The organism is Nitratifractor salsuginis DSM 16511 (genome assembly GCF_000186245.1).
GTDB classification, from domain to species: Bacteria; Campylobacterota; Campylobacteria; order Campylobacterales; family Sulfurovaceae; genus Nitratifractor; species Nitratifractor salsuginis.
Genome location: NC_014935.1, coordinates 1,978,617 through 2,092,034, shown reverse-complemented (window position 1 = coordinate 2,092,034; position 113,418 = coordinate 1,978,617). Strand labels below are relative to the sequence as shown.

Here is a 113,418-nt window from a genome sequence, read left to right as displayed (position 1 = left end):
TTCTGGCCATTATTTTGGGAATCAATATGGGATTGGCGGTCAGCCAACCCCGGATCGCCTTTCTCGTACAGTTGGCGGTGATCGTTCTGCTGCTGGTCGGCGGTTTTACCGGCAAGTGTCTCTCCCTCGAGATTCTGCGGCAGTTCATCCCTCCCTGCGACGCTGACGGAAAGGAGCCCAAATGAGCAATGAAAAGATAAGCTACAAGGATGCCGGTGTCGATATCGATGCCGGGAATCAGTTCGTCGAAGCGATCAAGGCGGAGGTCAAATCGACTTTCGATGAGAATGTCATCGGGGGTATCGGCTCTTTCGCCGGGGCCTACGCACTCCCCCAGGGGTGCCGGGAGCCGGTCCTCCTCTCCGCCACGGACGGGGTGGGGACCAAGCTCAAGCTGGCCATCGAGAGTGGCAAGCTCGACGGTGTGGGAATCGATCTGGTGGCGATGTGCGTCAACGACCTCATATGCAACTTCGGGACGCCGATGTTCTTCCTGGACTATTACGCCACCGGAAAACTCGTGCCCCGGGATGCTCAGAGAGTCATCGCCGGCATCGCCGAAGGGTGCCGCCGGAGCGAATGTGCTCTCATCGGCGGAGAAACGGCCGAGATGCCGGGGATGTACAGCGAAAAGGACTTCGATCTGGCCGGTTTCGCCGTGGGGATCGCCGAGCGCAGCGAAATGGACCGGATCAGCCTGGTGCGCCCCGGACAGATCCTTTTGGCCCTTCCCAGCTCGGGGATCCACTCCAACGGTTTCTCCCTGGTGCGCAAACTTCTTTTCGAAAAGCTGGGCCTCTCCTTTGACGAGGAGTTCGAGGGTCGTCCGCTGATCGATGTGCTGTTGGAACCGACCCGTATCTATGTCCGGGAGTTCAAAGCGTGCAAAGAGCATCTCGTGGCCCTGGCCCATATCACCGGCGGCGGGATCGTAGAGAACCTCCCCCGAGTCCTGCCCGAGAATGTCCACGCGGTCATCGACCGGTCCAAGATCCGCATCCTGCCGATCTTTGAATATATGGCCAACTACGTGGAGGAAGAGGAGATGTTCCGCACCTTCAATATGGGAGTGGGGATGATCTGGGTCGCAGAGCCCGAGCACGTCGACGCGATTTTGGAGCGGACCGATGCCTATGTCATCGGAGAACTGGTCAGTGGCGAGCGGGGTGTGACTCTGGCCTAGAGCTCTGATCGGGGAGTTGTCCCCTCTAAATTCTAATGCCGATCTGCTATAATCGGCCCCATTATAATCTGCACAAACGATCGTGACAAAAGGGTTTACAGTGAGTGAAAACATCATAGGCTATATCAATGACAGGGGAGAGCTTGTCGATACCCAGAGTGCTGGCGATTCCTGCGAAGGGTGCCGGGAGATTTTCTTTGACAATTCTCCGGAGGCGCTGGAGATCATCCGTCACTCCACAGCCCACCTGATGGCACAGGCGATCCGGGAACTCTATCCCGATGCCCAATTCTTCGTCGGGCCCGTCGTGGATGAGGGATTCTATTACGACTTCCGTACTTCCGAAAAGATCGGGGAAGAGGACCTCAAAAAGATCGAAAAAAAAATGAAAGAGCTGGTCAAAAAGAAGCTCCCCATCGAAAAGTACGAGATCAGCAAAGCCGAAGCGGTCGAAAAGTTCAAAAACGACGATCTCAAACAGGCGGTATTGAAAAACATCCCTTCCGAAACCGTCTCCATCTACCGCCAGGGAGATTTTGAAGATCTCTGCCGCGGTCCCCACGTCCCCAACACCCGTTTTCTGCACAACTTCAAGCTGACCCGGGTCGCGGGAGCCTATCTGGGCGGAGATGAGAATGCCGAGATGCTCACCCGCATCTACGGCATCGCCTTTGCCGACAAGGAGTCCCTCAAAAAGTGGCAGCAGATGATGGAGGAGGCCAAACGGCGCGATCATCGCAAGCTGGGCACCGAGCTCGAACTCTTTATGTTCAACGAAGAGGCCGGAGCGGGGCTGCCCTTCTGGCTCCCCAAGGGGGCGCGTCTGCGCAGCAAACTGGAGCAGATCCTCTGGCGCTCCCATCGTCGCCGGGGTTATGAGCCGGTCCGGGGCCCCGAGATTCTCAAAGCCGATATGTGGCGCACCAGCGGCCATTACGCCTGCTACGGGGAGAATATGTACCTGACGGAGATCGACGGCCAGGAGTACGGCCTCAAGCCGATGAACTGCATCGGACATATCCTGATCTTCAAAAACTCCACCAAGAGTTACCGGGACCTTCCGCTGAAATATTTCGAGTACGGCGTCGTCCACCGCCACGAAAAGAGCGGGGTGCTCCACGGTCTGCTGAGGGTGCGGGAATTCACCCAGGACGATGCTCATATCTTCTGTACCCCCGAACAGATCAAGCCGGTGGTTCTGGAAGTGGTGGAGTTCGTCGATGCGGTGATGAAGAAGTTCGGCTTCGAGTACACGATGGAGATCTCCACCAAGCCCGAAAAGGCGATCGGAGACGACGAAGTCTGGGAGGTAGCTACCCAGGCGCTTAAGGATGCGCTGGACGAGAACGGTTTGGAGTATGGGATCGACGAGGGGGGCGGAGCTTTCTACGGTCCCAAGATCGATGTCAAGATCACCGATGCCATCGGACGGAAATGGCAGTGCGGTACGGTGCAGGTGGATTTCAACCTCCCTGAGCGTTTCGACGTGGAGTATGTCGCCGAGGACAATACCCGCAAGCGTCCGGTAATGATTCACCGGGCGATCCTGGGAAGCTTCGAGCGCTTCATTGCCATCCTGACGGAGCATTATGCCGGAGAGTTTCCCTTCTTCATCGCCCCGACCCAGGTGATCTTCGTTCCCATTGCCGCGGAGCATACCGCCTATGCCAAAGAGTTGGCCGAAGCCCTGATGGAGCGGGAGATCGACAGCGAGATCTATGACCGCAACGATTCGCTGAACAAGCGAATCCGCCTGGCGGAGAAACAGAAAGTCCCCTACGTGGTGATCGTGGGAGATGAAGAGGTAAAAAACCGTTCCGTAGCCGTCCGGGACCGCCGTAAAAAGGAGCAGTACAATCTGTCAGCCGATGATTTTATGCTACAATTAAGCAAAGAACTTCAAGAAGGGAAAATTTGAGTAAACAACAGCGCAACACACGGGGGAAAAGAAGAGAGGACAGCGTCATTATGAATGACGCCATACGGGCACGCGAACTTCGCGTCGTCGGTGACGACAAAGAGCAATACGGGATCATCCCCCGGGCAGATGCGCTCAAGATTGCCGAAGAGAAAGGGCTTGACCTGGTCCTTATCTCCCCTGATGCCACTCCGCCGGTCGCCAAGATTATGGACTACGGGAAACATAAGTACCAGGTAGAGAAGAAGAAAAAAGAGGCGAAGAAAAACCAAAAGAAGATCGAAGTCAAAGAGGTAAAATTCTCTTGCAAGATCGCCGATAACGACATCGCCTACAAAGTCAAACATGCACGGGAGTTCCTTGAAAAGGGCAAACATGTCAAACTGAGGGTTTTCCTGCGGGGCCGTGAAATGGCCAATCCTGAATTGGGAGTGGAAGTCCTCAAACGTGTCTGGCCGATGATCGAAGATATCGGTGTTATGGAAAAAGCCCCTCACCAGGAGGGACGCTATATCACTATGTACGTGACTCCCAAGAAAGAAAAGTAACTTCATAATCGGACCCAAACGGGCCGATGACTCTCCAAATAATTTCCAAGTTTTTATTACGATCTAAATAGGTATTGATCCAGTTTGGAATAAAAGATATGTAGACCACTCTGGGATAGTGGAGGAGAAAAAAGCGGGAAGAGCCCCCGTTAACTGCGGCTGCCGGGTTTGACGGCTTCGCTTCCCTCTTTGCACATAGGGCACTCTTCCGGAGAATACATTTCGAATTCGAAATCATCCAGGGCGAAAAAAGGCTTATCGGCGGGGAGCTTGCACTCCGGCTTGGCTGCTTTGCCGCTTCCGCTGCGGCTGCAGAATCCCCGATTGGCCAGGGCGGCGAAACCTACGATCTCGGCCCCAAGGCTTTCGATGATCTTGGCCGCCTCCATCGCGGAACCGCCAGTAGTGATGATGTCTTCACAGATCAGCACTTTTTCTCCGGGGTGAACTTCAAATCCGCGACGCAGCTGCATCTGCCCCTCTTTGCGTTCAACGAAAATGGAGCGCACTCCGAGGGCTCGGGCAAGCTCGTATCCTGCCAGCACCCCGCCCAGGGCGGGAGCACAGACCGTTTCTACTTCGAGGCCGCTCTCTTGGATGAGTCGGGCCAGTTCCTTGGCCAGCAGCTCTGCACGCTTGGGATCCTCAAGAACCTTGGCACTCTGGAGATATCGGTTGGAGTGGTTGCCGCTGGAGAGGATGAAATGGCCCTCCAGCAGAGCGCCGGCGTCCTTGTAAATCTTTTCTACATCCATCGATCAGACCCGAAGGATATCGGCCTCTTTGGCCTTGAGGGATTCATCGACTTTGGCGATAAACTCATCGGTGAGCTTCTGGATCTGATCCAGGGCACGCTTCATCTCATCCTCGCTGATCTCTTTGTCGTGCTCGAGGCGCTTGATCTTGTTGTTGGACTCCTTGCGGACATTGCGGATGGCCACTTTTGCCTTTTCCGCCATCTGCTTGGCCTGCTTGACGATCTCCTGGCGCTGCTCGACGGTCATCGGAGGGAAGAAGAGCTTGATAAAGTCTCCGTCGTTGTTGGGATTGACGCCGATATTGGCTTCCTGGATCGCCTTTTCGATGGCGGGAAGCATCGATTTTTCCCAGGGATTGATAGCGATGGTCGTTGCATCGGTCACGGTGACGTTCCCCACCTGATTGAGGGGAGTCGGCGTTCCGTAATAGTCCACTTTGATATTATCGACGATCTGGGTGGTTACCTTTCCCGTCCGAAGGGTCGCGAAATCCCTCTTCATTGCTTCGATGCTTTTGTCCATATGATCACGTGTCTCTTCAAAAATCTCTTCGATCATCTACCGCTCCTTGAAATTTATGTATGGTTTAAATGGGGATATTCTAGCCTCTTTTTGCTTACGCAGGAAGCGTAGAACCCCAAAGAGGTCTCACTGCATCCAATGCTTGATGAGAACCCGAGAGTGGGGTTGGGATCTATTTGGAAGTTTTTTCTGTCGGTGCGGCGGGGGCTTGGGGAGCGCTTTTTGGCGCAGGCGCCGGGACAGGAACGCTTGTCTTCTGTTTTGAGAGGGTATCGGTGACGGAACGATTGCTCTCTTTGTTGTAGAGGTAACCGAGAGCCAGCGTATTGATCACAAACAACAGCGCCAGGGTAAAAGTCGCTTTGGCGAGAAAGCCGCTGGGCCCTTTGGCCCCGAAGAGGGATTCGTTGCTTCCGCTGTAGGCTCCCAGGCCGATGCTGTCACTTTTCTGCAGGAGGATCGTGATGGTGATAAGGATTGAAAGAATAATCTGTACGATCATAAGGGTCGATGTCATATTGGCCTCTTTCCCATTCTGCCAAGGGGATGGCTTTGGGTATAATTTGGCGCGATTATACCTAAATTATCATAAAAAGAGATCATGAGAGTCATTCGAGCCTTCAGCCGCGCTGCCGATACCTACGGGCAATACAATCTCATACAGCGCGATGTGGCCCGACATCTGGTCATGGATTACTTGCCGAACAACCCTGGTCATATCCTCGATCTCGGCTGCGGAACCGGGGAACTCTGCCGGCAACTTCTTCAAAGCAATGTCGATTTCAAAACTTTCATCGGTGTCGATCTCTCATCTTCGATGCTCTGCCGACATCCCCAGGATGAAAAGATTTTCATCCTGCAGGGAGACTTCAATGACGTTGAGTTCCTCCGGCAGCTTGGGACGAGAGATATCCAGACGGTTCTCTCCTCTTCGGCGCTGCAATGGACCAAAGATTTGGACCGGACGCTCCGGCAACTCTCTGCCATAGGGGAAGAGGCCGCTTTTGCCATCTTCACTTCAGGAACGTTCCGTTCACTTCACAGTTATCTGGGTCTCGATTCGCCGATCAGGGATTTTGATACGGTCCAGGGAGTATTGGAGAGATATTATACCGTTTATCGTATCGAACGCCGGGAGTATCGTCTCGATTTTGAAAATCGTAAAGAACTCTTTCACTACATCAAAGGAAGCGGCGTCAGCGGCGGGACCTCACGTCTGAGTGTTGCCCAGGCACGTCGGCTGGTGCGTGAATATCCCTCTCAGTCGCTGGAGTTTGAAGTACTCTTCTTCCGGGGAAGGCCCAGGAGCTCCTTTTCAAGAGCATAGAGTTCATAACGTATATTTTTGAAAAGGGGAGAGAGCTTTGGATCGAGGAGCTTGAAAACCTCCTCCAAGACACGGGAAGACTCCTGGGCTCTGGAAAAATTGGCGATCATAAGGTCCGAGATCCGAGAGCGTTTAAGCTCACTCTCCGTCGTCTCTTTGGCCACATCGTTTTCGATATCCCGGTATTGGAGACGCTCGACATCATAGGCGGCCTGGAGAGAATGGCGCAGCTCTTTGAATCGGTAGGAGTATTCGGAACGGTCGAAAAAGTAGCGTTGTATATCTTCGAGGAGGCGCAACCCCTCCTTCAAACGGTTGAGATTGGCATCGACAATACGTTGAAGCCGATCGGTCTCCTGCTTATTCATCACTACCGAAAATCCCCAGGAGTTGCAAAATCGCAGTGAACATATTCAAAAAGTCGATATAGAGTGATACGGCGGCATCGACCGGAGAATCGTAGGCGCCGTTGGCGATATTCTGGGTGTCGTAGATGGTAAAGAGCCCGAAGAGAAGAAGTACGCCTGCGGTAATGAGTATGTCGATCATTGGGCTTTTCAGGAAGAATATATTGATCAGAGAAGCCACGATAACCACGATCAGGGTAATGAAGAGGGGTTTGCCCCAACTGGAAAAATCGCTGCGGCTATTGATGGCGAAAAGGCTCAGCGCTCCGAAGAGCACCGAGGTCATCAAAAAAGCATTGCCGATGATGGCTCCTTTGCCCAATCCGATCAATGAGGCGAAAAGAGGGACCAGAGAGACACCGGTCAGGAAGGTGAAGAGGAAGAGCATCAGGAGATTCAGTCCCGGTTTACCCCGAGAAAGCCCCAGGCCGAAAAAGAGGACAAGCAGTTCGGCACCGAAGATGAACCACCGGTATTCATAAACGGCCTGGGCAAAAGGCATTGTGACATAAGCCCCCACGGCGGCAGCAAGCATGCTGGCAGCGAGAAGCTGATAGGTTTTTTTCAAAAATTCGACACGGGAGCTCTCCATCGCGCCGGTCGCGCGGAGCTCGGTTGCGGGTTTGGCATAGTCACGGTCATAAAGAGACATGGCTACTCCTTTATTAAAATTTGAGGAACTATAGCACGAATTTTATCGTCAAGGTTAACGACGGGAAATTATACGTCCCCTCTAGGATAAGCAGTGCTTCTAAGAGTGACATGTTTAAGCGGGATGATCGATTTTGAGTATATAAAAACCCGGATTTATAATCTATATCTATATAATGTAAGTCCGCGAGAAATTTCGAAAATTTTTTCATATTTTCCTGCAAACCCCTTGACAAGAGGTGGAGAATTGTCTATAATACGCGTCCTCAAACACAGAGAGCGATTGAAAGCGATCTGAGAGAGATACCCAAAGTATGGGATCTTGAGAGTGTTTGAACGTGATCTTTGACAACCGAATATAAGTAAACAATCAACCGTCTATCCGATAGGTTTTTTTCAATAAAAACAATCGAGATAGAAACACAATAGTGATTTCATCTTGAGACACTGGATTGAATGTCCATTTTTAATGGAGAGTTTGATCCTGGCTCAGAGTGAACGCTGGCGGCGTGCCTAACACATGCAAGTCGAACGAGAACGGCCCCTGGCTTGCCAGGGGTGTCAGCTAAGTGGCGCACGGGTGAGTAAGGTATAGCTAACGTGCCCTATGGAGGGGGATAACGGCTGGAAACGGCCGCTAATACCCCATATTCCTTCACCACATAAGTGGTGTTGGGAAATGGATTCCGCCATAGGATCGGGCTATATGGTATCAGCTAGTTGGTGAGGTAAGAGCTCACCAAGGCTATGACGCCTAGCTGGTCTGAGAGGATGATCAGCCACACTGGAACTGAGACACGGTCCAGACTCCTACGGGAGGCAGCAGTGGGGAATATTGCACAATGGGCGAAAGCCTGATGCAGCAACGCCGCGTGGAGGATGACACCCTTCGGGGCGTAAACTCCTTTTATAGGGGAAGATAATGACGGTACCCTATGAATAAGCACCGGCTAACTCCGTGCCAGCAGCCGCGGTAATACGGAGGGTGCAAGCGTTACTCGGAATCACTGGGCGTAAAGCGCGCGCAGGCGGGTTGGTAAGTTGGGTGTGAAAGCCTGCAGCTCAACTGCAGAACTGCACCCAAAACTGCCAGCCTAGAGTCTGGGAGAGGTGAGTGGAATTAGTGGTGTAGGGGTAAAATCCGTAGAGATCACTAGGAATACCGAAAGCGAAGGCAACTCACTGGAACAGTACTGACGCTGAGGCGCGAAAGCGTGGGGAGCAAACAGGATTAGATACCCTGGTAGTCCACGCCCTAAACGATGGATGCTAGTCGTTGCCATGCACGTCATGGCAGTGATGCAGCTAACGCATTAAGCATCCCGCCTGGGGAGTACGGTCGCAAGATTAAAACTCAAAGGAATAGACGGGGACCCGCACAAGTGGTGGAGCATGTGGTTTAATTCGAAGATACGCGAAGAACCTTACCCGGCCTTGACATCCCGCGAACCCTCCAGAGATGGAGGGGTGCTACTTCGGTAGAGCGCGGTGACAGGTGCTGCACGGCTGTCGTCAGCTCGTGTCGTGAGATGTTGGGTTAAGTCCCGCAACGAGCGCAACCCTCGTGTCCAGTTGCTAACGGTTCGGCCGAGCACTCTGGACAGACTGCCTGGGTAACCAGGAGGAAGGTGAGGACGACGTCAAGTCATCATGGCCCTTACGGCCGGGGCGACACACGTGCTACAATGGGCAGGACAATGAGATGCGATACCGCGAGGTGGAGCAAATCTAGAAACCTGCTCTCAGTTCGGATTGCAGTCTGCAACTCGACTGCATGAAGCTGGAATCACTAGTAATCGTGGATCAGCCATGCCACGGTGAATACGTTCCCGGGTCTTGTACTCACCGCCCGTCACACCATGGGAGTTGAGTTCACCCGAAGACGGGAAGCTAAACCGGCTACCGTCCACGGTGGGCTCAGCGACTGGGGTGAAGTCGTAACAAGGTAACCGTAGGAGAACCTGCGGTTGGATCACCTCCTTTCAAGAGTACGCACGGCACTTTCTCACGGGAGTGTCGTCAGAGCCCTGAGGGTAGACGGTTGATTGTGAGCCGATATTCGGTTGTCAAAGATCACAGCGTGTTCTTTGAGAGAGTAGAGAAAGAGGGCGTATAGCTCAGCCGGTTAGAGTGCACCCCTGATAAGGGTGAGGTCCCTGGTTCAAGTCCAGGTACGCCCACCAGAGATGGGGAATTAGCTCAGCTGGGAGAGCGCCTGCTTTGCACGCAGGAGGTCGCCGGTTCGATCCCGGCATTCTCCACCAGGTGAAGTTTGATTGAAATCTTTTGCGGAAGATTTCAATTAGACTTCGGTCTAAGGTTATTTAACTTAGCATTGTTAAGAGTCTGACGTAATGCCGCAAAGACTTGAAAAAGAATTTGCGAACAATTACACTGTAAACAGAAATCTTCGAAAGAAGAATTCTTCCAAGCGAAACACTCAGAAGCAACATTGTTTGATGCGTGATGCATTGAGCAAGGTAGTGCCTTAGATTCAAGAGATTGAATCAAGGGCAGACGGTGGATGCCTTGGCACAGAGAGGCGATGAAGGACGTACTAGGCTGCGATAAGCCGCGGGGAGCTGCCAAGAAGCTTTGATCCGCGGATTTCCGAATGGGGCAACCCGGCTGGCTTAACGGCCAGTCACTCCTTTTAGGAGAGCGAACCCGGGGAAGTGAAACATCTCAGTACCCGGAGGAAAAGAAATCAACCGAGATTCCCAAAGTAGCGGCGAGCGAAATGGGATTAGCCCGGTCAGTGATAGCACAGTGGATAGTAGAAGGATCTGGAAAGTTCCGCCATAGAGGGTGAGAGTCCCGTATACGAAATCCATTGTGTGGTACTAGGCTGACGAACGAGTAGGTCGGGACACGAGAAACCCTGACTGAAGATGGGAGGACCACCTTCCAAGGCTAAATACTACTCTGTGACCGATAGTGCACAAGTACCGTGAGGGAAAGGTGAAAAGAACCGCGGTAAGCGGAGTGAAATAGAACCTGAAACCGTCTGCCTACAATCATTCAGAGCCCTATGTTCTTCGGAACAGGGTGATGGACTGCCTTTTGCATAATGAGCCTGCGAGTTGTGGTCACTAGCGAGGTTAAGCACACGCGAAGCCGTAGCGAAAGCGAGTCTGAACAGGGCGAATAGTTAGTGGCTGCAGACCCGAAACTAAGTGATCTATCCATGGGCAGGTTGAAACCGGTGTAAGAGCCGGTGGAGGACCGAACCGGTGGAGGTTTAAAACTCCTCGGATGACCTGTGGATAGGGGTGAAAGGCCAATCAAACTTAGTGATAGCTGGTTCTCTCCGAAATATATTTAGGTATAGCCTCATGTTCGAAGCACAGGGGGGTAGAGCACTGATTCGGCTAGGGCCTACACCAAGGTACCAAACCGAGTCAAACTCCGAATACCCTGTGTGGATTCATGGGAGTCAGGCCCTGGGTGATAAAATCCAGGGTCGAAAGGGAAACAGCCCAGACTACCAGCTAAGGTCCCCAAGTCCTACTTAAGTGGAAAAGGAGGTGGGGTTGCTTAGACAACCAGGAGGTTGGCTTAGAAGCAGCCATCCTTTAAAGAAAGCGTAACAGCTCACTGGTCTAGCGATCCTGCGCCGAAAATATAACGGGGCTAAAGTAGGCACCGAAGCTGTAGGTTCTCACTGATGTGAGAGCGGTAGGAGAGCGTTCTTGTCAGCGTTGAAGGTGTACCGGTAAGGAGCGCTGGAGCGGCAAGAAGTGAGCATGCAGGCATGAGTAGCGATAAAACAGGTGAGAATCCTGTTCGCCGAAAACCCAAGGTTTCCTACACGATGCTCGTCAATGTAGGGTTAGTCGGGTCCTAAGCCGAGTCCGAAAGGGGTAGGCGATGGCAAATCGGTTAATATTCCGATACCGGCTATGGCGCGCGATGGGGGGACGCATAGGGCTAAGCGAGCTCACTGATGGAATAGTGGGTCGAAGGGTGTAGGCCGCCATCCAGGTAAATCCGGATGGCAGTAAGGCCGAGACCTGACAGGCCCCCTGAAGCCTTCGGGCGGAAGGGGGAATCGCTGATGCCGTCGTGCCGAGAAAAGCCTCTAAGTATAGCCATAGTCGCCCGTACCGTAAACCGACACAGGTGGGTGAGATGAGTATTCTAAGGCGCGTGGAAGAACCCTGGTTAAGGAACTCTGCAAACTAGCACCGTACCTTCGGAATAAGGTGTGCCTCCTCGGGTGAAGCTCCTTGCGGGTGGAGCCTGAGAGGTTGCAACAAAGAGTCCCTCCCGACTGTTTATCAAAAACACAGCACTATGCTAACTCGTAAGAGGATGTATATGGTGTGACGCCTGCCCGGTGCCGGAAGGTTAAGTGATGGGGTTAGCCCTTTGGGCGAAGCTCCTGATCGAAGCCCCGGTAAACGGCGGCCGTAACTATAACGGTCCTAAGGTAGCGAAATTCCTTGTCGGTTAAATACCGACCTGCATGAATGGCGTAACGAGATGGGAGCTGTCTCGACCAGGGATCCAGTGAAATTGTAGTGGAGGTGAAAATTCCTCCTACCCGCGGCAAGACGGAAAGACCCCGTGGACCTTTACTACAGCTTGACACTGCAATCGGGATATACATGTGCAGGATAGGTGGGAGGCTTTGAAGCCAGGGCGCCAGCCCTGGTGGAGCCGTCCTTGAGATACCACCCTTGTATATTCTGGTTGCTAACTTGCGCCAGTTATCCTGGCGGAGGACAATGTCTGGTGGGTAGTTTGACTGGGGCGGTCGCCTCCTAAAAAGTAACGGAGGCTTACAAAGGTTGGCTCATGGCGGTTGGAAATCGCCAGTAGAGTATAATGGTATAAGCCAGCTTGACTGAGAGACACACAAGTCGATCAGAGACGAAAGTCGGTCATAGTGATCCGGTGGTTCTGTGTGGAAGGACCATCGCTCAAAGGATAAAAGGTACCCCGGGGATAACAGGCTGATCTCCCCCAAGAGCTCACATCGACGGGGAGGTTTGGCACCTCGATGTCGGCTCATCGCATCCTGGGGCTGAAGCAGGTCCCAAGGGTATGGCTGTTCGCCATTTAAAGCGGTACGCGAGCTGGGTTCAGAACGTCGTGAGACAGTTCGGTCCCTATCTGCCGTGGGCGTTGGAAGATTGAGGAGAGTTGCCCCTAGTACGAGAGGACCGGGGTGAACGAACCACTGGTGTACCAGTTGTCCTGCCAAGGGCACCGCTGGGTAGCTATGTTCGGATGTGATAACCGCTGAAAGCATCTAAGCGGGAAGCCAACTCCAAGATGAATCTTCCCTGAAGGTCCGTCGAAGACTACGACGTTGATAGGCTGGATGTGTAAGCGATGAAAGTCGTTTAGCTGACCAGTACTAATAGACCGTTTGAAATCTCTTGAAATCTAGGCACTACCTTGCCCAGTGCATCTTGAGCGTTTGATCGTGTATGCATTACCCGGACTCTTAACAATACTAAGTTACCTCTCCCGAGAGAGACAAGCACATTACGATGTGTTTCTCTCTCTCGGTGGTGTCGCTGGCGAGAGGGTCACACCCGGCTCCATTCCGAACCCGGAAGTTAAGCCTCTCAGCGCCGATGATACTGCAGACTACGTCTGTGGGAACGTAGGTCGACGCCACCCTGAGATATTAATCCTCTTTTTAATCTCCCCCATTAAAATTCTTTTTATCTACTCTATGAAGTATCAGTGACTTTTTATAGCTTCTTTTCCTTTATTACTATCCTATTGTTATAACGCTCCGCTCCATCTGATATCTTTACTCAAATGAGCTTTATTCCTTCTATGTTTTCTTTTCTGTGTTAGAATGATTTTTATTAGTATACTAAGGAGTGGTCGATGCAGAGATGGGTTGTCGAGAAACTCTCCTATCTTCCCAAAAAAAGTCGCGATAAATTTTATGAGCGCCTGCGGGACAGGGCGCTGCTGCGGACGCGTGCCAGGTTGATCGAGAGTGGAGTTGACCTTAATAGTCTGAGCGATGAAGAGCTGGAGGTTATCATCGCTGATGAGGAGGATAAGCTGATCAGTGAGTATAAGTCTCGGGGTTTGATCGCTCTGTTGGCACTTCTGGGTATCAGCTTGTTTTGAACGATGTATCATTATCTCAAGTGGGCCGCGCTCTCCTATTTCTTCAAACGAAATCTCCGCTCTTTGATCTTTGTCTTTTTGGGCTTGGCCGGGATCTATAGTTCAGATGCCGTGTATCAGGATTTGAAAGATTATGCTCTCTCTACGGATCAGAAGGATCTGGTCTTTTATTTCCTTCTGGGGAAGTGGGCTTTGGATCTGATCTCAGCAGCCTTGCTGGTCTATGGGGTGATGAATCTGGGGCTGGGTAAGGGAACGGATAAACGGCGTAAAAACAGTCGAGTCGGAAAAAGCCCAAAGAACTCTGAAAATCCTGTGAAAGAGACTGAGCGGGATGCGGTGATGGAGCGTCTGGAGAAATTCAGGGGAGCCAAACGATTGAGGCGGCGAAGTGATTTGTTGATAAAAGAACGGGGGAAAAAGCGCCCAAAGTAAACCTCTGTCTATGAATTCTGCGAATAGCTTTTCCTCCCCGTATAGACGAATAGTATTGTCGACGTGACAAAAGCACCGAGAGCCCATCCGGCCAGAACATCGCTGCACCAGTGGGCATTGAGCCAGATGCGGCTCAGGCCGATGAGAAGGGGCCAGAGAAGTACCGGGAATGCCCTATTTTTATACCGGGGATAGAGCCAGGCCAGAAAGAGCAGGGCCAGGGCCATAGAGGTGGCGCTGTGCCAGGAGGGGAAAGAGGGGCTGTGGATCTCCACGAGTCGATCGGTGGGCCTGGGCCGCTTGACGAGCTCTTTGACAAGGGTTGTCGCCAAGGCGGTTCCCCAGAGCCCGGCGACGAAAATCACTGCTTGGAGCTTTCTTTTTTTGTAGAGAAGCATAACCCCCATAATCAGGGTGACCAAGAGCAGGGCCAAAGGGGAGTTCAGCTTTGTCAAGAAAATGACAAGCTGATCGACAAGGGGTTGATGGAATCGCTTGATGGTTTCGGAGACGCTTTGATCACAGGCTTGGGTGAGGCCGCTGATGACCGATATCGCCATTGCCAGGAAGATAAGCAACCCTCCCCAGGCGCTCAAGCTGAAAAAACGTCGCAGACCCATCTCTGCCCTTTCATAAAAAATCATCAGAAAAGTTTACCGATCTTTCTAAAGCCGTAGAGATAGAGAAGGAGGCCCAGGATGGTTACTCCGAGGAAATAGGGCCAGAGGTCTGTGACGGCGGTGCCTCTGAAGAAGATGCTTTCACTCCCCTCGATGTAGTAACGCAGAGGAGAGATGAGTGAGAGTTTCTGCAGCAGCGGGTGCATCGCGTGTATGGGTGTCCAGGCGCCGCTGAGGAAGATCAGCGGCATCATAATGAGGATGGCGACCATCGCGACCTCTAGCATTGTCCGTGAGACGGCGGCGACGAAAAGCCCGATGCCCGCGCTGGTGAAGGCATAGAGGAACGAAAGGAGGAAAAAGACCCAGATTGATCCGTTGATCGGCACATCAAAAGCACCGAAGAGCACGATTCCCGTGGCGATGACGACTCCCGCCATAATGATGAGCACCTGGGAAAAACTCTTGGCCAGGATGATCAGTTTTGGATCGATGGGCATTAGCAGCATAATGTCCCAGGTGCCGTTCTCTTTTTCACGGACGAAAACGGCGGCGGTGAGGATGACCCCCAGGAGGGTGCTGATCGAGAGCATTTCGGCCAGGGCCATAAACCAGGAGGTGGTGGCATTCTGGTTGAAGAGCTTATGCACCGCCAGATCGACAGGTAGATCGGTCTTCGAATAGTCGAGCAGGATATTCTGCAGATAGGAGAGAGCCTGGAAGCTCTGGGTTGCGGCGATCGAATCGAGGAGGATATTTAGCTGGGTGTGGCCGGTGGCGCGGTATCGCTTGGCGAAGTCTTGATCGAAAACGAGCCCCACCATTATTTCCCGGTTGAAGATGGCGTCGCTGAGGGCCTTTTGAGAGAGAAAGCGCACCGGAGGCTGAAATTCGGGCCGGTGGAGGCGGCTGAGGATCTTTTGGCTGAGCCCGCCGCCGCTATCGTCTACATAGCCCACCGCGACATTCTTGGCTTGCATTTCGATCCCCTTGCCGGCGATGTAGATATCGAAGGTAAAGGAGTAGAGCACCACGGCTACCAAGCCCCAGGAGCGTAAAAAGGAGATGAGCTCTTTCATAATCAAAGAAAGCATTGTGCGCATTATCGGAGCTCCTTTCGCATAAAAAAGGTTCCCAGAAAGAGAAGGAAAAAGGCATAGAGTATAAGCACGCCCAGATAGAGCGCGACCTTCGGCGAGGCGATCCCCTGGCCCACCAGGAAGGTATCGTAGACGATATGGTTGTAATACATCACCGGGTAGATGTGGGCTTCGATTTTCGATTCGGCCCGCATCGAAGAGATCGGCATCAGCATTCCTGAGTAGAGAAAGCCGGGGATGATGGTGATAATGACCGTCAGGACCACGGCCACGATCTGGGTACGGGTGAGGATGGAGACGAGCAGGCCGATGCCGATACTGATGAGGACATAGAGCTCCGAGGCTCCCCAGTAGAGGAGAAAACTTCCCCGGAAAGGAACGGCGAAGAGCCAGGTCGCCAGGAGGAAAAGGAGGAAAATATTCAATGAGTGCAGGAGAAAGACAGGAAGGATCTTGGCGATGACGAGTTCACTCTTTTTGACGGGAGAGGCGTAGAAGTTGAAGATGGTTCCTTCTTCCTTCTCCTTGACCACCAGCAATGCGGCGAGAATGGCGGGGGCGACCAGCAGGATCAATCCGATGAGCCCGGGGACGATCGCATCCTCATCCCGCATCGCCTGGTTGAAGAGATTTCGGTTATCGATGGTGATGAGCTTGAGGGCGGCTTTGGGCATCGTGCTCATCGCGGCGTGATAGATGACCCCCTCGACATAGTTTTGCATCGTGGTCGCGCGCACGGGAAAGGCCCCGTCGACGAAGACGGCGATCTGAGTTTTGTCTCCGTGCAGCAGCCGCTTTTCGAAGGAGGAAGGGATGAGGATGAGAATCTCGGCCTTGGCCTGCTTGATGCGATGGAGTGCCTCCTGCTCCGTAATCGAGACCAGACGGGTATTGAAATATTTGGAGTGTTCGAAACGGCTGATGAGATCACGGGAGAGGTGGCTCCGGTCATTGTCGATGATGAGGGTCCGGGCGTGGGTGACCTCCAGACGTATGCCGTAGCCGAAGAGGATGAGGATCATCACCGGCAAAATGTAGACCATATAGATCATCTTCGATCGGATCAAGTCTTTGAACTCTTTGAGCATATAGGCTTTGATGACGCCGAGATTCATTCCTGTTCCTTGTAGAAGTGCAAAAAGATCTCTTCGAAGCTCCGGGCCTCCGGGAACCTTTTGTGGAGATTTGCGACGGTGTCGTCGGCGATCTTTTTACCCCGTTTGAGTAGGACGACCCGGTCACAGAATTCCGCTTCGCTCATATAGTGGGTGGTGATCAGGATCGAGATGCCCCATTTCTCCTTGAGGAGGCGGAGCATTTCCCAGAATTGGGCCCGGGCGATGGCATCGACTCCGGAGGTGGGTTCGTCGAGGAAGAGGACCACCGGCTCGTGCAGCAGTGCCGCGGCGATCGAGAAGCGCTGGTTGACCCCCAGGGGCAGGGAGGTGGGCAGATCGTCCATATACTCTTCGAAGCCCAGCTCCTTGGCGTAGCGTCCGATCCGCTCCAGCGCCGTGGCGACGGGGAGGCGGTGCATATTGGCGAAATAGATCAGGTTTTCCCGCACCGTCATATCCTTGTAGAGGGCGAAGTGCTGGCTGACATAACCGATCTTGGCTTTGAGGGCCTGCCGGTCTTCGCCGCTTCGGATCGGGCGGCCCAGCAGGGTCAGCTCCCCTTCGTCGATGGGGTAGAGCCCCAGCAGCATTTTGATGAAGGTGGTCTTGCCCGCCCCGTTGGCCCCGAGAAGTCCCAGGATTTCACCCCGTTTGAGCTGCATATCGATGTGATCGTCGGCGACGAAGTCTCCGAAGCGTTTGGTCAAGCCCTTGGCTTCCATCACGACTTCGGGCAAGTCGATCTTTTCGCTGCGCTCATTGATTTCGATCCTGGGCGGGCGTTTGCCCCGTTTGAGGGCGTTGACGAAGAAGAGGTCCTCCAGTGTGGCTTGGGCGTGGGGGGCATTCAACGGAGTAAGGGAGTAGCTCTTGTCGTGGGCACTGATGCAGTCGTCGCATTCGGTTCGTCGGTAGACATAGGGGGCGATGGAGGCGACCAGCTCGTCAGCGCGTCCCCGGGCGATGATCCGCCCCTCGTCGAAGAGTAGCACCTTGTCCATCTTGGCGGCCTCCTGCATATAGGCGGTGCTCACCAGGGCGACGGTTCCCTCCTCCTTGCGAATGTTGTCGAGGATCTCCCAGAGTTCCAAGCGGCTAAGGGGGTCGACTCCCGTCGTCGGCTCGTCGAGGATCAGGAGTTTGGGGCGATGGAGCAGGGTGCAGATGAGGGAGAGCTTCTGCATCATTCCCCCGCTGAGATGGCCGGCCAGACGGTCCGTAAATTCGCTCAATCCCGCCATATGCAGGAGCTTGTCGCGGTAGGCGAAGAAGGCTTTGTCCCGCTTAATTCCCCGAATATCGGCGAAAAATTCCAAATGTTCCCCCACGCTCAGCGTATCGTAGAGCACCAGCCCCAGGCCCTGGGGCATCAGGCCGATGGAGGGTTTGACCTTTTCCGCCTCTTTGGGGGAGCGGTAGAGGGTACCGTCGTAAATAATCTCCCCTTCGAAGCGGATCACCCCGGCGATGGCGTGCATCAGGGAGCTCTTTCCCGTGCCGTCGGCGCCGATGAAGCCGATGATTTCGCCGCGCTCCGCCTCCAAAGAGGCCTTTTGGATGCCGATGCGTTTTTTGTATCGGACGGTGACGTCACGGACTTCAAGCAGCGCCATCGATCCACTTCCCGGATGAGGTTATTTGGTCAAAAGAGCCAAGAGGGTTCATCATAGCGGCGGGAGTTCGTCGAGTGAGCGGGGGAGCCCCTTGCCGTCGAGGGAGATCACCCCTATCGCCGGAAGGCCCAGCTTGAGCAAGGGGTCGGGTTTGAGGGGCTTAAGATGCACGGCGAAGACTCGCTGGATTCTGTCGCTGCGCACGCTGACCTCCTTGGGGGTGAACTCCGCCTTTTGGGCGATGCGGACCACTTCCGCCGGAATGGGCCGGTCGGGCCAGGCGTCGAGGAAGATCTCCGCCTTGTCGTGGAGTTTGATCTTGCCGTTTTCGATCGTATCGACAAAGATCTTCAGGTAGAGGGATTCGGGGGCGACGAGGGTGGCCACGGGCATTCCTGCGCCGATCACTTCACCGGTATTGGCGATCTTTTCGACGGTAAAACCGGTCAGCGGGCTTTTGAGGGTCAGCTCTTCGATCATCGCTTCTACCTGCGCTTTGGAGGCTTCCAGGGCGGCGATCCCTTTTCGGAGGGCCGCGACACCCTCGCGCATCGCATCGAGGGATTTTTGAGCGGCGATGGCATCGGAGAGGTCACTCTTGGCGATGGCGATGGCTTGAAGGAGCTGTTTGCGTTTATCGTCGAGGGCCTGGAGGGCATTGTGATCCACATCGTACTTGAGTCGGATCTCTTCGAGTTTGTGTTTTTCGATCAGTTTTTGGGCATAGAGCTTTTGCATCCGCTCAAGATCCCGCCGATCCTGCTCCACAAGTGCGCGCTGGGAAGCGATGGAGTTCTCGAGTTCCTGAAGTTGGCTTTCCTTTGCCTTCAGGGCCGCTTGGGCTTTGTGGAGGAGTTGGGGGATCTTGGTTTCGTTGATACTCAGTTCGATCTCCTTGGCTTTGAGCTCCTTATTCTTGGCGGCGATCTGATCTTCGAGGCTCTGCTTTTGGGCTTCAAACTCTTTGCTGCTCAGCCGGGCGACGAGCATCCCATTCTTGACCGGGACCCCATCATCCACATTGAGGGAGACGATCCTGCCCGGATATTTGGTGTTCAGATTGACCAGATCCCCGTCGATACGGCCAGTGCCGGCAACGAGGTTGGCTGGGAGCTCTTTGGGGTGGAGCTTGAGATAGATCAGAACGGCCGCGATGCCTACCAGGATCAGAACCAGAAGGCCGATCCAATACTTTTTAACTAGTTCCATAGAGACTCCTTAAAAATACGCCCTGTGCTTTCATCCTATATTTTCCAGTGCCCGCTGTGCATAGAACCGGCCCGTTTCGATCACTTCCCAGGCTTTATGGAAATCGAGGGCTCCGCAGACCTCCTGAGGGATCTCGATCATCAGATCGGGGGGATAGCCCCCCAGGCGGTAACCCAGCAGGGTCTTCTGCATCGAATCGATGGTCTTGTCGATGATATCGAAAAGGTGGTAGGACTTCTCCTCTTCCTTCTCTTCGTCACTTGTCCGTGTTTCGAACCATCGCCTAGTCCGGGCAATGATCTCGGAAGCGATCTCGTCGAGCTTCGACTCTTTGAGACGGACCTCTTCGGGCATATCGATCCTGGGCGCAGGGCCCTCACCGAAAAGGCTCACGGCGATGGTGAGGTCACTGTGAGAAGCCATCGTGGGGGCGACGGGGAGCGGGTCGACGGCTCCTCCGTCGACCAGAAGCATCCCGTCCTTTTCGACCGGTGTGAAAAAGGAGGGGATGGCGATGGAGGCACGGATCGCCTCGAGTAGATCGCCTTCCTGGAACCACACTTCGCGGTTGCGTCTCAGATCGGTGGCTACGGCGGTGTAGTCGATGGGGAGCTCCTCGATACGGGCTTTGCCGAGGATCTTTTCGAGTTTGCGCAGGACTTTGTCGCCACGCACCATTCCCCGACTGTCCCAGCTGAAATCGAGCAGGCCCATCACATCCAGGGCATCCAGGCCCAGCACCCATTTTTTGTACTCCTGGAGTTTCCCCGCGGCGTGCAAGCCTCCGATGAGCGCCCCCATCGAAGCGCCGCTGATGCAGACGATCTCGTAGCCCTGCCGTTCCAGCTCTTCGATGACGCCGATATGGGCATAGCCGCGGGCCCCGCCGCTGCCCAGTACGAGAGAGATCTTTTTACCATTAGTTTTTTTCATCGGCGCTCCTCCTCTCTCTCCCGGATACCTGTCAGGAAGCGTTCGAAGACCTCTTCGGCTTTCTCTTCGAGCTCCCCGCCGAAATTGAGCCAATATTCGATGTATCCCATTGTCGCGGCGTTGAAGAGATAGGCTGTCTTCATATGATTGGCGGTTTTGAGCGGGGTGTTGTGTGCCAATCTTTCAAACTGTATGGCCAGAAATTCATAGATCGGTGAGGCGGGGTTCTCCTTGTGGGTATTCATCTTGACGAAAAAGAGGGGATCGCCTATGACCGGATCCTCCAGAGCTTTTCGTTTGGAGGCGAAGGTGGCGAATTTGTGTTGGATATAGAGGATGAGGCATCGGCGGGGGTCGTCGATATCCCGGCACGCCTCGGTGATCTGCCGATGGAATTTGACGATCTGATGGGAAACATAGGCGAAAAAGAGGGCCTCTTTGGAGGGGAAATATTTATAGAGCGCCCCGACGGAGATGCCGACGGCTTTGGAGATCTCCTGCATCTTGGGTTCGGCAAAACCCACTTCTTCAAAATAGTCGGAGACGGCATCGAGGATCAGTTCTTTTTTGGTTTCCAGGACTTTCTGGCGGATTTTCTCTTTCATCGTATCACTTATATGCGTAGGTGAAGTTCATAAAAGAAATGATAACCATATTCTCTTAAATAAGAATAAATTAATACTTTTGTGAATATAATTCACTAATTTAGCCCGATGGATGGTATTTATGTCGAAAAAATTCGGTTCGCTGCTTTTGCTGCTTCTGGTGTTGATTCTGGTCGTCATCGGATACCGATATATCCATTACCGGACTGTCAACGCCGTCAGCGACGCCGCCTTTATCAAAAGCGACCGGCTGGCGACCCTCTCTTTCAAAGTGGGGGGCAAGGTGATCGAAATGAAGAAAGAAGAGAATCGAGCGGTACACAAAGGTGAACTTCTGGCGCGCATCGATCCGACAGACTTCCTTACCGCCAAAACACGGATGACCCATCGCCTCGAGGCACTGGAGCAGAAGATCGAAGCGGCGTCATTGCGGAAGAACCGCCTCGAAAAAGTCTTGAAACTTCAAAGCGATATCGCACGCAACGATGTGAACGCTACGCGTAAAAATATCGACTCGATGGCACTGAAGATCGCAGCGGCCAAAGTGCGTCTGGCCAAGCTTCAAAAGGATCTGGCGCGTTTCGCCGACCTCTTGGCCAAACGGCTGATCGAAGGTGAAAAGTATGAGACCGTCAAAGCGGAACACGATGCGCTCGTGAAGAATATCGAAGCGATGGAGATGGCGCTGGATGCGCAGAAAGAGAATTTGAAAAAAGCACAAAACGCTTTCAAACTCTCCAAGGTCAACGAAAAAGAGATAGCGGAATTGAGCAAAACCATCGCCTCTTTGCAGGAGCAGCGAAAAGCCCTGCATAGCGCGATCGAGGATTTGGATCACAAGATCGCCTATACCCGGCTTTACGCCCCCTTTGACGGTATCGTCGCCAAAAAGTTCTTCGATGCCCCCAAGGTCATCAAAAAAGGTTCTCCGGTCTATGCGATTACCGACCCCAAAGCCCTCTATTGTGAAGTGCTCCTCTCTGAAAAGAAGATGAAAGGTGTGCAACCCGGCAACCGTGTCGAGATCAGCGTGGATGCCCTCGAAGGAAAGAAATTCGAAGGGAGCGTCGAATCGATCGCCCCAACCTCCGCTTCGACCTTCAGCCTCGTGCCCCGGGACATCGCCAGCGGGGAATTCACTAAACTCGATCAGCGTTTCAACGTCCGGATCAGACTCAAAGAGCTCGATCCGCTGCTCCGGGCGGGGATGGGGGCGACCGTCGCCATCGAGAGGAAATAACGATGGCCCTACCGGCGGAAGATACAACGCTTCAAAGTGGGAAGAAACCCTGGGAGATCACTCCGGGTGAGCGGGCGATCTTCTCTATCATCGTGATGACGGGAGCTTTTATGGCGATCCTGGATACGACGGTGGTGGATGTGATCGTCCCCAAGCTCACCGGTCCCCTGGCGACCGATATGTACGGGGTGCAGTGGATCATCACCAGCTATATGGTCGCCGCGGCGATTGCGTTGCTCATCACCGAATATCTCATCAAACGTTTCGGGGCCAAGGCAGTCTTTTTGGGCGGGGTGGCCCTTTTTACCGCGGCCTCTTTTTTCTGTGGGCTCTCCGACTCTTTGGAAGAGATCATCATCTTTCGGATTATTCAGGGGGTGGGTGAGGCGCTGATTATGGTGACCAGCCATATTATGATCTTCAGTTACTTCCCGCCCGAGAAGCAGGGCTTGGCGATGGGGATCTTCGGCCTGGGGGTGAGCTTTGCTCCGGCTTTGGGCCCTACAATCGGCGGGTATCTGACCGAGTATTACAATTGGCGGATGGTCTTTTTCGTTAATGTGCCGGTGGGGCTGCTGCTGGTGCTGGCAGGCTTGATCTACCTGCCCAAAGAGTCGATGTTCCAGAAACTCCGCTTCAATTTCGTCAGTTTCATACTTTTATCGTTTGCGACGATCTCTCTGCTGGTGATGCTCAGCCGCGGCCAGCAGCTGGGATGGTTCAACTCGATTGAGATCGGCGTGCTCTTCTTCTGCACCCTGATCGGCTTCGCCCTCTATGCCCTGAGCGAGATTAACGCCAAAGATAAGCTCATCGACTTTTCTCTTTTCAAAAATCCGGTCTTTGCCAACGGGATGATGATCTACTTCTTCATTCTCGGCTTTTCGATGTATCAATATTTCTATCTCTTGCCGGTCTATTATGAGCATATCAAGATGCTCCCCACGCTGGATGCGGGGATAGCCGTCTTCGCTTTTGCCGTCTTTATCGGGCTCTTTTCTCCGCTGGCGGGGATGCTGGCCGACAAGATTGGGGCGAAGAAGACGGTGGCGATCGCCGCCTTTTTTTATGTGACGACCTCCATCCTCTTCCTGCCGACACTCAACTACTACACTCCCCTGCACCAGGCGATGGCACTGACGATTCCTTTCGGGATCGGGATGGGGCTCTTTTTTGCCCCGGTGACGGTGATGGTGCTCCAAAGTGCCCCGGCACACAAGGGGGAGCTGGCGATCGTGCTGATGGATTACTTCCGCTTCGTCGGCGGCAGTTTCGGCACGGCCCTGGCGACGAATAATATGGAGTATTTCAAAAACCTGCACTTTCTGAGGATGGAGGAGTTGCAAAATGTCGAATATTTGAGCTACTTCCTGCAGAAAATGCAGGAGAGTCTGGGGATCACGATGGCGCAGGTCAAGGCGATTTTCGGCAACTACGAGGCTTTTATGAGTTACAATTACGGATTCTACAACACCTTTATGCACGCGGGTTATTGGGGTATTTTGGGGTCGGTCTTTGTTTTGCTGCTTTTTGTCAAAAACCCGTTTGGAATCAAAAGGAGATGATATGAGAGGCATTGGGCATTGGGCATTGGGCATTGGGGGGAGTTTGCGGCGAGGGCCGGCAGCTCTTTTGTTCGTATCTTCGTTGCTGGGGACGCTTTCGGTTCAGGCCCAGAGCTATCGTGAGATCATCCGGCATATCGCCGAAACGCCCGCGATGCAGAGTGCGAAACTGATGGAGCGCGCAGCGGGGGAGATGGCGTCGGCGGCTGAGGGGAAGAACCTGCCCAGTATCGATCTCTCGGTGCAGGGGGCGTGGCTCAAAGATACCCCCGAGATGATATTGCATTTTCCTATGTTTCCTAGCCAACCGCTGCCTATGGGGAAAACCCGCCAATTCGTCGGGGAGTTACGTCTGAGTTATCCGCTTTTTACCGGCTTCGCCATCAGTGCACAGATCGAGCGGAGCCGCCTGGAGGCCCAGCGGGCGAAGCTGAAGGTTCAGGATCTGCGCCGCAACCTGATCCTGAACGCGACGCAGCTCTACGGAGCCATCGAAGCGACCGAAGCGGCTCTGGCGGCCGAGAGAGAGGCAAAACGTGCGACGCTTAGTGCCCTGAAAAAAGCGGAGGGGTTCTATAAGCACGGCCTGCTTCCTCCGGCGGATCTTTATAATATCAAGGCGAAAGTCTATGACGTAGAGGCGGCCATAACGCAAACCGAATCCCAAAAAGAACAGCTGCTTAATCAACTCTCCTATCTCAGCGGGACAACGGTGCACTCCATTCACGGTTCGATCCCTCTGCCCGATCCCTCCTCCAGAAAGAGGGTGAAAAAACTGGCTTACCGCTATCGCAGTGATATCCGGGTGCTTCAGACGCTCCTGAGGGTCGATGACGCCCAGATCCGTCTGGCCGAAAGCCGCTACTATCCTACCGTCGGTGTGGCGGCGGGGCTCAAGCGGCACGGGGATACTTTAGCGCTGAACGGGGACGGATTTACCAATGCCGACCAGAGTTATCTGGGAGTCAATGTCTCCTGGAATCTCTTCAACGGCGGCAGCGATCGGCATACGGTGGAGGCAGCCCGATACAAGAAGCTTTCCGCCGCTTCATCCCTGTTGGATTATCGCTGGCGGGTCGCTACGGAGATCGACAACGCCTTTACCGAACTGAGGGCTTTGCGTTCCAAATTCAGGAGCGCCCGGATGCAGGTGAAGGCCCAGGAGGAGTATTACAAGCTGACACTGGGTCGTTTTGACAATCAGCTCGCCAGTGCCGATGAGCTGAGCCGCTCCATCGCCGATCTGGCCAGGGCTCGTGCCCGTGCCGCTGCAATCCGGAGTCAGATCCGGGTCCAGAGGGCAAAGATCTGGCTGCTGAGCGGGGTGAAAGGCTTTGAGAGAAAGCTCGGCATCGCGGGACGATGATGGGCCATTTTGTGTTATGTGCTAAGTGTTAAGAAAAAGCGTTGCGAAGCAACGCAAACCGTAGTTCCTCTCTCCTAATTCCTCGTTCCTCACTCCAGGAGGCCGGTTTATAAACCGGCCTCCTGGATAGCTTCCGCCTGGGCGTGGGCGATGAGGGGGTCGATGACCTGTTCCAGGGTGCCGTTGTTCATCACATCGTCCAGGGCGTAGAGGGTCAGGCCGATGCGGTGGTCGGTGATGCGGTTTTGGGGGTAGTTGTAGGTGCGGATCTTTTCGCTGCGGTCTCCGGAGCCCACCTGGAGTTTGCGCTGCCCGGCGGTCTCCTCCATCTGTTCGCGCATCATCGCTTCGTGGACCCTCGCTTTGAGGACCTTCATCGCTTTGTCCCGGTTTTTGTGCTGGGATTTCTCATCCTGGATGGCGACGACGATGCCAGTGGGGAGGTGGGTGAGGCGGACGGCGGAGTCGGTGGTGTTGACGCTCTGGCCGCCGCATCCGCTGGAGCGGTAGACATCCATCTTGATCTCGTTGGGTTTGATGTCGATCTCCACATCCTCCACCTCGGGGATCACGGCGACGGTGATGGCGGAGGTGTGGACCCGCCCCTGGGTTTCGGTGGCGGGGACCCGCTGGACCCGGTGGGTGCCGGCTTCGAATTTGAGTTTGCTATAGACCCCTTCGCCTTTGACCAGGGCGATGAGCTCTTTGTAGCCGCCGGCGGTCCCTTCGGAGGAGCTGACGATCTCAACTTTCCACCCCTGGCGCTCGGCGAAACGCAGATACATTTTGAACATATCCTCGACGAAGAGGGCGCTCTCGTCCCCGCCGGCCCCGGCTCTCAGCTCCAGGTAAATGTTTTTATCGTCGTTGGGGTCTTTGGGGATCATCAGGACTTTGATCTCCTCTTCGAGCCTGGGCAGTTGAGGTTCCAGCTCGGAGAGCTCCTCTTTGGCCAGTTCTCCGAATTCGGGATCGGAGAGCATCGCCTTGTTCTCTTCGATCGCTTCGCTGATCTCCAGATATTTTTGTGCCTTTTCCACCAGCGGGGCGATGGAGGATTGCTCTTTGCTGAGCTCGGTCATCTTTTTGACATCGGCGGCGATCTCGGGAGAACTCAGAAGGCGGTTGATCTCTTCGTAGCGGTCGATAAACGGCTGAAGTTTCTCTTTGAACATTATTCAGTCCTGAAAAATAGAAATAGGAAAAAATCCCGGCACAAAACCGGGAGGGTATACAGATTGGATGGGGGAGGGGAGGTTAGGCGGCTTCGATGTTGTTGACCAGCTTGTGCAGGCGGCTGACCTTGCGGGAAGCGGTCTGCTTTTTGAGGAAGCCTTTGCTCACGTAATGGTGGAGCTGCTTGTTGGCGATTTTGAACGCCTCCAGCGCCTTCTCTTTGTCTCCGGCCTCTGCCGCTTCGCGGACGGCGCGGATGATGTTCTTCATCCGGGTGCGGTAATAGCGGTTGCGCTCAGTCTTCTTGACGGTCTGCTTGATGCGTTTTTTCGCTGACTTGTGATGTGCCATAAACTCAGTCCTTTTATTTGAAAATATTCTGCTTCGGAAATAGTCTGCCTGGATGCAGGGTCTATTGAGTGGGCGAATATTACCCAAAAAAAGCTAAATCGAAAATGAAAAAGTGAAAAAATCCTCCCCTTTGGATAGAATATCTCTCAAAAAAGCTCGATTTGAAGTAAGAAGGGAACGATGATGGGAAAACTGTTCGGTACGGATGGGGTGCGGGGCAAGGCAGGGGTCAAAGTCTCGGCACCGGCGGCGATGCGCTTGGCGATGGCGACAGGAGCCTATTTCCGCCCCCATTCACGGACCAACAAGATTCTGGTGGGCAAAGATACGCGCCGCAGCGGCTATATGATCGAAAACGCTATCGTCTCCGGCTTGACCGCCGTGGGGTACGATGTGATCCAGATCGGGCCGATGCCGACACCGGCGGTGGCTTTCCTGACCGAAAATATGCGCTGTGATGCCGGAATTATGATCAGCGCCAGCCACAACCCCTATTATGATAACGGGATCAAGTTTTTCGATGCCGAGGGGAACAAGCTGAATCGGGAAGTCGAAGAGAAGATCGAAGCGATCTATCAGGACGACGAGGCGATCGCCAGGGCCCAGAAGACCGGGAAAGAGATCGGCAAATCGAAGCGGATCGACGATGTGATCGGACGCTACATCGTCCACATCAAAAACTCCTTTCCGAGATCCCTGACCCTCTCCGGACTGCGGGTGGTCGTCGACTGCGCCAACGGGGCGGGCTACCGGGTGGCCCCCACGGTTTTGAGCGAACTGGGGGCCGATGTGGTGGTCCTCGGCGATGAGCCCAACGGTTTCAACATCAACGAAGGGTGCGGGGCGATGCACCCGGAATATCTGGCCAAAGAGGTCCTGCGCTACCGGGCCGACGTGGGGGTGGCCCTGGATGGGGATGCCGACCGTCTGGTGATGGTGGATGAGCGGGGTGAAGTGATCGACGGGGACAAGCTGATGGGGGTCCTGGCGATTTATCTCAAAGAGCAGGGCACCTTGCGCAACGACGGAATGGTCGCGACCGTGATGAGCAACCAGGCGCTTGACGACTATCTGGCCCGGCACGCTATCACCCTCTACCGCAGTGCCGTGGGAGACAAAAACGTGGTGGAGATGATGCAGTCAAAAGGGCTCAACTTCGGCGGGGAGCAGAGCGGGCACATCATCTTCAGCGATTTTGCCAAGACCGGCGACGGGATCTCCAGCGCCCTACAGGCTCTGGCCTATCTGGTCAGCAGCGGCAAACGGGCCAGCGAAGCCTTCAACCCTTTCGAACTCTATCCCCAGAAACTGGTCAATCTGAATGTAGCGACGAAACGGCCGCTGGAGGAGATCCGGGGGCTGGCGGAGCTTCAAGAAAAGATCGAAGCGGCCGGGATGCGTCACCTCTTCCGCTATTCCGGGACGGAGAATAAAATCCGCCTCCTCATCGAAGGCAAAGATGCCCAAGCCCTGGAAGAGGCGATGGAGGAGGCGGAAGCTCTCTTCCGGCGGGAATTGGTCCGGTGAGGAACTGGGCGGTCTTTTTCCTGGCGGCGCTGGGGACTTTCATCATCGATCAGGGGATCAAGGAACTCTTTTTGGAAGGCTACCAGTGGCAGAGCCGCTGCCTCTCTTTGGAACTCCATCTCAATCGGGGGGTGGCTTTCAGCCTTTTTGCCTTTCTCGGCTCCTGGCTTAAGTGGTTGCAGCTTCTGCTTGTCGGCGGGCTCTTTCTCTTTTTCCTCCGGGAAGGGTGGATCCGCCGCCACGCTTTTGCTCTGGGCCTTTTGCTGGGGGCTGCGGCGGGGAATCTCTGGGACCGTTTCGCCCACGGGGCGGTGGTGGATTATGTCTATTGGCACTGCGGATTCGACTTTGCCGTGTTTAACTATGCCGATGTAATGATCGACCTCTCCATCGCCTGGCTGCTCTGGAGCGGCTGGCGCGAGCATCGGCGCTCCAGGGGTTAAAGTGCGCATTCTCCTGCTGCTCCTGGGGCTCTGGAGCTTCGTGTCGGCGGAAGTCTATCCGGTCAATATCTGTCCTGAGGGGCAAAAGAGCGATCGGGTCGGATCTCTGCGGATCCTGGATCAGAAAGAGCTGATCTACCCCGAGATCGACGGGAAACACTTCGCCGAAATCTCCGATCTGGCCTATCTGAAAAAGCGCCACTGGCTTTTTATGGTCAGCGACGAAGGGAAGCTTTTTCGTTTCCGCGCCCTCTTCGGGCCGGAGAAGATACGTGAACTGACCCCCCTCGATGCCTCGAGACTTCGCAGGAAAAACGGAAAAAAACTCAAAAAATGGCGTCGGGACAGTGAAGGGCTTGCACTGGACGGGAAAGGGCGGCTTTATGTCAGCTTCGAGGAAAAGCCCCGTATCGCCCGCATCACCTATGACGGCCGGATCGTCAAATATTTGCCCCTCCCGCGCGTCATCGATCGGCAGAGCAGGTTCCGCAGCAAAAACAAGGGGCTCGAAGCCCTGGCCTGGCATCCGAAATACGGGCTGGTGACCGCTGCGGAGTATCCGGTCAAAGCGTCGAAAAAGAGTCTGCAGCATCTCTACTCCCTCCGGGGTCGGCAATGGAGCTTTAGGCGTGGGAAAGAACGCCATAGTGCCATTACCGCCCTGGAGGTTCTGGACAATGGGAACTTTCTGGTCCTGGAGCGGGCCTATAACGGCCTGCTGGAGCCGATGGTGATCACCCTGCGGGAAGTGCAGATCGACCGCTGCCGCCACGGCCTCTGCCCCACGAAAACCCTGGCCCGCCTAGACAGCTCCAAAGGGTGGGCTGTGGATAATTTCGAAGGCTTGGCCAAAGTAGGGCCCGATCGTTTCGTGATGGTCAGCGACGACAATGACAATTTTTTCCAGAAGACTTTGCTGATCTATTTTCAAGTTTTAGGTCATTAGAGTTTATGCACAGATGGGTCGCTTTGCGGTAGGAGTGTTGTGAAGCGCATCTATACAGAGGATGATTGGATAAAATACAAAGCAAATTACCAGCACTAAAAGGTCCGAAATTATGAGTGAAAAGAGAAAAGATTTTCTGCGTGCGATTGTAGAACGTGATCTGGCGGAGGGGAAATACAAAGAGGTCGTCACCCGTTTTCCTCCCGAGCCCAATGGCTTTCCCCATATCGGGCACGCCAAATCGATCGTGCTCAACTTCGGCATCGCGCGGGATTACAACGGGCGCTGCCATCTGCGGATGGATGATACCAACCCCGAGACGGAGGAGATGCGCTACGTCGAGGCGATCAAAGATGCCGTCAAGTGGCTGGGTTTCGACTGGGGAGAGCATTTCTATTTCACTTCCGACTACTTCGGGCGACTCTACGACTATGCTGTGGAGCTGATCAGGATGGGCAAAGCCTACGTCGACAGCCTGAACGAAGAGGAGATCCGCGAATACAGGGGGACCGTGACCGAGCCCGGGCGGCGCAGTGTCTATGCCGAGCGCAGTGTGGAGGAGAACCTGGAGCTTTTCGAGCGGATGCGCAAAGGGGAATTCCCCGAGGGGGCCCACGTGCTCCGGGCCAGGATCGATATGGCTTCGCCCAATATGAAGATGCGCGATCCGCTGCTCTACCGCATCCGCCACACTCCCCACTACCGGACGGGGGAGACGTGGCATATCTATCCGATGTATGACTTCGCCCACTGTCTCTCCGACTACATCGAAGGGATCACCCACTCCTTCTGCACCCTGGAGTTCGAGAACAACCGGGAAGTCTACGACTGGATTCTCGATACCCTGCAGGTCAAACCGCCCCGCCCCCATCAGTACGAGTTCGCCCGGCTCAATATGAACTATACCGTGATGAGCAAGCGCAAGCTCAGAGAGCTGGTGGAAAAGGGAGCGGTGGAGGGCTGGGACGATCCCCGTATGCCCACGATCGCCGGATACCGCCGTCGGGGATACACCCCCGAATCCATCGTCAATTTCTGCGAAATGATCGGGGTGGCCAAGGCCAACTCCGTGGTGGATGTCTCTTTGCTGGAGTTCGCCATCCGGGACGACCTCAACCCCAAGGTCCCGCGGGTGATGTGCGTGCTGAACCCGCTGAAGGTGGTTATCGAGAATTATGAGGGTTCCGAAGAGATCGACGCATCCTACTACCCCCACGATGTGCCCAAAGAAGGCAGCCGCAAGCTCCCCTTTTCCCGGGAGATATACATCGATCGAAGCGACTTCGAAGAGAATCCCCCCAAGGGCTACTACCGCCTCACCCCCGATCAGCCGGTGCGGCTCAAACACGCCTACATCATCCGCTGCAAAGAAGTAATCAAGGATGAGGAGGGTGAGATTATAGAGATTCGGGCCGAGTACTACCCCGACTCCCGAAGCGGCAGCGATACCAGCGGCATCAAAGTCAAAAGCGCCATCCAGTGGGTGGAGGCCAAGCGGGCCGACCGGGTGGAGGTGCGGCTCTATGACCGGCTCTTTAGAGTCGAAAATCCCCAGGGGCCCGAAGACCTCAACCCCGATTCGCTGAAGATCATCCCCGAGGCACTGATCGAGCCCTCCGTCCTGGCCGAAAAGCCCGACGAGCGCTTCCAGTTCGAGCGGGAGGGGTATTTCTATCTCGATCCGGTGGCGTCCGAGGAGGGGCATCCCGTCTTCAACCGGATCGTTCCCCTCAAAGACTCCTGGGCCAAAAAGAGCCAAAAGAAGCCGGCTGCGAAAGAGCAAAAACCGGCGAAGAAAGAGCAGAGCAAAGTCCCCCAAAAAGAGGGAGAAGTCACGCCGATGAACGCCGAGCAGCAGGTACGTTTCGAGCGTTACACGGGTGAATTGGGCCTGGGGACCACTGTGGCGGAGATCCTGGCCAGGGACGAGGCCCTTTCAGTCTTCTTCGAGCGGGCGATGGAGGAGACTGAGGCCCTCTCTACCCTGGCCAACCTGGTGGCCAACGAAGTCTCCAAAGCGATCAAGGAGCAAGGTGTGGAGACCTTGCGCTTCACTCCGCAGCAGATCGCCCAATTGGCGGGGATGATCGAAGCGGAGGAGATCTCCAGCAAGATCGCCAAAGAGGTCTTCGAAGCGATGGAGAGAGAAGGGGTGGACCCTCTGGCCTATGTGGAGGAGCGGGGGCTCCGCCAGATCAGCGACCCGAATCAGATCGCCCCCATCGTCGATGAGGTGATCGCCGCCAATCCGGAGAATGTGGAGAAATACCGCGCGGGCAATGAACGGCTCTTCGGTTTCTTCGTTGGGCAAGTGCTCAAGGCTACTGGGGGCAAAGCCAATCCGAGGGTAGTCAATGAGCTCCTAAAGCGGAAGCTTTCAGGAGAGTGAGGAGTTAGGAGTTAGGAATTAGGAATTGAGGTTTGCGTTGCTCGGCAACGCCTTTTTTGAATTGATTGTCGAGACTCGAGAAATCAGCAATAGCTATTCATATCCCCTAATCGCCTTTAATGGCTTTTAATAATCCCAAATGACCAATGACTAATGACCAGTGACCAATTACTTGCGACTTGAGGGGCGAAGCCCCGTGCCTGCGACGTGCGACTATATATAAGGCGGTAGAGCTTCCAACAATGCCCGGTGAATCGCCGGGGTACCGGTGACGATCCCCCTGTCGCCGAAGCGGTAGGGCTCTCCTGCCAGGTTGCTGACTCTCCCTCCGGCCTCTTGGACCAATAAAATTCCCGCCGCGACATCCCAGGGTTTGAGATTGATTTCGTAAAAAGCGGCGAAGATCCCCCGGGCTAGATAGCTCAGATCGCAGGCGGCGGAGCCCAGGCGGCGTAGGTCCTGGATCCGGGGGAGGATTTCGGCAATGGCGTCGACCACCCAGCGATACTCCGCTCCCCGATTGACCTTGGCGTAGGGAAAGCCGGTGGCGATCAGGGCATTTTGCAATGTCTGGTCCTCGGAGACCCTGAGCTGCTCCTCTCCCAGCCAGGCCCCCCGGCCCCTTTCGGCCCAATAAAGTTCGTCGAGGATGGGGTTGTAAACCACGGCCATTGTCGCTTCGCCCCCTTCCCAAACTCCCAGGGAGACAGCCAGGTGGGGGATGCCGTGGACGAAGTTGGTGGTGCCGTCGATCGGATCGATGTAGATCGCCCGCTCCAGATCCCAGCTACCTGTATAGCTCTCTTCTCCCACCAGGGTATGGTCGGGGAAGGCTTCGCTCAGAGCATCGAGCAGGAAACGCTCCGTTTCGACGTCATACTGGGTTACCAGGTCCACCACCCCTTTGTGATGGATCTCTTTGTGGGAATGATACCCCCGGCGGACAATTTCCCCCGCTTCCCGCGCAATTAGCTTCAACAATTTAATATCAGACATTATTTATCTCTCCCAACAACTCTCAATCAATTTTACAAAATAACCTAACGGGCAACCAGGTGACCGAGCAATAAAACCTCTCAACGCTCAGCGCTTAACGCTCAACCCTCTCACAATGACCATTCCGGATTATATCCCTTTGGCTATAATCGGCCTATGAAATGGCAAACGATTTTGGGATTGATCTGGACAGCGGCTCTGGTGGTGACGATGGCCTGGCTGGGCAAAGAGGGGTATCGCGCAGCGATCGCCTATGAACAGGCCTCCGCCGAGAGCGCCAAAATGATGGAGGCGGAGCAGGTGGCCCAGTCACGGCTCAAGGATTTGGCCAGCACGCTGACCTTCGGGATGGTAAAAAACGATCTACGAGAAAAGCTCCAACGCCTCGAGGCCCAGCAAGAACAAGCCCGGCAAAAGGCTCGGCGCATTGTCCTTTGGTTCGCCGGTACGGCATTGTCCGCCCTCGTGAGCGCCTTTTTCCTGCCGATCCGCCTGGCAACGGGCCTACTCTCCGTTGCCGCCCTTATCGCCCTCATCAACGGCCTGATCACTCCTATTTTGATGGTGACGGTCCACAAAAACGTAGAGTATCTGGGGGATGTGGTGCTCTCCTTCGAATCCAAAGGGATCCTGGGTTCGGTGGCGAAGCTTTTTCACGAGGGCAATTGGCCCATCGCCGGGGTGATTCTGCTTTTTTCGGTGCTGCTCCCCGCGCTCAAGACCCTCTCCCTGCTCTTCGTCTCTCTCTATGAAACCCGCCCTTTCGCCGCGAAGATGGTGCGTTTTTTCAAACATCTGGGCAAATGGTCGATGCTCGATGTCTTCGTCGTGGCGCTGCTGCTGGTCTTTCTGACCTCCCGGGGCACCGATGTCAGCCGGGCCGAAGCGGAGATCGGGATCTACTTTTTCCTCGCCTATGTGATCCTCTCCCTGGCGGCCAGTCTGGCGGCGGAGAAAATGCTTGAGGGAGTGAGGAGTGAGGAGTGAGGAATTAGGAATTGAGGTTCGCGTTGCTTAGCAACGCCTTTTTTGAATTGAATGTCGAGACTCGAGAAATCAGCAATGGCTATTCTATCCCCTAATCGCCTTTAATGGCTTTTAATAATCCCCAATGACCAATGACTAATGACCAGTGACCAATTCACCTGAGACTTGAGGGGCGAAGCCCCGTGCCCGCGACTTGCGACTAAATTACCATATCCACATCCTCGTGGTCCTGGAACGCTTTGAAGAGTTTGTCGCGCTCCTCTTTGCTCTCGACGTGGCAGCTGGCGTTGTGGCTGTGGAATTTGCCGGTGCGCGATGCGTTGCCGGGGGAGGAGAGGTGCTCTTTGTGGCCCAGGACCTCTTTGACGGCGGCGGCGAGCTTCTCTTTGTCCCGTCCGATGATCTTGAAGCCCCATTGGCGGGGGTAGCTCAATTCCTCTTTTTCAAGCTTTTCGTTGATAGTCTCCACTTTTGCCTCCTGTTTTGGACTCGAGACGGATCTGACGGATCACCATCCCCTTGTCGATGGCTTTGAGCATATCGTAGATGGTCAGCAGGCCGACGCTCACGCCGGTGAGGGCTTCCATCTCCACGCCAGTTTTGCCGGTGAGCTTGGCGGTGACGTAGAGTTTGAAGCCGGGGAGCTCGGGCAGCTCTTCGATCTCGGTCTTGACGGAAGTGAGCATCAGAGGATGACACATCGGGATCAGCTCGGGGGTACGTTTGGTCCCCTGGATCGCCGCGATGACGGCGGTCTGCAGTACCGGGCCCTTCTTGGCGGTATTCTCCACTACCGCCCGGTAGGCATCAGGGCTCATTTCGATCATGCCTGATGCCGTGGCGCTGCGGAGTGTGTCGTCCTTGGCGCTGACGTCGACCATTTTCGGCTTGTCCTGTTCATCGAGATGCGTCAATTCCATCCGGGAAATCCTTGTTTTCTTTTGATTATAGCACATCAACGTGACGAAATAACGAAGAAATGACGTAAAAAAAGATGAAATTTAAGAATTATTTCATCATTTGGGCGCTATAGTTCGGCTGAGGGTAAGGAGGTTGTTTTGACAGTTGCACTCATCAGACAGCTCTCCGGCGACGAATCGTTACTGCAGCAGCGGGCCGCGATCATGGCCTATGCCGAGCAACGACAGTTGACCCTTGAGAAAGAGATGATTGAATTTGAGCGGGCGGGCCGTCCTCTGAAAGAGCGTAAGAAATTTCAGGATTTTTTACACTCGCTTCAGGAGGGGGATCAGCTGGTCGTCGCAGAGATCGGTGTATTGGGTGAAACGGTGGAAGAGGGCATTGTGGTGATCAACTGCATGCTCACCCACGGGATTACCCTGCACCTGGTCTCTCCGGGCCTGGTGGTCGAACGCCAGACCGGGCTCGCGACGATTCTGCCGGTGCTGATGCGGCTGGATGAGCAGCGCCAGACCCGGGAGAAGGATCATCGGGTCGGACGCCCGAAAGGCCGACGCTCCGCCTCCAAATTCGATGTCTATCTTCCCCAGATCATGTCCGGGCTCAAAGCGGACAAAAGTGTCAGCGCTTTGGCCCGGGAGCTGGGGGTGAGCCGCAGTTCGCTCAAGGACTATATCGAATCGAGGCGTCTCAAGGAAATCCTGGACGATTCCTGGCTGGAAGAGGCTAAGAAGACCCATCAGATGGCGGAGGCGGAAAAGCCGGTCATGGCTTGCACGCTCAAACAAGACTAAACGTAAGTAAAATAACGATTCCACGACAAAGGATATCACGATGCAAGACGCAACGCTCAATGCCGGTGCGACACCCAAGCCCAAGAAGAAAAATCGGGCCAAAGATTATCTCAAGGGTTGGGTCCCCTATCGGATCAAGCGCTATTGGACCTTCGGGATCATCTCGACGATCGCTTTGGTGCTTCCCTGGATCCGGATCAACGGCAACCACTTCTTTTTGCTGAACTTCGACCATAAGCAGCTTCACTTCTTCTTCGTTCGCTTTGATATGCAGGAGCTCTATCTGATGCCTTTCCTGCTGATGCTGCTCTTCCTGGGTATTTTTGCCATGACCAGTGTGGGCGGCCGGGTCTGGTGCGGTTGGGCCTGTCCCCAGACCATCTTCCGGGTCATTTACCGGGACCTTTTCGAAACCAAACTGCTCCATCTGCGCAAGCGGATCAACAACAAGCAGATCGAACCCGATATGTCCAAGCCCGAAAACCAGATCAAGCGTCTCATCGCGATCCTGCTCTGGTCGATCCTGGCCTTCATCGCCGCGGCCGATTTCCTTTGGTATTTCGTTCCGCCCGAGGATTTCTTCCGTTACATCACCGATCCTGCCAACCATACCGTGTTGATGGGCTTCTGGATCGGAATCGCCCTTTTCTTGATCGCGGATATCGTTTTCATCAAAGAGAATTTCTGTGTCTACATCTGCCCCTACAGCCGGGTCCAGTCGGTCCTTTATGACGATGATACCCTGATGGCGGTCTACGACCCTGTCCGCGGAGGGCACATCTACGAAGGGACCGGGAACAACCGCCACAAAGTGGTCACATCGGTCAAGGAGCTGCATCAGAGGGAACCGGAGGCGGAGTGTACCGCCTGTGAAAGCTGTGTAAAGGTCTGTCCTACCCACATCGACATCCGCAAGGGTCTGCAGCTGGAGTGTATCAACTGTCTCGAGTGTGTCGATGCCTGTACCAAAGTCATGGGTGCTCTGGGCAAGCCCTCGCTGGTGCGCTGGTCGAGTGAACGCGAAGCGGTCCTGCACGAGGGGAAAACCCGGATTTTCCGTCCCAAGGTCATCGCCTACTTCACGGTTCTGGCGATCGTGCTGGTGGCCCTCTTTGTTATGGGAAGCAAGAAAGAGCATATGCTCCTCAACGTCAACAAAACGACACGCCTCTATAAGGTTCATCCGGGCGGTATCGTCGAGAACGATTATCTCTTCCTCTTCCAGAATACCGAGGATAAGCCTCACCGCTACACCTTCGAAGTGGTAGACCATCCCGAGATCAAGATCGTCCGCCCCAAAGGCAGCTTCGAGCTGGGTGCACGGATGAAGAAGAAAAAAGTTGTCGTCCTGGAGACGGATAAAGTCTTGGCGAAAAATACCAAGAAAGATACGCCGATCCCCATCACGATCCACGCCTATGCAACGGATGATCCCAAGCGTGTCACCGTTACCCGTAAGACGGTCTTCGTCTATCCTCCCTACGATGAGGTCGAAAAGGCCCGCAAACAAAAATAGGAAAGCTTCCAGTTTGGCAACTTCACCCCTCGGCCCAAATCCGGCCGCGGGGTTTTTTTTGGTTAAAATATATCGACTTATATAAAAGATAAGAAGATCAAATACCACAAGGAGTGAGTATGGATAAGAAAGATAAAAAGGTTTTGGTTCTCGGCGGAGGGTTCGCCGGGATTGAGACAGCGATCTTTCTCCGAAAAAAGGGCTATCCCGTAACCCTGGTGAGCGATCGGGACTATTTCTACATCTACCCCACGTCGATCTGGATCCCCACAGGAGAAGCGAAGTTCGAGGATATCGCGGTCCCGCTCAAGGATTTGCAGAAAGCCCACGGCTTTGAACTGGTCATCGACCGGATCACGGAGATTCGCTCTAAAGAGCACAAAGCCATCGGAGAAAAGGGCGAATACAGCGGGGATTATCTCGTGATCGCCATCGGCAGCGGCAAGGTCAAGCACGAAGGAAACGAGCACTTTCTCTCCATCTGCGGCAAACCGGAAGAGTCCCTCCAGATCAAAGAGCGTCTCGATGCGCTGATCGCCAAAGGAAGCGGCAAGATCGCTATGGGCTTCGGCGGCAATCCCAAAGACCCCAGTAACGTCCGGGGAGGGCCGGCCTTTGAAGTCCTCTTCAATGTCCACAATCGGCTCAAGAAGCTGGGAATCCGCCAAAACTTCGAGTTGACCTTTTTCGCTCCAATGAAAGAGCCGGGGGCGCGTATGGGACCCCAGGCGCTGAAGATGATGGGGGTCTTCTTCAAAAAGCTCGATATACATACCCATTTCGGAAAGAAGATTCAGCGCTTCGAAGCCGACGGCATTGTCTTCGAGGATGAGAGCAAACTGGAGAGCGACTTCACGATGTTCATCCCTGCCGGGAATGGGCATCCGGTTTTCCAAAATTCCGATCTGCCCCTCAACGAGGCGGGGCTCATCCGTATCAACGACTATTGTGAAGTGCAGCACAATTTCGACGACATCCCCGAAAGGTACAATGTCTTCGCCATCGGAGACTCCGCCGCGATCGACGGACCCGACTGGCGGGCCAAGCAGGGGCATATCGCCGAGGTGATGGCCCGAAACGTCGCTTTCAATATCGACGCGATCGAGCAGGGCAGAGAGGAGCGCAAAGGGTATCTCGAACACCTCAACATCCTCTGTGTGATGGATACCGGCGACGGGGCCGCCTTTGTCTACCGCGACAACAAAGGAGGCAAGATGGTGCCTATGCCCGTCATCGGCCACTGGCTCAAGAAGGGCTGGGGCTGGTATTGCCGCAATTCGAAACTGGGAAAAATCCCCCGCATCCCCGGGATGTAAATTTCAGGGAAGTTCCCTCTTCCCATTATTCCCCGCCTGCCACTCAGGGTAACACTTGATCAAAATCAAGTTTTTTTCATCAAATAGGACAAAAGAACTCCAATTTAAGCTATACTCTTCTCAGTGCATTACCCGATTACAGGTAAGCGTCCTATCAAAACTATTTCAAAAGGATACCCATGGCAACTGTTACACTCAAAGGCAACGAAGTCAAACTGGCAGGAAAAGAGAAGAACGTCGGAGACAAGGCTCCCGAGGTTCAGGTGGTCAAATCGGATGACCTGAGTGACATCACCGTCGGCGGCGCCAAAGAGAACGCTCAGCTGATCATCGCCGTTCCCTCTCTGGACACTCCCATCTGCGCGATGGAGACCAGCAAGTTCAACCAGGAGGCTGCCGGAATCGAAGGGCTCGAAGTGACGGTCGTCTCTATGGACCTCCCCTTCGCTGCCAAGCGTTTCTGCTCTACCGAGGGGATCGAGAATCTGACCGTCGCTTCCGACTACCGCAACAAAGATTTCGCCAACGAGTACGGTGTACTCATCGCCGAAGGCCCCCTGGCCGGTGTCACCGCCCGGGCAATCTTCGTCATCGACCGTGACGGCAACATCGTCTACAAGCAGCTGGTCCCCGAGATCACCGAAGAGCCCAACTACCAGGAAGCGCTCGAAGCGGCCAAAGCGGCGGCCGCCAAGTAAGGTACCTTCTCCTTCAGCACGGGAATTCCCGTGCCACTTCGTCTACCCATTTTCCCCCATAAAATCAATACTTTCTATGCTAAGATACCGTTATCACTTTTCAAGGATCATTATGAGTAAAATCGTTATAGGCTTGACAGCAGCATTGGCTTTGTGGCTGGGGGGATGCGGCGCCCCAACCGGCAAACCCGGAGGGCGATACAGTGCCAAGGATTGCAAGCCGATTCCTTTCCGACCCGATCGGGCCGCCGACAAGGTGGTCATCAAACAGCGGGAGCACAAGGTCTATGTCTATCACAACGGCAAAGTGATCAAGGTTTTCCGCAGCTCTCTGGGGAAAAACACTATGAGCAGGGGCCCCAAGGTGCAGCAGGGAGACTTCTGTACGCCTGTGGGCCATTACCGCATCGTCGACAAGCGCTGCCACGCTCTGAAATACCGCGCGATGACCATCTCCTATCCCAACACCGAGGATCTTGCCCGCGCCAAAAAGCTCGGGGTCAAACCCGGGGATTACATCACCTTCCACGGCCAGCCCTATTGGAACCGTGACGGCCACGGTGACGAATACACCCTCAAACACGACTGGACCAACGGCTGCATCGCCCTGACCAACAAAGACCTCGACTGGCTCTGGAGCGCCGTCAAGGTCGGCACCCCCATCATCATCGAGCGATGAGCTCCCAAAGCAGACGTTACACCCCCAAACAGATCGAAAAGTACCAACGCCAAAAATACATCGCCCACCTGGAAAAGATCGGCAAGAATCTTTTCCGCCTCCTCCGCCATCCCGATACCAGCGCTTTGAAATTCCGGCAGCGATTCACCGAGCTGATGCAACGCCTCGACGAGCTGGATCAGATCCGCCTCGACAGCGAATATCTGCGGGAGAGTGAAAATCATTACCGGAGCTTTTTCCGGCGGATCGACCGGAAAGATTTCGACGATCGGGAATTGGACGGGATGCGTGAAGCGGAGATGAGTAATCTCAACCGCCTCCAAAAGATGAAGAACCGCAGCAGTTACCGCAAAGCGAAGCATCGGGAACGGGTGAAGAATGATGGATGGGAATAGTAATTGAGAATTGAGAATGGAAAATGGAGAATTGTTTTTGGCCTGATTGATAGAAGTTACCCTAAAAGTTACCCCTAAAATTTTTTGATTTACGTGAAATTGGCCTGAGCCAGTAGGGATAGAAAAAGTAGAGAGATGGGCCTTAATGAGCCATTTTTTGGCAGGTTGCTGAGTTGCTTAGGATTGGGATAAATTGGGGAATGGTGGACCCTACCGGGATCGAACCGGTGACCTCCACGCTGCCAGCGTGGCGCTCTCCCAGCTGAGCTAAGGGCCCGGGAAAGAAGTGACGGCATTATAGCCGAGGGAAGTTTAAAAAAACTTGAAAGGAAACCCTCTCAGAGTTTGAGGACGAAATATTTTTGGGCTTCTGCTTTGCTCGTGAAGGGTTCGACCTCATAAATTTCGTCACCCACTTTCACTTCATAGCGCTCTCCCGGCAGGCTTTTGCCGTAGGTGAGGGCGATGCGGGCGGCCAGCTCCCGGTCGGCTTGGGTGGCGCCGTGGTAGAGGAGGGAGTAGGGGCCCGCTACCGGCAGGCGGACCGGGATGTAGTCGGGATTGACGACCTTGAGCAGGGCTTCGTTGTCCTCTTTGTGGCGGCCTACCACCAGTTTGGCTCCGTCAGGCAGGCGGAAATGGCGGCCGTATTTGAGCAGATCGATATCCTCGACACCGAACTCTTCGTGGGCGATGAAGTCCCGCAGCTTTTGGCTGAAGGCGGGATCGGTAAGCAGGCAGCCTCCGCCGGGGCTCTCGTAGTCTTCCCATCCGTAGGCCGCCGCCATCGCCAGCTGGCGTTCCCGGCTCCGGCCGTTGATATCTAGGAGTTTCTCCCGGTCGACCCAGCCCTCCAGCTCGGGCTTGGTGGGGGGCAGGAGCTTGGCCGAGAGGGGGCGGAGGATCAGCTTGTCCTCATTGTCCCCGGCCAGCTTGCTCACCTGTCTCAGGGCATCGGGGCGCTGGCTCATGGGGCGCTGGCCTACCACTTCGCCGGTGACCAGAAACGAGGCCCCCTCTTCGGGCATCAGGGCCCGGGCGATCTTGAACATATAGCCGTGGCAGTCGATGCAGGGGTTGAAGTTTTTGCCGTAGCCGTAAACGGGGTCGAAGAGAATGTTCTGGATGTAATCCTCCCGTACATCCACCATCCGAAAATCGGCGCCGGCCAGCTCGGCCCGCCGTTTGAGCTGCTCGCTCACGTCGCCGGTGCTGCCAAAGCCGATGTGGACATAGAGGGCGGTGACGTCGATGCCCTGTTCGGTCATCAGTTTGACGGCCAGCATACTGTCCAGGCCGCCGCTAAAGAGTGAAATCGCTCGCATAAGGGACAAGTTCTCCTTTTTTCAGTCGGGGAAGTATATCGGTTTTGATTTTGCGAATCCAGTAGCTCTTTTCCTGATAGGGAAGCCGGGGATTGCGGGTGATCTCCTGGAGTTTGAGACGGTAGAAACGCTCCATCTGGGCCCGCAGGGTCCGCCAAAAGGCCTCTTCGTCCAGGGGATGGACCTCTTCGGCGATGGCGATTCCCCGCAGGCGGGGGTGTTCCCGCTCCCCCTGGATCAGTGCCTGGAAAGCCTCTTGATACTCCCCCGCCATTCTCGGGTCGATGAGGTCCAGCACTTCGTCGATGAGCCGCTCGTTCTCCAGCAGGGTGCGCAGAATCGCCTGCCAGGCGGGATCCTCCTTGCTCCGGGTAGACGTGCCGAACTCCTCCTGGCGGCGGTTGCGGTTGCGCCCGGGGGTAAAGAGGGCGGCGTGGACCCCCAGCAGGGTAGCGGCCTGGGGGATGTAACTCTCGCGGATGATGGGGCTGAGGGTCTCCAGGAAGCTCCTGGCTTCACCGAAGGCCCGTTCCTTTTCCCTGGGATTGTTCAGGTCGTGGGCGGCGGCGATCTTCTCCAGCACGAAAGGAATCAGGGGTGTGCCGCTGCCCAGGAGCTTTTTGAGCCCCTGCAGATCCCCCTGATGGACCATATCGGCCGGGTCCTGCCCGCCGGGGAAGAGAACCACCGAGCCTTCGAAACCGTGGGGGGCCAGGAGCCGGGCCGCTTTGAGGGCCGCGGCGACCCCGGCGCTGTCGCCGTCGTAGGCCAGGGTGATGGCGGGCTCGCCTTTGCGCAGCAGAGGCAGGTGTTCGGCGGTCAGGGCGGTTCCCAGGGTGGCGACGGCGGTACGGAAGCCCGCCTGGTGGAGCATAATCACATCGAGATACCCTTCGCAGACGATGAGCTCTTTTTGGTGGTAGATGTGCTCCTTGGCCCGGTGGTAGCCGTAGAGGAGGCGGGATTTGTTGAAGAGCCGGGTCTGGGGGGAGTTGATGTATTTGGCAGGGTGGTCTCCCAGGGTACGGCCGCCGAAGCCCACCAGCGCCCCGGCGGGAGAGTAGATGGGGAAGGTGACCCGCCGATTGAGCCGGGCGTAGAATTCGCCGCGCTCCCCCTGGGCGACGATGCCCGCCTCCGCCGCCAGAGGCAGGGGGATGCTCCGGGAACGCAAAAAGGCCATCACCTCCTCCCCGCCGGGGACATAGCCGATGCCGAAATCCTCGATGGAGGATTGGGTCACACCCCGGGAGCGCAGATACTCCAGGGCCTGGGGCTGGTGGTCGAGCTGGGAAGTGTAGAACTGCTGCATCAGCTCCAGCACACGCTTGGCTTCGCCGTATTGCCCTTTGCCCTGGGTGTATCGGAGGGAAAAGTTGTACATCGCCGCGATCTTTTCGATCGCCTCGGGGTAGCTGAGCTTTTCGTACTCCATCACGAACTTGATGGCGTCTCCCCCCACGCCGCAGCCGAAGCAGTGGTAAATCTGCCGCTGGGGGTTGACGTTGAAGCTGGGGGTCTTCTCGCCGTGGAAGGGGCAGTTGCACTTGTAGTTGGCCCCGGCCTTTTTGAGTTCGAGATAGTTGCCGATGACATCGACGATGTCGATGGACTGTTTGAGGGCTTCAATAGAGGAGGGATCAATCATAGGAGGATTATAGCAGTTTGGGCATTGGTGTATTGGTGTATTGGTCGTTGGTCGTTGGTCGTTGGTCGTTGGTCGTTGGTCGTTGGTCGTTGGTCGTTGGGGCGGTGGATAAAAATTACTGGTTACTCATTTCTCGGTTGCTCGGTTTCAAGAGACCGGATATAATATCTTTCAAAAAAGAGGTACGGTGAACGGATTTCTTCCCAGTTACCACGATCCCGTCTTCAGTATCATTCTCATTGTGCTCATCGCCATTGCCGTGGCGATGGTGGCCCAAGCCTGGAGCCTCTATCGGCGGGAGCGGCTGCAAAAGAGTCTCTACTCCTTTCTGGACAAGTTCGACAGTGCCAGCTGCAGCCTCGAAGAGGAGGAGGTCCCGTTTGAAGAGGGGATGGCCAAGCCGCTGCTCCTTCTGGCCAAAGCCTTCGAGCAGAGCGGCAACTATTCCAAGGCGATCAGCATCTGCCTCTACCTGATCCGCCATACCAAAGACGACGAGCTGCTGATCTATCTCGGCAGCGTCTATCTGCGGGCCGGGTTCTATCAGCGGGCGGAGGAGATCTTTCTGGAGATCATCGCCCGGCATCCGAGGCGCAGCGATGTGTTGACGCGGCTGGAGTACATCTATGAATCCCTGCGGGACTTCGACAAGGCACAAGAAGCCCTGGAAGCCCTCGCCGCCCAGGGGGTGGAGACCGGGGAGATGGAAGAGCACCTGCGCTTTCTGCAGATTCGTCACGACCCCCAGAGGCTCCCCGCTCAGAAAGCCGAAGCACTGGAGGCGTTGCTGGAGGAGGAACCGAGGCTCTACCGGCCGGTGCTCTCGGAGCTTTTCCGGCTCGATACGGACCGGGCCTGGAAGCATTGCTCTTCGGAGCGGCTGCCCGAGATCCTCGATCTGCTCTGGTTCCTCCCCCCGGCGCAGCTTCGATTGGATATAATTGCCTCCGAACCTGCCCTGCAGGCGCTCTATTACGCCCGGGGCGACCTGGAGGAGGCTCCGCAGCAGCCGACGGGGATTTTCGCCGTGGATATGCTCGCGGCCGCCCGGCGCAGCGGCTACGTGGAGGGGGATCTGAGCTTCGGATATCTCTGCCGGGAGTGCAAGCAGAGCTTCCCGGTCTCCTTCGTCCGCTGCCCCTCCTGCCTGGCGCTCAATACCCTGAAAGTCGAGGAACACCTTGTCCAGCAACAGCCTGAAAACCGTGACACTCTACTCTGACGGCTCCAGCCTGGGCAATCCGGGCCCCGGCGGCTACGCCGGGATCCTGGAGTACCGGGGCAAACGCAAAGAGTACGTCGGCGGCGAAGCGATGACCACCAACAACCGGATGGAACTCCGGGCGGTCATCGAGGGGCTCAAGCTCCTCAAAGAGCCCTGCAACGTTGAAGTGGTCACCGACAGCAGCTATGTGGCCAAGGCGATCAACGAGTGGCTGCCGGGCTGGATCGCCCGCGGCTTCAAAAAGGTCAAAAACCCCGACCTCTGGCAGGAGTACCTCGAAGTTTCCAAACCCCATCGGGTCCACGCCACCTGGGTGCGGGGGCACAACGGCCATCCCGAGAACGAGCGCTGCGACGAATTGGCCCGCAGCGAAGCCGAACGGCAAAAAGCGAATGCACGTCAAACGAAAGGATAGATTTTATGGAAAATTATCACGAATTGGAACGACGCCTGGGCTATGAGTTCAAGAACCCTCAGCTCATAGTCGAGGCGCTGACCCACAAGAGTTACAAAAAGCCCTACAACAACGAGCGCCTGGAGTTTCTGGGCGACGCGGTGCTGGATTTGATCGTGGGGGAGTTTCTCTTCCACAAATTCCCCCAAAGTGACGAGGGGGTCCTCTCCAAGATCCGGGCTTCCCTGGTCAACGAGAGCGGCTTCGCCACCCTGGCGCGGGCCATCGACCTGGGGCGCTACATCTACCTCTCTCCGGCGGAGGAGAACAACCAGGGCCGCAGCAAACCCTCCCTGCTTTCCAACGCCTTCGAAGCGGTCATCGGGGCGATCTACCTGGAGGCGGGACTGGAGAATGCCCGCTCCATCGTCGTCAGACTGCTGGACGAGACCTACCCCCGTATCGATCTGGATACCCTCTGCAAAGATTACAAGACGGCGCTGCAGGAGCTGACCCAGGCGACCCACGGCGTGACGCCCGACTATGAGATGATCGGCTCCAGTGGGCCCGACCACCGCAAAGAGTTTGAAGTGGCGGTGAAGCTGGATGGCGAAACCATCGCCTCGGCCAAGGGGCGCAGCAAAAAGGCGGCCCAGCAGAAAGCCGCCGAGATCGCCCTGCAGAAACTGCGTAAGGAGCGGGGATGAACACCTTCGGACGGAAACTGAGACTGACCACCTTCGGAGAATCCCATGGCAAAGCGATCGGCTGTGTGCTCGACGGCGTGCCGGCGGGTCTGGCCATCGACGAAGCCTTTATCCAGAGTGAGCTGGACCGCCGCCGTCCTGGGCAGAGCGCCCTGACTACCGGCCGCAAAGAGCCCGACCGGGTAGAGATCCTCTCGGGGGTCTTCGAAGGGAAATCCACCGGCACCCCCATCGCGATGGTGATCTTCAACACCGATCAGAAGAGCCGGGATTACGAGAATGTCAAAAAGCTCTTCCGCCCCGGCCACGCTGACTACACCTACTGGACCAAATACGGGATCCGGGATTACCGGGGCGGGGGACGCTCCAGCGCCCGGGAGACGGCGGCGCGGGTTGCGGCGGGGGCCGTGGCCAAGCTGATGCTCAGGGAGTTGGGAATCACCGTGGAAGCGGGGATCGTGGAGATCGACGGGATTGAAGCGAAACGCTGCGATTTTGAGCACGCCAAAAAGAGCCCCCTCAACGCCCTCGACCCCGAGGCGGAGAAGGCGCAGGAGGCAGCGGTCTTGGCGGCCAAAGAGGCCCACGATTCCGTCGGCGGGGCTGTGCTGACCCGGGCCGTGGGAGTTCCGGCGGGCCTTGGCGAGCCCCTCTATTACAAACTCGACGCGATCCTGGCCGAGGCGATGATGGGGATCAACGCCGCCAAAGCGGTGGAGGTCGGCGTAGGGGCCGCCGCCGCACGGATGAAGGGGAGCGAGAACAACGATCCGATTACCCCGGAGGGCTTCGGGAGCAACAACAGCGGCGGGATCCTGGGCGGCATCAGCAACGGCGACGAGATCTACGTCACCACATGGTTCAAGCCCACCCCCAGCATCTTCAAAGAGCAGCAGAGCCTCACCACCGAAGGGGAGAGCATCCGCTACAAGCTCAAAGGCCGCCACGATCCCTGCGTCGCCATCCGGGGGGTCATCGTCTGCGAAGCGATGATGGCCCTGACCCTGGCCGATATGGCCCTGCTCAATATGGGAAGCAGGATGGAACACCTGACGAAGGTTTACAGCGAGCTGTAAACCTTCGGATTGAGAATTTTGGATTTTAGATTTTGGATTGAGAATCTTCCTGAACAATCTCAAATGACTAATATTCCAAAAATCTTGCGACTTGCGACTTTTGAATGATGAAAAAATCTACCCACTACCCACTACGGACTACCCACTTTTTTCCCTTTTCTCTGCTTCTGCTCTTGCTGTTCACCTTGCCTTCCCCGGCCCGGATCGACTACTCCCGTCTGCCGGCGGCGCGTGCTTTTGCTGAGAGGATGCATCAGCGTTACGGCTTTGACGAAGGGGAACTTCTTGGGCTGTTGAAGCGGGCCCGGCATCAGGCCGAAACGCTGGCCCGTTACCGGGGGCGGCACAAGGTGGGGGCTACCGATTACAGTTGGCACCGTTACAAAAGCAGGATCCTGGTTGACGAAAGTGTCAGGCTCGGTGTCAAATTTATGTCACGCTACCGCCGTTGGCTTTCGCTCGCTTCCCGGCGCTATAGGGTCGCTCCCAAGATCATCACCGCTTTTATCCGGGTGGAGAGCAAGTTCGGGCGCTACGGCCACGAATATCCGGTCTGGGATTCACTGGTGACCTTGGCCTTCAACCCCAACCGTAAGCAGAAGTTTTTCAGGGGAGAGTTGGAGAAGCTGCTGATCCTGGCTCGAAAGAACCGGCTCGATCCCCTGAAACTGCGGGGTTCCTTCGCCGGGGCGATGGGGTGTGCGCAGCAGGTCCCTTCCATTCAGCTGCGCTACGGAGTGGATCTCGACGGAGACGGGCGAAAAGATCCCGACTCTATCGCCGACTGTATCGGAACGATTGCCAACTTTTTGCACCGAAACGGATGGAAAAACAACCGGAAGACGCTGGTGCGCGCCCGACACAGGGGAGAGGGGTTCTTGCGCCTTCGCAGCGGTTACCGTAGCCTCTACCCCCTGGCGACCCTCCGCCGCTACGGTGTCACTCCCGCCGAGCTCTTCGGGGGGAAGAGTGCCTACTATCTCCGCCTGCGTGACGGCAGGAAGTGGGATCTTTTCCTGGGAGACCGGAACTATCGGATCATTACCCTTTACAATGCGTCGAAACGTTACGGAGTGACGATCGCGCTCTATGCCGAAGCGCTGCGATGCCGGCATTAGGCCGCTAATTTCCGACGCTCGGTTCTCCTCTGTTCCTTTCTTTCTTCTTTGTTCCGCCACAAAGAAGAAGAGAAACGAACCCAAAGAAAGAAGAAAAGGCGATGCACTGACGTCCGCTAGAGACTACCAAGAGTTTGAGCTGTTTTATCTGCTTATAGACTTCCTATTTTTAAAAAAAGCGTTGCAAAGCAACGCAAACCAAAATTTCTAGTTTCTAGTTTCTAGTTTCTCATTCCTCTCTTTCATCCCCCGCAGTGAAAACCCAAAGACCGACCCCTCTCCGGGGACGCTGCGTATTTCGAGCTCCGTTCCGTGGAGGCGGAGGATGTATTTGACGATGTAGAGGCCTACGCCGATGGAGTTGTTCCAGCTGAGGCGGTCGACGCGGTAGAATTTTTTGGTGATCTTTTCCAGGTCTCCAGGCTCGATCCCTTCTCCCCGGTCGATCACCTCCAGTTTTTCGGCATCACAGCGGACGATCACCTTGTCAGCGGAGTATTTCAGGGCATTTTCTATCAGGTTCATTACCGCCTGCTCGATCATATCCCGGTCGGCTTCCAGCTCGACGGGTTCACACTCCAAAACAATCTCCCGGCCCGGGTATTTCTGCAGCAGGGTCTCCCGCACGGAGCTGATGACTTGAGAGAGGGGGAAACGGTTGCGCTTGGGGGTGAAGCCCCGGTTCTCCAGGCGGATGGCGAGGGATAGGCGGTCGATCATCGCCGAAATCTTCTCGGCGTTGCTGTGGATCTTCTCCAAAAAACGCTCCCGGATCTGGGGATCGAGGTTTCGGCTCTCCCGGAGGGTCTGGGCGTAGCCCATAATGGCGGCGACGGGGTTTTTGAATTCGTGGCTGATGGCGGAGATGATGTCGCTCTGGCGCCGGGTGAGGGTTTTGAGTTTTTTGGTGTATTTGGCCTTTTGGCGCTCCCGTTTCGCCAATTTTTTGGAGACCTTCCGGAGCATCTTGCGGATCTGGGCGAACTCTTTGCAGCACTCGACCGTATCGATCTCGGCGTCGTAATTTTTTTCCAATAGCTGCTCCAGGGAGCGGCGGAGGCGGTCGCTGTCGCCCTGGATTCGGCGATTGAGCCGGAGGCTCAGGGCGAGAATCAGCAGAAGGATCAGGGCGAAAAAGCCCAGGGCTTTGAGCCAGAGCTGTAGGAGCTGACGGTGGATGCGCTCCAGGGAGTAGGCGGTTCTGAGGTAGGAGTCGCCCTCCCGGTGGGCGATATAGAGGAGGTCCTCATCCAGAGTGGCCGAGTGGCGCACCGCTTCGCCCCATCCCGATTTTTTGGCCTGGAGGATCTCGGGGCGGGTGGCGTGGTTCTCCATCCCCACGGGAGAGCGGTTGCTCTCAAAGAGCACCTTTCCGTCGGGGGCGATGACGGTGATGCGGATGCCGGTCTTTTGGTGGATGGTGCGCAGGGTGGCGGGGATCTTCGCGGGAGGGAGGGTTTGGAGCTCCTGCTCGAGGATCGTCAGGCTGTTGCGCAGCATACGCGCGTGGGTGTCGATCTCCATTTGCCGCAGGAGGTAGTAACCGGTAAGCGCCGCCAGGATGAAGGTCACCGTCAGGATCAACGCACTCCGGCGGAAGAAGAGTTGGGAGAGCTTCAGCATAGACGGTATCCCGCCCCTCTGACCGCTTCGATGGTGGGGGCTTCGGGGTCGCGTTCGATCTTCTTCTTGAGGCGGTTGACGGCGACGTTGACCGTTTTCTCTCCGCGCTCCCCGCTATCATCCCAGACTTCATCGAGGAGCTCTTCGCGGCTGATGACCCGGCCGGGGTTTTCCAGGAAATAGCGCAGGAGCTCGAATTCGAGCCGGGTGAGGCTCAGCTCCTCCCCCTCCAGTTCGATCCGGCGTGCCGGCAGATCCATCTTCAACGCGCGGTGGCGGAGGATCTCCTCCTCCGAGGCTTGGCCGCGGCGCAGCAGGGCTTTGACCCGCCAGACCAGCTCGTTCATATTGAAGGGTTTGCGCAGATAGTCGTCACCGCCGCACCTAAAGCCCTCTTCCACATCTTCGTCCCGGTCTTTGGCGGTGACGAAGATCACCGGCAGGCCGAAGCCCTCCCGGCGCAGAGCCGCGATCAGTTCGCTCCCCTCTTCGCCGGGGAGGTTGCGGTCGACGACCATCAGGGCTACCTCTTCCTCTTCCAATGCCTGCCGGACCCCTCTGGAAGAGAGGAACCCCATCGTCTCAAACCCGGCGTTTTGGAGATGAAACTCCTCCAGTTCGAGGATATCCTCTTCGTCTTCGATGATGAGAATGAGGGGTCTTCGCTCCATAAATCTTCTCTCGTATCCCGGTGTGTGACTCTGATACGAATCTTATCATAACGGAACGGATAGGATCCGCCCCGACGGTAACAAAACGGTAACAGGGCTTTCAATGGGGTGTAAAGCTAGCTTTGATACCATAGCCTTGTTTATCGACTTCATCCCAAAGGAATGACGGTGGAAATCAACACCTTCGAAAAGATCCAGAAAAAGACGGCCAAGAAGACCCGGAACGACTTTCTGAAGTTGGGCCTCTCCCTGATCTTCATGGCCCTGGTGCTGCTGGCAACCTGGAACAAGATCCCCGGCAACCCCTTCCTGGCCGTTGCCGCGGTCTTCGGCGCCTATATGGCGATGAACATCGGGGCCAACGATGTGGCCAACAACGTTGGTCCGGCGGTGGGCTCCAAAGCCCTGTCGATGATGGGAGCGGTGATCCTGGCGGCGATTTTTGAATCGGCGGGAGCGCTCATCGCCGGAGCGGATGTCACCGGCACCATCAAAAAAGGGATCATCGATCCGGCCGCCTTCGCTCAGCCCGAGTATTTCGTCTGGGCGATGACCGCCGCGCTGCTGGCGGCTGCCCTCTGGCTCAACCTGGCCACCTGGCTCAAGGCCCCTGTCTCCACCACCCACTCCATCGTGGGCGGAGTGATGGGGGGCGGGATCGCCGCCGCCGGTAGCTTCGCCATCGTCCACTGGGGAACGATGGGCAAGATCGTCGCCAGCTGGATCATCTCCCCGATCCTGGGCGGCCTCATCGCCGCGGGTTTCCTCTACGCCATCAAAAAGACCATCTTTTACCAAAAGGACACTAAAGCCGCCGCGATGAAGATGGTCCCCCTCTATGTGGCGGTGATGGGCTGGGCTTTCATCACCTATCTCATTATGAAGGGGCTTAAGCACCTGGTCAAGCTGGGCTTCCCCACCGCGGCGGCAATCGGCGTGCTGGGAGCGATCGCGATCTTCTTCGGCGTCAAAAAGGCGATCGCCAAATATGCCCATCTGGTCAGTGACGAGCGGGAGAGCGTCAATCGCCTCTTTACCATTCCCCTCATCTTTGCCGCGGCTCTGCTGAGCTTCGCCCACGGCGCCAACGACGTGGCCAACGCCGTCGGCCCCCTGGCGGGGATCTACGACGCCCTGGCCCACTCCGCTGTCTCTACCAAGGCGGCGATCCCCCTTTGGGTGATGCTGATCGGTGCTCTGGGGATCTCCCTGGGGCTGGCCCTCTACGGCCCCAAGCTCATCAAAACCGTCGGCAGCGAAATCACCGAGCTCGATCAGGCGCGGGCCTTCTCTATCGCTCTGGCGGCGGCCATCACCGTCATCATCGCATCGCAGCTGGGCTTGCCGGTCAGCTCCACCCACATCGCCCTGGGCGGGGTCTTCGGTGTGGGCTTTTTGCGGGAGTGGCTCGACCGCACCCAGCGCCTGCAGTATCGCATCAAAGAGGAGCGTGAGAAGATCGAAGCCCTCAAGCGCAAACTCTCCGCTCTGAAAGAGGAGCTCAAGTCCCTGGAGGCCAAAGAGGAGAAATCCCACGCCGACTATGAGCGCATCGTCCATCTCTTCGAAGCCATCGAGGGTATGGAGAAGGAGCTTAAGGCCGAGACCAAGGCTCTCAAACGGGTCTATAAAACCCGCTACGTTCAGCGCAGCGCCGTCAAGAAGATCGTCGCCGCCTGGGTCATCACCGTGCCTGCTGCCGCTGTGGTTTCGGCATTGATCTTCTATATCATCAAAGGGGCGATGCTCTGACCCCTTTGAGCTTGTTCCCAAAAGTCGTTTGCAAAATTACTTCTTACGTAAAAATCCTCTCTTCCATTCCTGCTTCTTTGTTCCTTTCTTTCTTCTTTATTTCGCCACAAAGAAGAAGAGAAACGAACCCAAAGAAAGAAGAAAGGGCGAAGAACTGTCGTCAAATTGATACCCCCAAATTTGATTGGAGCTTTTGTTTGCCTAAGTTAAGCGGTTTGAGCGTATGAAAACTCCTCTACTTTTGGAAACCTTGCGTATCGAGGGGGGTGAGGTTCAGAACCTTCTCTGGCACAACCGCCGCTTCAACCGGAGCCGTCGGGAGCTTTTCGGGGCGGAGGAGGAGCTGGATCTGGCCGATTTTCTTGGGGATCTTCCCGGAGAGGGGATCTGGCGGGCGAGGGTGCTTTATACATTATATATAGAGAAGGTCGAGCTTCTGCCTTATACCCTTCGTCTGCCCAAGAGCTTCGCCTCGGTGGAGTTTCAGGATGATTACCGTTTCAAATATGCTGATCGGAGCTCTTTCGATGCGCTCAAAGCGGCGCACCCCGAAGCGGAGGAGCTTCTGCTCTGCCGCGACGGCCTGCTCACCGACACCACCATCGCCAATTTGGCCCTCTACCGGGATGGACGCTGGTTCACCCCCGCCCGTCCTCTGCTGGAGGGCACCACCCGGGCACGACTGCTGGTGGAGGGGAAGCTGATCCCCGCCGAGATCCCCTGCGCAAGTCTCGGGGAGTATGAAGCGCTGGCGGTGATGAATGCGATGATGGGGTTTCGGGTTTTGGAGGATTGGGAGATTGTCTAAAAGTCGCAAGTCGCAAGCACGGGGCTTCGCCCCTCAAGTCTCAAGAATAGAGCTGTGTTAAGTGCTATGTGCTACGTGCTAAGATTTTTTGAGACTATTTCCTTTGAATTCTTCTCAAACCATAATTCTCCATTTTCAATTCTCAATTACTCGGTTGCTAATTGATTTGATCTTTGTTTCGCCACAAAGAAGAAGAGAAACGAACCCAAAGAAGAAAGGGCGAAAAACTGTCGTCGGGGAGAAACCACCAAGAGTTCCCAACTATCATATATGCTTCCTCTTTTGAATGAAACTTGGCAAAGTAGGAGAAACTAAAATTTCTAGTTACTTGTTACTAGTTTCTAGTTACTCCCGAGTATAATACGCCTAAAAGAAATGCAAAAGGACCTCCCATGCCCAAGAACGACCCCTTCCAGTCCGAAGCCTATCGGCAGATCCAGCGGGAGCATCTCTACCGGACCATCGCCTTTCTCCTGGAGGAGGGGATCGAGTTCGCCGTGGCGGCGGAGGTGGAGTATCTGCAGTTCGAGCCGCCTCTTCCCGAAGAGGTCGCCGAGCGGATGGCACCGCTTTCGCTTTTTGTTCTGAGCAACTATACTTTCGAGAGCAGCAGTGTCGATGAAGAGGTGCTCAGCTTCGAGGCGGGCTTCGGTCCGGAGAATTTCGGAGCCCTGGTGACGGTGCCGCTGCTGGCGATCAAACAGGTGATCGTGGGCGAATATCCCATCGCCATCAACATCGCCGAGCCATCTCCCCTTGAGGCCCCTGAAACCGCACATTCCATGGAAGCCCTTCTCAGCAACCCCGAGAACCAAAAACTCCTCAAAAAAAAGAAGTAAGCCACCCGAGTCCTTAAATGAGAGTACATTTTTGCTTTGATTAATCGGAAAATCAATAAATAGCAATATGGGTATATTTTTTAATATGTCTCAAAAGTCCCATATAATGGATTCTTTGAACTTTGTCTGTTAATTTCTTGTTTATTTTTAGTTGGAATACCGTTAATTTCCTTGACAGGAGATCGAAAATGGTGTTATACTTTCGCTGTAACTAAAAACAAGGAGTTTCAAATGAAAAAAGGTCTTTTGCTCTCAGTAGCAGCTTCCGCAATTATCTTCGCCGGTGGCGATATCGCTCCCGTAGAGCCTGCAGCACCCGCATCTGCAGATTTCTGGGGACAGATCGGGTTCCGTTATGAGGCGAACTCATTCGACGGAGACGCTCTGAGCATTGTCAACGGAATGCCTGTGTGGAATCACACCAAGGTAGATTTTGGTGATGAAGAAAACAACAAATTCAGTACTAGTGTAGTACTGGGTGTTGAGAAACAACTGGGTTACGGCTTCGGCTTCGGTGCTGAAGTTGCCGGTTGGACCGATTTCGGTTTTGATATCGCCGATAATGCAGCCGTTGTGGCATCTGATGCAACTTCCGCTGAAGTTTCTCAAGCTTACCTGACCTACAGCTTCGGCAACACAGCCATCAAAGCCGGTCGCCAAGCTCTGCCCAAAGCGGTTTCTCCCTGGGCATGGTCTGACCGCGATGCCGGCGTACTGGATATCACTTATGAGGGTGTCGTAATCGCCAACACTGATATCCAGGATACTACTCTGGTCGGTGCCTATGTTGCCAATGCAGTGAATGAAGATACAACTATTCATATCGGTGAAAATGGCGATATCGATGGTCTCTATATGCTGGCAGTCATCAACAAGTCTCTGGCCAATACGACTCTGAGCGCTTCTGCGTATTATCTGCCCAAAGCAATCAGTGCTACGAGTAGTGATGCTGAGTGGTCTCTCTGGGCATCTGCCGTTGGCAATGTTGACAGTATCAACTGGGGTCTTCAGGGTGTCTATGTCGATGGTGACGCAAATGGCAAGGATGCCACTTACGGTATCGCCGGTAAGATCGGTTCCAGCTGGGGTGATTTCGATGCCAGCCTGATCGCTGCCTATGTCAATGACGGTGACTTCAGTATGAAAACTGCCGGTACAGGTGCTAGCACTAGTGCTTTCTGGGGTAACAGCATCGGTGGCCTGATGACAGGTGGTGACACTCTGTATAACACTGATCAGACGATTATTCGTGCAGTTGCAAGCTACAAGATCTGGAACGGAAAAATCTATGGTGAGCTTGCCTATGACAACTTCGGTGACAATTGGAAGAACATCCTCAGTGGAGAGTTCGATGATGCTTATGGCGCTCGTATCGGCTATAAATTTAATGTAGCAGGTGTTGATGCCAACATCGAGTACCGCTATGTTAACTATAACGCTACTGCTAATTGGGATGATCTGACCTTGCAGCGCATCCGTGTCGAGGCTTACTACAAGTTCTAATCCTTGCACACCCTTTCGGGAACGGGCTTCGGCTCGGGCCTGAATTTTCCTTTCTTTATTCTTCATTCATTCAATTTTTCTCAACTATTTTTACATACATAACTTTTCCGATTTTGCCTTCCTTTGTATAGACAAGTATATGCTATGATTTCCACATGACAATTTATAAAATGTTTATGTTATCTATTCTAGCCGTAGGCTTGTCGGCATGTGCCGATACACGGACCCCGCCCGCCGATATCTGGGGTGGTGTGGGCTTCGTTTATGAATCGGGCAAGAACAGTGGGGTTTACAAGAAGGGGGGAGCCGCTGCTGTTGGATTCGAGAAACGTTTGAGCTCCGGCCTCGGTTTCGGGGGAGAGGTGGCAGGATATTGACCCCTGTGTCAAGATGCTTTCCATTGAAGAGAATGATCAAACGTCTTCTTCGATGAACGATCACGATATCAAGGGTTGATAGTGAAAAATTTGGTTGAATATCTGGCATCGTCGGGGGTGATCTGCCGACGTCTGGAAGAGGTCACGCCGCAACAGTTGGGAAGCCGAAAACGGGTGAAGATCTATCGGGGGGTCGGGACGGATGACTATTACTGTATGATTCTGGTCCTGCGAAAAAAGAGCCGGATTCTCCGCAAAGAAGCGGAAGAGCTGGAAGAACTTCACAGGCGCTTGGAAGAAAAAATGAAAGCGAAGGTCAAGAAACTCTATTTGCTCTACCATGCCCCCTTATGCTCCAAGGCGAAAGCCTGGCTTTCGGAACGGGGATGGAGGCTTATGGCTTTGCCGGATTAATCAGGACTCCTGCTCCTTTTTGTATTCCAGGATCATTTTCAGCGCTTCGTCCTTGAGGAGGAGTTTCTCTTTTTTGATCTGCTCCAGTTCCGCGTCGCTCAGATGCAGGCGTCCTTCGTCTGCATCTTTTGCTTTTTGGTCCAGTTCGTTGTGTTTCTCGAAAATCTTGGCGAAGTGGGCGTTTTTCTGTTTGAGTTCACTGATCTCTTGACGGTATTCAGAGAGCATTTTTTTCTCCTTATATAGATTGGTAGGATAATGTCATTGTAGCCAGAGGGGGGTTAAAAGAGCGAGAGGTGAAGTGTCGGGGAGACCCGGAGGCTGCTATACCGAAGGGGTTTTTCGGCGGAAGCGCTTGATACGGGGGCTCATCATCAACAGGAAGCTCACGAGAAAGACCGCTTCGAGGATCAGGGAGACGATGATCACCTTGGCTGTGCCGTTGGGGTCGTCGGTATAGGGGAGCCCCCCGGTATTCATCCCGAAAAACCCTGTCACCAGAGTCAGGGGCAGGAAGATCGCCGAAATGATCGTCAGCCAGTACATATTGCGGTTCATCCGCTCGTCGACCTTGGTGCGGTAGAAGTCGTGGAGGTTGTCCAGTTTCTCCATCGCCGCTTTGGAGAGGTCCCGCACCCGAGTCATATGCTCCAGGATGTCGGCATAGGCCAATTCGTCGAAATCCTTGGACTTTTTGCCGTAATGGACGAAGAGTTCGAAGGAGAGGGTCGCGTGGAACATCAGGCGGTTGATGAGAGAGACCTCCTTTTTGTAGGTGATCCAGCGCTCCATAAAGTCTCTGGGGGAGTGGTCGTCATAGAGGGTCTCTTCGAGCCTGTCGATCTCCACGTGGTATTGGCGGATTTCACGAACCAGGCGGTCGGTGGTCTCATCGAGGATGCGGTGGAGATCCTGAAAAGTCCCGATCGCTTCGAAATCTCTCTTGTCACGATTGTAACGGTAGCACTTGCCTTGCCGGGTGAGGAAAGCCAGGGAGTTCACTTCCAGCTCACCGTTCTTGCCACGATGGGGAAGGCGGAGGATCAAAACGGCGTAATCATGGCCGCTTTCGAAATCGGAAGGGTGCTCCGGGTTTTCAATATCTTCAAGGATCAGGGTATCCAGAAATTCGGCAAACTCTTTATTCATTTACAATCACTTTCATTTAATTTTTCGGAAGTATAGCGACACTTCAGCGGAAGCGCCAGTATAATGTGGGATAATCGGTCAAAATATTCAGCAAGGCAAATAAGAAAATGAAGAAAAAACTTATAGCAATCTTGATCGTTTTGGCGGCGGTATTTCTGGGAGGGAGGGCTTGGATCTCTTCGCACGGGGAACAATACCTCAAAGAGGTGCTCGATGCCTACAACCGCGGGCAGAGAGGAGAAGCTGTCGCGGACCTCCGGCATTTCGAAAACGGTTTTTCCTCGGCCCGGGCGGAGATCAATGTCAGCTTCCCCGGAGCGGAGACGGAGGATTTTCCCCTGCAAAACCCTCTGATCATCCCGGCCAGGCTTCGCTATGGCCCCGTCGTGGAGGGGCTCAGCCCGGCATTGATGGAGCTCGAATTCGACGACACGATCAACCGCTGGCTCAAGCCGGAAGTACGAAAACATTTCGAAGAGGAGGTCGAAGGGAATGTGACTCTCCGCTATCGGGGGTTTCTGGACTGGTCCAAAAAGATGCACGAGAAGATTACCATCGGGCAAATTCTTTCGAAGGATCCCCACAGTGAGGGCTTCCTGCTGATCGCCCCGATCCGTATCCGAAGCGATTACGACCTGCGGACCCTGGCCGGGAAGGCGACGCTGCTCAGTGAAAAGATCCACGCCAGCGATCCCAACCAGCACTCGGAGCTCAACATTACCCGTCCCGAGCTGGCGATGGAGGTGACGGAGTTTCCCGAGACCGGCCCTATCTTCGGCCGCCTGATGATCCGGGCAAAGGAGATCTCCCTTACCCGCAGCGACATTCGTCCCCCGATAGAGATGCGCTTCTCCGGCAGTATCGGCGGAGCCCTTCTGCACAGTGCCCCCCAGGAGGCGGGTGTGGCCTTCGGGACGGACCTGCATACCGAGGACCCCGCCACGATCCATGCCTGGCAGGGGCTTCGCCGCGTCAAGACCGATCTGAAGGTCTCGGGCCTAGGGCTGAAAGGGCTTGAGGAGCTGAGCGCCCTGCAACAGCGCCAGCTAAAGTTGCAGCAAGAGTTGGGGCGCGCCTCGGGAGCGGGAGACGATGTAGCGATGCAAAAAGCGATCCTGGCCCTTCAATCCCTCAACGATGATTGGATAAAGATCTACAACGATCTGCTCATCCCCGGAAAAACCCACCTCACGCTCAATGAAACCCTTGTCAGCAAGAAGACAAGCACGCTCAAGCTCGACCTGACCTTTACGGGGCAGAAGCTCCGAGGCAACGCTATGTCGGCGATGATCGCCCTGATGGCCCATCTGGACCGGCTCGTCGAGGGAAGCTTTGAGTTGACCCTGGAGAAGGAGTTGGCGCACAAACTCTATCCCAATGCTGTCTTCATCCTCGATTCGATGGTTTCGAAGAATATGGCGACCCTCAAAGAGGGGCTCTATCATCTCAAAGGTCGGATCAAAGAGGGCAAGATCATCATCAACGGCACCAAATACGCTCCCCAGGAGCTGATAATGATGATCCTGATGTAAACGATGTGTGCGATCTTCGGCATTCTCGGCCGCTATGAATCCAAAGAGGCGAGGGAGGCCTTTGATCGCCTGAGCCATCGTGGCCCCGACGACAGCCACTTGATCCTGCGTGACGAGGGAGCCTGGGGGGTCCACCGCCTGGCGATCGCCAGTGCCGGCGAAGCGATAGAGCAGCCCTTTGAAGAGGGTGGGGAAGTTCTGCTTTTCAACGGAGAGATCTACAATGTCCGCGCTCTGGCCGATGAACTTGGGATCGAAGGCGATTCGGAGAGCCGGGTGCTCCTGGCGGCGTGGCGGCGATGGGGCGCAGCCTTTGTGGAGCGACTTCGGGGGATGTATGCCATCGCCATCCTCCGCCCCGCTGAGGGGAAGGTCTCCCTCTTTCGCGACCCGTCGGGTAAAAAACCCCTTTTTTATCTGAATAGCCGAGATTTTTTCGCCTTCGCCAGCGAAGCCAAGGCCCTCTACACCCTCAAACCCTTCCATCTCGAACGGCGGCACCTGATCCAGTACCTCGGTTTTCAATCGACAATCGCCCCTCATACACTGGACCGGGAAGTAAAAAAGATGGAACCAGGCGAGCATATTGAGTTTTTATTTGAAATCCAAAATCCAAAATCCAAAATCCAAAATTCCATTTACGATCCCTGGCTGGAGGGCCCCATTCTTTATCGGAAGGAAACTTCGGCGGCAAGCGCGGTGGAAGAGGCGCTTGATGAGGCGGTGGCTTCGAGGATCCCGCAAAAGGTGGAGTGGGGGGTGTTGCTCAGCGGAGGGCTCGACTCTTCTTTGGTGGCGGCCTTGGCGGCGAATCATAGCGAGAGGCCTCTGCGGGCCTTCAGCGTGAGTTTCTCCGGCTACGATAAATACGATGAAGCGCACTGGGCGGAGCAAACGGTCCGTCATCTGGGGGCGGAGCATCGGGTCTACCCCTTCGGCAAGCGGGAGTTCTTCGAGACGCTGGAGGCGTTACTGCCCCTGCTGGATGAGCCCCTGGGGGACCCGGCGATGGTGCCGCTCTTTTTCCTGCTGCGCCAGGCGGCAAAAGAGGGGGTGAGGGTGGTCCTGGGAGGTGAGGGGAGTGACGAACTCTTCCTCGGGTACCGCACCTATCCGGAGTATTTCGCCGTGGAGAAGGCGAGAGAACTCCCCTACCGCAACTGGCTGCGCCACTACTTCCGGGCCCACTATTCGGAGAACAAGGAGTGGGAGTGGTACAAAAGGGCCTGGGAGGATACGCCTATTTTCCGCTCCACGGCAGAGCTCTATACCGATTTGCAGCTCAACCGCCTCCTGCGGCAGAATGTCCGGGACGGGGCCAACCTGGAGGCGATCCGCCCCTGGCTGGAGCGTTTCGAAGCTTCGAAACGGAGCCATAGCGCCGACTGGTACAGCTATCTGGATCTGAAGGTGCTCCTGGGAGAAGTCTATCTGGTCAAGCAGGACCGGGTCAGTATGGCCGCCGGCATCGAAGCCCGCTCCCCCTTTTTGGACCGCCGGGTGATCGAAACGGCCTTTGCCATCGACCCCCAGCTACGTATCGACACCGCCCCCAAGGGAATTCTCAAGATGGTTGCCCAAAGATATCTTCCCGCTGAGATCGTCCATCGCAAGAAAAAGGGGCTCAACTACCCCTTTATCGAGTGGATCCTAGAAGAAGACGGCATCGAAGTTCTTTGGCGCTTGCAGGAGAGAAGCGGGCTGTTTAACGAGGAGCAGCTGGAGTTTTTGGCGAGGGGGGCGGACCGGGGAAAGTTCCGTCAGCATCTTTTCCCCCTCTATCTCCTGGCGAAGTGGCTGGAGAGTCGAGAAAACGGGTGAAGGTTTACCCCTCAGCAGAGGGTAGGGGCAGGTGCTCGGGTTCGATCCCTTGGAGGCTGAGGTAGGGGCGGATCTTTGGAGGGATATTCAAGAGGCGGCAGCGCTCCCGAAAGGCTTTCTCCATCGTTACATCGTCGTGATAGGGGGCGATGAAGAGGAGATCCCCCCGTCGTTCCACCGCCCAGCGCCTGCCCAGAACCAGAGAAGAGTGTTGGCGCAGAAGCTCCCGCTCTTTATAGCTCGGAAGATAGCTCAATTTTTTGAGGGTCTCCGCGGTCGCCAGGGGGATGAGCGAAGGGACTGAAACTTGGAGGATGCGCAGGAGCTTTTCCCGGTAGAGCTCCCGGTAGCCTCGGCGTAGGTAGGCGGCGTCCTCCGCCAGATAGTCGAAGCTCCGGGCGATGCCGGAGGCGTGGCGGCGGACCAGCGGTTCCAGGAGCGGGCGCAGGCGGTTGCGCTCGTAGGTGTCGGAGGCGTTGCTGCTGTCCTCGAACCATTCGACCCCCCGTGAGCGCAGATAGTGCTCCAGCTCGTACTTTGGAGTCTCCAGCAGGGGGCGGATGAGCCGATAGGGGGTGCCTGAAGCGGTGAAACGCTTCGCAACCGCCTCCATCCCCGCCAGCTCCACCGTTCCCGCCCCGCGGATCAACCGCATCATCATCCACTCCAGACGGTCGTTGAGCTGATGGGCGGTCAGGAGATTCTCATAACCGTGCTCATCGATGAGGGATTCGAAAAAGTCGTAGCGAAAGCGCCGTGCCTCGGCTTCGAAATTGCTACGGAACCCGGGAGCGTGAGCGACAAAAATCCGCCGCTTGTCTCTTCGGGCCAACTCCCTCGCCGCCGCTTCCTCCTCCTCCGCTTCGGGCCGCACGCCGTAATTGACCAGGGCGATGTCGAAGGGGATGTCAGACTCTTTGAGGAGGTGGTAGAGAGCGGTGGAGTCCAGGCCGTGGGAGAAAGCGAGTAAATTGTTTTTATTAATGAGTAACCGAGTAACCGAGTAACCGAGTAACCGATCGGTGGGGGAATTTTTCATCTATTTTTCAGTGTGTTTGATTGTTTTGGTACTTGAGACCAGAATTTTCAGGAGTTCCGTGATTTCCGGTTTGATGCTTTGATACATTTTGTCATCCAAATAGTCCGACTTCCAAAGAAGTTCCAACCAATAGTCCGTTTCATAGGCTTCTTTAAGAGCAATGGAGAGTTTATGGAGAAAATCAGGCTTGGATTGAGCAAATTTGGCTTCGCGGACCAGTGCCCCGATCGCCGTTCCGCTACGGATTACCTGTTTGGCCAGCTCATATTCCTGATGAGTTTCCCTCAAATATTTGGACAATTTCACAATGCGTATCGCAAAGTGAAAACTTTTCCGGCTCAACGGATCATCGACTGGATATTCAGTTACTCGGTTACTCATTACTCGGTTACTCGGTTACTCGGTTAGCGGAGTTTCGAGCGAAGCGAGCAAATACTCCCCCGCCTTTTCAGTGATCTTTCCTTGGTAGAGCCCTCCGATCTTCACGTCGAGATCGTTGGTGTCGTTGACCAGGACTTCGCCGTCGATCTCGGGGGCCCAGAGTAGGGGGCGGGCGGAGAGGAGGTATTCGTGCTCCTGGCTGGGGCCGTCGATGGCAAGGCGGCAGCGGCGTCCAATCATCCTCTCCAGAGAGGCGTCCCGGGAGCGCTGGGCGATCTCTCCCAGGATCTCGGTGCGCCGGGTGATGACCTCTTCGGGGAGCTGCTCCATTTCGTAAGCGGCGGTCTCTTCCTCGTTGGAGTAGGCGAAGACGTTGATCCGGTCGAAGCCGAAGCTTTCCAGGAAGTCGCAGAGTTTTCGGAAACTCTCTTCACTCTCTCCCGGATGGCCGGCGATGACGGAGGTGCGCACGAAGCTTCCTTCTTTGGAGCGCATCGCCTCCAAAAGCTCCCGGGTTTTGGCTTCGCCGAAGCCCCGCTTCATTGTCTTGAGCACCCGGTCGTCGATGTGCTGAATGGGCATATCGTAGTAGGTCTGGAAGACGGGGGAGTCGGCAATGGCGTCGATGAGCTCGAAGCTGGTGGTGCTTGGATAGAGGTAGAGGATCCGGGCGCTGCGAACACCGGGGATCTGCTCCATGTGGCGGATGAGGTCGATGAGCCCGTCTCTCATCCCCAGGTCCCGCCCGTAGCTGGAGCTGTCCTGGGAGATGAAACTGAAATCGTAAAAGCCCTTGGCGGTCAGGGCCGAGACTTCGGCGACGATGGAGTCGAGGGTGCGGGACTGGAGCCGCCCTTTGAAGGAGGGGATGGCGCAAAAGGAGCAGTTTTGGTTGCACCCCTCGGCGATCTTGATGTAGGCGTGGTAGTTGGAGCCGGTGATGAGCCGGGGGGATTTTTCGGTGGCCAGGTAGACCTGGGGGCTGAAGGTGCTCTGCTTTTGGCGGATCAGCTCGTCGATGCGTTCATAATCCCCGACACCGGTGAAGATATCGATCTCGGGCATCTCCTTTTGGAGCTGCTCCTTGTAGCGCTCGCTGAGGCAGCCGCTCATCACCAGCAGAGAGTCCTCTTTGCGCCGCTCGTGCAGATCCAGGACCGTGGCGATCGATTCTTCCTTGGCCGCTTCGATGAAGCCGCAGGTGTTGACGATGATCACATCGGCTTCGGCAGGCTCGTCGCTGAGTTCATAGTCGGCCAGCTTGCCCAGCATCACTTCGCTGTCGACCAGGTTTTTGGTGCAGCCGAGGCTGACGAGATGGAGTTTTTTTGACATCGTTTTTCTCTTTTCGGGGTTTGGGGGATTATAACATTATGAATAACCGAGTAACCGAGCAACCGAGTAATGAGTAACCGAATAATTGAGAATAGGAAATGGAGAATGGAGAATTTTGGATTTTGGATAGGGGAATGCGCTTGAATTTTTCCTAATGTCTTAATGCCCAATGCCCTAATGCCCCAAATCCAATTTCTATCCAATGACCGATTCTCTTGCGACTTGAGGGCCGCAGGCCCGAGCATACGATTTGCAACGCCTAGTAGACCTCTCTTCTATGGGCGATGCGGATGATGGTGATGAGCAGGAGTTGCCCCTCTTTGTAGTAGATGATGCGGTAGTTTCCGGCACGTTTTCTAAATTTGCCTTTATGTTTGCCCTGGAGGGCTTTGTCCCCCCGGAAATTGCCTTTTTGAAGATCGAGGATCTTTGCGGCGATAAGCTTTCGGGTCTCGGGATCGAGTTTGAGAAACTCCTTTTCGGCCCGTTTTTCAAAGGCGACGGCGAACATTAAAACTCGATCCCGGCTTTTTTGAAGACCTCCTCTATAGAGACCACTTCGCTTTTGCCTTTTTTCAGATCGTCGATTCTTCGATCAGCGACCATCTCATCGAGACGATCGAAATAGAGTTCGATCGCTTTTTCCACCAAAGAGGTTCGGGTCTTGTTCAATTCGTGGGCATACTCATCCAGCTGTTCCAGCATCTCCTCTTCGAGACGGATATTGACGGCTTTTTTCATTAGCGAGCCCCTTGCTGCTATTTTGTATATACAATTGTAGTGCAAAGAAGTCAAATAATCAACTGAATCAACCGAGTAAGCGAATAATTGAGAATTGAGAATATGAAGGCTTCATTGGGGCTATGCAAAACTCTTGGCACGCAGTATAAACGAACCCAATGCCCTAATGCCCAATGCCCTAATGCCCCAAATCCAATATCTACCCAATGACTAATGATCAATGGCTAATGACCAAATAACTTGCGACTATCTTCTGCTTCCCAGCAAATGATGGAGAAAGAGGATCTGGGCGAAGAGGGGGGCAAAGATGTTGAGGAGGGGAATGTAGTTGAACAAAGCGGCGATGAGGGCGATGAGGCGGGATTTTTTGGTCTGGCGTTTGAGTTCGGCGGGATCGGAAATAAAGAGGGAGCCCACATCGTAGACCGTCGGTTCACGCAAGAGAATCGACCAGAGCCAGAGCATCCAGAGCTGCCCCAACACGGGAACGAAGATCAGGGGCAGGGTGAAGAGGAAGAGGAGCAGAAAGACGACGCTGGCTTTGAGGGTGTAGTAAAGGGAGCGATGAATGGCGGGGCTGCCCACGGGCTTCACGCCGTAGTCCCGCTCGGCCAGGCGGATAAGAATTTTCTCACTATACAGGGAAGTGAGGATGGAGATGGTAATGATGATGAGCATATAGCCCAGGGCCAGGGCAGCAAGAGCGGCTCCCGTGGCCTGGAACCAGGCCCAATGGCCGACAAGGGGGATCATCGTAAGATAGGAGGCGACAAAATGCTCGAAGGGCTTCCAGAGCAGGCCCAGCACCAGAAGCCAGAAGAGGAAGCTGCCCAATCCCACTTTGAGAATGAAGCCCAGGACCATCGGGCTGAGGATGTCCCGGAAGGTTTTGGCGAGGGTTTGGGAGAAGTTCATAATAAACCTTTTTATATAGGGTTAATGGTTAATAGTGAATGATTAAGGATGGCATTTTTTCAAAATGCTTCTTTAACCATTCACCAAAATAGTAGTGCAGGCTATTTTCTATAATTCCTCATAAATTCTACATACCGTCTGGCCGAGGCGTAGAGCTCGGCGACCTCTTCGTCGCTGAGCTGGCGGACCACTTTGGCGGGGGAGCCCAGGATCAGGGAACGGGGCGGGAAGATTTTGCCCCCCGTTACCAGGGCTCCGGCTCCGACGATCGATTCTCGGCCGATGATGGCGCCGTCGAGGATCGTGGCGCTCATCCCGATGAGGCAGGCATCTTCGACGGTGCAGCCGTGGAGCATCACCCTGTGGCCCACGGTGACGTCATCACCGATGATCGTGGGGTGGCCGTCGCTCTTGTCGGGATTTTTGTAGTGGGTGACGTGGATCATACTGAGGTCCTGGATATTGCTTCGCGCGCCGATACGGATGCGGTGCACATCACCCCGAACCACACAGCCGAACCAGATCGAAGCATCTTCCCCCAGCTCCACATCGCCGATCACCGTGGCCCCCGGAGCGATCCAGCTTCCGGCTCCAAGTTTGGGGCTCATTCCCTGATATTCCAAGATTCGAGGCATTTTGTTTCCTTTCCTTTCTTTTCGTGTTACGTGCTAAGTGTTACGAATTTAATATTCGGTTACTCGGTTATTCGGTTACTCATTACTCGGTTGCTCGGTTATTCTCAGCTCTCCTTGAGCAGTTTCTCCGCCAGCCGTTTGACATAGTTGTTGCCTTTGCTGTTGTTGTGTTTGCGGGTCCGTTCGTAGAGTTTGTTGACATATTTCTCCAGCAGTTCCTGGGAATTGACGGGGCGCTCTCCCTCTTTGGGATGGACTTCGACATAGTCGCCGTCACTCCGGAGTACCCAGCGCAGCTGGTTGTCGGCCAGCTGCAGGGTCAGGATCTGCTCGATACGCTCCGCCAGGGCCGGTTCGATGATAGGAGTCATCAGCTCGATGCGGCGGTCGAGGTTGCGGGGCATCAGATCGGCGCTGGAGATGTAACAGCCCACTTCGTCGTGTTTGAACCAGTAGATACGGGGGTGCTCCAGGTATTTGCCGATGATGGAGGAGACAGTGATATTCTCGCTGACCCCCTCGACCCCGGGCCGCAGGCAACAGATCCCCCGAATGATCAGTTCGATGCGGCAGCCCTTCTGCGATGCTTTGTAGAGGGCGCGGATGATCTCGGGATGGGCCAGGGAGTTGGCTTTGAGGATCATATGCCCCTCGCTGCCGTACTCCGCTTCTTTTTCGATCAGTTTGAGAAGCTTGGGCTTGATCTGGTTGGGCGACATATAGAGGGTCTGGAGCTTGGCGTAGGCGGAGAAGCCGGTGAGGAAGTGGAAAAAGCGTGTCGCGTCGTTGTTGAACTCTTTGCGGGCGGTGAAGTAGCTGATGTCGGTGTAGATCTTGGCGGTGCCGGGGTTGTAGTTGCCGGTGGCAAGGTGGAGATAGCTTTTCAGTTGACCGTTCTTCCTCTTGATCACTTGGGCGATCTTGGCATGGACTTTGAGGCCGGGGATACCGTAGACCACGTGGGCGCCCGCCTCTTCCAGCTTCTTGGCCCAGCGCAGGTTGTTCTCTTCGTCGAAGCGGGCTTTGAGCTCTACCAGTACCGTCACTTGCTTGCCATCCAGGGCAGCGTCGATAAGGGCTTTGACGATGGGGGATTTGGCACCGACGCGGTAGAGAGTCATCCGGATCGCCAGAGTATCGGGATCGGCGGCGGCCTGCTGGATGAACTTCACTACCGGCTCGAAGCTCTCGTAGGGATGATAAAGGATGCTGTCCTGGGCTTCGATGGCGCTGAAGACCTCTTCCCGGTCGAAGGGGGGCAGGGTTTTGGGGGTGTATCCCGGTAGGAGCAGATGGGCCAGGGATTTGTCACCCACGATCTGCCAGAGGGCTCCCAGGTTGAGGGGGATGGATCGGTAGTAGTAGATGTCGCCTTCTTCTACCCGTAGATGGCTGTTGAGAAACTCCACCAGGTCTGGATCGGCATCGCCGGTGAGCTCCAGACGGATGATCTGGCCTTTGTTGCGGCTGCGCAGCCCCTCCTCCATCATCTCCAGGAAATCGTCGGCCTCCTCCTCTTCGATGGCCAGGTCGGCATTGCGCGTGACCCGGAAGGGGGTGCTGGCCACTTCGGTGTAGCCGGGGAAAAGGTCGCCGATGAAGTGCTCGACGACGCTTTCGATGGGGACGAAGGTGTGATCGGCCTTGAGGAAGCGGGGGAGCAGCCGGGGGATGCGCACCAACCCGTGCTTGAGGTTGCCCTCCCGGTCCTGGAGCTTGACCGCCAGGGCGAAGCTGAGGTTGTTGAGGTGGGGGAAAGGGTGGGTGGCGTCGATGGCGATGGGGATGATGACGGGGTAGATCTCTTCGTAGAAGGCTTCACGCATCTTCTCCCGGGTGGCGGCATCCAAGGCATCGAAGGGGCGGATATGGACTCCTTCCTCTTCCAGTTCGGCGGTGATGGTGGTGTAGCGCTCTTCGAGTTCCTGCTTCTCCCGGTGGAGATAGTCTCGGATGGCCTGGAGCTGCTCCGCGGGGGTGAGGCGGTCGGGTCCGGTCTCCTGGATCCCCGCCTTGTAGAGGGAGATCAGCCCGGCGACACGGACCATATAGAATTCATCCAGGTTGGTCCCGTAGATGGCGATGAATTTGAGGCGCTCCAGGGGCGGAAGCTGGGATTTGCGGGTTTGGGCCAGGACCCGGGTGTTGAACTGAAGCCAGGAGAGTTCCCGGTTGATATAGAGGGAAGGGTCTTTCAAATCGAGGGACATAGTTACTCCGAAAATTAGGAATTAGAAATTAGTCGTTAGGAATTATTTGGATTATATCATCTCTCTCAAAATGCAGCGTTTTACGCTGCCCCATAATTTCTCATTTCTATTTTCTCATTATTTAGAGCTTCTTGATCTTGGCAATCTCATCCCTTAGCCTGGCCGCCTCTTCAAAATCAAGCTTTTTCGCTGCTGAGAGCATCTTGGCCTTGAGCTCTTTGACGATGCGCTGGCGTTCGGCTTTGGGCATCTTGTCCGTTTTGGAGTGGCGGTTGTAGAGTTCGCCCGGTTCGGCCACCTTCAGGTCGGTGTCGAGTTCCCGGACGGTGGTTTTGGGGGTGATGCCGTGTTTTTGGTTGTATTCGATCTGCTTTTGGCGCCGGGCCCGGGTAGTTTCGATACAGGCTTGCATCGAGGGGGTGATCCGCTTGGCGTACATCAGCACCTTGCCGTGGACATTTCTCGCTGCCCGGCCTGCGGTCTGGATGAGGGCGGTTTCGCTGCGCAAAAAGCCCTCTTTGTCGGCATCGAGGATCGCCACCAGGCTCACTTCGGGGAGGTCGAGCCCTTCGCGGAGCAGGTTGATCCCCACCAAGACATCAAACTCTCCCAGACGCAGGGAGCGGATGATCTGGTTGCGCTCGATGGCATCCAGGTCGGAGTGCATATATTTCACCCGCAGGCCCAGGTCGTTGTAGTAGGTGGTGAGCTCCTCGGCCATCTTTTTGGTCAGCACCGTCACCAGGACCCGCTCGCCCCGTGTCGTGACCTCCTTGATCCGGTCGTGGAGGTGGGCGACCTGGTTTTCGCTGTCGATCACTTCGATCTCCGGGTCCAGCAGCCCCGTCGGGCGCACCACCTGCTCGGCGATGACGGCGGAGTGCTCCGTCTCCCACTCTCCCGGTGTGGCGGAGACGAAGAGGTAGGCGGGGGCTTTGTCGATGTACTCTTCGAATTTCAGGGGGCGGTTATCCAGGGCGCTGGGGAGGCGGAAACCGTACTCCACCAACACCTCCTTGCGGCTGCGGTCCCCGGCGTACATCCCACGAAACTGCGGCAGGCTCACGTGGGACTCATCCACCATCACCAGATAATCCCTGTGCATCGCTTCGAAATAATCCAGCAGGGAATAGGGGGTCTCGCCCGGCTTCTTGCCCGTCAGGTGGCGTGAGTAGTTCTCGATCCCCTTGCAGACGCCGGTGGTCTCCAGCATCTCCAGGTCGAATTCGGTACGCTGTTTGAGGCGGTTGTACTCCACCATCCGGCCCTCTCGCTCATAGAATTTCAGTCGCTCGCCCAGCTCCTCTTCGATGCTCTTGATGGCCCGGACCATCTTCTCCCTGCCCACGATGAACTGGTTGGCGCTGTAGAGGGTGAACTCCTTGAGCTCGTGGACCTTCTCTCCCGTCAGGGCGTCGAAACCGATGATCGCTTCCACCTCGTCGCCGAAGAATTCGATCCGATAGGCCAGCTCTTCGCTGTAGGCGGGGTAGATGTCGATCGCTTCCCCGCTGACCCGGAAATCCCCTCGGTCAAAGAAGTCGTCGTTGCGCTTGTAGCCCATCTCCACGAATTTGAGCAGGAGTTCGCGTTGGTTGTACTCTTCGCCCACGACGATCTTCTGGACGATGCTGCGGTACTCCTCAGGGCTTCCCAGGCCGTAGTTGGCACTGACAGAGGCGATGACGATGACGTCGTCGTGGCTCAGCAGGCTGGCCGTGGCGCTCAGACGTAGCCGTTCCAGCTCGGCGTTGACGGAGCTGTCTTTTTCGATGAAGAGGTCCTGGCGGGGAATGTAGGCTTCAGGCTGGTAGTAGTCGTAGTAGCTGATGAAATATTCGACGTGGTTGTTCGGAAAGAAGCTTTTGAATTCGCTGTAGAGCTGGGCCGCCAGAGTCTTGTTGTGGGTCATGATGAGGGTGGGGCGCTGGGTCTTCTCGATGATCCGTGCCATAGTGTGGGTTTTACCCGATCCGGTGACACCCAGCAGGGTCTGATAGCGGTTGCCGGCTTCGATGGAAGCGGCCAGTTTCTCGATGGCTTCGGGCTGGTCGCCGGCGGGCTGATAAGGTGCCTGGACTTTGAATTTGGGCATGGATCTCTCTTTCCTGTCTTTCCTGGGGGATAACGCTCTTTTGTAATAATTTGATATTATATCGGAAGCAATCAACCATCGAAAAAAGGATGAAACTGTGACCGCATTGGATAAACTGAAAGAAAAAGTAGAAGGCTGGAAGAGCCGCATCACCGAGTTGGAAGCGGAGAACGAGGCGCTGCGCGGTGCCAACCGGGATTTGACGACACAACTGGAGCAGTGCCGTGAGGGAAGTAGCCAGGAGCTCGAAGCCCTCAAAGCCGAGCGCCAAACCCTGGCCGGCCAGCTTGAGGCCAAGGAGGAGACCATCACGGCGCTCCGGGCCGAATTGGAAGCCAAAGATGCCGAGATCGAGGCGATCATCGCCAAGGTCGAAGCTCTTCTGGAATAAGGAATATCGATGAGAGATCTTACCCTGACTGTCAACGGCCTGCGCTTCAAGGCCAAAAACCTCGACGATGAATTTGCCGCATACGTGGAGAAACTTTTGGAGGAATCGGGTGTCCAGACCAACCGGGACAATCCGGCAGAGAAGCTCTTTCTCGCCTATCTGCGCCTCGCGGCTCAATCCTACAACTACGAAAAAGAGATCGAAGAGATCATCAGCGGTGAATAATCCGGATTCACCCTTTATTGGTTAAGCGTTTCCAGAAACTTTCACACTCTTCCCCGTCTTCTTTTGTCTTTTCTTCGGTGATCAGCTCTATATCTTTTGTCAAGTCATCCAGCTTTTTCAAAAGCAGTGAATCCATTCTTTCTTTGGCCCGATGAGCACCTTCAGCGGCGGTATTGGGCATGAGAATCATAAACTCGGTATCCGCAATCCGGCACACAGTATCGCTGAGACGTGTATCTTCCTTCAAGACTGTCTCGACTTCTAGAATAGCGTCGGCGAGTTTTTCCATATTGTGTCTGTTTTTCTCCTTCACATTGATATGCATACCGGAGAGTGGACGTCCTGTGCGTTCTGACTGTGCGCATAGATGTTTGAAATTCTGATGACAGTATTCACGGTCCTGAAGTTCTTCCCTCGGAGATTGGATGACATACCTACAGACTTGACAGTGCATGTAGTATCTTATGAAATAGACCAGCAGGAGGAAAAGGCCGAGGCTGAGGGCGATGAAGACAAAGAAGAGGTTTCGAATCCGATCCAGGGTGAGTGTATTGGTCCGTTCTATAGCAAAAGTAAGTTCATGTGCACGGGACCAACACTCCAAAGCCTTGGAACTTTCCGGTTTGGAAGAGAGTTCGTGCCAGCAGGAGAGGAGGTTTTGGAAATCTTTCCAGGGTGTGGAGGGACCGACATAGAGCTTCAACTTTTCCTGTTTGCGGTACCATGGTTCGATTGTTCGAAAGTTTTTCTCGATTGCCGACCGAAGCCGCTTACGTTGGGACGCCTCCTGTGTTAAAGTGAGTGCGAGCATCATTGCTCCGTTTTCCGATGTTTTTCGAACGACCGCCTCTCCCTCACCGACAGAGTTTATCTGGTGATAGAGAAAATAGAGAGCTGCCGGTGTCAAAAGTATCCCGATATAGAGTAGCCAGGTGATACGATAGGCTGACCAGATACTATGATTCTTTTTCATAGAGTAGAACTCCTTGTTAGCTAAAGTCGAGTGTAATTATTGCACGATTAACGTTCCACGAAGCGGAATTGGAAATCTGCTGGTGTCGATCAGGCTGCGGAGCCGGTCGCATTGACTGTTCGTTGTCGTGCCGTTGGCTTCGATCACCAAAGTTTCCGTATTCCCTCCCTGATCCTCGATTTTAAGCATAAGACACCTATTGATTCCCCCCCACTGGATATCCAGTTCCGGTTTACCAGCTATCTGTGTAGCATCTCCTTCATTGATTAGTTCCTTTACACTATATGACATCTGAGAAAGATTTGATTCTGTTCTACCTTTAGTGACAGCATAAGCGGCGATGTCTTCTGCCGCTATCATTATATTATGTGCGATGGTAGACATCAGTGCGTCATTTCGAGTTGCGGCTAGTTTGGGAATGGCTACTGCTGCCAAAATTCCGATAGTTACGAGCACAAAAACCAGCTCTATAATACTAAAGCCGTTTCTTAGGTGTGTATGACTGCCCAACTCCCGCCTCCGTTCTCTTAAAATATTAGAATATTCTTTTTATACTAATTATAGTAAACATAATTTAAAATAGTTTTATTTTAATAGTATTTTGTCAAAATATTTTTATAGACTAAAATTAACTTAAGTATATTTCCTGTAGAATTGTATGTGTGAGAGTATGAATTTCTCACGGATTTTATTTAAGGAGTTCTCTATGAGACGCGGATTTACCATGATCGAATTGATCTTTGTGATCGTAATTATCGGAATTTTGGCAGCAGTAGCCATTCCCAAATTGGCAGCGACAAGAGATGATGCAAAAGACGCCAAAATCAAATCAAATGTTGCGACGTGTTTGCAGGATGCTGTTTCGCTATATACTTCCAGAGGTACCACACCAGCCACTGGTATCAGTGATGCATGTGGATCGGGAGTCAGCGTCACCCCCAGCGGTGATGTAGTAACTGTAGCAGGTACACTGTCTGATGGTACAACTTATCAGATGAGCGCTACCTATAAGGGTGTCGGCGTTAGCTATTAAATTCTAAAACGTTGATATGCTTTCTCACGTGAGAAAGCATATCTGTCTTTACTTTCTTCAATATTCTTTTTTCTTTCTTAATTATTATAAGGCAAGGTTTTCTTTATACCACAAGTGTAATTTCCACCACTAAGCTGCCGTAACCCTTTTGAGAACTGTCCAAAGAAGACCTCGTAAGGTGTTTTGAACCCCAAGGCTTTTCGTGGATGATGATTGAGCCGATCCTGGATAATAGCCAATTCCCTTTTGCTTACACTGAGGAGTTATCTTTCCTTGGGAAGATACTGTCAGATGAGGCCATTGGTGTGTTCATTGAGCCCCCTCTCCCAAGAATGATAAGGATTGGCTAAATAAAAAATCGGCTTCAAGCTCTTCGACTATGATGCTATTTTTGGCAAATTCTTTACCATTGTCACTGGTAATAGTGTACGTTAGAGCTTTAAGAGATTTAAGTAGTTTAAAGATTAGCTGTCAGGTTTCACCACGTTGTTGAAACCAGAGAGCAGTGTGTCAGCTTTGAACATCTCAGGAGATTTCCTAAAGATATCAGATTCCAGGTTATACCAATAGCACAATGCTTCAAGTATACTGACCCCCAGCCCGACTGCACAATGTATAATGCGAGGGATACAGGAGTGACAGTATGGAAAAAGAGGCTAATGAGATCAAACGCTTTACCGCCAGGAAAAAGGCAAGTATCGTGATGGATATATTCCAGGGAAAGACCAGTATCGCCGAGGTTTCCCGTAAGTACGATCTGACACCTGCCACCATTGAAGAGTGGATGGAAGAGGCCCGTCTGGGAATGGAGAATCAGTTGCGGGCACGCCCCAAAGATATCGCAGCCCAATACGAGGAGAAGATCAAGGAGATGAAAGCGGTCATCGGTGAGCTGACCCTGGAGAATATCGCCTTAAAAAAGTACGACGCTCTGTTCGGAGAAGAGAAGATGTGATGCGGGTTCAGAGCGAAATGAGAGAGGAAGGGCATCCCATCAGCATCACGAAACTCTGCGGTCTGTTTGGAATCCCTCGTAGGAGCTTTTATTACAAACCGATCGAAAGAACTCCGAGAGTGGACGAAGAGCGTGTACGAAAGGTTCAAGAGAAGATCGAGGAGTTTCCTACCTACGGCTATCGGCGTCTGGCTCTACTGCTGGGGATGAACAAGAAAGCGGTTCAGCGGATTCTACAGCTCAAAGGCTGGCAGGTGAGAAAACGAGCAAAAGGCCACAGGCCAAGGGCCAAAATGATGCCCTCACGCTCACAATATCCCAATCAAAGATGGGCCATCGATATGACCAGAGTCTGGAGTGCCGAGGGAGGATGGGGAACCCTGGCTTGTGTCATTGATACCTGTACCCGGGAGATCGTAGGGTGGAGACTGTCAAAAAGCGGCAAAGCCAAAACGGCGGAAGCGGCTTTGCAAGAGGGATTGATCTATCGATTTGGCCAACTTAAGCGGCTGGGGAAGCCTATAGTTCTTCGAAGTGACAATGAGCTTGTCTTCAGCAGCAAGTCGTTTGCCAAAACGGTCAAAGACTACAATTTCACCCAGGAGTTCATCACTCCCTACACTCCGGAACAGAACGGTATGATCGAACGATTCTTTAGAACCATCAAGGAGGAGTGCATCTGGCACCACAATTTCAAGGCCAACCGGATCATCGGAGACTGGATCGACTTCTACAACAGGGAACGGAAGCATTCGGCGCTGCGATACAAAACACCGGCAGAGGTGTTCCGTTTAGCGGCTTAGGTGTGCAGGAATGGAGGGGTCATTACATACTTACAAAGAAATCAATGTTAGCTATTGACTTTTTGGGCGGCAAGGTAATCTGTACAGATAGATGTCCCAGGAATCTTTGGCCCCTTTGATATAAACTATCTGCTTAAGAAGATTTAGATCTATTTTATAAGAGGATATAAGGTACTTTGCACCGAGATTACAAATTGAAGCTATGTTAAAGGAAGGCTTATGGACTACGACTCCTTTTACAATTTTGTAGGTATCAAGCTGATTGGGCATTGACATGATATAGGCCTTACTTCCCCATCTATCAAATTTATTGCCTTTTTTGATCTTAGAGAGGTATTCCTCTATAACTTTACGGAACTTATGCTTGTATGCCAGGGGATAGTTGGTTACATAGCCATCAATAGTGTAAAATCCATTATAGAGTGCAACTGCCGGCTCGATACCGTAACTTACAACTCTTGCTTTGCTATGAGGAGGAAGGTGTTTTTTCAGTTTTTCAAAAACACTTGGTTCATAATAGCTTTCAAAAGTTGCAAACTTATTGAGTGAACGATTAGAATACTCTTTACTGTTAAAAGCCAAAAAGAGTTGAGCGATTATAAAAAGCCAGAGGAACGCTGTACTGTACTCAAGCCTTTTGCGAATCTGATCGATCGAGAGTGCTAGTAGGACTCCCCAGATCAAAGGTTGAACGAAAGCGGCTCTACTGACATTGAGGGTTTTTAAAATTGGAAAGTATTCCTGCAGTGACTCAGCACATGAACAGAACATAATAAAAGTCAACACTCCAAAAAGTATTTGCAATAAAAAAAGTACAGGAACGATTTTTGGACCTTTGGTCAAAAGATACACCAAAAGAGCGAATATTGTCAGGAGTGGTATCGTGTAAAGTTGCGTAAGGAGATATGTCCAGGTATCTGTAACGAAACCTATGAGCACTGTCAGCCATATTATCATTGATTCGACTCGTGAAAAACGCCGCTTTCCCAAGGAAAGAAACATACCTAATAAAATAATTGGGATGACATAAGGCATGCTTAGATCGACTAAGTGCTGTGGGTGACCATTGAGAAAGAAGACATGTCCTTTACGAAAGGCTTCAAGAGGATCATAGGAAAAAAAGATATGAAATTCCTGACGATGGGATACAAATTTATGGTCAAAAAAACTCAACAATACTAGTCTATATTCTACCAAAAGGAACAAAATCCCCATTAAAACAATGGCAGAGAAAAATCTCCAGTTTATTTTCCTATTTACAACACTATCCCAAAGACAATATATGCCGGCCATCGCGATATAAAACATATAAATAAAGATAAAACTACTATATAAAGGTAATAAAACAAGTAGTAGCCAATCCCATTTGGTATCGACACCTTTTTTTATATCGATCAAGCTCATTGTGACGAGAGGAAGTAAGGGGATGCTTAGACCTTCTGGTGAGAAAAAAGGTAAGGTACCATAATAGAGTGCTCCCGCTAAAATTGTGAGCCGGGCAATGTGGCTTCTCTCCGTAATGACATATTTTGACAGTAGTAGATACATAGAAACATAGGCGACAATATGTATCAAAACTTGATTGATAATATAGGCTGTCTTTGGATTGAAAAGGTAGTTCAGCCACAAGAGCACATTGAATTCACTCCCATAGACAGCTCTGGGGAGCCCATCCATCATATTTGGAACAATGGTATGATTGTTGGCAAATATCATGCCGCTATGCGCTAAAATCTTCAGTTGAGGTATCGTCGAATCAAGGATATCGAAAATGGAGATATAAAGAGGCTCTCTGCAAAGAGATAGGAGATAAAGCAATATGACAAAGAGTCCAAACCAGAAGTATCCATTTCCTTGAACAAAAAATATTCTAAAGGATTCTAATATTTTTTTCTCTTCGCTGCGCAGGGCATTGCCCAGTATAATCCAAACGGCTACCAAAAGTAAAAAAGGATTTAAAAGGGTTTCAATAGAAAGGAGACCTTTGTAGATGAAGTCAATAAATATGTAATTTTTTGGAACGATAAGAAATACAGAAGTAGCAAGAATGACATTTAAGTGCTTTGGTGAGAGTGATTTCGGGTTTTTTTGCGAGAATGGTATCAGTAAAAAAAACAGATAGGGCAACAAATGATATGTTGCAAATATGGATGAAGATAATGTGTAGATAGCCATCAGAAGAAATGCAAATTCATAATCAGTTAAGTATTTTTTTATTTTGGCATAGATAGTAAGTAAAATTGTCAAGAGTCCTACGCCAGAAATGACTTCATTAATCAACAAGAGTGTAGAGGGATCGACATTGATTTTCCATGCAATTAGTAACGTACGTATGGCTCCATAGAGTGAATTATTGAATAGAACACCAAGACTGCCAGTAACATACAGATGCATGTAATTTTTCAAGCCGGAGATGAAGTGCTCAAATGTGTAATAACTATTTATAGTGTGAGCACCCCATAGTGACAGAATAAAGATTATAAGAGCCAGCACTCCTGCCAGAATGGTATAACGCAAGGCGTTTTTTGGTGGAAGGACTAGGAAGAATGGGGCTAACAAGAGTGCATTGGGATGTAGGTTTATACTGATGGCCATTAGGAATGTCGCTAGAAATAAATACTTTCGTTGATGCAGAAGATAGAAAAAGAGTATTAAGGAAACTCCATTGAGAAATGCGAAGAGATTTCCTCTAGACAACACAAATAGCAAAGGATAACTCAAGAGACTCCCTGTGAAAATGACGATAAAGTCCTTTTTATTTCTGGAAAACACTGCGCTGATAGCGGCTAAAGTCAATATGACAAAGCTATAATAAAAAAGAAGCAACACTGTCGGTGAAGCACTTTTCTGAAGTATGAGGCTCAAGAGCCAGCCAACTAGATAGGAAAAGGGCGGCATGTGGGCATTATCCAAATGATGGTTTAGAAACCATCCTTCTTTAAATAGTTTATAATAATTTTGATAGATTGGATCCCAGTGGTTGACATTAAAAGTAATGGTGTGCGGCAAGTATCCCATCGCCATTTTGACAAGATCCGCATGCAAGTCACTGGCGTAAAACAAAAAAGTATTGAAAGGGAAAGGATTCCCATATGCGGAAGCAAGTGCGTTGAAAAGTGCATTGAGCGATACAAAAACATAGATGAAGAGAAAAGGAAGGTACCTCTTGTCTATGTTTAGAGTCATTATGAATTCATTTTGTCTCATATTCATCTTCATCTTCTTTGTCAAAATTGATCCGTTCTTTTTCGAAAACAAGAGGCCTATTGAGTACTTGTGTATAGATCATTCCGATGTATTCTCCAAGGATACCAATAAAAAACAGCAGTATGGAAAAGGCAAATGACGCACCGATGAGCAAAGGAGCGATTCCGAGACTCATCTGGTTCCAGTAAATTAGTTTGACGATCAGGTATCCCAGGCCGACAAAAAAACTTACGGTACCGGTAATCAGACTGAGAAATGTCGCAATTCTCAGCGGTACTTTCGAGTTATTGATGATACCCAGCATTGCCATATCATAAAGTGTATAAAAATTGTTTTTTGTTACACCATGCAGGCGGACAGGCTGATCGTAGGGTATCTTGGTAACCGTATATCCTACTTCAGCAATCATACCTCGGAAAAAGGGGTAAGGATCGTTCATCTGCCGTATCGCGTCCATCACTTTCCGGTCATAGAGTCCGAATCCCGTGAAGTTTTTATAGACAGGTACTTCAGAGAGGCGGTAGAGAAGATTATAATAAAGCTCCCTCACCTGAAACATCCATTTATTCTCGGCACTATCACGCTTGATGGCCAGCACGATATCCGATCCTGCCTCCCATTTGCGTATGAAATCCGCGATCATTTCGGGGGGATCCTGCAAATCGGCGACGATCGAGATGACTGCATCCCCATCCGCCAATTGCAATGCGTGCATCGGAGAACGGATATGGCCGAAATTTCTTGAATTGACGATGATCTTGATCCTTTTGTCCTTTTCGGCAATCTCTTTGAGAATGGCAACCGTTCGGTCTTCTGAAGCATTGTCGATAAAGATATGTTCGAAACTGTATTGAGGGAATTGTTCAAAGACTCTCCGAACCCTCTCTATAAGAATTGCTACATTCTCCTCTTCGTTGTAACAAGCTGTGACTATACTGATTTTCTTCATTTCTTTTTCCAAAATACAAAATATTTATTCAATAAAAAGGATATCACTGCCATAGGTGCAAGCAGCAGGGCCCCGGCAAGATACATATTTACACCTAAAAAGTCAAACACCGCCAAAAAAGCGATGCTGAGTAGATAAGTAATACCGTAAACGGCGAAAAAACGGACCATCAATCGGTAATCGTGGCAACCGAATACAATCTTTCCGATCGTATGAAAGTTAAACAATATGCCCAGAATAGTCGCCAAAAGTGACGCCAGTGCATAATGCAACCCCAAAAAAATGAAAAATGCGAACAGACCGTAACCTACTGCCGTATTGAGCACACCCACGGCTATAAAGCGGTGAAACTGTTTGTCAAACAGAAGCCGGCGCATCATATCCGCTGCAAAAATCCCGGATAGTACTGACCATATAATCAATCATCTCTTCGCTCATCCCGGGATAAACACCCAGCCAAAACGCGTCGTTCATCAGACGATCGGTATTCGCCAAATCTCCGACGATACGGTAATCTTTTCCTTCATCCAGAACATCGAACAGAGGTTGGCGGGTGATATTGCCCGCGAACAAATTGCGTGTCTGGATACGGTTCTTTTCCAGATACCCGACGATTTCATTACGCGTGAACGGCGTTTCCTCCCTTAAAATGATTAGAAAACCGAACCAGCTGGGATTGGCCTTGGGATAATGTTTCGGAAGAATAAAAAAATGCTCCAATCCTTGCAAGCCTTCTTTTAGGTGCGCGAAGTTTTTGCGCCGTGCCGCAGTAAAGCCGTCGAGCTTTTCAAGCTGTGCCACACCGACGGCAGCTTGCATATCGGTTGCCTTGAGATTATAACCGAAGTGACTGTAGACATACTTATGGTCATACCCTTTGGGGAGGGTGCCGAATTGCCGGGAGAAACGTGCGCCACAGGTGTTGTCCACACCGCTTTCGCACCAGCAGTCCCGCCCCCAGTCCCGTATGGAGAGCAGGATCTTTTTGAGCAGCGGGTTGTTTGTATAGACCGCGCCCCCTTCACCCATCGTCATATGGTGCGGCGGGTAAAAACTGCTGGTGCTGATATCGCCGAACGTTCCGGTTTTTTGAACGTTCCACTCCGAACCGAGCGCATCGCAATTGTCCTCGATTAGCCAAAGATTATATTTATTACAAAATGCCCTGACCTTTTCAATATTGAAAGGGTTGCCGAGAGTATGGGCGAGCATTACCGCTTTGGTCTTCTCGCTGCGTGCCGCTTCGAGCAAGGCGACATCGACATTGGCTGTTTCCAGCTCCACGTCAACAAAGACCGGAACCGCTCCGTATTGCACGATAGGTGCCACCGTTGTTGGAAAGGCGGCGGCGACGGTGATAACCTCGTCGCCTCGTTTTACTTGACGTTCCCTCAAGAGCGGTGAAGTCAATGCCATAAAAGCCAATAAGTTTGCCGAAGAGCCGGAATTGACAAGGAGGCTCCATCGTACACCGAGATAGTCGGCCAGTCTTTTTTCGAATGTTTTGGAGTAACGTCCGTATGTCAGCCAAAACTCCAAAGCACTATCGACCAGATTCACCATTTCCGCCTCATCAAAAACACGACCGGCGTAGTTGACGCGGCTTCGTCCTTTGTCAAAGGGTGCAATCAGTTTCGGGGCGTGTGCCAGACGGAAATAGGCTTTTGTCTTTTCCAGGATTTCATTTCTAAGCTGTTCCGTTTCGTTCATCTTGTCTCTTTCCATATCTTGTTACAGTGTTTGATAAAAGGATCTTCTCGCACCGTCTGTGTATCTAGCTCGGTGAGATGTTTGGAAAAATACTCATACATTTTGGTAATCGCCACCTTATGAGGTGTCACCGAAAATCCCTTCATCGCCTCCATAATTCTGCTGTTATCCGAAGTATATTCATTGTTAAGCCCTTTATGCAAAACCCTGACGGGAACCGTATTGTTCCCTACCTCGTTGACCATATTCGCCAGTGTCACCAGGTCAATTCCCGCTCCGCTTGTAGCGTTATAGACGGGAAAGTCGTGGGCATTGAAAAGAAAATGAGTGATCATACTGACAAGGTCCTCGATATAGAGATAATCAAAAACGACATTCTGATTGATCGTGATCGGCAATCCGAGAAGATTTTTAATGACGGCATTGGAAATGAATTTGAAACGGTAATCCTCCCTTTCGCCATAACAGCCGAAAATACGCAGATTGATCATATTGTCTGTCTTCTCGATATAGCGGGAGCATACTGATTTGTAAAATCCGTAATCGTCTTTGGGAAACGCGGCAAAAGCGTCTTCCTCCTTCGCCCGGACAATCGGCTTGTGTTTGCCATACTCCGCTCCGCTGCCGAGTTGGATAATTTTATCTACTTTGGGCATCTGCTTGGCAATGTTGAAAAACATACGAAGATTGTTATGAATAATATCTTCAAGGCCGATCGTATTGCGTCCGCCGCCTCTGTTCGCCGCGTGAACAATCATATCCGGCTTATGCACAGCAACGTATCTATCTACCGCCGATTCATTCGATACATCCAGCTCTTCGCGGTTCGGTGCCAACACGGTCATATCATCGCGTTTATCAAAAGCCTTCGCAAGAGAACTGCCGATAAATCCTGCAGCTCCGGTGATAAGAATCCTCATACTATATTTGCAAGCCGTTTTTCGAGCATTTCAATTCTTTTCTCATCTTCTATTTTGATTCGATGATAATAGCGCCGTTTACTTTTGAGCCACAACAGTTCAAATTCTACACCAGCATGCAATCCTTTTTCGAAATCCTTTATTGCATCTTTGTCGTATACGACTTTTCGTGTTTCATACTTATCGAGAAGTTCCATCTGCACCAGTCGCTTAATAAAGCTATGTGATTGTGCTGAGACGGCTCCGCCCAATGCACATTTCAGTCCTCTTTCCCGTGCACCTGTAAAAATCTCCTGACAGTACTCAAACATACTGTCACTATCTGCAAATGAACGGTCTCTCCCCATAGAGGCAGTGAAATCCACTCTTCCTACTGTAACACTTGACAGAAGATCGATATGTTCCAGTTGCAAGATGTCATCGAGATTTTTATAGGCAGTAATCGTTTCTAGGTTGACGGCAAATTCTATATCTTTGCGATTATCTTCCGGAACGAATGTCTCTATTAGATGCAGAAATTTGCTGACGGCAAATGGTGTCTCTGCCATGGGGGCCACTATGCCCCCAACGCCAAGAGTGATAGCACTGTAAACATCTGTAACGGCTTCTACCCCACCGATTTTTATTATAATGGGCAAATCTACTTTGCTTGTGATATCTTTCAAGCGCATCAGTTCTTCTTGGCGGCTTCCTTCGTTTTCATATTCCGCTTTGATCTCAAAAACGCCAAAATCGTTTTTCAATCGTTTCAGCACCTCGATCATTTCATATTCAAGTATATTCATCCCAACCTCTCTACAATCTGATTTGTAATTTCTAGTGTCAATCCCCGATGCCCTGTCAGAAAAGAGGCACATCCGTAATTGTTTGCCATGGCGATATCACTCTCTTCGCTGTCTCCGACTACACACATATCATCTGGAGTGAGAGTGAATTGCTCTGCGATAAGCTGTAACATATAAGATGAGGGCTTGCCGATTATTTTCACATCTGCGTTATGAGAGAGGGACCCCACTAAAGCTGAAACAAGTGCATTGATCCCCGGCCGCTTTTCCCCTCCTCCAATCGGAAAGTTTTTATCAAGATTACAGGTATAAATATTCACTCTATTCTTTTCAATTATCCCCATAGCTTCAGCTATATCTTTATAGCAAAAATCAGTTTTAAGTCCAACCACCACTGCCTGAGGTATGGAAGAACTATCAACACATATGACACCTTTTTCGTGCAATTCGCTACCCAGCCCTTTTGAGCCGAGCAAATAGACATTGTTTATCTTTGTATTATGAAGATGGACTGCCATTGCGTAAGATGAGGTATATATTTCATTCAAACTGTTTACGGGAAAACCCAAATCAACAAGCTTTTTTTTGATTTCCAGACGTGTCTTGGTGGAATTATTCGTCAAAAAAACCAAGCGATATCCCCGTTTTTTCAGTATTTCGCAAGCTGATACCGCTTCGGGGGCAGCCCTATCCCCGAAATAGAGTGTCCCATCCAAATCTAGAATGACTGTCTTATTCATCAACAGGCTCGATAATCATATTTTCGAAAAACTCTTTCCGGTCAAGGAAAGGGAACATGTCTTCAAGCGGTTTGGAGATCATCGTACCGTCAGGCTTGACTTCTGAAGAGAGTTTTGGCTCCATCTTTTCCGTCGGGGAAAGCATAACTTCGCAAATGACTGGCCCTTCAATCCTCAAAATATTTTCAAGTTGTCTGACAAGATCCAATTGTGTCTCGAGCCTAAATGCCCTAAATCCGTAGGCTTCAGCCAATTTGAGAGTGTCAGGGAAACTGACGCCGCTTGAAGCGTCTGATCCAACTTTGTGGCCTTTGAAAAAGTTGTTCTGGGTATTGCGAATCGAAATATAGCCCGCATTGTTGAGCACAAAGAGTTTGACCGGCAATCGATGATGTATGATCGTCTGCAGTTCTTGCAGGTTCATTTGCAGGCTGCCCTCTCCCGTGACACACACGATCTGCTTGCTCTTGCTTCCGAATGCCGCTCCGATGGCTGCAGGCAGATCGTATCCCATTGAAGCACATCCGGAGTTGACCACGACTTTCTGTTTCCCTTTCACTTTTAGGCTTTGATACGACGACACACAGGCCGTCCCGTTACCGAAAACAAACACTGTATCATCTGCCGTCATATCGGAAAGGAGATCGAAAAAATTATATGAGTCCACCGTATCGACGATTTTCTGACGTGTAGGTTCGATCGTTGGATAACGTTTTTTGTATGTCAAACATTTTTCGATCCACTTATCATATTTCGGCATATTTTCATTTTCAAAACGTTCAAGCATCGCTTCGATAAAAACCTTTGCATCAGCTTCGATGGGTACATCAATTTCCAATGTATGTTTTCTGAGTTCAGCCGGATCGATATCCACTGCAATTTTAATCGCTTCTCTGGCAAAAAACTCCCAGTTATAACTAATGGCACGTATATTCATACGTGCGCCGATAGCAAGTACCAAGTCGGCATTCTGTACCGTAAAGTTAGCCATTCTATGACCGACTGTTCCGTAGCGACCGAAAAATAGTGGATGTTCGGTCTTGACGATATCATAACGGGCAAAGGTGCCTACGACCGGAACCCCCAGTTTCTCAGCTAATTGTAAAAATTTTTCATTCGCGCCGGAAAGTGTGATGCCGTTGCCGGCAATGATCACAGGTCTTTCTGCCTGTTTCAAAAGGGACACGACCTCATCGACTTTGAGATCATACTCCGGGGGTGCCGGTGGAACGAATTGCTTTAGCCTCTTTTCATCGACGTTCGCTCCCTGAATATCGAGCGGAATATCTACCCACACCGGCCCCGGTCGACCGCTTTTGGCTTCATAAACCGCTTTTTGAAGATGATAGAGTATTTCATACTTGTCTGTTGCCATTACGGCATATTTTGTAATCGGTTTGACCACATCGATGATATTGATCTCCTGATCGCCCAATTGCCGCAGTTTCAACTCCGGCTGACTGGCAACGGTCGTTTCGAACTTGACTTGTCCGGAGATCGTTAATGTCGGTATCGAATCGACCCATGCCCCATACACACCCGTTATGGCGTTTGTGCCGCCCGGGCCGGTTGTCACCATAGCGACCCCGACTTTGTTCGTGACACGGGCATAGCCTTCCGCGGCGATGGCGCAAGCCTGTTCATGATGGTTACAGATATAGTTGAGTCTTTCATTCCTCCCGATTGAATCGATCAAGTGCATGTTTCCGCCGCCTGAAACCATAAAAATATCGTTGGCGATCTGCTCGTTTTCGGCCAGAAATTCTGCGACGATATCGCTGACTTTTTTTATGTGTCCATCCATTTTTTCAACTGCTCCCTCGATAAAATCTTTCCTGTTTCAATATACGCACGGTACCACTCTGCCGTCGCTATAACCGCCTCCTGGGCATGCCACCGGCCTCTCCAGTTCAGCAAGGTATGTGCTTTGGAACAGTCCAGCTTCAAGAGCCCCGCTTCATGCAAACGCGGCGTCTCTTTGGAAAAATTAAAACGGGTACGCTCCCATTCTTTCTCAAACAAGGAACACATCTCTTTGACTGTCAGGACATCTTCGTCGGACGGACCGAAGTTCCATGCATCGGCGAATTCACTTTGGCCTTCGAGCAGTTTCTGCCCTAGCAGCAGATATCCGCTGAGCGCATCGAGTACGTGCTGCCAAGGACGAGTTGCGTTCGGTGAACGAATGGTGACAGCTTCCTTCGCCGTTACGGCACGGACTATATCGGGTATCAATCTGTCTTCGCTCCAGTCGCCCCCACCGATAACGTTGCCCGCACGGCAGGTCGCCAACAATGTTTCATGTATTTTCCCATACTCGGCATTGTTAAAGTAGGAGCGGCGGTATGCGGCGCTGACAAGTTCCGCCGCTCCTTTACTGGCACTGTAGGGATCGTACCCTCCCATCGGATCGTTTTCGCGGTATCCCCAAACCCATTCGCGATTTTCGTAGCACTTGTCACTGGTGATATTGACAATCGCTCGCACGGATGGGGTTTGGCGGCAAGCTTCAAGCACATTGACCGTTCCCATCACATTCGTCTCAAAGGTCTCGACCGGTTCTCGGTACGAACGCCGCACCAACGGCTGGGCAGCAAGGTGAAAAATGATTTCAGGCTGAACATCTTTAATGAGTCGTTGCAGATGTGAAAAATCTCGTATATCGCCTTTGACACTGACCATATCTAGATCCAGCAGCGTCAAATGAGAGGGCTCAGTTTCCGGTGACAGTGCATAGCCTACCACATCGGCTCCCAAAGATTGTAGCCACAGGGAAAGCCAGGAACCTTTGAAACCCGTGTGCCCCGTCACTAATACCTTTTTGCCCCGGTAGGCCACCGAGAAATCAGTCATCCCAGACTTTCCACGGTGCTTTGCCTTCTTTCCACATTTGGTTAAGTTTTTGGTTGTCTCTTAATGTATCCATACATTGCCAAAATCCCATATGCTTATAAGCGGTAATTTCACCCTTTTGTGCCATCCTTTGCAAAGGTGCCTGCTCAAACACGCAACCGTCATTTTCGTCGAGATAGTCGAACAGCCCTGGTTCGCAGACGAAAAAACCACCGTTGATCCAACCTCCTTCACTACGCGGTTTCTCCACAAAAGCCTGTACGCTGTCGTCGGTTTTGATTTCGAGGTTCCCGAAACGCGCTTCAGGCTGAATCGCCGTCATTGTCAATGTTTTGCCATGTTTTCTATGAAATTCAACCGTCTTGGAGATATCGACATTGGAGACGCCGTCGCCATAGGTCAGCAGAAAAGTTTCATTTCCGATATGGCGCTGTGCCCGTTTGATACGGGATCCGGTCATTGCATCCAATCCGGTATCTACCAGTGTAACCCTCCATGGTTCGCTGTGGTTGTCATGTACTTGCATATGGTTGTTCTGCAGATCGATCGTAATATCACTTTGATGCAGAAAGTAATTGGCAAAATACTCTTTAATATAGTATCCTTTATACCCGAGCAGTATAACAAAATCATTGAATCCGTAATGTGAGTAAATTTTCATGATATGCCATAAAATGGGCTTGCCTCCAATCTGTACCATCGGCTTGGGTTTGACCTCTGTCTCCTCCGATATGCGGGTACCATATCCACCTGCCAGTATTACAACTTTCATTCTATGTATTATCTGTCCTTCCGCATTTTGACAATTATTGATTATTTTAGCGTATAATAAATAGAATGGAAAGACAAGGAGGAGTAAAAGGTGAAACATGCTTTTACAATGATCGAACTCATTTTTGTTATCGTTGTCGTAGGCATATTAGCAAGTATTGCAATTCCAAAGTTTGCAGCTACCCGTGATGATGCTATGATCTCAAGAGCCCGTGCAACGGTGGGCGCTCTTCGTTCTGCTATAGCAACGGAGCGACAAAAGAAGATTCTCAAGGGAGACTTCACTGATATTAATGGTTCCGCGGCTGAAAGCTTACTGGAATATGGTTTGCCGAGTGATTGGTCACGCAGTGGGGATACCTTCACCTTTACTGCACCGGATGGAAGTACTTGTGCTTTCAAAGTGCAGAACAATAAACTGGTCAAACAATCATGCAGCGTAAGTGGAATGAGTGATTTATAGCACTTTGTTCTCCAGTTTCACCACGTTGTTGATGGAAGGTGTGAGCTTGGGTTCAATTTGAAATTCAAGAGAGGAGTGATAGGCTGAGACATCTCAGAATAAGGCAAAGGAGAGATGAAACAGCACTATCATTGCAATGCGAGGACCAACTCGCATATACGCCAAAGTATACAGAAATCCAAGGCAAGCAATCAAGAGTTGGCCCGACGTTTCGGTGTCAGTATTCAGACAATCAGTAAGTGGCGGAACCGTCAAGAGACACAAGATCGTAGCAGTCGGCCCCATACGATTCATTATGCGCTAAATAACCTGGAGCGGGAAATTGTACGCATCGTGCGAACCTGTACCTGGATGCCCCTGGATGATCTGGTAGAGATCCTACGAAGTGTGTTTCCCGGTATCAGTCGATCTGCCGTGTACCGAACGCTCAAAACATTGAAGATCAGCCGTGTTCCCGAAGAGAAGCGAGCCAAGGCAAAGAAGTTCAAAGAGTATGCTCCGGGCTTTGTCCATATGGATGTGACCTATCTGCCAAAGATCGATGGAGTCAAATACTATCTCTTTGTAGCCATCGATCGTGCGACACGCTTGATGTACTACAAGGTCTACCGAAGCCGAAGTGCCGGTAGTGCAATGGATTTCCTCGAAGAGTGTCAACGCTTCTTCCCTTTTAGGATCACTCATATCCTGACCGATAACGGAATGGAATTTACCGACCGATTCAGTCAGGGACGAAAGGAACCGACCGGAAACCATCGCTTCGACAAGCTCTGCAAAGCGTTAAAGATCACCCATCGTCTCACGGAACCCTTCACTCCACAAACCAACGGAATGGTCGAACGAGCCAATGGTCTGATTAAAGAGCGAACCATCAAAGTACAGAACTATGAAAATCTAAAGCAGATGATAATGGATTTGGATAAGTTCCTTCTTTACTATCTCTTTACCAGACGCCACGGAGGACTCAGAAAGGAATTGAAAGTCAAAACACCTTTTGAAGCATTGCGCTACTGGTATAATCTGGAATCTGATCTATTCAGGAAATCTCCTGAGATGTTCAAAGCCGACACACTGCTCTGGCTTCAACAACGTGGTGAAACCTGACACTTTGTTCCTACCGAGATAATAAACTTTTGGGCGGTGTAACGGGAGTGCTATAATGCGCCATGCCCGATCAAAAAGAAGTAGAGTTCTGCTACTATAATCTTGCTTTGCTACGTTCTGCGGCACCGATCCTGACCTATCGCTTTGCGCAGCCCCTCGAGGTGGGACAGCAGGTTAGGGTACCGGTCAAAGGGACTGTAAAAGAGGCGGTGGTAATAGCCGAGGTCGCGAAGCCGGAGTTTGCTACCGAGGAGATCGCCGAGATTCTCCCTTTTCGTTATCGCCCCTGGCAAATGGAGGCGGCGAAGTTTATTGCCGAGTACTATTTCTCCTCCTTTGGCGAAGCCCTCTCCCTTTTTCTCCCCTTCGATGAAAACGGATCGAAACCTGAAGATCAAATCTTGTCCCAGAATACAGACTTCTCTGTCGAACTTCCGGTTCTGAGCGACAAACAGCGCAAAGCCTACGAGGAGCTTCGCGGGAAAGAGACGGCACTGCTTTTTGGGGTGACGGGGTCGGGGAAGACGGAGCTTTATATTCACCGAATGGCGGAGATGCTCCGGGTGGGGAAAAGCACGATCCTCTTGATGCCGGAGATTGCCCTGACCCCCCAGATGGAAAAGCGCCTTAAGCGCTATTTCGGGGAGCGGGTGGCTCTCTGGCACTCCCGGCTGACCCGCAAGAAGCGAGAGGGAATCCTCGAAGGGATACGCTCCGGAGAGATCCGGATCGTCGCGGGGGCTCGCTCGGCCCTCTTCGTGCCTCTGGAGAATCTGGGCTTGATCATCGTGGATGAAGAACATGATGACAGTTACAAAGCGATGACCCGTCCCCGCTACCATGCCAGGGATCTGGCGCTTTATCTGGGCAAAAAGCTCGGCGCCCAGGTTTGGCTCGCTAGCGCGACCCCCTCGGTGGGCAGCTATGTCAAATACCCCGTGGCACGGCTCAAAGAGCCCTATGTCAAGACCCGTAAGCGTTACCGCTTTATCCCCGGCGACAGTATCACTCTGCCTATCCTCAAAGCGTTGGAAGAGAATTACCGTAAAAAGGAGCAGAGCCTGGTCTTTGTGCCGACCCGGGCCAATTTCAAATATCTCTGGTGCGAAAATTGCGGCAAGACCCACGAGTGCCCCTATTGCTCCGTGGGGATGAGCCTGCACCGCCGCTACCGCCATCTGCGCTGCCATCACTGCAACTATACCGAGCCGATCCGGGAGCGCTGTGCCCACTGCGGCCATTTGCCTCTCAAGAGCGACCGCCTTGGCACGGAGGAGGCGATCGAGATCATCGAGCGGGCGATTCCGGGTATTCGCATCGAGCAGTTCGACAAAGATGCCATCACGACCCCCGGCAAACTTGAAAGAGCCCTCAAACGGATCGAATCGGGGGAGAGCGACGTGATCGTGGGGACCCAGATGCTCAGCAAGGGGCACGACTATCCCAACATTACCCTTAGTGTCATCACCGGCCTCGATTATTTGGCGGGGATGGGGGATTACCGGGCCAAAGAGCGGGCGGTGGCGCTGCTTCATCAGATCGCCGGCCGCAGCGGGCGGAGCAAGGATGCCCAGATCTTGATCCAGAGTGCCCAGCCGGAGTTTTTCGCCCCATGGCTGGAGGATTACGAACCTTTTCTCAAAGAGGAGGCGGAGTTTCGGCGGATGGCGGAGTATCCTCCCTTCGCCCATTTGGCCCGGATCCTCATCGCCCACAAAGAGGAGGCCAAAGCCGCCGCCCTGACCGAAGAGACAGCCGCGAAGCTGCAGGCTTTCCCCGGTATCGGGATCGTGGGATATGGCCCCGCCCCCATCGAACGTATCGCCGGGAAATACCGCTACACCATTTTGCTTAGAGCCCAAAAACGCAAACCCCTGCTGCAGGCGCTCCACGCCGTCGCGGGCCGAGGGATCGAGATCGATATGGACCCGGTTGAATTTAGCTAAAGCCAAATTCAAAGTGAGGAGTTAAGAGTGAGGAGTGAGGAGTTTTGGTAAGCTTTACTCCGTAAAGCTATGGGCTTCCAAAAAAGTTGGATATTGTTTTAACATCATATAGCAAAGGCAATTTATGTCAATAAAAATCGAAACGACGTTTCGTTTCCAAAATTCCTCATTCCTCATTCCTCATTCCTCATTTTTCCCCGAAAGGGAAATACGATGACTCAACGTTTTCCTACCAAAAAGATCTACATCGGTGACGTGCCCGTGGGAGGGGATGCCCCGATCTCGGTGCAGTCGATGACTTTTAGTAATACCCGGGATGTGGAGGCGACAGTCGAGCAGATCAACCGTCTCCACTTCGCCGGCTGCGATATCGTCCGGGTGGCGGTGCCGGAGATGGAGGATGCTTTGGCGCTTCGGGAGATTGTCGCGCGTGTCAACCTGCCGGTTGTCGCCGATATACATTTCAATTACCGTCTGGCGCTCGAAGCTGCCAAATGGGTCGACTGTATCCGTTTCAACCCGGGGAATATCGGGGAGAAGGGACGGATCAAGGAGATTGTCAAAGCGTGTAAAGAGCGGGGGCTTCCCATCCGGGTGGGGGTCAACGCCGGCTCGCTCGAAAAGGAGTTTGAGGATCGCTATGGGGCGACGGCGGAAGGGATGGTGGCCAGTGCCGAATACAACATCAAGTTTCTCGAAGACCTGGACTTCACCGACATCAAAGTCTCCCTCAAAGCCAGCGACGTGGAGCGTACCGTCGAAGCATACCGGATACTGCGGCCCCGGAACAACTACCCCTTCCATTTGGGGGTGACGGAGGCGGGGACCCTCTTTCACGCCACGGTCAAATCGGCCATCGGGATCGGCTCGCTGCTGCTGGATGGCATTGGGGATACGATTCGGGTCTCCATCACCGGGGAATTGGAAAAAGAGATCGAAGTGGGGCGGGCCATCATCAAAGACGCCGGCCGCGCCCAGGAGGGACTCAACATCATCTCCTGCCCCACCTGTGGCCGGATCGAGGCCGATTTGGTGAGTGCCGTGGCGGAGGTGGAGCGCCGCACTGCCCACATCAAAACCCCGCTTAACGTCTCAGTGATGGGCTGTGTGGTCAACGCCATCGGCGAAGCCAAGCACGCCGACGTGGCCATCGCCTACGGCAAGGGGGTCGGGCTGGTGATGGTCAAGGGGGAAGTGGTGGCCCGACTGCCCGAAGAACAGCTGGTGGATCGCTTCGTCGAAGAGGTGGAAAAGATGGCCGCTCAGGCTCAGGCTGAATGATTAATGGCTAATGGTGAATGGTTTTGGTATGCTTTTTTACGAAAAGCAATTTTATTAAAAAGGAGTGTTTTGCAAAGCAAAACCAACCATAATCATTCATCATTCATTATTCACCATTCATTTGATTTTCCAGTAGGAGTGAATCACTGATGGAAAACCTCTACAACCTCAACATCGAACGGGCGGTGCTCTCGGCCATTATCTTCGATCCGGAGATCTTCGAGGAGATCGCCGCCCGGCTCAAGCCCGAAGACTTTTACCTTCCTTTTCATCAGCACCTCTTTCGGGCGATGGAACAGCTCAGCCTGGCGGAAAAACCTATCGACGAAGAGTTTCTGCGCAAGGAGCTGGAGCGGGTCGGGAAGTTTGACGAAGCGGAGATGGTGGAGGTGCTCTCGGCCAACCCCATCACCGACACCAAGGCTTATGTCGAAGAGATCAAGGCTCTGGCGACCAAACGCTCTCTGGTGACCCTGGCGACGGAGATCAAGAAGCTCACCGTCGAGGAGAATCTGGAAGCGACCGAAGTGATGGACCGGGTGGAGCAGAAGCTTTACGAAATTACCCAGGAGAGCGTGAGCGAGGATTTTCGCCCCTCTGATGAGATCACCCTCTCGATGATGCAGGAGATTGAGCGCCTCAAAGCGATGGGCAACTCCAAGCTCATCGGGGTCGATACCGGCTTTCGCAACCTCAACGACAAGACCAGCGGTTTCGGTAAGGGGGACCTGGTGATCGTGGCGGCACGTCCGGCGATGGGAAAGACGGCCCTGGTGCTCAATATGGCCCTGCGGGCTGTGGAGCGGGGAGAGGGGGTCGCCTTTTTCTCCCTGGAGATGCCCGCCGAGCAACTGATGCTGCGGATGCTCTCGGCCAAAACTTCCATTCCCCTGCAATCCCTTCGGGTGGGAGATTTGACCGACGATCAGTGGAGCCAGCTGGCGACGGCGGTGGAGGATATGTCCCGGCGCAAGCTCTTCGTGGATGACGGGGGGTATGCCACAATCCATCACGTGCGCTCCAAACTCCGCAAGCTCAAGGCCCAGCATCCCGAGATCAGTATGGCGATCATCGACTACCTCCAGCTAATGAGCGGGGAGGGGGGCCGCGAAGGGCGGCAGCAGGAGATCAGTGAGATCAGCCGGGGGCTCAAACAGCTCGCCAGAGAGCTGCAGATGCCCATCATCGCCCTTTCCCAGCTCAACCGCTCTCTCGAATCGAGGGAGAACAAGCGTCCGATGCTCAGTGACTTGAGGGAGTCGGGGGCCATCGAGCAGGATGCCGACATCATCCTCTTTGTCTACCGCGACGATGTCTACCGGGAGGCGAAGGAGAAGGAAAAAGAGATGAAGGCCAAAGCTGAGGGCAAGGAGTACAAAAGCACCTTCCGCTCCAAAATGGAGGAGGAGACGGAGCTGATCATCGGCAAGCAGCGTAACGGCCCTACGGGAACGGTGGATCTGATCTTCCAGAAGCGTTTCACCCGTTTCGTGGATGCCGACAAGGGAAGCAGCGGTTTCGAAGTGGTCTTCGAAGAGGGCAACATCGATATGCGGGAAGGGACGATCGAGCTTCCGCCCATTTAACAAAACGCCAACGATTCTTCGATGTCCCGTGTGATTCAGCCGGTACCGCTCCTGGAGGGACGTCGGGAGTGGTTCCTCTTCTTTAGCGCAACGCTCCTGATATTGGGGATCCATCTGGCTTGGCTTCACTGGCAGTACCGGGATCTTCTCGCCAAACCCTTCTATTATACCTGGGCCACAGTACTCAAAGAGATCCCCCATCATTCGGGAAAAAAATCCTATCACATCCTGAAACTTCGTAGTGTGAAAGGGATGGATTTCTATACCCGGAGCTATCGTCATCAGGCATTACAGGGCCAAAGAGTCCGCTTGGAGCTTTTTCCTTCGAAGCGAATCAGCTTTATCGATTATCTCAAAGGCCCCTACATCTCTTCTCGAATTCTCGAAAAAGCTCCTGCATCAAAGGGGCTCAAAACCCGAATAGCCCGGCTGATCGATCGGCAGCATCGCGATAAGGAGATGGCAGACTTCTATCGGGGGATCTTCCTGGCCGATCCGCTGCCAAGTGCATTGAGAGACAGGATCGCAGCGCTGGGGGTGAGTCATCTGGTGGCGCTGAGCGGTTTTCATCTGGGGATTATTTGGGGGATGATCTTTTTGTTGCTGCGGCCCCTTTATCGTCTGCTCCAGAGGCGCTGGTTCCCCTGGCGTTATGAGCTTGTGGATCTGGGGAGCCTGAGTCTGCTGCTGCTTGGCGGATACCTTTGGCTGACCGGGATACCTCCTTCGCTGCTTCGCTCCTATGTGATGCTGGTTTTGGGATGGAGTGCGGTGCTTCTGGGGGTGGAATTGCTGAGTTTTCGTTTTTTGCTCATCACCGGGGCGATTATCCTGGCTCTGGACCCGGTTTTGCTTGTTTCGATGAGTTTCTGGCTCTCGATGACGGGGGTCTTTTTTATCTTTTTGCTTTTGAGATATTTCGGTCATTTGCCGGAATGGATCGTCGGGGGCGTGATTTTGCCGATCGGGGTCTTTTGGCTGATGTTGCCGGTGGGACATAGCCTATTTCCTTCGGTGAACCCGTGGCAATTTCTCTCCCCGCTCCTTTCGCTTCTTTTTGTTCCTTTTTATCCCTTGGCGATATTGCTGCATCTTTTGGGGGCGGGAGGGATCCTGGATGAGGTGTTGAGCCGGCTTTTTACTCTGCCGCTTGATTCAGAGACGGTTGAGAAGATTTTGCCCTCCTGGGTTTTATGGGGATATGGGGTGACGGCACTTTTGTCGATTCGTTATCGATGGATTTTTCTTCTGTTGCTTATGGAAGGATTGATTGCCGCGGGATGGCTCTACGGGGCGTGAACCCGAGCGCGTTATTTCTTGATGCGGGTAAAGACGGAGCCGTCAAGCGAGACGCCGGCCATTAAGCCTTTGTTGCCGAAGGCGAAGGCGACGATGGATTTCTTGAGGTCGATGGTGCTGAGGTCCAGGGTGCCCCCTACATCCACAAAGGCAATCGACCCGTCGACACCCACTTTCCATTTATTGCTCTTCATAAAACTCTCCAGAGCCGGACGGGTCAAAAAGGCGACGATGATCGACCGCTTCTGCGCCCCGGCCTGGAAACCGATGGACGCTCCTACCACAGAGTAGTAGGCGGCGATATGAAAGTGAGACGGCTGCCCCGGCTGGAGGGGGTCTTTGACCAGGAGCCCTCCTTCGCCATACTCCCCCCCGACGACAAAGCCGGCTTTGTAGAGATTGGGAATGACCAGATAGCCTTCGGTACGATTGAGAAAATCCCGGGCCCCCGGGACTTTCTTTTCAAAAGTTTTGATCGTCTCCTGGATCTGCATATCGAGGACTTGTTTGCTTTCGGCCGATACAAAGCTGCTGAAGGCGAGAAATGTAAACAGTATTAGTGCTGTAAACTGTTTGAATTTGAACATTGGGGGCTCCTTACTGGAAATGATGGATAGAGTTATAGTACCACACTAGAGGATGAATATACGACATAGAGAAGTAATGTCCCGCGTCACATCCGGCGAGAGCCGGGGAGGAGATTACTTGGCGTGGGCTTTGTGGACTTCGATGAGATCTTCGATGTTGGTGTCCAGAACGTAAACGTTGCTGTATCCCAACATTTCCAAATAACCCATCACGCGGTTGGCGAACCAACCCTTTAGACAGGCGACGACGATCGGATCGGCCTTGTTGACCGGAAGTTCGTCGGCATAGTCGTAGAACTCGGGATAGGGCATATAGTAAGCGTTGGGGATGTCGGCCTCCTGGGCATTATCCCCCACTACTTTCGCCGGCGGGCGGACATCCAGAAGGATCGCTCCGGCATCCTGGATCATTTCTCTGGCCTGATGCAGTGTCACATGCCCCAAATTTTCTTTCTCTTTGTTGGGTTCGATGACCTCTTTGAGTTTTTCGCTGACAGATTCTTTCATCTCTTTCTCCTTCTTTGATATGGGGATACATCGTCATTGTATCCCTTTTGGGCTAATGGTACTTATTTGACTGCGATATCCCGGCGTTTCTTGGAAGCGACTTTTTCAAAGGTAATGATGAGCCGTCCATCCTCGTATTTTGCGTCGATACTGTCGCGGTCGATGTCTTCGGGCAGGTAGAAGGTTCGGGTATATTTGCCGAAGGCACTCTCCATCAGGTAGTAATCCTCCTTCTTGACCTCCTCTTTCATCTTCCGCTCGGCGGTGACGATGAGGTAGTCTCCCTCGATGCTGACGTTGATATCCTCTTTCTTTACCCCGGGCAGGTCCACTTCGATAGTGAAACTGTCCTTTTTGGGGCTGCGGGAGAGGTTGGCCTTGGGAAGATGGCGGGCGACATTGGAGAGGGCCTCCTTGAATTTCTTGCCGACCTCTACTACTCCTTCTTCGACTTTCTTCTCTACATTCTGGATTTCATTCTTTTTTTTGACTTCACTCATCCGGCACCTCCTTTTATTTGATCTCGATCTTCTTGGGAGCTTTTTCGACAACCTGAGCTTTGGGAATGCGAACGGTCAACACTCCGTCTTTGAACTCCGCTTCGATTTTGTCGGCATCCACATCTTCGGGGAGGGTAAAGCTCCGCTCGAATTTGCCGTAGACGCTCTCGACGCGGTAGAACTCTTCGTCGTTGCGCTCCTCTTTGAGCTTGCGCTCACCGGAGATGGTGAGGACATTGTCGTCGACACTGATGGAGACATCCTCTTTTTTCACGCCTGGAAGGTCCACTTCGATGTAGTAGGCATCGTCGGCTTCCCGGGTATTGACGGCGGGGATGAAATCCACGGCAGGTGCTTCCGGGTTCTTCTCTACTGCATTGAAAAGCTGGTTCATATATTCAAAGGTCTTTTGCATATTTTGAAATTCGCGGATCGGATCGAACTGTGTGAGATTCATGCTGCACTCCTTTTCCTCTTGTGATTTAGAACCTTTCGGTTCATTTCATCGATGATCTTATCAAAAGAGGCTCAACTTTTTTGCTACATAGGTTGCATACCGGTGAAAGGATGGATCAAATCTGATATGTTCGGACGAAACAGAGAAAATTTTAGGGAGGAAATTTATCAGAAAATGAATATAATTTTTGGGAAGAAACCAAAACGGAAGTGGTGACCCCTAGGAGACTCGAACTCCTGTGGCCAGGATGAAAACCTGGAATCCTAACCGCTAGATGAAGGGGCCGTTTGTTTTGTTTTGGTAGGCGCAATTATAGGGAGAGCATCCTTATAAAATTCTTAAAAACAGTGGAGATTAATAAAAAAATGATGAAAATTTTTCACTTTCTGCTTTCCGGAGCTCTTCTGATGCTCTTGAACGGTTGTTTATCGCCTGAGCCCCCCTTCCGTCAGGAGAGTGTCTTTGTCATTTGGAAAACCCCTGCGATGCGCTATGCGGACCAGGGCTTTCTCACGTATACGGGGGTGAAGCATCGCCTGGAGATCTATGCAAACGGCCAAGCAGTGATGAAGCTGACGGTCACTCCCGAGCGTATCTGCTCCGGGGTCCTTTGTATGTCGGCAAAAACCTTTAACCTCCGTTATCTCAGCCCGGAGTATCCTCCCGAGCTATTGGCCCATGTTTTGGCCGGTGAACCGATTTTCGGGGGAGTAGGAATACAGCACAATGGGCTCGGCGTGATACAGAAAATCACACAAGAGGGGCGATATGCGATCGAATACCGCGTCTTAAACGGTTCCGTGATTTTTCGCGATACAATCAATCATATTCTCATCGAAATCCGTAAAGAGGAGTAGAATGTCTTCTGCAAATAAATATGTCGGCGCCCATGTCAGCGCAAGCGGCGGGGTGGAGAATGCACCCCTCAACGCCCAAAAGATCGGGGCAAAAGCCTTCGCCCTCTTTACTAAAAACCAGCGTCAATGGAAAGCGAAGCCTCTGAGCGCAGAGAGCATCGAAGCTTTTAAAAAGAATCTGGAAGCCAGCGGCATTGCCCCCAGACATGTTCTGCCCCACGACAGTTATCTTATCAATCTGGGGCATCCCGAAGGGGAAAAGCGACAAAAATCATTGGAATCCTTTATCCACGAGATCGAGCGTTGCAATCAGTTAGGATTGGAGAAGCTCAACTTCCATCCGGGGAGCCACCTGGTTAAAATCCCCAAGAGGGACCCCGACTATGAAGCGAAGCTAGGGGCGGCGGAGCGGGAGTGTCTGGACCGGATCGCCGAGAGTATGAATCGGGCCATTGAAGCGACCCCCGATTCCCGGGTCAAGCTGGTGATCGAAAACACTGCGGGGCAGGGGACCAATCTGGGCTACCGTTTCGAACACCTCGCCCATCTGATCGATAGGGTGGAAGCCAAAGAGCGGGTGGGAGTCTGCCTCGATACCTGTCACACTTTTACTGCCGGCTATGACCTACGCACTCCGGAAGCTTATGAGAAGACGATGCAAGCCTTTGATGAAGTTGTGGGCTTTGATTACCTGGAGGGGATGCACATCAACGATTCCAAGCCGCCTCTGGGTTCGAGGGTGGACCGGCACCACTCCTTGGGGATGGGGGAGCTGGGCTGGGAACCTTTTCGGCTCATTATGAACGATTCGAGGATGGATGATATTCCCCTAATCATCGAGACCATCGACGAGAGTCTCTGGCCCGAAGAGATCCGGAAACTTTATGAATTGATCGGAGCTTGACCGGCTCACAAATTAAGAAAGGAGGAGGAAGAGTATGAAAGGATGGAGAATATGGATCGCGATCGCGGGGATCGCCTGGCTGCTGAACGGCTGCGGCGGAGGGAGTGAGCCTCTTGAGACGGCGAAGGTTCAGGGAGGTGAAGTGCTCGTCGACCTTCCCGCGAATGCCTTGCGGCAGGTCCTGATCAAGAAAGGAACACCGGGAGTGGATGAGAATTCGACTCTCTTTGGCTATCGGGCTTACCGGATCGAATACGAGACGGTGGATGAGGATGGCTTGCCGGTCAAGGCGTCGGGTTTGATGGTTGTGCCGACAGAGGAGGGAACGACTCCCGCCGATGCCCGGAAGCTTGCGTTTATGAAAAGTAAGGGCCTTTCCCTGGTCAGTGACTCCCACGGGACGATCTTCGCCGACAAGGAGGCGCCGACTGCCGTTGCCGAAGCGACGATGGAGCCTGTGGGCTCTCCAGTGATTTTGACATCGATGGCTGGATTTGTGACGCTTCAGGCTGACTACATCGGCTACGGGAGTTCAGCGAATCACTATCACCCCTATCTGCTGAAGAACTCCTCCGCTGCAGCGACCGAGGATTTCATCGAAGCGGCACGCAATTTCGCCAAAAAGAACGGCTTCCCCCTCAACGGCCAACTCTATGTGACCGGATACAGCGAGGGGGGATATGTGGCGATGGCGGCCCTGCAGAAGCTGGAAGCGGATGGAGAAAGAGTGGTCTATGCCGCTCCGATGGCCGGTCCCTATATGTTGGATCAAATGGCCAAAGGGGTGCTCTCCTCCGATACGTTGCCGATTCCTTCTTTTATGGCGGATACCGCCTACGCCTATGCCCTGAGTTATCACCAGCCTGTTACGAGTCTGGTCAAAGAGCTTTACGCTTCAAAACTGCCTACACTCTTTGACGGTCGGTATTCGAGACCCGAAATCGATAAACAATTGACCCACGTGACGCGAGATCTCTTTACCGATGAGGCGATTACCCAGGTCTTGGATGAGAATAGAAGCTTTTGGTTCTATGGAGCGCTGCTGCGCAACAGCACCGCCTACTGGGCTCCGCAGACGACAGTGCGGCTGGTCCACTGCATGGGGGATGATGTGGTTCCCTACCAGATCTCCTCGGCTACTGCCGATGTGATGAGCAATACCTTCCACGCCCGGGATGTGAGTGTCGTCCCGGTAGAAGTGGCGATCACCGGCGATCCGGGAACGGCACTGCGCTATGGACACGTTGAGTGCGCTCCTTATGCTTATGGGGTCGTGGCGCAAATGTTCAGCCAAGTCCGCCGGGCGACGGTGGGATACTAAGGAGAGAGGATGATGAAAAGAGGACTTTTATTCTACTTCGGGACCCTGGGAGTTTTGGCGGCGGGCGGATACAAGATCCCCGAACAGTCACTGGAGGGGATGGCGCTTGGAGCGGCCCATATCGCCCATACCACCGGGGCGGATAGTGCCTACTACAACCCGGCCAATATGGCCTTTCTCGATCCGAAAACCCACTATGCGGAGGCGGATCTGACCCTAGTGCACCTGCCGGATATGGATTACAAGGGGTTGCAGTTCCTCCCGGGGCACGGCTTTGTACCTGCCGATGGAGAGTCGGAGCATGAGTGGGCGGTCTTTCCGACGTTGCACTATGTCCACAGCGCCCAGGGGCGTGCCCGTTGGGGAGTGAGCCTGACGGCTCCGGTGGGTCAGACGCGGCGATGGAACAGCCCGATCCAAAAGACCTTTGCGGAGAAATTCTATCTGATGACGGCGGAGCTTAATCCTTCCCTTTCCGTCAAAATATCCGATACTTTAGCTCTGGCCGGGGGAATTCGTTTCATCTACAGTGAAGGCAAGGTGAATAGTGATGGCCGGGCAGCGGGGATTCCCCTGCGACGCCAAATGTGGGGGGATACTACCGCCGTGGGCTACAACCTGGCCCTGGCTTGGCATCCCGGGTCTGACTGGGAAGTGGGGGCTACTTACCGCTCCCGGGTCGATCTCACCGAAGAGGGAACGGCCAATCTCTATCTCGGCGGTGTAGGGCGTGCCTATAGCGCCCGAGTCACGATCCCTATGCCCGCGGCCCTCAATATCGGTGTCGCCAAGACTTTCGATGATCGTCTCACAGTGGAGTTGGTCTATGAACGGACCTATTGGTCGGCTTATCAAAAGCTCGATTTTGAATACGATACACCGATCCCTCCTGCGCTCGTTCCCTATTTCGACGATCCGAAGAACAAGCAGTGGCGGGACACCAACACTTTCCGAATCGGTGTGAGCTACAAATGGAACGACCGTTTGACCCTGATGGGGGGATACGCTTATGATCAAACCCCTGTTCCTTCCCACTCCCTGAGCTATGAGCTACCTGACAGTGATGCCAACATTTTCAGTGCCGGCTTTAGCTTTCAGCAGACCGAAAATCTGAAGTGGGGGATGGCAATTCTCTATGATCATAAGAAAAAGCGTCATATATCCGCAGCGGATCACAATGAATACGGGATAGTCGGAACTTTCGACAAAGGCGGGGCGATCCTGACGACTGTCGGTTTTGAATACAAATTTTAAAGGAGCGGGATTTTAAGATGGGTGCGCTGCAGTATCGGTATAACAATTTTTATGAGGTGGTCTTCGACCACGGCCGCCGCCACCCGCGCCGCAAAGCGCTCTTCGTCGGGGAGAAGACGATCCGCTACGGGGAGCTGCTCAAAAAGGTGGATGCCTTTGCGGGAACGCTCCATCATCTCGGCATCGAACCCGAGGACCGGGTGGCTCTGTTTATGCGCAACTCCTGGGAGTTTATCGTGGCGGTGCTGGCGATCAGCAAGGTGGGCGGCATTACCGTTCCCATCAATACCTTTCTCAAAGCCGACGAACTCAGCTACATCCTCGAAGACAGCGGGGCGAAGATCCTGATCGCTTCCGCGGTCCACGAAAAGGTGGTCCACGACTCCATCGCCGGAGAGAAGATGGAGCGGATCATCTGGGAAGGGGGATTGCGCCTGGCAGACGAGAAGAACCTCAGCTTCGAAGAGGCGCTTTCCCAGAACCTACAGTGCAAACCGGTGATGCGGACGCTGGATGATCTGGCCGTTTTCTTCTACACTTCCGGGACCACCGGCAAACCCAAGGGGGCAATGCTCAGTTACAAAAACATCCTCTCCAACGCCGAGTCGGGAAGCCGCCTCCTGCACATCACCCATCGGGACCGCACCATTGTCTTCCTGCCGATGTTTCACGCCTTTACCTTCTCCATCGGCCTGATCCTGCCTCTCTATGTAGGAGGGGGGATCGTCATCATCCAATCCCTGCGTCCCTTCAGCAACATTTTCAAGCAGGCGCTTCTGAAGCGGGTGACGATCTTCTTCGGGGTCCCCGATGTTTACAACGCCCTGGCCAAGGCGAAGCTGCCGTGGTATTTCATGGCCTTCAACAAGATCCGGATTTTCGTCTCGGGAGCGGCACCGCTGCAATCCAAGACCCTCGAAGCGATGCGCGCAAAGTTCCGCCGGGCGAAGATGCTCGAGGGTTACGGCCTGAGCGAAAGCTCCCCCGCCGTCTGCATCAACCCCCTTCACAAACAAAAAGACCGTTCCGTGGGCCCCGCTATGCCGGGATACCAGGTCAAGATCGTCGACGAAAATATGGTGGAGTTGCCCCGTGGGGAAGTGGGGGAGATCATCCTCTTCGGCGATAATGTGATGCAGGGCTATCTCAACCGCCCGGAAGCGACGGCCGAGACCATCATCAACGGCTGGCTCTGTACCGGGGATATGGGGACTATGGATGAGGAAGGGTATCTTTACATCGTCGATCGCAAGAAAGACCTGATTATCTCCAAGGGGATCAATATCTATCCCAGGGAGATCGAAGACCTGATCGACCGTTTCCCGGGGGTGGGTGCTTCGGCGGTCATCGGAATCCCCGACGAAAAGAACGGGGAAGTCCCCGTGGCCTATATCGAGCCCGAGGAGGGAGAGCGCCCGGATGTTACCAAGCTCAAAGCCCATCTGCGGGAGCATCTGGCTAACTTCAAAATTCCCCGGAAATTCTACATCACCGAAGCTCTTCCCAAAAACGCCACCGGCAAAGTGCTCAAACGGGTCTTGAAAGAGCAACTGCTTCAGCAGGAGAACTTCGAGGAGTAGACTTCCCTCGATACAAGGGTCGCTTATGAAGCTTTAGTCCGTCTCTCCTCTGTTTCGGAGGCGAAGCAGATAAGAAGGCCCCATATTGACACTGTTGTAGATGGCGGTGCCGTATTTCCGCACATAATATTCCAGCAAAAGCCGCTGCAGCGTCGGCTCGATGGAAGGGTGGAACCAGCCGTTGTTGCTCAAAAGGAGCAGATGGGAGGGGCGGTCCTTGTAGAGGATTTCGCTGCTCCCTTCGTAGCAGACTCCGATGCGGTAACGGACGCCGCCGATGAGAAAGTCGGTGGAGTGGGAAGCGGGGCGATAATCGGGTGCCCCGTCGAAAAAGAGCCTGTTGACCCATCGGCTCGCCCAGTCCGGCAGGGGGTTGGCTTCGCCGAAGGGGACCAGTACCACCTTGTTCGCGACCCGGTAGGAGCCTTGATGGAAGAGATAGGCCGAGTTGCGGTTCTGCCCGTCCGCCCCCCGATAGAGAGCTCCCAGGAGAATATCGATCTTTTTCGAGCGATCCTCCAGAGCGCGAAGGAGTTGCGGTTCCCGGTTGAGGAAAAGAGGAAGCACCGATTCGGGCAGAACGACCAGGGAAGCGTGGGCATCGATCGCACGGTCGATGGCTTGAAAGACGTCACCGATCTGGGAAGAGAGGGTTTCAGGTCTCCATTTCGCTTCGATCGGGATGTGGGTCGGGGCCAGCAGGATGCGGCCCTCCGGGTCCTGGGGCCGCACCTCCACCCGGCTCGGATTCAGAGCGCTGAGCAGGAACAGGGTGCCCAGAAGCCCCAGTACAACGGCATATCTGTGCCGCTTTTGATGATAGGCTTCCCACGCCTCCCGTGCCAGGCAGAGTCCGAAAAGCAGTGAAGCAAAGGAGATCTTATCCACTCCGAAATAGCCTGGGACGAGGGGGAGTTCGGCTTTGAACCAGTCGAAACCGAAGGGATGGGCGTAGCTCATGGTTAAAAGCGCTGCGGCTTTTAACCATGAGCTACGAATTGAGAATTGAGAATTGAGAATTGAGAATTTTTTTAGGAAGTATTTTGCCCAGGTTGTCATTGTCTCCGCAGTGAAGGCGAAAATCCAGAAAATGAGGGCGTAGATCAGGGCAACGGTGAGATCGACGAAAGGTAGCGCCCCGGGGTGGCCGTAGTGGATGAAGCTCACTCCCAGCCACCAGAACCAGAGGAGCCCGAGGAAAAATCCGGTCCAGAACCAGTGACGACGATCGGAGCCCAAAAGCCGCCAGTAGAAGATCAGTGCCAGCAGGGTATCGAGCCATCGGGGTTCCCAACCCAGCCAGGCGAGGTAGAGAAAGGCGGAGCCCGAGAGCGCCGTAAGCAAAGCCCCCATTAATAAGTAAGTGCTAAAATATTCCGAAATTTTCTTCCACAAAAAGGATGCTCCATGTCACAAGGCGCTTTGGCACAATTTCTCCCCCTAATTCTACTCTTTGTTATCTTCTGGTTTCTGATCATCCGTCCCCAGCAGAAGCAGCAGAAAGCCCACAAGGAGATGCTGGCTTCCCTCAAAAAGGGTGACCGGATCGTCACCAACGGGGGGCTCATCGCCGAAGTGGTCAAGCCGGAGGAGGATTATCTGAAAATCAAGCTCAACGACGACACGATCGTCCGTCTGGATCGCAACTACGTCGCGCGTAAACTCAACGAGGCGTAAGGGCGGGCTTCGATGAAACGACTCAACTACCGGGTGGTGATCTTCATCGCCGCCCTGATTTTCGGCGTGGTCTTTTCGATCCCCTCACTCATCCAGAGCAAAGAGGGGAAGAAGATCACTTTGGGATTGGATCTGCAGGGCGGTCTGCATATGCTCCTGGGGGTCAAGAGCGACGAGGCGATCAAATCCCGGCTCAAATCGATCGCCGGGACCATCAAATACATTATGGAAGATAACGATATCGTTATCGACGATCTGGCCGTGGAGGGAGACAAAGTCACCTTCAAAGTCCTCGACAGCGACGATATTCCCAAAGCCAAAGAGCTCCTCAAAAAGGAACTCGAGGGTGTGAGTGTCCTGGAAAACCAGGGAACCTTCACCGTGACTTTGACGCCCAAGGAAGTGGCACGCACCAAGAAGCAGGCGATCGATCAGGCGGTCGATACGATCCGTAACCGCCTCGACCAGTTCGGCCTGGCGGAGCCCACCGTGGCCAAGCAGGGAACCGACAAGATCCTGGTGGAAGTCCCCGGGATCAAAACTCCTGCCGACGAGCAGCGGATCCGGGAGCTGATCGCCCGGGCGGCGCATTTGCAGATGATGGCGGTGGACGAGGACCGCGCGGCGCGGGTCTATTCGATGAGCCCGGCCGAAGCCAAAAAATACGGGGATGTGATCCTGCCCGATGTCAAAAATCCCAAAGAGAAGTATCTGCTCAAGGCGATCCCGATCCTCGACGGCTCGATGCTCACCGACGCCAAAGTGGGCTTCGACCGGAACAACCAGCCGGTGATCAACTTCAAGCTCAACGGAGAGGGGGCCAAGATCTTCGGTGACTTCTCCGGCAAAAGCGTGGGCAAGCGTATGGCCATCGTCCTGGACAACAAGGTCTACTCCGCTCCGGTGATCCGGGAGCGAATCGGCGGCGGTTCGGGGCAAATCTCGGGGAACTTCACCATCGATGAAGCCAACGATATCGCCATCGCTCTGCGCTCCGGTGCGCTGCTGGCCCCTGTCTACGTCATGGAGAAGCGCAGTGTCGGTCCCAGCATGGGAGCCGACAGCATCCGACAGAGTATGATCGCTCTGATCCTCGGCTTCGTGCTGGTTGTTATCTTTATGGTGATCTACTACGGCATGGCGGGACTCGTCGCCGACATCGCTCTGGTGGGCAACCTCTTTCTCATCCTGGCGGTGATGGCGCTCTTCGGAGCGACTCTGACGCTGCCGGGGATGGCAGGAATCGTCCTGACGGTGGGGATGGCGGTGGATGCCAACGTCATCATCAACGAACGGATCCGGGAACTGCTCCACGAAGGAGCTTCGATCCCCAAAGCGATCGAAGAGGGCTATGCCAACGCCTTTACGGCGATCTGGGATGCCAACGTCACGACCCTGATCTCGGCGGTGGTGCTCTACGCCTACGGAACCGGCCCCATCAAGGGCTTCGCTCTGACGATGAGCATCGGTATCCTCGCGTCGATGCTGACGGCGATTCTGGGAACCCACGGTATCTATCAGGCCTTTATGGACAAAATCACCCGAGACAAGCTGAACTTCTGGTTCGGCATCAAGGCATAGGAGAGCATATGGAACTGTTTCGATACAAAAAACCGATCGATTTTATGGGGGCGAGCCGGAAATTCGGCATCGTCTCTCTGATTCTGGTGCTTCTCTCCTGGGGCTTGATCTTTACCAAGGGCTTCAACTACGGGATCGACTTCGCCGGGGGAACCCTGATCCAGCTCAAATATGAAGGGGAAGCCCCCCTCAAGAAGATCCGGGAAGCGATGGCCAAAAGCGAGGCATTCAAGGATGCGACCGTCACCTATTTCGGCAGCAAAAACGAGGTGGTCATCCGCACCAAGACCAGCTCCAAGAGCGTAGGCAAGGATGTGGGCGACGAAGTGCGCCAAATGCTCAAGGATACCGGCAAGTTTGTCGTGCGACGGGTCGATATGGTCGGCCCCAAGATCGGGAACGAGCTCAAGGAAAAGGGGCTTATGGCGATGGTCCTGGCGATCCTGGGTATCCTGATCTACGTCTCGGTGCGCTTCGAATGGCGTTTCGCCCTGGCGTCGGTCCTGGCCTTGGTTCACGACGTCAGCATCGCGATGGGGGCCATTATCCTTTTCAACGTCGAAGTCAACCTGGACATCCTGGCGGCGCTGCTGACCCTGCTGGGATACTCCCTCAACGACACCATCATCGTCTTCGACCGGATCCGGGAAGGGTTGCAAAAGATCAAAGACCCCGATCTGGCCGGAATCATCAACGAGTCGATCACCCGCACCCTCTCCCGGACGGTGCTGACGTCTTTGACCACCTTTTTCGTGGTCCTCTCCCTCTTCCTCTTCGGCGGAGAGATTATCTACGGCTTCAGCTTTACGATGCTGGTAGGGATCATCGTGGGGACCTACTCTTCGATCTTCATCGCTTCGCCGCTGCTGATGTGGCTGGGCTTCGATGTCAAAGCCTTCCGGGCCAAACAGGCCGAGAAGCTCAAGCGGGAAAAAGAGAAAGAGAAGATGCGTGCGATGTATGAGCAGGGCACGATATAAAAACCGGAAATGAGAAATTAGAAGATAGAAATTTTGGACGAGGTGGCCGATTTGGAACGAGTAGAGGATTTTCCCCGTTATGTGGACCGTCGGGGGACCGGCTCTTCCAAATGGGATGCTGTCACCGAGCGTTTCGGTGTGGCCGATGCATTGCCTCTTTGGGTGGCCGACGGGGATTTCTCGGCACCCAAGGCGGTGCAGGAGGCGATCCGCAAACGGGCGGAGCACCCCATATACGGCTACAGCGAATACACGGAGGGTTTCTACGAATCGATCGAGGATTGGTACCGCCGCCGTTTTGGTTGGGAGATCGAGCGGGAGTGGATCGTCCCCGAGCACGGAGTGGTCCTTTCGCTCAATCTGGCGATCGAAGCCTACACCGAAGTGGGGGAGGGGGTGATCGTCCAGACGCCGATCTATCCTCCTTTTCTCAAAGCGGTCCGCCATCACCGGCGCAAATTGCTGGAGAACCCTCTGCAGGTGACTCCTGAAGGGTGCCGGATCGATTTCGACGATCTGGAAGCGAAAGCTTCCGAAGCGAAACTTCTGCTGCTTTGCTCCCCCCACAACCCTTCCGGGCGGGCCTGGAGCGACGAAGAGCTGGAGCGGATCGCCGAGATTGCCGAGAAGTACGATCTGATCGTAGTTTCCGATGAGATCCACAGCGACATCGTCTACACGCGGCCCCATCGTCCCTTAGCCTCCCTACCGGGGATGCGGGAGCGCAGTCTGGTGCTTCACGCTCCCTCCAAGACCTTCAACATCGCCGGCCTCAACACCTCCTATGCCCTGATTCCCAACGATTCGCTGCGTCGGCGTTATATAGCGGCCCACGAGCGTGCCGGACTCGACAACGGCAATGTCTTCGGGATCGTCGCCCTGGAGGCGGCCTATCGGGAGGGGGAGGCCTGGCTGGAAGCGATGCTGGAGATCTATCGGGAGAATATCGCTTATGTGCGGGATTTTCTGGCGCAGCATACGCCGAAGATCCGTCCCCTGCCTGTAGAGGCCACCTATCTGATCTGGCTCGATTGCCGGGAATTGGGGCTGGAGGATGAGGCTCTGCAATCCTTTTTTCTCCAAGAAGCGCAGCTCGCCCTCAATCCGGGTATCTCCTTCGGCAAAGAGGGGAGCGGATTTATGCGGCTCAATGTCGCCACGTCCGGTGAAAACCTGGAAGAGGCGATGACGCGGCTGGAGAGGGCCTACAGGGAGCGCTTCGCATGATGCGTATACTCGGCCTGCTCTGGCTGCTGATTTCGGCCCTTCCCCTCGCGGCCTATCTGCCCCCCGAGATCCATACTCTGCTGGACAAAGATCACATTGCACCCTCCCAGGTCAGCATCTATATCACTCCGGTGAAAAAGGGCGCTGCCCTGGCCAAGCACAATGTCGATACCCGTCGTAAACCCGCTTCGGTCATCAAGCTGACGACTACCTATTCCGCTCTGCGGGAGTTCGGTCCCCGATGGCGTTGGCCCACCCGCTTCTATTACAGCGGGAATTTTGCGCACGGTGTGATCAGCGGGGACCTGATCGTCAAAGCGTATGGAGACCCTACTCTCTCCTGCAAAGATATCCCCTCCATCGTCAAGCGTCTCAAAAAGATAGGAGTGCGCCGTATCGAGGGAGGGTTGCTGATCGACCGGAGCTTTTTTGCTGTGGGCGATCGGATCCATTCGAGTTTCGACGAACACCCCTACAGCGAATACAACGCCATGCCCGACGCTCTGATGTTCGACGATCATCTTTGCCGGATCATCGTAGATCCGCACAGCGGACGCCCCGAAGCCCAGAAAAAGGTTCCTGATCCCGGCTACAGGATCCTCAACAATCTCAAAGTGACGGACCAGGCGTGCCGGGGACGTTACAGTTGGCCCAATGTCCGGGTACACGAAGAGAACGGCGTGGCGACGGTCAGTCTGAGCGGCGCCCTTTCGAAGCGTTGTGCCCCCCGTTACGTTTCGCTGGTGTTGAGCCATCCCTATCAGGCGTTTAACGGGGCTCTGCGGCAGGTGCTTCAGGCGGCGGGGATCACCCTGGCGGGCCCTATGCGGCTGGGCAGGGTGTCTGAGGGAGCCAGGGAACTGCTCACCCACACTTCCCGCCCGCTCATAGAGATCCTGGCCAAGACCAACAAAAAATCCAACAACCTCTACGCGCGGCACATCTTTTTGCTCCTGGGGGCCAAGCGCTACGGCGCACCCGCTACATTGGAGAAAGGGCGCCGGGCCGTCAAGGCGATCCTGGGTGCGCGGGGGATTTTGGGGGAGGAGACGATCCTGGACAACGGCTGCGGACTTAGCCGCAAGACCCGCACGACCGCACGTGCCCTTCATCGTTTGCTGCAGGACGCTTACCGCAGCTATGGCTGGACTTGGCTGGGGGCTTTGGCCATCGCGGGGGTGGACGGGACCGTCGCTCGCCGTTATCGCCACTCTCCCGTGCGGCGCCACGCCTGGCTCAAGACCGGAACCCTCAAAGATGCCAAGAACATCGCGGGCTACGTCAAGGGTCGTTCCGGCACACTCTATAATGTCGTGATCCTCTACAACGGCCCCGAGCGCTGGAAAGGCAAGCTGCTTCAGGACCAGATTTTGGAGTGGATCGTCAAGAATAAATGAGGAATGAGAAATGAGGAATGAGGAATTTTGGTATGCGTTGCTTGGCAACGCTTCTTTTTAAAAAATTATGAGGAGTTGGCAATTAGTAGTTGGCAGTTAGCGATTGGGAATTCATTAAAAATTCCTAATTCCTAATTCCTAATTCCTAATTCCACTCCCGTCAGGGAGAGAAAGTGAAATTTGAAACCTACCCTTTTGAAAAACTGACCCAACTGCTAAAAGATGTAACCCCCAATCCCGATTTGGCGCCGATGAGCCTTACCATCGGGGAGCCCCAGTTCGAGACGCCCGCCTTTATCCGCCAGGAGCTTTGCGATGCGGCGGCGCTTTTGAACAAATACCCCAAAACGGCGGGGGAGAGCTATCTCAAAGAGGCGATGCGCAGCTATCTGAAGCAGCGTTTCGGCCTCGAGATCGCCGACGATCAGCTCATTCCCACCTTCGGGACACGGGAACTGCTCTTTAATTTCCCCCAGTTCTATCTCCACGATCTTGCCGATTCGACGATGGCCTTTCCCAATCCCTTCTATCAGATCTACGAGGGGGCGGCCATCGCTTCGGGTGCACGGATCCTTCACCTCGACCTGACACCGGAGAACGGCTTTCAGCCCCCGATCGATGAGGAAGCGCTCTCCGGGTGTGACCTGGTGATCCTCAACACCCCCAACAACCCCACCGCTTCGGTGATGCCCTTCGAGGCGATGCGCCGCTGGGTCCGTTTGGCGCTGGAACACGACTTTTTCCTCCTCAACGACGAGTGCTATATCGACCTCTGGCTCAAGGGACCGCTCCCGTCGATGCTCGAGGCAAGCCTCGCCGAAGGAAACAGTGAATTCCGCAATGTTGCCGTGGTCAACTCTGTCTCCAAGCGCTCCAGCGCCCCGGGGCTTCGTAGCGGTTTCATCGCCGGGGACCGGGAGGTGCTGCGGGAGTATCTGCGCTACCGCACCTATGTCGGCTGCGCTTCTCCTCTGCCGCTGCAAAGAGCCGCCGCCCGCGCCTGGGCCGATCAGCAGCACGTAGAGGGTTTCCGGGCCAAATATCGGCGCAATTTCGAATTGGCCGAAAAGATTCTGGGGGTCGAGGCCCCCGAAGCGACCTTCTATATCTGGATGGAGGTGGGGGATGAGCTGGCCTTTACCCGGGAGCTCTATCGACGCTATAATCTCAAAGTACTGCCCGGTTCTTTCCTGGGACGCAACGGGGTCGGCAGAGGCTATGTGCGCCTGGCACTGGTCTATGAAGAGGAGCCGATGCGGGAAGCACTGGAGAGAGTGGCCGCCTTCATTCGGGAATGGAGAATGGAGAATTGAGAATGGAGAGTTGAGGATTTTGGATAGTGTCTTTTATGACCCCCAATGACCAATGACTAATGACCAGTGACTTATTTATATAAAGGGATGAGATGAGTGAAATGAACGAAGAGCAGATCGACTTGGAGGCGCTGAAAAAAGATCCCCAGTTCCAGGAGAACCTCAAACTGCTGGAAAAGGAGATGAAGGAGCAGCGTTCTATCGCCAAGGCTTATCAACTTTTGGATGCCAAGCTCCTGATGGAGGCGGATCAGGATGAGATCAACGAGATCTTCACTTTCATCGTCAACGAAGCCTTCGACCGCCTGGCGGCGATGCTGGAAGCGGGGGAGAAGTTCGATATGAGCGACCCGGAGCAGTGGGCGACCGCCCGGGCCATCTACGAGCACGGCATCCAGCGCTACAGCGAAAATGACCTCAAAGGGGCACGGGAGATCTTCCTGGTGCTCTATTATCTCATCACCGAAGAGGAGCTGCGCGAAGCGATGATGATCCACTCCGCGGCCGTCGCCGCGGGCCACGACTTTGACAGTTTCATCGAGAACCTCGCCGATGTCAAATCGATCAACCCCAACGATGCCACCGCCTTCTTCATCACCAGCTTCGCCCAGCCCAGGGATATCCTGCTGCAAATGTTTGCCAAGGAGGTCAAAGAGGGGGAGGCGCTGCTGGCCAAGATGGAAGATGCGTCTAAGAATGAGCAACCGAGTAATGAGTAACCGAGTAACCGAATGGAGAATGGAGAATTGAGAATTGAGAATGTGAAATTACCAATGCCCAATGCCCAATGCCCAATGCCTGACAATTTTTCTATCTGCCGTCCGGAGGCCTTATGAGAATCCATTTCATCGGCATTGGGGGGATCGGGCTTTCGGCGCTGGCCAAGTTTTTGGCGGGGCGGGGGCATCGCATCAGCGGCAGCGATATGCGTCAGAGTGAAATCACCGACGATCTGGCACTCAACTACGGAGCCAAGATCACCATTCCCCACCATCCCGACGCGGTGGAGGGGGCGGACCGGGTGATCTATTCGGCGGCGGTGCGTCCCAGCAATGTGGAGTATCAGCGGGCCAAAGAGCTGGGGATTGAGCTGCTCAGCCGCAAAGAGGCACTCAAGTTCATCCTCGAGGACAAAGAGGTCTATGCCGTCGGGGGCGCCCACGGCAAAAGCACCACCTCCGCGATGCTTGCCTCCCTGCTTCCCGAGACCAACGCCCTCATCGGCGCCATCAGCAAAGAGTTCGGCTCCAACGTCCGCAGCGCCCCCAACGACAAGGTGGTCTTCGAAGCCGACGAGAGCGACGAGAGCTTTCTCAACTCCAACCCCAAGCTGGCCATCGTCACCAATGTCGAGCCCGAGCATATGGAGTATTACGAATACGACGAGGAGCGCTTTTACAACGCCTACCGAAAATTCCTTGAATTAGCCCATATCCGGGTGCTCAATGGCGAAGACCCCTTCCTCTATTCACTCAAAGAGGAGCTTCCTTCCAGCTACCTCTACCCCTCCCGTGATCTAAACAATATCGAGTTTGTGCTCGTAGACGGAGAGCCCCATACCCGCTTCGAGCTCAGGGACCTGGGCCGTTTCGAAGTCTTCGGCTTCGGGACCCATATCGCGGTGGATGCTGCGCTGGCGATCCTGGCGGCGATGGAGCTGGGGGAAGATCCCGAGACGCTGCGGGAGCGGCTCAAAAACTACCGGGGGATCAAGAAGCGCTTCGACATCATCCAGAACGATGAGCACTGCGTCGTGATCGACGATTACGGCCACCACCCCACCGAGATCGCCGCGACCCTGGAGTCGCTCAGGACCTTCGCCAAAATGCGGGGGCTTTCGAAGTTCAAGGTAATCTGGCAGCCCCACAAATATACCCGGACTCTGGACAATCTCAAGGGGTTCGTAGAGTGTTTCGAGGGAGTGGACGAACTGGTGATCCTCCCCATCTGGTCCGCCGGGGAGATCGAAATCCCTATCGACCTCAAAGGAGCCTTCAGCCGCTACGAGCCCACTATGGCCCACCGTGTCACCCGGGAGGACGGAATCGTCAAAGTCCTGGATGAAAAAGGCCAGGTACTGAGGGAATTCCGCGAGGGGCTCATCGCCGCCTTCGGAGCGGGGGATATCACTTATCAGATCCGGGGAGAACGTTGACACGAATGAGGAATGAAGAATTAGGAATCAGGAACCGAGGGGTGCGTGGTCCGATTAGAGGCAATGGGCATTGGGTATTGGGCATTATGGAATGCCTGTGGCGCTCTTTTTGTGTTATGTCCTACGTGTTACGTGCTACGTCAAGTAGAAAGCGTTGCAATGCAACGCATACAATAGTTCCTCATTCCTCATTCCTCATTCCTCATTTGACCTCCAAAGGAGGTCACTGATGCGTTCCCTTCCCGAAAAGCTCGATCTGGGCGATTATCTCCAGAGCTTCCAGAGCTTTCTTGCCCGTCCCAAGCCGGTGGCGATGGAGGGGGATGTGCATTTGCACCACCGTTTCATCAAAGCCCTCTCTTCGGTCGAAATTCCCGAGCCACCTCAGATGCCTTCGATGGAGGATCGCCTGATGCGTTTGAGCAAGCAGGCGGTATTGGGGCTGGATGAGATCTTCGACTTTATCCGGATGGTGCGCTACTTCAACCGCCTGCGGGCTCTGGGCTTGCCGGAACCGGCGGGGAGTTGGATCGCCGAGATCGAGATCCCCGAGGCGGTAGTGGAGATCGGCACTTTTTTCACCGACGAAGGGGAGCTCAATCCCGAAAAGGAGCCGGAGCTGGCCGACATCGGCGAAGCGCTGCGCCGCAACCGCGAAGCGATCCGGGAGACCCTCTACTCCCTGGCCCGTTCGGAGCGGCTGAGGGATTATCTGGTCGATCAGCAGATCCACCTGCAAAACGGGGAGGAGACCTTGCTGGTGCGGGGCGGCTTTTCTTCGGTGCTCAAAGCGACGGTGGTGGGGCGTAGTTCGGGGGGCTTTTTTTACGTAATTCCTGAGCGGGTGCGTCACCTCAAGGAGCGGGAGTTGGAGCTGCTGAGCCGCCGAGAAGCGATCCACTGGCGCTATGCGCGGGAATTTTCGGAGCGTCTTCGGGGTTGGGAGCGTTTTCTGCGTTATCTGGACCGCCAGTTCGACCGCTTCGACCATTACCAGGCGCGGGTGCGCTTCGCCCGGAGCCGGGATTACGAGTTTGTCCTGCCGAGCAAAGAGCCCGGGATCGTACTGCGGGAGTTTGCCCACCCGGCTCTGGAAAACCCCGTCCCGGTCTCCATCCGCGCCGTCAAACCCATCGTGCTGGTCACCGGGGTCAACGCCGGGGGAAAGACGATGCTGCTCAAATCGATCCTCTCGGCAGCCTGGATGAGCAAATACCTCCTCCCCTTCCGCTGCAACGCGGCGGAGACCCGGATCGGGCACTACAGGAACATCGAAGCGATCATCGACGATCCCCAGTCGGTCAAGAACGACATCTCTACCTTCGCCGGTCGGATGCTGGAGTTCTCCCGCCTTTTCCGGGAGCGGGAGGCGCTGGTGGGGGTGGATGAGATCGAGCTGGGGACCGATGCCGACGAGGCGGCGAGCCTCTTTCGGGTGCT

General features: G+C 53.7%; 108 protein-coding genes, 4 tRNA genes, 3 rRNA genes and 1 pseudogene (2 of these 116 running past the window's edge). 64 read left to right on the top strand and 52 right to left on the bottom strand.

Annotated features, from left to right (window positions below; all coding sequences use genetic code 11):
• From NITSA_RS10680 to infC, 4 genes are all read left to right on the top strand, one after another.
• On the top strand, window positions 1-185 hold the 3' portion of the coding sequence (locus NITSA_RS10680) for a hypothetical protein (protein ID WP_013555039.1). 31 nt of this gene lie to the left of the window's left edge; only the last 185 of its 216 coding nucleotides appear in the window; its start codon lies off the left edge, out of view; its stop codon occupies window positions 183-185.
• Entirely contained in the window at window positions 182-1,183 is a 1,002-nt protein-coding gene (gene purM, locus NITSA_RS10675; protein WP_013555038.1) for a phosphoribosylformylglycinamidine cyclo-ligase, read from the top strand. Before NITSA_RS10680 ends, purM begins: the two co-directional genes overlap by 4 nt.
• A 100-nt stretch (window positions 1,184-1,283) precedes the next feature.
• Complete coding sequence (gene thrS / locus NITSA_RS10670) at window positions 1,284-3,101, top strand: threonine--tRNA ligase (protein ID WP_013555037.1); 1,818 nt, start codon at window positions 1,284-1,286, stop codon at window positions 3,099-3,101.
• The gene (infC, locus tag NITSA_RS10665; RefSeq protein WP_013555036.1) at window positions 3,098-3,649 is read left to right on the top strand and encodes a translation initiation factor IF-3; all 552 of its coding nucleotides are present in this window, start codon (window positions 3,098-3,100) and stop codon (window positions 3,647-3,649) included. The genes thrS and infC overlap by 4 nt, the downstream gene beginning before the upstream one ends.
• A 149-nt stretch (window positions 3,650-3,798) precedes the next feature.
• Here infC and pyrE read toward each other — a convergent pair whose 3' ends face one another.
• The 3 genes from pyrE to secG form a co-directional block, all read right to left on the bottom strand.
• On the bottom strand, window positions 3,799-4,404 hold the full coding sequence (gene pyrE / locus NITSA_RS10660) for an orotate phosphoribosyltransferase (RefSeq protein WP_013555035.1): 606 nt from the start codon (window positions 4,402-4,404) through the stop codon (window positions 3,799-3,801).
• A gap of 3 nt (window positions 4,405-4,407) precedes the next feature.
• Window positions 4,408-4,965 carry a ribosome recycling factor gene (gene frr / locus NITSA_RS10655; protein ID WP_013555034.1) on the bottom strand — a complete coding sequence of 186 codons (558 nt, stop codon included), beginning with the start codon at window positions 4,963-4,965 and terminating at the stop codon, window positions 4,408-4,410.
• A gap of 136 nt (window positions 4,966-5,101) precedes the next feature.
• Complete coding sequence (secG, locus tag NITSA_RS10650; RefSeq protein ID WP_013555033.1) at window positions 5,102-5,446, bottom strand: preprotein translocase subunit SecG; 345 nt, start codon at window positions 5,444-5,446, stop codon at window positions 5,102-5,104.
• Window positions 5,447-5,530: 84 nt separating this feature from the next.
• Between secG and NITSA_RS11215 the strand changes: the two genes are divergently transcribed.
• On the top strand, window positions 5,531-6,256 hold the full coding sequence (locus tag NITSA_RS11215; protein ID WP_013555032.1) for a methyltransferase: 726 nt from the start codon (window positions 5,531-5,533) through the stop codon (window positions 6,254-6,256).
• Here NITSA_RS11215 and NITSA_RS10640 read toward each other — a convergent pair.
• Both NITSA_RS10640 and NITSA_RS10635 read right to left on the bottom strand, forming a co-directional pair.
• Window positions 6,190-6,624, bottom strand: coding sequence for a hypothetical protein (locus NITSA_RS10640; RefSeq protein WP_013555031.1), 435 nt, complete (start codon window positions 6,622-6,624; stop codon window positions 6,190-6,192). The genes NITSA_RS11215 and NITSA_RS10640 overlap by 67 nt on opposite strands.
• Window positions 6,617-7,315: a Bax inhibitor-1/YccA family protein gene (locus NITSA_RS10635; RefSeq protein WP_013555030.1), complete on the bottom strand. Its 699-nt coding sequence runs from the start codon at window positions 7,313-7,315 to the stop codon at window positions 6,617-6,619. Before NITSA_RS10635 ends, NITSA_RS10640 begins: the two co-directional genes overlap by 8 nt.
• A 465-nt stretch (window positions 7,316-7,780) precedes the next feature.
• Here NITSA_RS10635 and NITSA_RS10630 point away from each other — a divergent pair.
• The 7 genes from NITSA_RS10630 to NITSA_RS10600 all read left to right on the top strand — a co-directional run bounded on the left by NITSA_RS10630 (window position 7,781) and on the right by NITSA_RS10600 (window position 13,851).
• Window positions 7,781-9,297, top strand: a 16S ribosomal RNA gene (locus NITSA_RS10630).
• A 123-nt stretch (window positions 9,298-9,420) separates the two neighbouring features.
• Window positions 9,421-9,497 (top strand) — tRNA-Ile (locus NITSA_RS10625).
• A 5-nt stretch (window positions 9,498-9,502) separates the two neighbouring features.
• Window positions 9,503-9,578 (top strand) — tRNA-Ala (locus NITSA_RS10620).
• A 233-nt stretch (window positions 9,579-9,811) separates the two neighbouring features.
• Window positions 9,812-12,704, top strand: a 23S ribosomal RNA gene (locus tag NITSA_RS10615).
• Window positions 12,705-12,832: 128 nt separating this feature from the next.
• Window positions 12,833-12,948: ribosomal RNA gene (gene rrf, locus NITSA_RS10610) — 5S ribosomal RNA — on the top strand.
• The 16S, 23S and 5S rRNA genes sit together here with 2 tRNA genes alongside, the layout of an rRNA operon.
• A 216-nt stretch (window positions 12,949-13,164) precedes the next feature.
• Window positions 13,165-13,416 carry a hypothetical protein gene (locus NITSA_RS11495; protein WP_013555029.1) on the top strand — a complete coding sequence of 84 codons (252 nt, stop codon included), beginning with the start codon at window positions 13,165-13,167 and terminating at the stop codon, window positions 13,414-13,416.
• A gap of 3 nt (window positions 13,417-13,419) precedes the next feature.
• Window positions 13,420-13,851, top strand: coding sequence for a hypothetical protein (locus NITSA_RS10600; protein WP_013555028.1), 432 nt, complete (start codon window positions 13,420-13,422; stop codon window positions 13,849-13,851).
• A gap of 8 nt (window positions 13,852-13,859) precedes the next feature.
• Here the strand turns inward: NITSA_RS10600 and NITSA_RS10595 are convergent, their stop codons facing one another.
• The 7 genes from NITSA_RS10595 to NITSA_RS10995 are packed head-to-tail and all read right to left on the bottom strand — an operon-like array spanning window position 13,860 to window position 21,049.
• Window positions 13,860-14,495, bottom strand: coding sequence for a phosphatase PAP2 family protein (locus tag NITSA_RS10595; RefSeq protein ID WP_042203990.1), 636 nt, complete (start codon window positions 14,493-14,495; stop codon window positions 13,860-13,862).
• Window positions 14,495-15,574, bottom strand: coding sequence for an ABC transporter permease (locus NITSA_RS10590; protein WP_013555026.1), 1,080 nt, complete (start codon window positions 15,572-15,574; stop codon window positions 14,495-14,497). Before NITSA_RS10590 ends, NITSA_RS10595 begins: the two co-directional genes overlap by 1 nt.
• The gene (locus NITSA_RS10585) at window positions 15,574-16,686 is read right to left on the bottom strand and encodes an ABC transporter permease (protein ID WP_013555025.1); all 1,113 of its coding nucleotides are present in this window, start codon (window positions 16,684-16,686) and stop codon (window positions 15,574-15,576) included. Before NITSA_RS10585 ends, NITSA_RS10590 begins: the two co-directional genes overlap by 1 nt.
• Complete coding sequence (locus tag NITSA_RS10580; protein ID WP_013555024.1) at window positions 16,683-18,302, bottom strand: ATP-binding cassette domain-containing protein; 1,620 nt, start codon at window positions 18,300-18,302, stop codon at window positions 16,683-16,685. The genes NITSA_RS10585 and NITSA_RS10580 overlap by 4 nt, the downstream gene beginning before the upstream one ends.
• Before the next feature lie 51 nt (window positions 18,303-18,353).
• Window positions 18,354-19,511, bottom strand: coding sequence for an HlyD family secretion protein (locus NITSA_RS10575; protein WP_013555023.1), 1,158 nt, complete (start codon window positions 19,509-19,511; stop codon window positions 18,354-18,356).
• Between the two features lie 30 nt (window positions 19,512-19,541).
• Complete coding sequence (locus tag NITSA_RS10570) at window positions 19,542-20,444, bottom strand: patatin-like phospholipase family protein (RefSeq protein WP_013555022.1); 903 nt, start codon at window positions 20,442-20,444, stop codon at window positions 19,542-19,544.
• Window positions 20,441-21,049, bottom strand: a complete 609-nt coding sequence (locus NITSA_RS10995; protein ID WP_013555021.1) for a TetR/AcrR family transcriptional regulator — start codon at window positions 21,047-21,049, stop codon at window positions 20,441-20,443. The genes NITSA_RS10570 and NITSA_RS10995 overlap by 4 nt, the downstream gene beginning before the upstream one ends.
• A 121-nt stretch (window positions 21,050-21,170) precedes the next feature.
• On the opposite strand from NITSA_RS10995, the gene NITSA_RS10560 reads away from it, so the two are divergent.
• From NITSA_RS10560 to NITSA_RS10550, 3 genes are all read left to right on the top strand, one after another.
• The gene (locus tag NITSA_RS10560) at window positions 21,171-22,289 is read left to right on the top strand and encodes an HlyD family secretion protein (protein ID WP_013555020.1); all 1,119 of its coding nucleotides are present in this window, start codon (window positions 21,171-21,173) and stop codon (window positions 22,287-22,289) included.
• Window positions 22,290-22,291: 2 nt separating this feature from the next.
• Window positions 22,292-23,854: a DHA2 family efflux MFS transporter permease subunit gene (locus NITSA_RS10555; RefSeq protein ID WP_013555019.1), complete on the top strand. Its 1,563-nt coding sequence runs from the start codon at window positions 22,292-22,294 to the stop codon at window positions 23,852-23,854.
• A gap of 67 nt (window positions 23,855-23,921) precedes the next feature.
• Entirely contained in the window at window positions 23,922-25,220 is a 1,299-nt protein-coding gene (locus NITSA_RS10550) for a TolC family protein (protein ID WP_169308548.1), read from the top strand.
• Window positions 25,221-25,327: 107 nt separating this feature from the next.
• On the opposite strand, the gene prfA is transcribed toward NITSA_RS10550, so the two are convergent.
• Entirely contained in the window at window positions 25,328-26,395 is a 1,068-nt protein-coding gene (gene prfA, locus NITSA_RS10545) for a peptide chain release factor 1 (RefSeq protein ID WP_013555017.1), read from the bottom strand.
• An 82-nt stretch (window positions 26,396-26,477) separates the two neighbouring features.
• Entirely contained in the window at window positions 26,478-26,747 is a 270-nt protein-coding gene (gene rpsT, locus NITSA_RS10540) for a 30S ribosomal protein S20 (protein ID WP_013555016.1), read from the bottom strand.
• A gap of 180 nt (window positions 26,748-26,927) precedes the next feature.
• Between rpsT and glmM the strand changes: the two genes are divergently transcribed.
• The 4 genes from glmM (at window position 26,928) to NITSA_RS10520 (ending at window position 32,052) form a co-directional block, all read left to right on the top strand.
• Window positions 26,928-28,274 (top strand): phosphoglucosamine mutase, encoded by a 1,347-nt coding sequence (gene glmM / locus NITSA_RS10535; protein ID WP_013555015.1) that lies wholly within the window; start codon window positions 26,928-26,930, stop codon window positions 28,272-28,274.
• The gene (gene lspA / locus NITSA_RS10530) at window positions 28,271-28,717 is read left to right on the top strand and encodes a signal peptidase II (RefSeq protein ID WP_013555014.1); all 447 of its coding nucleotides are present in this window, start codon (window positions 28,271-28,273) and stop codon (window positions 28,715-28,717) included. Before glmM ends, lspA begins: the two co-directional genes overlap by 4 nt.
• Before the next feature lies 1 nt (window position 28,718).
• Window positions 28,719-29,663, top strand: coding sequence for an esterase-like activity of phytase family protein (locus NITSA_RS10525; RefSeq protein ID WP_013555013.1), 945 nt, complete (start codon window positions 28,719-28,721; stop codon window positions 29,661-29,663).
• A gap of 112 nt (window positions 29,664-29,775) precedes the next feature.
• Window positions 29,776-32,052, top strand: coding sequence for a glutamine--tRNA ligase/YqeY domain fusion protein (locus tag NITSA_RS10520; protein WP_013555012.1), 2,277 nt, complete (start codon window positions 29,776-29,778; stop codon window positions 32,050-32,052).
• A 213-nt stretch (window positions 32,053-32,265) separates the two neighbouring features.
• Here the strand turns inward: NITSA_RS10520 and NITSA_RS10515 are convergent, their stop codons facing one another.
• On the bottom strand, window positions 32,266-33,048 hold the full coding sequence (locus tag NITSA_RS10515; protein WP_013555011.1) for an inositol monophosphatase family protein: 783 nt from the start codon (window positions 33,046-33,048) through the stop codon (window positions 32,266-32,268).
• A gap of 156 nt (window positions 33,049-33,204) precedes the next feature.
• On the opposite strand from NITSA_RS10515, the gene NITSA_RS10510 reads away from it, so the two are divergent.
• The gene (locus NITSA_RS10510) at window positions 33,205-34,035 is read left to right on the top strand and encodes a paraquat-inducible protein A (protein ID WP_013555010.1); all 831 of its coding nucleotides are present in this window, start codon (window positions 33,205-33,207) and stop codon (window positions 34,033-34,035) included.
• Window positions 34,036-34,234: 199 nt separating this feature from the next.
• Here the strand turns inward: NITSA_RS10510 and NITSA_RS10505 are convergent, their stop codons facing one another.
• A complete protein-coding gene (locus tag NITSA_RS10505) occupies window positions 34,235-34,504 on the bottom strand; it encodes an HP0495 family protein (protein ID WP_013555009.1) in 270 nt (89 codons plus the stop codon).
• Window positions 34,479-34,955 carry a cyclic pyranopterin monophosphate synthase MoaC gene (gene moaC, locus NITSA_RS10500; protein WP_013555008.1) on the bottom strand — a complete coding sequence of 159 codons (477 nt, stop codon included), beginning with the start codon at window positions 34,953-34,955 and terminating at the stop codon, window positions 34,479-34,481. Before moaC ends, NITSA_RS10505 begins: the two co-directional genes overlap by 26 nt.
• A gap of 138 nt (window positions 34,956-35,093) precedes the next feature.
• Between moaC and NITSA_RS10495 the strand changes: the two genes are divergently transcribed.
• The 6 genes from NITSA_RS10495 to NITSA_RS10470 all read left to right on the top strand — a co-directional run bounded on the left by NITSA_RS10495 (window position 35,094) and on the right by NITSA_RS10470 (window position 40,354).
• Window positions 35,094-35,750: a recombinase family protein gene (locus NITSA_RS10495; protein ID WP_013555007.1), complete on the top strand. Its 657-nt coding sequence runs from the start codon at window positions 35,094-35,096 to the stop codon at window positions 35,748-35,750.
• Between the two features lie 40 nt (window positions 35,751-35,790).
• Window positions 35,791-37,266, top strand: a complete 1,476-nt coding sequence (gene ccoG, locus NITSA_RS10490) for a cytochrome c oxidase accessory protein CcoG (RefSeq protein ID WP_013555006.1) — start codon at window positions 35,791-35,793, stop codon at window positions 37,264-37,266.
• Between the two features lie 119 nt (window positions 37,267-37,385).
• Entirely contained in the window at window positions 37,386-38,582 is a 1,197-nt protein-coding gene (locus NITSA_RS10485; RefSeq protein ID WP_013555005.1) for an NAD(P)/FAD-dependent oxidoreductase, read from the top strand.
• Between the two features lie 179 nt (window positions 38,583-38,761).
• Window positions 38,762-39,280: a thiol peroxidase gene (gene tpx, locus NITSA_RS10480; protein WP_013555004.1), complete on the top strand. Its 519-nt coding sequence runs from the start codon at window positions 38,762-38,764 to the stop codon at window positions 39,278-39,280.
• Window positions 39,281-39,392: 112 nt separating this feature from the next.
• A complete protein-coding gene (locus NITSA_RS10475) occupies window positions 39,393-39,959 on the top strand; it encodes a L,D-transpeptidase family protein (protein ID WP_013555003.1) in 567 nt (188 codons plus the stop codon).
• Window positions 39,956-40,354: a hypothetical protein gene (locus NITSA_RS10470; RefSeq protein ID WP_013555002.1), complete on the top strand. Its 399-nt coding sequence runs from the start codon at window positions 39,956-39,958 to the stop codon at window positions 40,352-40,354. The genes NITSA_RS10475 and NITSA_RS10470 overlap by 4 nt, the downstream gene beginning before the upstream one ends.
• 201 nt (window positions 40,355-40,555) lie before the next feature.
• Here NITSA_RS10470 and NITSA_RS10465 read toward each other — a convergent pair.
• The 3 genes from NITSA_RS10465 to dnaG form a co-directional block, all read right to left on the bottom strand.
• Window positions 40,556-40,631 (bottom strand) — tRNA-Ala (locus NITSA_RS10465).
• A 61-nt stretch (window positions 40,632-40,692) separates the two neighbouring features.
• Window positions 40,693-41,679, bottom strand: a complete 987-nt coding sequence (locus NITSA_RS10460; RefSeq protein ID WP_013555001.1) for an argininosuccinate synthase domain-containing protein — start codon at window positions 41,677-41,679, stop codon at window positions 40,693-40,695.
• Window positions 41,657-43,327, bottom strand: a complete 1,671-nt coding sequence (gene dnaG, locus NITSA_RS10455) for a DNA primase (RefSeq protein ID WP_013555000.1) — start codon at window positions 43,325-43,327, stop codon at window positions 41,657-41,659. The genes NITSA_RS10460 and dnaG overlap by 23 nt, the downstream gene beginning before the upstream one ends.
• Window positions 43,328-43,514: 187 nt before the next feature.
• On the opposite strand from dnaG, the gene NITSA_RS10450 reads away from it, so the two are divergent.
• The 5 genes from NITSA_RS10450 (at window position 43,515) to NITSA_RS10430 (ending at window position 47,847) form a co-directional block, all read left to right on the top strand.
• Window positions 43,515-44,549 (top strand): tetratricopeptide repeat protein, encoded by a 1,035-nt coding sequence (locus NITSA_RS10450; protein WP_013554999.1) that lies wholly within the window; start codon window positions 43,515-43,517, stop codon window positions 44,547-44,549.
• On the top strand, window positions 44,524-44,967 hold the full coding sequence (gene rnhA / locus NITSA_RS10445; protein ID WP_042204469.1) for a ribonuclease HI: 444 nt from the start codon (window positions 44,524-44,526) through the stop codon (window positions 44,965-44,967). Before NITSA_RS10450 ends, rnhA begins: the two co-directional genes overlap by 26 nt.
• A 5-nt stretch (window positions 44,968-44,972) precedes the next feature.
• Complete coding sequence (gene rnc / locus NITSA_RS10440) at window positions 44,973-45,653, top strand: ribonuclease III (RefSeq protein ID WP_013554997.1); 681 nt, start codon at window positions 44,973-44,975, stop codon at window positions 45,651-45,653.
• Window positions 45,650-46,729 (top strand): chorismate synthase, encoded by a 1,080-nt coding sequence (gene aroC / locus NITSA_RS10435; RefSeq protein ID WP_013554996.1) that lies wholly within the window; start codon window positions 45,650-45,652, stop codon window positions 46,727-46,729. The genes rnc and aroC overlap by 4 nt, the downstream gene beginning before the upstream one ends.
• Window positions 46,730-46,833: 104 nt before the next feature.
• Window positions 46,834-47,847: a lytic murein transglycosylase gene (locus tag NITSA_RS10430; RefSeq protein ID WP_013554995.1), complete on the top strand. Its 1,014-nt coding sequence runs from the start codon at window positions 46,834-46,836 to the stop codon at window positions 47,845-47,847.
• A 207-nt stretch (window positions 47,848-48,054) separates the two neighbouring features.
• Here NITSA_RS10430 and NITSA_RS10420 read toward each other — a convergent pair whose 3' ends face one another.
• On the bottom strand, window positions 48,055-49,470 hold the full coding sequence (locus NITSA_RS10420; RefSeq protein ID WP_013554994.1) for a sensor histidine kinase: 1,416 nt from the start codon (window positions 49,468-49,470) through the stop codon (window positions 48,055-48,057).
• Window positions 49,464-50,141 (bottom strand): response regulator transcription factor, encoded by a 678-nt coding sequence (locus NITSA_RS10415; RefSeq protein WP_013554993.1) that lies wholly within the window; start codon window positions 50,139-50,141, stop codon window positions 49,464-49,466. Before NITSA_RS10415 ends, NITSA_RS10420 begins: the two co-directional genes overlap by 7 nt.
• Window positions 50,142-50,309: 168 nt before the next feature.
• Between NITSA_RS10415 and NITSA_RS10410 the strand changes: the two genes are divergently transcribed.
• The 6 genes from NITSA_RS10410 (at window position 50,310) to NITSA_RS10385 (ending at window position 55,834) form a co-directional block, all read left to right on the top strand.
• Window positions 50,310-51,893: an inorganic phosphate transporter gene (locus NITSA_RS10410; protein WP_013554992.1), complete on the top strand. Its 1,584-nt coding sequence runs from the start codon at window positions 50,310-50,312 to the stop codon at window positions 51,891-51,893.
• Between the two features lie 241 nt (window positions 51,894-52,134).
• Window positions 52,135-52,701 carry an aminotransferase class IV gene (locus NITSA_RS10405; protein ID WP_169308547.1) on the top strand — a complete coding sequence of 189 codons (567 nt, stop codon included), beginning with the start codon at window positions 52,135-52,137 and terminating at the stop codon, window positions 52,699-52,701.
• A 392-nt stretch (window positions 52,702-53,093) separates the two neighbouring features.
• The gene (locus tag NITSA_RS10400; RefSeq protein ID WP_013554990.1) at window positions 53,094-53,540 is read left to right on the top strand and encodes a hypothetical protein; all 447 of its coding nucleotides are present in this window, start codon (window positions 53,094-53,096) and stop codon (window positions 53,538-53,540) included.
• A 231-nt stretch (window positions 53,541-53,771) separates the two neighbouring features.
• Window positions 53,772-55,043 carry a hypothetical protein gene (locus NITSA_RS10395; protein WP_013554989.1) on the top strand — a complete coding sequence of 424 codons (1,272 nt, stop codon included), beginning with the start codon at window positions 53,772-53,774 and terminating at the stop codon, window positions 55,041-55,043.
• A 176-nt stretch (window positions 55,044-55,219) separates the two neighbouring features.
• Window positions 55,220-55,420 (top strand): hypothetical protein, encoded by a 201-nt coding sequence (locus NITSA_RS10390; RefSeq protein WP_148224982.1) that lies wholly within the window; start codon window positions 55,220-55,222, stop codon window positions 55,418-55,420.
• Between the two features lie 81 nt (window positions 55,421-55,501).
• Window positions 55,502-55,834, top strand: a complete 333-nt coding sequence (locus tag NITSA_RS10385; RefSeq protein WP_013554988.1) for a hypothetical protein — start codon at window positions 55,502-55,504, stop codon at window positions 55,832-55,834.
• Here NITSA_RS10385 and NITSA_RS10380 read toward each other — a convergent pair whose 3' ends face one another.
• Window positions 55,835-56,062, bottom strand: a complete 228-nt coding sequence (locus NITSA_RS10380) for an HP1242/YdcH family protein (protein WP_013554987.1) — start codon at window positions 56,060-56,062, stop codon at window positions 55,835-55,837.
• 96 nt (window positions 56,063-56,158) lie between these two features.
• On the bottom strand, window positions 56,159-56,983 hold the full coding sequence (locus NITSA_RS10375; RefSeq protein WP_013554986.1) for a magnesium transporter CorA family protein: 825 nt from the start codon (window positions 56,981-56,983) through the stop codon (window positions 56,159-56,161).
• A 107-nt stretch (window positions 56,984-57,090) separates the two neighbouring features.
• Between NITSA_RS10375 and NITSA_RS10370 the strand changes: the two genes are divergently transcribed.
• The gene (locus tag NITSA_RS10370; RefSeq protein WP_013554985.1) at window positions 57,091-58,515 is read left to right on the top strand and encodes a DUF945 family protein; all 1,425 of its coding nucleotides are present in this window, start codon (window positions 57,091-57,093) and stop codon (window positions 58,513-58,515) included.
• A 3-nt stretch (window positions 58,516-58,518) separates the two neighbouring features.
• Complete coding sequence (gene asnB / locus NITSA_RS10365; RefSeq protein WP_013554984.1) at window positions 58,519-60,336, top strand: asparagine synthase (glutamine-hydrolyzing); 1,818 nt, start codon at window positions 58,519-58,521, stop codon at window positions 60,334-60,336.
• A 4-nt stretch (window positions 60,337-60,340) separates the two neighbouring features.
• Here asnB and tilS read toward each other — a convergent pair whose 3' ends face one another.
• The 9 genes from tilS to uvrB all read right to left on the bottom strand — a co-directional run bounded on the left by tilS (window position 60,341) and on the right by uvrB (window position 69,687).
• Entirely contained in the window at window positions 60,341-61,375 is a 1,035-nt protein-coding gene (tilS, locus tag NITSA_RS10360; protein ID WP_013554983.1) for a tRNA lysidine(34) synthetase TilS, read from the bottom strand.
• On the bottom strand, window positions 61,376-61,756 hold the full coding sequence (locus NITSA_RS10355) for a four helix bundle protein (RefSeq protein WP_013554982.1): 381 nt from the start codon (window positions 61,754-61,756) through the stop codon (window positions 61,376-61,378).
• A gap of 15 nt (window positions 61,757-61,771) precedes the next feature.
• Complete coding sequence (gene rimO / locus NITSA_RS10350; RefSeq protein WP_013554981.1) at window positions 61,772-63,091, bottom strand: 30S ribosomal protein S12 methylthiotransferase RimO; 1,320 nt, start codon at window positions 63,089-63,091, stop codon at window positions 61,772-61,774.
• A gap of 259 nt (window positions 63,092-63,350) precedes the next feature.
• Complete coding sequence (locus NITSA_RS10345) at window positions 63,351-63,602, bottom strand: type II toxin-antitoxin system RelE family toxin (protein ID WP_013554980.1); 252 nt, start codon at window positions 63,600-63,602, stop codon at window positions 63,351-63,353.
• Entirely contained in the window at window positions 63,602-63,832 is a 231-nt protein-coding gene (locus NITSA_RS10340) for a ribbon-helix-helix protein, CopG family (RefSeq protein ID WP_013554979.1), read from the bottom strand. The genes NITSA_RS10345 and NITSA_RS10340 overlap by 1 nt, the downstream gene beginning before the upstream one ends.
• Window positions 63,833-64,078: 246 nt before the next feature.
• Window positions 64,079-64,747 carry an EI24 domain-containing protein gene (locus NITSA_RS10335; protein WP_013554978.1) on the bottom strand — a complete coding sequence of 223 codons (669 nt, stop codon included), beginning with the start codon at window positions 64,745-64,747 and terminating at the stop codon, window positions 64,079-64,081.
• Window positions 64,748-64,848: 101 nt separating this feature from the next.
• Window positions 64,849-65,382: a gamma carbonic anhydrase family protein gene (locus NITSA_RS10330; RefSeq protein ID WP_013554977.1), complete on the bottom strand. Its 534-nt coding sequence runs from the start codon at window positions 65,380-65,382 to the stop codon at window positions 64,849-64,851.
• 104 nt (window positions 65,383-65,486) lie between these two features.
• Window positions 65,487-67,592 (bottom strand): RNA degradosome polyphosphate kinase, encoded by a 2,106-nt coding sequence (locus NITSA_RS10325; protein ID WP_013554976.1) that lies wholly within the window; start codon window positions 67,590-67,592, stop codon window positions 65,487-65,489.
• 121 nt (window positions 67,593-67,713) lie between these two features.
• Window positions 67,714-69,687 (bottom strand): excinuclease ABC subunit UvrB, encoded by a 1,974-nt coding sequence (gene uvrB / locus NITSA_RS10320; RefSeq protein ID WP_013554975.1) that lies wholly within the window; start codon window positions 69,685-69,687, stop codon window positions 67,714-67,716.
• Window positions 69,688-69,784: 97 nt separating this feature from the next.
• On the opposite strand from uvrB, the gene NITSA_RS10315 reads away from it, so the two are divergent.
• Both NITSA_RS10315 and NITSA_RS10310 read left to right on the top strand, forming a co-directional pair.
• A complete protein-coding gene (locus tag NITSA_RS10315; RefSeq protein ID WP_013554974.1) occupies window positions 69,785-70,078 on the top strand; it encodes a hypothetical protein in 294 nt (97 codons plus the stop codon).
• Window positions 70,079-70,087: 9 nt separating this feature from the next.
• Window positions 70,088-70,303, top strand: coding sequence for a hypothetical protein (locus NITSA_RS10310; protein WP_013554973.1), 216 nt, complete (start codon window positions 70,088-70,090; stop codon window positions 70,301-70,303).
• 7 nt (window positions 70,304-70,310) lie between these two features.
• On the opposite strand, the gene NITSA_RS10305 is transcribed toward NITSA_RS10310, so the two are convergent.
• Both NITSA_RS10305 and NITSA_RS11660 read right to left on the bottom strand, forming a co-directional pair.
• A complete protein-coding gene (locus NITSA_RS10305) occupies window positions 70,311-71,276 on the bottom strand; it encodes a GGDEF domain-containing protein (protein ID WP_013554972.1) in 966 nt (321 codons plus the stop codon).
• A gap of 36 nt (window positions 71,277-71,312) precedes the next feature.
• A complete protein-coding gene (locus tag NITSA_RS11660) occupies window positions 71,313-71,786 on the bottom strand; it encodes a type II secretion system protein (RefSeq protein ID WP_013554971.1) in 474 nt (157 codons plus the stop codon).
• A 196-nt stretch (window positions 71,787-71,982) separates the two neighbouring features.
• Between NITSA_RS11660 and NITSA_RS11735 the strand changes: the two genes are divergently transcribed.
• Window positions 71,983-72,309 carry a type II secretion system protein gene (locus NITSA_RS11735; protein ID WP_013554970.1) on the top strand — a complete coding sequence of 109 codons (327 nt, stop codon included), beginning with the start codon at window positions 71,983-71,985 and terminating at the stop codon, window positions 72,307-72,309.
• Between the two features lie 471 nt (window positions 72,310-72,780).
• Here the strand turns inward: NITSA_RS11735 and NITSA_RS11815 are convergent.
• Window positions 72,781-72,890, bottom strand: a pseudogene (locus tag NITSA_RS11815) (DDE-type integrase/transposase/recombinase); the annotation flags it as partial.
• Window positions 72,891-72,952: 62 nt separating this feature from the next.
• Between NITSA_RS11815 and NITSA_RS10290 the strand changes: the two are divergent.
• Window positions 72,953-73,264: a transposase gene (locus tag NITSA_RS10290; RefSeq protein WP_013554969.1), complete on the top strand. Its 312-nt coding sequence runs from the start codon at window positions 72,953-72,955 to the stop codon at window positions 73,262-73,264.
• Entirely contained in the window at window positions 73,264-74,067 is an 804-nt protein-coding gene (locus NITSA_RS10285; RefSeq protein WP_013554968.1) for an IS3 family transposase, read from the top strand. Before NITSA_RS10290 ends, NITSA_RS10285 begins: the two co-directional genes overlap by 1 nt.
• Before the next feature lie 51 nt (window positions 74,068-74,118).
• Here the strand turns inward: NITSA_RS10285 and NITSA_RS10280 are convergent, their stop codons facing one another.
• Genes NITSA_RS10280 through rfbF form a run of 10 tightly spaced genes read right to left on the bottom strand, consistent with a single transcriptional unit; the run spans window position 74,119 to window position 86,003 of the window.
• On the bottom strand, window positions 74,119-77,298 hold the full coding sequence (locus NITSA_RS10280; RefSeq protein WP_169308546.1) for a DUF6044 family protein: 3,180 nt from the start codon (window positions 77,296-77,298) through the stop codon (window positions 74,119-74,121).
• The gene (locus tag NITSA_RS10275; protein WP_245526302.1) at window positions 77,261-78,235 is read right to left on the bottom strand and encodes a glycosyltransferase family 2 protein; all 975 of its coding nucleotides are present in this window, start codon (window positions 78,233-78,235) and stop codon (window positions 77,261-77,263) included. Before NITSA_RS10275 ends, NITSA_RS10280 begins: the two co-directional genes overlap by 38 nt.
• Window positions 78,220-78,603, bottom strand: coding sequence for a GtrA family protein (locus NITSA_RS10270; RefSeq protein ID WP_013554965.1), 384 nt, complete (start codon window positions 78,601-78,603; stop codon window positions 78,220-78,222). The genes NITSA_RS10275 and NITSA_RS10270 overlap by 16 nt, the downstream gene beginning before the upstream one ends.
• Window positions 78,581-79,933 carry a lipopolysaccharide biosynthesis protein RfbH gene (rfbH, locus tag NITSA_RS10265; protein ID WP_013554964.1) on the bottom strand — a complete coding sequence of 451 codons (1,353 nt, stop codon included), beginning with the start codon at window positions 79,931-79,933 and terminating at the stop codon, window positions 78,581-78,583. The genes NITSA_RS10270 and rfbH overlap by 23 nt, the downstream gene beginning before the upstream one ends.
• Window positions 79,930-80,853, bottom strand: coding sequence for an NAD-dependent epimerase/dehydratase family protein (locus NITSA_RS10260; protein WP_013554963.1), 924 nt, complete (start codon window positions 80,851-80,853; stop codon window positions 79,930-79,932). The genes rfbH and NITSA_RS10260 overlap by 4 nt, the downstream gene beginning before the upstream one ends.
• Window positions 80,850-81,638, bottom strand: coding sequence for an aldolase/citrate lyase family protein (locus tag NITSA_RS10255; protein WP_013554962.1), 789 nt, complete (start codon window positions 81,636-81,638; stop codon window positions 80,850-80,852). Before NITSA_RS10255 ends, NITSA_RS10260 begins: the two co-directional genes overlap by 4 nt.
• A complete protein-coding gene (locus NITSA_RS10250) occupies window positions 81,635-82,378 on the bottom strand; it encodes an HAD-IIA family hydrolase (protein WP_013554961.1) in 744 nt (247 codons plus the stop codon). The genes NITSA_RS10255 and NITSA_RS10250 overlap by 4 nt, the downstream gene beginning before the upstream one ends.
• On the bottom strand, window positions 82,371-84,182 hold the full coding sequence (locus NITSA_RS10245) for a thiamine pyrophosphate-binding protein (RefSeq protein ID WP_013554960.1): 1,812 nt from the start codon (window positions 84,180-84,182) through the stop codon (window positions 82,371-82,373). Before NITSA_RS10245 ends, NITSA_RS10250 begins: the two co-directional genes overlap by 8 nt.
• Window positions 84,167-85,231, bottom strand: coding sequence for a CDP-glucose 4,6-dehydratase (gene rfbG / locus NITSA_RS10240; protein WP_013554959.1), 1,065 nt, complete (start codon window positions 85,229-85,231; stop codon window positions 84,167-84,169). The genes NITSA_RS10245 and rfbG overlap by 16 nt, the downstream gene beginning before the upstream one ends.
• Window positions 85,224-86,003: a glucose-1-phosphate cytidylyltransferase gene (gene rfbF / locus NITSA_RS10235; RefSeq protein WP_013554958.1), complete on the bottom strand. Its 780-nt coding sequence runs from the start codon at window positions 86,001-86,003 to the stop codon at window positions 85,224-85,226. Before rfbF ends, rfbG begins: the two co-directional genes overlap by 8 nt.
• 90 nt (window positions 86,004-86,093) lie before the next feature.
• Here rfbF and NITSA_RS10230 point away from each other — a divergent pair, with 90 nt between their 5' ends.
• From NITSA_RS10230 to NITSA_RS10205, 6 genes are all read left to right on the top strand, one after another.
• Window positions 86,094-86,465: a type II secretion system protein gene (locus tag NITSA_RS10230; RefSeq protein WP_013554957.1), complete on the top strand. Its 372-nt coding sequence runs from the start codon at window positions 86,094-86,096 to the stop codon at window positions 86,463-86,465.
• A 114-nt stretch (window positions 86,466-86,579) separates the two neighbouring features.
• Window positions 86,580-87,569, top strand: coding sequence for a DDE-type integrase/transposase/recombinase (locus NITSA_RS10225; protein WP_013554956.1), 990 nt, complete (start codon window positions 86,580-86,582; stop codon window positions 87,567-87,569).
• Between the two features lie 62 nt (window positions 87,570-87,631).
• A complete protein-coding gene (locus tag NITSA_RS10220; RefSeq protein ID WP_013554955.1) occupies window positions 87,632-89,515 on the top strand; it encodes a primosomal protein N' in 1,884 nt (627 codons plus the stop codon).
• Between the two features lie 213 nt (window positions 89,516-89,728).
• Window positions 89,729-90,796 carry a flavodoxin-dependent (E)-4-hydroxy-3-methylbut-2-enyl-diphosphate synthase gene (ispG, locus tag NITSA_RS10215; protein ID WP_013554954.1) on the top strand — a complete coding sequence of 356 codons (1,068 nt, stop codon included), beginning with the start codon at window positions 89,729-89,731 and terminating at the stop codon, window positions 90,794-90,796.
• Between the two features lie 149 nt (window positions 90,797-90,945).
• Window positions 90,946-92,382 (top strand): replicative DNA helicase, encoded by a 1,437-nt coding sequence (locus NITSA_RS10210; protein ID WP_013554953.1) that lies wholly within the window; start codon window positions 90,946-90,948, stop codon window positions 92,380-92,382.
• A 21-nt stretch (window positions 92,383-92,403) separates the two neighbouring features.
• Window positions 92,404-93,681, top strand: coding sequence for a ComEC/Rec2 family competence protein (locus NITSA_RS10205; RefSeq protein ID WP_013554952.1), 1,278 nt, complete (start codon window positions 92,404-92,406; stop codon window positions 93,679-93,681).
• A gap of 11 nt (window positions 93,682-93,692) precedes the next feature.
• Here NITSA_RS10205 and NITSA_RS10200 read toward each other — a convergent pair whose 3' ends face one another.
• From NITSA_RS10200 to NITSA_RS10180, 5 genes are all read right to left on the bottom strand, one after another.
• Entirely contained in the window at window positions 93,693-94,268 is a 576-nt protein-coding gene (locus tag NITSA_RS10200) for a lipid-binding SYLF domain-containing protein (protein ID WP_013554951.1), read from the bottom strand.
• Between the two features lie 114 nt (window positions 94,269-94,382).
• Window positions 94,383-94,775 carry a rhodanese-like domain-containing protein gene (locus tag NITSA_RS10195; protein ID WP_013554950.1) on the bottom strand — a complete coding sequence of 131 codons (393 nt, stop codon included), beginning with the start codon at window positions 94,773-94,775 and terminating at the stop codon, window positions 94,383-94,385.
• 62 nt (window positions 94,776-94,837) lie between these two features.
• Window positions 94,838-95,275, bottom strand: coding sequence for an Hsp20/alpha crystallin family protein (locus tag NITSA_RS10190; protein WP_013554949.1), 438 nt, complete (start codon window positions 95,273-95,275; stop codon window positions 94,838-94,840).
• A gap of 13 nt (window positions 95,276-95,288) precedes the next feature.
• Window positions 95,289-95,732, bottom strand: a complete 444-nt coding sequence (locus tag NITSA_RS10185; protein WP_013554948.1) for an Hsp20/alpha crystallin family protein — start codon at window positions 95,730-95,732, stop codon at window positions 95,289-95,291.
• 210 nt (window positions 95,733-95,942) lie between these two features.
• Window positions 95,943-96,017 (bottom strand) — tRNA-Glu (locus NITSA_RS10180).
• A 200-nt stretch (window positions 96,018-96,217) separates the two neighbouring features.
• Here NITSA_RS10180 and NITSA_RS11210 point away from each other — a divergent pair.
• From NITSA_RS11210 to NITSA_RS10155, 5 genes are read left to right on the top strand one after another with little or no spacing between them, the layout of a single operon-like run.
• On the top strand, window positions 96,218-96,589 hold the full coding sequence (locus NITSA_RS11210) for a hypothetical protein (RefSeq protein WP_148224981.1): 372 nt from the start codon (window positions 96,218-96,220) through the stop codon (window positions 96,587-96,589).
• 1 nt (window position 96,590) lies between these two features.
• Window positions 96,591-97,493, top strand: coding sequence for a deoxyribonuclease IV (nfo, locus tag NITSA_RS10170; RefSeq protein WP_013554946.1), 903 nt, complete (start codon window positions 96,591-96,593; stop codon window positions 97,491-97,493).
• A 34-nt stretch (window positions 97,494-97,527) separates the two neighbouring features.
• Window positions 97,528-98,814: an alpha/beta hydrolase family protein gene (locus NITSA_RS10165; protein WP_013554945.1), complete on the top strand. Its 1,287-nt coding sequence runs from the start codon at window positions 97,528-97,530 to the stop codon at window positions 98,812-98,814.
• A gap of 9 nt (window positions 98,815-98,823) precedes the next feature.
• Complete coding sequence (locus NITSA_RS10160; protein WP_013554944.1) at window positions 98,824-100,068, top strand: OmpP1/FadL family transporter; 1,245 nt, start codon at window positions 98,824-98,826, stop codon at window positions 100,066-100,068.
• Window positions 100,069-100,085: 17 nt separating this feature from the next.
• The gene (locus NITSA_RS10155; RefSeq protein ID WP_013554943.1) at window positions 100,086-101,648 is read left to right on the top strand and encodes a long-chain-fatty-acid--CoA ligase; all 1,563 of its coding nucleotides are present in this window, start codon (window positions 100,086-100,088) and stop codon (window positions 101,646-101,648) included.
• A 33-nt stretch (window positions 101,649-101,681) separates the two neighbouring features.
• Here the strand turns inward: NITSA_RS10155 and lnt are convergent, their stop codons facing one another.
• Window positions 101,682-103,001, bottom strand: coding sequence for an apolipoprotein N-acyltransferase (lnt, locus tag NITSA_RS10150; protein WP_013554942.1), 1,320 nt, complete (start codon window positions 102,999-103,001; stop codon window positions 101,682-101,684).
• A gap of 54 nt (window positions 103,002-103,055) precedes the next feature.
• Between lnt and yajC the strand changes: the two genes are divergently transcribed.
• The 9 genes from yajC to NITSA_RS10105 all read left to right on the top strand — a co-directional run.
• Window positions 103,056-103,325: a preprotein translocase subunit YajC gene (gene yajC, locus NITSA_RS10145; RefSeq protein WP_013554941.1), complete on the top strand. Its 270-nt coding sequence runs from the start codon at window positions 103,056-103,058 to the stop codon at window positions 103,323-103,325.
• A gap of 12 nt (window positions 103,326-103,337) precedes the next feature.
• Window positions 103,338-104,906: a protein translocase subunit SecD gene (gene secD, locus NITSA_RS10140; protein WP_013554940.1), complete on the top strand. Its 1,569-nt coding sequence runs from the start codon at window positions 103,338-103,340 to the stop codon at window positions 104,904-104,906.
• Between the two features lie 8 nt (window positions 104,907-104,914).
• On the top strand, window positions 104,915-105,886 hold the full coding sequence (gene secF / locus NITSA_RS10135) for a protein translocase subunit SecF (RefSeq protein WP_013554939.1): 972 nt from the start codon (window positions 104,915-104,917) through the stop codon (window positions 105,884-105,886).
• A 42-nt stretch (window positions 105,887-105,928) separates the two neighbouring features.
• Complete coding sequence (locus NITSA_RS10130) at window positions 105,929-107,113, top strand: MalY/PatB family protein (RefSeq protein ID WP_425357269.1); 1,185 nt, start codon at window positions 105,929-105,931, stop codon at window positions 107,111-107,113.
• On the top strand, window positions 107,110-108,510 hold the full coding sequence (gene dacB / locus NITSA_RS10125; protein WP_013554937.1) for a D-alanyl-D-alanine carboxypeptidase/D-alanyl-D-alanine endopeptidase: 1,401 nt from the start codon (window positions 107,110-107,112) through the stop codon (window positions 108,508-108,510). Before NITSA_RS10130 ends, dacB begins: the two co-directional genes overlap by 4 nt.
• Before the next feature lie 173 nt (window positions 108,511-108,683).
• Window positions 108,684-109,823, top strand: a complete 1,140-nt coding sequence (locus NITSA_RS10120) for a succinyldiaminopimelate transaminase (protein ID WP_013554936.1) — start codon at window positions 108,684-108,686, stop codon at window positions 109,821-109,823.
• Window positions 109,824-109,915: 92 nt separating this feature from the next.
• Window positions 109,916-110,542: a hypothetical protein gene (locus tag NITSA_RS10115; RefSeq protein WP_013554935.1), complete on the top strand. Its 627-nt coding sequence runs from the start codon at window positions 109,916-109,918 to the stop codon at window positions 110,540-110,542.
• Between the two features lie 113 nt (window positions 110,543-110,655).
• Window positions 110,656-111,978, top strand: coding sequence for a UDP-N-acetylmuramate--L-alanine ligase (murC, locus tag NITSA_RS10110; RefSeq protein WP_013554934.1), 1,323 nt, complete (start codon window positions 110,656-110,658; stop codon window positions 111,976-111,978).
• A gap of 229 nt (window positions 111,979-112,207) precedes the next feature.
• Window positions 112,208-113,418, top strand: partial view of an endonuclease MutS2 gene (locus NITSA_RS10105; RefSeq protein WP_013554933.1) — the 5' portion only. The gene runs 988 nt beyond the window's last position; 1,211 of the gene's 2,199 nt are visible here — the first part of the coding sequence; it begins with the start codon at window positions 112,208-112,210; its stop codon lies beyond the right edge, outside the window.

What these genes read in the sequence shown, in the direction of transcription:
- NITSA_RS10575 (WP_013555023.1), bottom strand. Translation starts at nt 19,511, where the DNA reads ATGGAACTAGTTAAAAAGTATTGGATCGGCCTTCTGGTTCTGATCCTG.
- NITSA_RS10555 (WP_013555019.1), top strand. Translation starts at nt 22,292, where the DNA reads ATGGCCCTACCGGCGGAAGATACAACGCTTCAAAGTGGGAAGAAACCC.
- prfA (WP_013555017.1), bottom strand. Translation starts at nt 26,395, where the DNA reads ATGTTCAAAGAGAAACTTCAGCCGTTTATCGACCGCTACGAAGAGATC.
- NITSA_RS10510 (WP_013555010.1), top strand. Translation starts at nt 33,205, where the DNA reads ATGAAATGGCAAACGATTTTGGGATTGATCTGGACAGCGGCTCTGGTG.
- secD (WP_013554940.1), top strand. Translation starts at nt 103,338, where the DNA reads ATGAAACGACTCAACTACCGGGTGGTGATCTTCATCGCCGCCCTGATT.
- NITSA_RS10290 (WP_013554969.1), top strand. Translation starts at nt 72,953, where the DNA reads ATGGAAAAAGAGGCTAATGAGATCAAACGCTTTACCGCCAGGAAAAAG.
- rnc (WP_013554997.1), top strand. Translation starts at nt 44,973, where the DNA reads ATGGAAAATTATCACGAATTGGAACGACGCCTGGGCTATGAGTTCAAG.
- NITSA_RS10220 (WP_013554955.1), top strand. Translation starts at nt 87,632, where the DNA reads ATGCCCGATCAAAAAGAAGTAGAGTTCTGCTACTATAATCTTGCTTTG.
- tpx (WP_013555004.1), top strand. Translation starts at nt 38,762, where the DNA reads ATGGCAACTGTTACACTCAAAGGCAACGAAGTCAAACTGGCAGGAAAA.
- NITSA_RS10245 (WP_013554960.1), bottom strand. Translation starts at nt 84,182, where the DNA reads ATGGATGGACACATAAAAAAAGTCAGCGATATCGTCGCAGAATTTCTG.
- rpsT (WP_013555016.1), bottom strand. Translation starts at nt 26,747, where the DNA reads ATGGCACATCACAAGTCAGCGAAAAAACGCATCAAGCAGACCGTCAAG.
- NITSA_RS10560 (WP_013555020.1), top strand. Translation starts at nt 21,171, where the DNA reads ATGTCGAAAAAATTCGGTTCGCTGCTTTTGCTGCTTCTGGTGTTGATT.
- dnaG (WP_013555000.1), bottom strand. Translation starts at nt 43,327, where the DNA reads ATGATTGATCCCTCCTCTATTGAAGCCCTCAAACAGTCCATCGACATC.
- NITSA_RS10160 (WP_013554944.1), top strand. Translation starts at nt 98,824, where the DNA reads ATGATGAAAAGAGGACTTTTATTCTACTTCGGGACCCTGGGAGTTTTG.
- NITSA_RS10635 (WP_013555030.1), bottom strand. Translation starts at nt 7,315, where the DNA reads ATGTCTCTTTATGACCGTGACTATGCCAAACCCGCAACCGAGCTCCGC.
- NITSA_RS11215 (WP_013555032.1), top strand. Translation starts at nt 5,531, where the DNA reads ATGAGAGTCATTCGAGCCTTCAGCCGCGCTGCCGATACCTACGGGCAA.
- NITSA_RS10400 (WP_013554990.1), top strand. Translation starts at nt 53,094, where the DNA reads ATGCCCAAGAACGACCCCTTCCAGTCCGAAGCCTATCGGCAGATCCAG.
- frr (WP_013555034.1), bottom strand. Translation starts at nt 4,965, where the DNA reads ATGATCGAAGAGATTTTTGAAGAGACACGTGATCATATGGACAAAAGC.
- NITSA_RS10390 (WP_148224982.1), top strand. Translation starts at nt 55,220, where the DNA reads ATGTTATCTATTCTAGCCGTAGGCTTGTCGGCATGTGCCGATACACGG.
- NITSA_RS10330 (WP_013554977.1), bottom strand. Translation starts at nt 65,382, where the DNA reads ATGCCTCGAATCTTGGAATATCAGGGAATGAGCCCCAAACTTGGAGCC.
- NITSA_RS10515 (WP_013555011.1), bottom strand. Translation starts at nt 33,048, where the DNA reads ATGTCTGATATTAAATTGTTGAAGCTAATTGCGCGGGAAGCGGGGGAA.
- NITSA_RS10520 (WP_013555012.1), top strand. Translation starts at nt 29,776, where the DNA reads ATGAGTGAAAAGAGAAAAGATTTTCTGCGTGCGATTGTAGAACGTGAT.
- NITSA_RS10640 (WP_013555031.1), bottom strand. Translation starts at nt 6,624, where the DNA reads ATGAATAAGCAGGAGACCGATCGGCTTCAACGTATTGTCGATGCCAAT.
- NITSA_RS10210 (WP_013554953.1), top strand. Translation starts at nt 90,946, where the DNA reads ATGGAAAACCTCTACAACCTCAACATCGAACGGGCGGTGCTCTCGGCC.
- NITSA_RS10115 (WP_013554935.1), top strand. Translation starts at nt 109,916, where the DNA reads ATGAGTGAAATGAACGAAGAGCAGATCGACTTGGAGGCGCTGAAAAAA.
- NITSA_RS10190 (WP_013554949.1), bottom strand. Translation starts at nt 95,275, where the DNA reads ATGAGTGAAGTCAAAAAAAAGAATGAAATCCAGAATGTAGAGAAGAAA.
- yajC (WP_013554941.1), top strand. Translation starts at nt 103,056, where the DNA reads ATGTCACAAGGCGCTTTGGCACAATTTCTCCCCCTAATTCTACTCTTT.
- murC (WP_013554934.1), top strand. Translation starts at nt 110,656, where the DNA reads ATGAGAATCCATTTCATCGGCATTGGGGGGATCGGGCTTTCGGCGCTG.
- secF (WP_013554939.1), top strand. Translation starts at nt 104,915, where the DNA reads ATGGAACTGTTTCGATACAAAAAACCGATCGATTTTATGGGGGCGAGC.
- NITSA_RS10570 (WP_013555022.1), bottom strand. Translation starts at nt 20,444, where the DNA reads ATGAAAAAAACTAATGGTAAAAAGATCTCTCTCGTACTGGGCAGCGGC.
- NITSA_RS10200 (WP_013554951.1), bottom strand. Translation starts at nt 94,268, where the DNA reads ATGTTCAAATTCAAACAGTTTACAGCACTAATACTGTTTACATTTCTC.
- rimO (WP_013554981.1), bottom strand. Translation starts at nt 63,091, where the DNA reads ATGTCAAAAAAACTCCATCTCGTCAGCCTCGGCTGCACCAAAAACCTG.
- NITSA_RS10355 (WP_013554982.1), bottom strand. Translation starts at nt 61,756, where the DNA reads ATGAGTAACCGAGTAACTGAATATCCAGTCGATGATCCGTTGAGCCGG.
- NITSA_RS10250 (WP_013554961.1), bottom strand. Translation starts at nt 82,378, where the DNA reads ATGAATAAGACAGTCATTCTAGATTTGGATGGGACACTCTATTTCGGG.
- NITSA_RS10325 (WP_013554976.1), bottom strand. Translation starts at nt 67,592, where the DNA reads ATGTCCCTCGATTTGAAAGACCCTTCCCTCTATATCAACCGGGAACTC.
- dacB (WP_013554937.1), top strand. Translation starts at nt 107,110, where the DNA reads ATGATGCGTATACTCGGCCTGCTCTGGCTGCTGATTTCGGCCCTTCCC.
- uvrB (WP_013554975.1), bottom strand. Translation starts at nt 69,687, where the DNA reads ATGCCCAAATTCAAAGTCCAGGCACCTTATCAGCCCGCCGGCGACCAG.
- nfo (WP_013554946.1), top strand. Translation starts at nt 96,591, where the DNA reads ATGTCTTCTGCAAATAAATATGTCGGCGCCCATGTCAGCGCAAGCGGC.
- aroC (WP_013554996.1), top strand. Translation starts at nt 45,650, where the DNA reads ATGAACACCTTCGGACGGAAACTGAGACTGACCACCTTCGGAGAATCC.
- rfbG (WP_013554959.1), bottom strand. Translation starts at nt 85,231, where the DNA reads ATGACTGATTTCTCGGTGGCCTACCGGGGCAAAAAGGTATTAGTGACG.
- moaC (WP_013555008.1), bottom strand. Translation starts at nt 34,955, where the DNA reads ATGGAATTGACGCATCTCGATGAACAGGACAAGCCGAAAATGGTCGAC.
- NITSA_RS10460 (WP_013555001.1), bottom strand. Translation starts at nt 41,679, where the DNA reads ATGCGAGCGATTTCACTCTTTAGCGGCGGCCTGGACAGTATGCTGGCC.
- NITSA_RS10375 (WP_013554986.1), bottom strand. Translation starts at nt 56,983, where the DNA reads ATGAATAAAGAGTTTGCCGAATTTCTGGATACCCTGATCCTTGAAGAT.
- lnt (WP_013554942.1), bottom strand. Translation starts at nt 103,001, where the DNA reads ATGGGGGCTTTGCTTACGGCGCTCTCGGGCTCCGCCTTTCTCTACCTC.
- NITSA_RS10285 (WP_013554968.1), top strand. Translation starts at nt 73,264, where the DNA reads ATGCGGGTTCAGAGCGAAATGAGAGAGGAAGGGCATCCCATCAGCATC.
- NITSA_RS10195 (WP_013554950.1), bottom strand. Translation starts at nt 94,775, where the DNA reads ATGAAAGAATCTGTCAGCGAAAAACTCAAAGAGGTCATCGAACCCAAC.
- NITSA_RS10205 (WP_013554952.1), top strand. Translation starts at nt 92,404, where the DNA reads ATGTCCCGTGTGATTCAGCCGGTACCGCTCCTGGAGGGACGTCGGGAG.
- NITSA_RS10470 (WP_013555002.1), top strand. Translation starts at nt 39,956, where the DNA reads ATGAGCTCCCAAAGCAGACGTTACACCCCCAAACAGATCGAAAAGTAC.
- ispG (WP_013554954.1), top strand. Translation starts at nt 89,729, where the DNA reads ATGACTCAACGTTTTCCTACCAAAAAGATCTACATCGGTGACGTGCCC.
- NITSA_RS10590 (WP_013555026.1), bottom strand. Translation starts at nt 15,574, where the DNA reads ATGCGCACAATGCTTTCTTTGATTATGAAAGAGCTCATCTCCTTTTTA.
- pyrE (WP_013555035.1), bottom strand. Translation starts at nt 4,404, where the DNA reads ATGGATGTAGAAAAGATTTACAAGGACGCCGGCGCTCTGCTGGAGGGC.
- NITSA_RS10485 (WP_013555005.1), top strand. Translation starts at nt 37,386, where the DNA reads ATGGATAAGAAAGATAAAAAGGTTTTGGTTCTCGGCGGAGGGTTCGCC.
- NITSA_RS10380 (WP_013554987.1), bottom strand. Translation starts at nt 56,062, where the DNA reads ATGCTCTCTGAATACCGTCAAGAGATCAGTGAACTCAAACAGAAAAAC.
- NITSA_RS10395 (WP_013554989.1), top strand. Translation starts at nt 53,772, where the DNA reads ATGAAAAAAGGTCTTTTGCTCTCAGTAGCAGCTTCCGCAATTATCTTC.
- NITSA_RS10345 (WP_013554980.1), bottom strand. Translation starts at nt 63,602, where the DNA reads ATGTTCGCCGTCGCCTTTGAAAAACGGGCCGAAAAGGAGTTTCTCAAA.
- NITSA_RS10310 (WP_013554973.1), top strand. Translation starts at nt 70,088, where the DNA reads ATGAGAGATCTTACCCTGACTGTCAACGGCCTGCGCTTCAAGGCCAAA.
- purM (WP_013555038.1), top strand. Translation starts at nt 182, where the DNA reads ATGAGCAATGAAAAGATAAGCTACAAGGATGCCGGTGTCGATATCGAT.
- NITSA_RS10430 (WP_013554995.1), top strand. Translation starts at nt 46,834, where the DNA reads ATGATGAAAAAATCTACCCACTACCCACTACGGACTACCCACTTTTTT.
- NITSA_RS10270 (WP_013554965.1), bottom strand. Translation starts at nt 78,603, where the DNA reads ATGATGCGCCGGCTTCTGTTTGACAAACAGTTTCACCGCTTTATAGCC.
- NITSA_RS10305 (WP_013554972.1), bottom strand. Translation starts at nt 71,276, where the DNA reads ATGAAAAAGAATCATAGTATCTGGTCAGCCTATCGTATCACCTGGCTA.
- NITSA_RS10415 (WP_013554993.1), bottom strand. Translation starts at nt 50,141, where the DNA reads ATGGAGCGAAGACCCCTCATTCTCATCATCGAAGACGAAGAGGATATC.
- NITSA_RS10155 (WP_013554943.1), top strand. Translation starts at nt 100,086, where the DNA reads ATGGGTGCGCTGCAGTATCGGTATAACAATTTTTATGAGGTGGTCTTC.
- NITSA_RS10335 (WP_013554978.1), bottom strand. Translation starts at nt 64,747, where the DNA reads ATGAACTTCTCCCAAACCCTCGCCAAAACCTTCCGGGACATCCTCAGC.
- NITSA_RS10185 (WP_013554948.1), bottom strand. Translation starts at nt 95,732, where the DNA reads ATGAATCTCACACAGTTCGATCCGATCCGCGAATTTCAAAATATGCAA.
- NITSA_RS10600 (WP_013555028.1), top strand. Translation starts at nt 13,420, where the DNA reads ATGTATCATTATCTCAAGTGGGCCGCGCTCTCCTATTTCTTCAAACGA.
- NITSA_RS10165 (WP_013554945.1), top strand. Translation starts at nt 97,528, where the DNA reads ATGAAAGGATGGAGAATATGGATCGCGATCGCGGGGATCGCCTGGCTG.
- glmM (WP_013555015.1), top strand. Translation starts at nt 26,928, where the DNA reads ATGATGGGAAAACTGTTCGGTACGGATGGGGTGCGGGGCAAGGCAGGG.
- secG (WP_013555033.1), bottom strand. Translation starts at nt 5,446, where the DNA reads ATGACATCGACCCTTATGATCGTACAGATTATTCTTTCAATCCTTATC.
- tilS (WP_013554983.1), bottom strand. Translation starts at nt 61,375, where the DNA reads ATGAAAAATTCCCCCACCGATCGGTTACTCGGTTACTCGGTTACTCGG.
- NITSA_RS10475 (WP_013555003.1), top strand. Translation starts at nt 39,393, where the DNA reads ATGAGTAAAATCGTTATAGGCTTGACAGCAGCATTGGCTTTGTGGCTG.
- NITSA_RS10585 (WP_013555025.1), bottom strand. Translation starts at nt 16,686, where the DNA reads ATGAATCTCGGCGTCATCAAAGCCTATATGCTCAAAGAGTTCAAAGAC.
- NITSA_RS10995 (WP_013555021.1), bottom strand. Translation starts at nt 21,049, where the DNA reads ATGAAAGAGAAAATCCGCCAGAAAGTCCTGGAAACCAAAAAAGAACTG.
- rfbF (WP_013554958.1), bottom strand. Translation starts at nt 86,003, where the DNA reads ATGAAAGTTGTAATACTGGCAGGTGGATATGGTACCCGCATATCGGAG.
- NITSA_RS10225 (WP_013554956.1), top strand. Translation starts at nt 86,580, where the DNA reads ATGAAACAGCACTATCATTGCAATGCGAGGACCAACTCGCATATACGC.
- NITSA_RS11495 (WP_013555029.1), top strand. Translation starts at nt 13,165, where the DNA reads ATGCAGAGATGGGTTGTCGAGAAACTCTCCTATCTTCCCAAAAAAAGT.
- ccoG (WP_013555006.1), top strand. Translation starts at nt 35,791, where the DNA reads ATGCAAGACGCAACGCTCAATGCCGGTGCGACACCCAAGCCCAAGAAG.
- NITSA_RS10260 (WP_013554963.1), bottom strand. Translation starts at nt 80,853, where the DNA reads ATGAGGATTCTTATCACCGGAGCTGCAGGATTTATCGGCAGTTCTCTT.
- NITSA_RS10340 (WP_013554979.1), bottom strand. Translation starts at nt 63,832, where the DNA reads ATGAAAAAAGCCGTCAATATCCGTCTCGAAGAGGAGATGCTGGAACAG.
- NITSA_RS10370 (WP_013554985.1), top strand. Translation starts at nt 57,091, where the DNA reads ATGAAGAAAAAACTTATAGCAATCTTGATCGTTTTGGCGGCGGTATTT.
- NITSA_RS11735 (WP_013554970.1), top strand. Translation starts at nt 71,983, where the DNA reads ATGAGACGCGGATTTACCATGATCGAATTGATCTTTGTGATCGTAATT.
- rfbH (WP_013554964.1), bottom strand. Translation starts at nt 79,933, where the DNA reads ATGAACGAAACGGAACAGCTTAGAAATGAAATCCTGGAAAAGACAAAA.
- asnB (WP_013554984.1), top strand. Translation starts at nt 58,519, where the DNA reads ATGTGTGCGATCTTCGGCATTCTCGGCCGCTATGAATCCAAAGAGGCG.
- NITSA_RS11210 (WP_148224981.1), top strand. Translation starts at nt 96,218, where the DNA reads ATGCGCTATGCGGACCAGGGCTTTCTCACGTATACGGGGGTGAAGCAT.
- NITSA_RS10420 (WP_013554994.1), bottom strand. Translation starts at nt 49,470, where the DNA reads ATGCTGAAGCTCTCCCAACTCTTCTTCCGCCGGAGTGCGTTGATCCTG.
- NITSA_RS10255 (WP_013554962.1), bottom strand. Translation starts at nt 81,638, where the DNA reads ATGAATATACTTGAATATGAAATGATCGAGGTGCTGAAACGATTGAAA.
- NITSA_RS10580 (WP_013555024.1), bottom strand. Translation starts at nt 18,302, where the DNA reads ATGGCGCTGCTTGAAGTCCGTGACGTCACCGTCCGATACAAAAAACGC.
- NITSA_RS10595 (WP_042203990.1), bottom strand. Translation starts at nt 14,495, where the DNA reads ATGATTTTTTATGAAAGGGCAGAGATGGGTCTGCGACGTTTTTTCAGC.